Annotated in this window: 107 protein-coding genes, 1 tRNA gene and 1 other RNA gene (2 of these 109 cut by a window edge); 61 read left to right on the top strand and 48 right to left on the bottom strand. The window is 55.8% G+C overall.

Translation table 11 applies throughout. The features are described 5' to 3' along the window. The 7 genes in view from PYL13_RS13085 to murB are tightly spaced (at most 24 nt apart) and all read left to right on the top strand, a layout consistent with a single transcriptional unit that may run on beyond the window. Window positions 1–1,025, top strand: the 3' portion of a protein-coding gene (locus tag PYL13_RS13085; RefSeq protein ID WP_275641625.1) for a UDP-N-acetylmuramoylalanyl-D-glutamyl-2,6-diaminopimelate--D-alanyl-D-alanine ligase. 409 nt of this gene lie to the left of the window's left edge; only the last 1,025 of its 1,434 coding nucleotides appear in the window; the start codon falls outside the window, past its left edge; its stop codon occupies window positions 1,023–1,025. A gap of 24 nt (window positions 1,026–1,049) precedes the next feature. Continuing rightward, window positions 1,050–2,150: a phospho-N-acetylmuramoyl-pentapeptide-transferase gene (gene mraY, locus PYL13_RS13080; protein ID WP_250981878.1), complete on the top strand. Its 1,101-nt coding sequence runs from the start codon at window positions 1,050–1,052 to the stop codon at window positions 2,148–2,150. A 4-nt stretch (window positions 2,151–2,154) separates the two neighbouring features. After that, a complete protein-coding gene (gene murD, locus PYL13_RS13075) occupies window positions 2,155–3,564 on the top strand; it encodes a UDP-N-acetylmuramoyl-L-alanine--D-glutamate ligase (protein ID WP_275641624.1) in 1,410 nt (469 codons plus the stop codon). A gap of 4 nt (window positions 3,565–3,568) precedes the next feature. Continuing rightward, window positions 3,569–4,720, top strand: a complete 1,152-nt coding sequence (gene ftsW / locus PYL13_RS13070; RefSeq protein ID WP_192488512.1) for a putative lipid II flippase FtsW — start codon at window positions 3,569–3,571, stop codon at window positions 4,718–4,720. A 5-nt stretch (window positions 4,721–4,725) separates the two neighbouring features. Further along, complete coding sequence (gene murG / locus PYL13_RS13065) at window positions 4,726–5,862, top strand: undecaprenyldiphospho-muramoylpentapeptide beta-N-acetylglucosaminyltransferase (protein ID WP_275641623.1); 1,137 nt, start codon at window positions 4,726–4,728, stop codon at window positions 5,860–5,862. Then, the gene (gene murC / locus PYL13_RS13060; RefSeq protein WP_192488514.1) at window positions 5,859–7,274 is read left to right on the top strand and encodes a UDP-N-acetylmuramate--L-alanine ligase; all 1,416 of its coding nucleotides are present in this window, start codon (window positions 5,859–5,861) and stop codon (window positions 7,272–7,274) included. Before murG ends, murC begins: the two co-directional genes overlap by 4 nt. Continuing rightward, complete coding sequence (murB, locus tag PYL13_RS13055) at window positions 7,271–8,236, top strand: UDP-N-acetylmuramate dehydrogenase (RefSeq protein WP_250981874.1); 966 nt, start codon at window positions 7,271–7,273, stop codon at window positions 8,234–8,236. Before murC ends, murB begins: the two co-directional genes overlap by 4 nt. Window positions 8,237–8,440: 204 nt before the next feature. On the opposite strand, the gene PYL13_RS13050 is transcribed toward murB, so the two are convergent. After that, window positions 8,441–9,745: an MFS transporter gene (locus tag PYL13_RS13050; RefSeq protein WP_275641622.1), complete on the bottom strand. Its 1,305-nt coding sequence runs from the start codon at window positions 9,743–9,745 to the stop codon at window positions 8,441–8,443. Between the two features lie 626 nt (window positions 9,746–10,371). Here PYL13_RS13050 and PYL13_RS13045 point away from each other — a divergent pair. The 7 genes from PYL13_RS13045 to recN all read left to right on the top strand — a co-directional run bounded on the left by PYL13_RS13045 (window position 10,372) and on the right by recN (window position 19,483). Continuing rightward, the gene (locus tag PYL13_RS13045) at window positions 10,372–11,298 is read left to right on the top strand and encodes a D-alanine--D-alanine ligase (protein ID WP_275641621.1); all 927 of its coding nucleotides are present in this window, start codon (window positions 10,372–10,374) and stop codon (window positions 11,296–11,298) included. Next, window positions 11,295–12,212, top strand: a complete 918-nt coding sequence (locus tag PYL13_RS13040) for a cell division protein FtsQ/DivIB (RefSeq protein ID WP_275642032.1) — start codon at window positions 11,295–11,297, stop codon at window positions 12,210–12,212. Before PYL13_RS13045 ends, PYL13_RS13040 begins: the two co-directional genes overlap by 4 nt. Continuing rightward, window positions 12,209–13,540 (top strand): cell division protein FtsA, encoded by a 1,332-nt coding sequence (gene ftsA, locus PYL13_RS13035; RefSeq protein WP_275641620.1) that lies wholly within the window; start codon window positions 12,209–12,211, stop codon window positions 13,538–13,540. The genes PYL13_RS13040 and ftsA overlap by 4 nt, the downstream gene beginning before the upstream one ends. A gap of 93 nt (window positions 13,541–13,633) precedes the next feature. After that, window positions 13,634–15,385 carry a cell division protein FtsZ gene (gene ftsZ, locus PYL13_RS13030; RefSeq protein ID WP_250981872.1) on the top strand — a complete coding sequence of 584 codons (1,752 nt, stop codon included), beginning with the start codon at window positions 13,634–13,636 and terminating at the stop codon, window positions 15,383–15,385. Window positions 15,386–15,648: 263 nt separating this feature from the next. Continuing rightward, window positions 15,649–16,608 (top strand): UDP-3-O-acyl-N-acetylglucosamine deacetylase, encoded by a 960-nt coding sequence (gene lpxC / locus PYL13_RS13025; RefSeq protein ID WP_275641619.1) that lies wholly within the window; start codon window positions 15,649–15,651, stop codon window positions 16,606–16,608. 318 nt (window positions 16,609–16,926) lie between these two features. Beyond that, window positions 16,927–17,793 (top strand): outer membrane protein assembly factor BamD, encoded by an 867-nt coding sequence (locus PYL13_RS13020; protein ID WP_192488522.1) that lies wholly within the window; start codon window positions 16,927–16,929, stop codon window positions 17,791–17,793. Window positions 17,794–17,809: 16 nt separating this feature from the next. Next, window positions 17,810–19,483, top strand: a complete 1,674-nt coding sequence (gene recN, locus PYL13_RS13015; RefSeq protein ID WP_275641618.1) for a DNA repair protein RecN — start codon at window positions 17,810–17,812, stop codon at window positions 19,481–19,483. 26 nt (window positions 19,484–19,509) lie between these two features. On the opposite strand, the gene PYL13_RS13010 is transcribed toward recN, so the two are convergent. Together PYL13_RS13010 and PYL13_RS13005 are read right to left on the bottom strand one after the other, a co-directional pair. After that, on the bottom strand, window positions 19,510–20,406 hold the full coding sequence (locus PYL13_RS13010) for an MBL fold metallo-hydrolase (RefSeq protein WP_275641617.1): 897 nt from the start codon (window positions 20,404–20,406) through the stop codon (window positions 19,510–19,512). A gap of 16 nt (window positions 20,407–20,422) precedes the next feature. Next, window positions 20,423–21,037: a LysE family translocator gene (locus tag PYL13_RS13005; RefSeq protein ID WP_275641616.1), complete on the bottom strand. Its 615-nt coding sequence runs from the start codon at window positions 21,035–21,037 to the stop codon at window positions 20,423–20,425. Window positions 21,038–21,162: 125 nt separating this feature from the next. On the opposite strand from PYL13_RS13005, the gene ligA reads away from it, so the two are divergent. Next, window positions 21,163–23,337 carry an NAD-dependent DNA ligase LigA gene (gene ligA, locus PYL13_RS13000; protein ID WP_275641615.1) on the top strand — a complete coding sequence of 725 codons (2,175 nt, stop codon included), beginning with the start codon at window positions 21,163–21,165 and terminating at the stop codon, window positions 23,335–23,337. 48 nt (window positions 23,338–23,385) lie between these two features. Here the strand turns inward: ligA and PYL13_RS12995 are convergent, their stop codons facing one another. Both PYL13_RS12995 and PYL13_RS12990 read right to left on the bottom strand, forming a co-directional pair. Continuing rightward, a complete protein-coding gene (locus PYL13_RS12995) occupies window positions 23,386–23,922 on the bottom strand; it encodes a GNAT family N-acetyltransferase (protein WP_275641614.1) in 537 nt (178 codons plus the stop codon). A gap of 258 nt (window positions 23,923–24,180) precedes the next feature. Further along, window positions 24,181–24,930, bottom strand: coding sequence for an SDR family oxidoreductase (locus PYL13_RS12990; RefSeq protein WP_250981865.1), 750 nt, complete (start codon window positions 24,928–24,930; stop codon window positions 24,181–24,183). 111 nt (window positions 24,931–25,041) lie between these two features. Between PYL13_RS12990 and PYL13_RS12985 the strand changes: the two genes are divergently transcribed. Further along, window positions 25,042–25,941 carry a LysR family transcriptional regulator gene (locus tag PYL13_RS12985; protein ID WP_250981864.1) on the top strand — a complete coding sequence of 300 codons (900 nt, stop codon included), beginning with the start codon at window positions 25,042–25,044 and terminating at the stop codon, window positions 25,939–25,941. A gap of 20 nt (window positions 25,942–25,961) precedes the next feature. Here PYL13_RS12985 and PYL13_RS12980 read toward each other — a convergent pair whose 3' ends face one another. Then, the gene (locus PYL13_RS12980) at window positions 25,962–26,882 is read right to left on the bottom strand and encodes a DMT family transporter (RefSeq protein ID WP_275641613.1); all 921 of its coding nucleotides are present in this window, start codon (window positions 26,880–26,882) and stop codon (window positions 25,962–25,964) included. Between the two features lie 182 nt (window positions 26,883–27,064). Here PYL13_RS12980 and PYL13_RS12975 point away from each other — a divergent pair, with 182 nt between their 5' ends. Together PYL13_RS12975 and PYL13_RS12970 are read left to right on the top strand one after the other, a co-directional pair. Further along, complete coding sequence (locus PYL13_RS12975; protein ID WP_275641612.1) at window positions 27,065–27,655, top strand: 3'-5' exonuclease; 591 nt, start codon at window positions 27,065–27,067, stop codon at window positions 27,653–27,655. Between the two features lie 68 nt (window positions 27,656–27,723). Then, window positions 27,724–28,215, top strand: a complete 492-nt coding sequence (locus PYL13_RS12970; protein ID WP_259144299.1) for a CreA family protein — start codon at window positions 27,724–27,726, stop codon at window positions 28,213–28,215. A gap of 36 nt (window positions 28,216–28,251) precedes the next feature. Here the strand turns inward: PYL13_RS12970 and PYL13_RS12965 are convergent, their stop codons facing one another. After that, window positions 28,252–28,719 carry a chemotaxis protein CheW gene (locus PYL13_RS12965; protein ID WP_192488531.1) on the bottom strand — a complete coding sequence of 156 codons (468 nt, stop codon included), beginning with the start codon at window positions 28,717–28,719 and terminating at the stop codon, window positions 28,252–28,254. A gap of 246 nt (window positions 28,720–28,965) precedes the next feature. Here PYL13_RS12965 and PYL13_RS12960 point away from each other — a divergent pair, with 246 nt between their 5' ends. The 3 genes from PYL13_RS12960 (at window position 28,966) to PYL13_RS12950 (ending at window position 30,830) form a co-directional block, all read left to right on the top strand. Beyond that, complete coding sequence (locus PYL13_RS12960; protein ID WP_275641611.1) at window positions 28,966–29,112, top strand: hypothetical protein; 147 nt, start codon at window positions 28,966–28,968, stop codon at window positions 29,110–29,112. A 154-nt stretch (window positions 29,113–29,266) separates the two neighbouring features. Then, entirely contained in the window at window positions 29,267–29,866 is a 600-nt protein-coding gene (locus tag PYL13_RS12955; RefSeq protein ID WP_275641610.1) for an SCO family protein, read from the top strand. 88 nt (window positions 29,867–29,954) lie between these two features. After that, window positions 29,955–30,830: a 50S ribosomal protein L11 methyltransferase gene (locus tag PYL13_RS12950; protein WP_275641609.1), complete on the top strand. Its 876-nt coding sequence runs from the start codon at window positions 29,955–29,957 to the stop codon at window positions 30,828–30,830. Here the strand turns inward: PYL13_RS12950 and PYL13_RS12945 are convergent. Beyond that, window positions 30,811–31,017 (bottom strand): hypothetical protein, encoded by a 207-nt coding sequence (locus PYL13_RS12945; RefSeq protein WP_275641608.1) that lies wholly within the window; start codon window positions 31,015–31,017, stop codon window positions 30,811–30,813. The two genes, PYL13_RS12950 and PYL13_RS12945, sit on opposite strands and share 20 nt — an antisense overlap. Before the next feature lie 96 nt (window positions 31,018–31,113). After that, on the bottom strand, window positions 31,114–31,284 hold the full coding sequence (locus PYL13_RS12940; protein ID WP_192488534.1) for a hypothetical protein: 171 nt from the start codon (window positions 31,282–31,284) through the stop codon (window positions 31,114–31,116). 293 nt (window positions 31,285–31,577) lie between these two features. Here PYL13_RS12940 and PYL13_RS12935 point away from each other — a divergent pair, with 293 nt between their 5' ends. After that, complete coding sequence (locus tag PYL13_RS12935) at window positions 31,578–33,407, top strand: aminopeptidase P family protein (RefSeq protein ID WP_275641607.1); 1,830 nt, start codon at window positions 31,578–31,580, stop codon at window positions 33,405–33,407. Between the two features lie 11 nt (window positions 33,408–33,418). Here PYL13_RS12935 and PYL13_RS12930 read toward each other — a convergent pair whose 3' ends face one another. Continuing rightward, window positions 33,419–33,730, bottom strand: a complete 312-nt coding sequence (locus PYL13_RS12930) for an AzlD family protein (RefSeq protein WP_250981858.1) — start codon at window positions 33,728–33,730, stop codon at window positions 33,419–33,421. Continuing rightward, window positions 33,727–34,449, bottom strand: a complete 723-nt coding sequence (locus PYL13_RS12925) for an AzlC family ABC transporter permease (protein ID WP_250981857.1) — start codon at window positions 34,447–34,449, stop codon at window positions 33,727–33,729. The genes PYL13_RS12930 and PYL13_RS12925 overlap by 4 nt, the downstream gene beginning before the upstream one ends. 239 nt (window positions 34,450–34,688) lie before the next feature. Between PYL13_RS12925 and PYL13_RS12920 the strand changes: the two genes are divergently transcribed. Further along, window positions 34,689–34,937: a DUF2164 domain-containing protein gene (locus PYL13_RS12920; RefSeq protein ID WP_259144326.1), complete on the top strand. Its 249-nt coding sequence runs from the start codon at window positions 34,689–34,691 to the stop codon at window positions 34,935–34,937. A 17-nt stretch (window positions 34,938–34,954) separates the two neighbouring features. On the opposite strand, the gene pncA is transcribed toward PYL13_RS12920, so the two are convergent. Further along, entirely contained in the window at window positions 34,955–35,581 is a 627-nt protein-coding gene (pncA, locus tag PYL13_RS12915) for a bifunctional nicotinamidase/pyrazinamidase (RefSeq protein ID WP_259144340.1), read from the bottom strand. A 208-nt stretch (window positions 35,582–35,789) separates the two neighbouring features. Here pncA and PYL13_RS12910 point away from each other — a divergent pair, with 208 nt between their 5' ends. Continuing rightward, on the top strand, window positions 35,790–36,839 hold the full coding sequence (locus tag PYL13_RS12910) for a hypothetical protein (RefSeq protein ID WP_275641606.1): 1,050 nt from the start codon (window positions 35,790–35,792) through the stop codon (window positions 36,837–36,839). A 163-nt stretch (window positions 36,840–37,002) separates the two neighbouring features. Further along, entirely contained in the window at window positions 37,003–38,178 is a 1,176-nt protein-coding gene (locus tag PYL13_RS12905) for a DUF2778 domain-containing protein (protein ID WP_275641605.1), read from the top strand. A gap of 18 nt (window positions 38,179–38,196) precedes the next feature. On the opposite strand, the gene PYL13_RS12900 is transcribed toward PYL13_RS12905, so the two are convergent. The 5 genes from PYL13_RS12900 to PYL13_RS12880 all read right to left on the bottom strand — a co-directional run bounded on the left by PYL13_RS12900 (window position 38,197) and on the right by PYL13_RS12880 (window position 43,239). After that, entirely contained in the window at window positions 38,197–38,622 is a 426-nt protein-coding gene (locus tag PYL13_RS12900) for a DMT family transporter (protein WP_275641604.1), read from the bottom strand. After that, a complete protein-coding gene (locus PYL13_RS12895; protein ID WP_275641603.1) occupies window positions 38,619–39,104 on the bottom strand; it encodes a DMT family transporter in 486 nt (161 codons plus the stop codon). The genes PYL13_RS12900 and PYL13_RS12895 overlap by 4 nt, the downstream gene beginning before the upstream one ends. A 296-nt stretch (window positions 39,105–39,400) precedes the next feature. Then, complete coding sequence (locus PYL13_RS12890) at window positions 39,401–41,869, bottom strand: ATP-dependent helicase (RefSeq protein ID WP_275641602.1); 2,469 nt, start codon at window positions 41,867–41,869, stop codon at window positions 39,401–39,403. A 100-nt stretch (window positions 41,870–41,969) separates the two neighbouring features. After that, window positions 41,970–42,380 carry a carboxymuconolactone decarboxylase family protein gene (locus PYL13_RS12885; protein WP_275641601.1) on the bottom strand — a complete coding sequence of 137 codons (411 nt, stop codon included), beginning with the start codon at window positions 42,378–42,380 and terminating at the stop codon, window positions 41,970–41,972. A gap of 37 nt (window positions 42,381–42,417) precedes the next feature. Continuing rightward, a complete protein-coding gene (locus PYL13_RS12880; protein WP_250981848.1) occupies window positions 42,418–43,239 on the bottom strand; it encodes a cyclase family protein in 822 nt (273 codons plus the stop codon). A 267-nt stretch (window positions 43,240–43,506) separates the two neighbouring features. Here PYL13_RS12880 and PYL13_RS12875 point away from each other — a divergent pair, with 267 nt between their 5' ends. From PYL13_RS12875 to PYL13_RS12860, 4 genes are all read left to right on the top strand, one after another. Further along, the gene (locus PYL13_RS12875; RefSeq protein WP_275641600.1) at window positions 43,507–44,694 is read left to right on the top strand and encodes an efflux RND transporter periplasmic adaptor subunit; all 1,188 of its coding nucleotides are present in this window, start codon (window positions 43,507–43,509) and stop codon (window positions 44,692–44,694) included. Between the two features lie 8 nt (window positions 44,695–44,702). Beyond that, window positions 44,703–47,855: an efflux RND transporter permease subunit gene (locus tag PYL13_RS12870; protein ID WP_259144365.1), complete on the top strand. Its 3,153-nt coding sequence runs from the start codon at window positions 44,703–44,705 to the stop codon at window positions 47,853–47,855. Between the two features lie 233 nt (window positions 47,856–48,088). Continuing rightward, on the top strand, window positions 48,089–49,501 hold the full coding sequence (locus PYL13_RS12865) for an FAD-binding oxidoreductase (protein ID WP_275641599.1): 1,413 nt from the start codon (window positions 48,089–48,091) through the stop codon (window positions 49,499–49,501). Window positions 49,502–49,610: 109 nt separating this feature from the next. Then, on the top strand, window positions 49,611–53,267 hold the full coding sequence (locus tag PYL13_RS12860) for an AsmA family protein (RefSeq protein WP_275641598.1): 3,657 nt from the start codon (window positions 49,611–49,613) through the stop codon (window positions 53,265–53,267). Between the two features lie 36 nt (window positions 53,268–53,303). On the opposite strand, the gene betC is transcribed toward PYL13_RS12860, so the two are convergent. The 8 genes from betC to ssrA all read right to left on the bottom strand — a co-directional run bounded on the left by betC (window position 53,304) and on the right by ssrA (window position 59,578). Beyond that, window positions 53,304–54,818 carry a choline-sulfatase gene (gene betC / locus PYL13_RS12855; RefSeq protein ID WP_275641597.1) on the bottom strand — a complete coding sequence of 505 codons (1,515 nt, stop codon included), beginning with the start codon at window positions 54,816–54,818 and terminating at the stop codon, window positions 53,304–53,306. Between the two features lie 81 nt (window positions 54,819–54,899). Continuing rightward, a complete protein-coding gene (locus PYL13_RS12850) occupies window positions 54,900–55,685 on the bottom strand; it encodes an ABC transporter permease subunit (protein WP_275642031.1) in 786 nt (261 codons plus the stop codon). A gap of 74 nt (window positions 55,686–55,759) precedes the next feature. Further along, window positions 55,760–56,551 carry a taurine ABC transporter ATP-binding protein gene (locus tag PYL13_RS12845; protein WP_275641596.1) on the bottom strand — a complete coding sequence of 264 codons (792 nt, stop codon included), beginning with the start codon at window positions 56,549–56,551 and terminating at the stop codon, window positions 55,760–55,762. Between the two features lie 88 nt (window positions 56,552–56,639). After that, window positions 56,640–57,599 carry a taurine ABC transporter substrate-binding protein gene (tauA, locus tag PYL13_RS12840; protein ID WP_275642030.1) on the bottom strand — a complete coding sequence of 320 codons (960 nt, stop codon included), beginning with the start codon at window positions 57,597–57,599 and terminating at the stop codon, window positions 56,640–56,642. Window positions 57,600–57,924: 325 nt separating this feature from the next. Beyond that, on the bottom strand, window positions 57,925–58,164 hold the full coding sequence (locus PYL13_RS12835) for a ribbon-helix-helix domain-containing protein (RefSeq protein WP_275641595.1): 240 nt from the start codon (window positions 58,162–58,164) through the stop codon (window positions 57,925–57,927). Between the two features lie 88 nt (window positions 58,165–58,252). Further along, window positions 58,253–58,447 (bottom strand): DUF4169 family protein, encoded by a 195-nt coding sequence (locus PYL13_RS12830; RefSeq protein WP_259144375.1) that lies wholly within the window; start codon window positions 58,445–58,447, stop codon window positions 58,253–58,255. A 132-nt stretch (window positions 58,448–58,579) separates the two neighbouring features. Beyond that, window positions 58,580–59,089, bottom strand: a complete 510-nt coding sequence (locus PYL13_RS12825; protein WP_192488555.1) for an SspB family protein — start codon at window positions 59,087–59,089, stop codon at window positions 58,580–58,582. Between the two features lie 127 nt (window positions 59,090–59,216). Further along, window positions 59,217–59,578, bottom strand: a transfer-messenger RNA (tmRNA) gene (gene ssrA, locus PYL13_RS12820). Between the two features lie 224 nt (window positions 59,579–59,802). Here ssrA and PYL13_RS12815 point away from each other — a divergent pair. The 7 genes from PYL13_RS12815 to PYL13_RS12785 all read left to right on the top strand — a co-directional run bounded on the left by PYL13_RS12815 (window position 59,803) and on the right by PYL13_RS12785 (window position 65,890). Beyond that, entirely contained in the window at window positions 59,803–60,111 is a 309-nt protein-coding gene (locus PYL13_RS12815; RefSeq protein ID WP_275641594.1) for a DUF2853 family protein, read from the top strand. A 91-nt stretch (window positions 60,112–60,202) separates the two neighbouring features. Next, window positions 60,203–60,997 (top strand): thymidylate synthase, encoded by a 795-nt coding sequence (locus PYL13_RS12810; protein WP_250981839.1) that lies wholly within the window; start codon window positions 60,203–60,205, stop codon window positions 60,995–60,997. Beyond that, the gene (locus PYL13_RS12805) at window positions 60,994–61,521 is read left to right on the top strand and encodes a dihydrofolate reductase (RefSeq protein ID WP_275641593.1); all 528 of its coding nucleotides are present in this window, start codon (window positions 60,994–60,996) and stop codon (window positions 61,519–61,521) included. Before PYL13_RS12810 ends, PYL13_RS12805 begins: the two co-directional genes overlap by 4 nt. A gap of 143 nt (window positions 61,522–61,664) precedes the next feature. Next, window positions 61,665–62,780 (top strand): FtsH protease activity modulator HflK, encoded by a 1,116-nt coding sequence (hflK, locus tag PYL13_RS12800; protein ID WP_259144421.1) that lies wholly within the window; start codon window positions 61,665–61,667, stop codon window positions 62,778–62,780. Window position 62,781: 1 nt separating this feature from the next. Further along, a complete protein-coding gene (gene hflC / locus PYL13_RS12795) occupies window positions 62,782–63,705 on the top strand; it encodes a protease modulator HflC (protein WP_250981837.1) in 924 nt (307 codons plus the stop codon). Window positions 63,706–63,788: 83 nt separating this feature from the next. After that, a complete protein-coding gene (locus PYL13_RS12790) occupies window positions 63,789–64,181 on the top strand; it encodes a nuclear transport factor 2 family protein (RefSeq protein ID WP_275641592.1) in 393 nt (130 codons plus the stop codon). A gap of 167 nt (window positions 64,182–64,348) precedes the next feature. Beyond that, on the top strand, window positions 64,349–65,890 hold the full coding sequence (locus tag PYL13_RS12785; protein WP_275641591.1) for a Do family serine endopeptidase: 1,542 nt from the start codon (window positions 64,349–64,351) through the stop codon (window positions 65,888–65,890). Window positions 65,891–65,987: 97 nt separating this feature from the next. Here the strand turns inward: PYL13_RS12785 and PYL13_RS12780 are convergent, their stop codons facing one another. The 3 genes from PYL13_RS12780 to serB form a co-directional block, all read right to left on the bottom strand. Beyond that, on the bottom strand, window positions 65,988–67,040 hold the full coding sequence (locus tag PYL13_RS12780) for a bifunctional transcriptional activator/DNA repair enzyme AdaA (protein WP_275641590.1): 1,053 nt from the start codon (window positions 67,038–67,040) through the stop codon (window positions 65,988–65,990). Window positions 67,041–67,107: 67 nt separating this feature from the next. Next, on the bottom strand, window positions 67,108–67,671 hold the full coding sequence (locus PYL13_RS12775; protein WP_250981833.1) for a GNAT family N-acetyltransferase: 564 nt from the start codon (window positions 67,669–67,671) through the stop codon (window positions 67,108–67,110). Next, on the bottom strand, window positions 67,668–68,558 hold the full coding sequence (gene serB, locus PYL13_RS12770) for a phosphoserine phosphatase SerB (protein ID WP_275641589.1): 891 nt from the start codon (window positions 68,556–68,558) through the stop codon (window positions 67,668–67,670). The genes PYL13_RS12775 and serB overlap by 4 nt, the downstream gene beginning before the upstream one ends. Between serB and miaA the strand changes: the two genes are divergently transcribed. Beyond that, complete coding sequence (miaA, locus tag PYL13_RS12765) at window positions 68,557–69,453, top strand: tRNA (adenosine(37)-N6)-dimethylallyltransferase MiaA (protein WP_275641588.1); 897 nt, start codon at window positions 68,557–68,559, stop codon at window positions 69,451–69,453. The genes serB and miaA overlap by 2 nt on opposite strands. Here the strand turns inward: miaA and PYL13_RS12760 are convergent, their stop codons facing one another. Beyond that, complete coding sequence (locus PYL13_RS12760) at window positions 69,454–71,436, bottom strand: ATP-binding protein (RefSeq protein ID WP_275641587.1); 1,983 nt, start codon at window positions 71,434–71,436, stop codon at window positions 69,454–69,456. It lies immediately after the preceding gene. A gap of 365 nt (window positions 71,437–71,801) precedes the next feature. On the opposite strand from PYL13_RS12760, the gene PYL13_RS12755 reads away from it, so the two are divergent. From PYL13_RS12755 to PYL13_RS12740, 4 genes are all read left to right on the top strand, one after another. Beyond that, window positions 71,802–73,595, top strand: a complete 1,794-nt coding sequence (locus PYL13_RS12755) for an acetolactate synthase 3 large subunit (protein WP_275641586.1) — start codon at window positions 71,802–71,804, stop codon at window positions 73,593–73,595. Window positions 73,596–73,615: 20 nt separating this feature from the next. Beyond that, on the top strand, window positions 73,616–74,188 hold the full coding sequence (ilvN, locus tag PYL13_RS12750) for an acetolactate synthase small subunit (protein WP_192488569.1): 573 nt from the start codon (window positions 73,616–73,618) through the stop codon (window positions 74,186–74,188). Between the two features lie 128 nt (window positions 74,189–74,316). Next, window positions 74,317–75,327 (top strand): ligase-associated DNA damage response exonuclease, encoded by a 1,011-nt coding sequence (locus PYL13_RS12745; RefSeq protein ID WP_275642029.1) that lies wholly within the window; start codon window positions 74,317–74,319, stop codon window positions 75,325–75,327. 7 nt (window positions 75,328–75,334) lie between these two features. Next, window positions 75,335–76,969, top strand: a complete 1,635-nt coding sequence (locus tag PYL13_RS12740; RefSeq protein WP_275641585.1) for a cisplatin damage response ATP-dependent DNA ligase — start codon at window positions 75,335–75,337, stop codon at window positions 76,967–76,969. A gap of 104 nt (window positions 76,970–77,073) precedes the next feature. Here PYL13_RS12740 and PYL13_RS12735 read toward each other — a convergent pair whose 3' ends face one another. Then, window positions 77,074–78,954: a HAMP domain-containing methyl-accepting chemotaxis protein gene (locus PYL13_RS12735; protein WP_275641584.1), complete on the bottom strand. Its 1,881-nt coding sequence runs from the start codon at window positions 78,952–78,954 to the stop codon at window positions 77,074–77,076. 390 nt (window positions 78,955–79,344) lie between these two features. Then, window positions 79,345–80,190, bottom strand: a complete 846-nt coding sequence (locus tag PYL13_RS12730) for an aldo/keto reductase (RefSeq protein WP_275641583.1) — start codon at window positions 80,188–80,190, stop codon at window positions 79,345–79,347. Between the two features lie 170 nt (window positions 80,191–80,360). Between PYL13_RS12730 and PYL13_RS12725 the strand changes: the two genes are divergently transcribed. Further along, window positions 80,361–80,954, top strand: a complete 594-nt coding sequence (locus PYL13_RS12725; RefSeq protein WP_250981825.1) for a LysE family translocator — start codon at window positions 80,361–80,363, stop codon at window positions 80,952–80,954. Between the two features lie 6 nt (window positions 80,955–80,960). Here the strand turns inward: PYL13_RS12725 and PYL13_RS12720 are convergent, their stop codons facing one another. The 5 genes from PYL13_RS12720 to PYL13_RS12700 form a co-directional block, all read right to left on the bottom strand. After that, window positions 80,961–81,746, bottom strand: coding sequence for an anti-sigma factor family protein (locus tag PYL13_RS12720; protein WP_275641582.1), 786 nt, complete (start codon window positions 81,744–81,746; stop codon window positions 80,961–80,963). Continuing rightward, the gene (locus PYL13_RS12715) at window positions 81,743–82,303 is read right to left on the bottom strand and encodes an RNA polymerase sigma factor (protein WP_275641581.1); all 561 of its coding nucleotides are present in this window, start codon (window positions 82,301–82,303) and stop codon (window positions 81,743–81,745) included. The genes PYL13_RS12720 and PYL13_RS12715 overlap by 4 nt, the downstream gene beginning before the upstream one ends. Next, a complete protein-coding gene (locus PYL13_RS12710; protein ID WP_250981822.1) occupies window positions 82,287–82,661 on the bottom strand; it encodes a COG4315 family predicted lipoprotein in 375 nt (124 codons plus the stop codon). The genes PYL13_RS12715 and PYL13_RS12710 overlap by 17 nt, the downstream gene beginning before the upstream one ends. Before the next feature lie 112 nt (window positions 82,662–82,773). Then, window positions 82,774–83,253 (bottom strand): DUF2269 family protein, encoded by a 480-nt coding sequence (locus PYL13_RS12705; RefSeq protein WP_275641580.1) that lies wholly within the window; start codon window positions 83,251–83,253, stop codon window positions 82,774–82,776. A gap of 6 nt (window positions 83,254–83,259) precedes the next feature. Then, window positions 83,260–84,552: an SDR family oxidoreductase gene (locus tag PYL13_RS12700; RefSeq protein ID WP_275641579.1), complete on the bottom strand. Its 1,293-nt coding sequence runs from the start codon at window positions 84,550–84,552 to the stop codon at window positions 83,260–83,262. 104 nt (window positions 84,553–84,656) lie between these two features. Here PYL13_RS12700 and PYL13_RS12695 point away from each other — a divergent pair, with 104 nt between their 5' ends. Next, on the top strand, window positions 84,657–85,784 hold the full coding sequence (locus tag PYL13_RS12695) for an ATP-dependent DNA helicase (RefSeq protein ID WP_192488579.1): 1,128 nt from the start codon (window positions 84,657–84,659) through the stop codon (window positions 85,782–85,784). 19 nt (window positions 85,785–85,803) lie between these two features. On the opposite strand, the gene PYL13_RS12690 is transcribed toward PYL13_RS12695, so the two are convergent. Then, window positions 85,804–86,502, bottom strand: coding sequence for a MerR family transcriptional regulator (locus tag PYL13_RS12690; RefSeq protein WP_275641578.1), 699 nt, complete (start codon window positions 86,500–86,502; stop codon window positions 85,804–85,806). A 383-nt stretch (window positions 86,503–86,885) separates the two neighbouring features. On the opposite strand from PYL13_RS12690, the gene PYL13_RS12685 reads away from it, so the two are divergent. Both PYL13_RS12685 and PYL13_RS12680 read left to right on the top strand, forming a co-directional pair. Continuing rightward, complete coding sequence (locus PYL13_RS12685; protein WP_275641577.1) at window positions 86,886–87,641, top strand: pyridoxine 5'-phosphate synthase; 756 nt, start codon at window positions 86,886–86,888, stop codon at window positions 87,639–87,641. 83 nt (window positions 87,642–87,724) lie between these two features. Then, window positions 87,725–88,990 carry an NAD(P)/FAD-dependent oxidoreductase gene (locus PYL13_RS12680; protein WP_275641576.1) on the top strand — a complete coding sequence of 422 codons (1,266 nt, stop codon included), beginning with the start codon at window positions 87,725–87,727 and terminating at the stop codon, window positions 88,988–88,990. An 83-nt stretch (window positions 88,991–89,073) separates the two neighbouring features. Here the strand turns inward: PYL13_RS12680 and PYL13_RS12675 are convergent, their stop codons facing one another. Further along, entirely contained in the window at window positions 89,074–90,120 is a 1,047-nt protein-coding gene (locus tag PYL13_RS12675; RefSeq protein ID WP_275641575.1) for an NAD(P)-dependent alcohol dehydrogenase, read from the bottom strand. A 188-nt stretch (window positions 90,121–90,308) separates the two neighbouring features. Between PYL13_RS12675 and PYL13_RS12670 the strand changes: the two genes are divergently transcribed. Beyond that, a complete protein-coding gene (locus PYL13_RS12670; RefSeq protein ID WP_275641574.1) occupies window positions 90,309–91,217 on the top strand; it encodes an AraC family transcriptional regulator in 909 nt (302 codons plus the stop codon). Window positions 91,218–91,377: 160 nt separating this feature from the next. On the opposite strand, the gene PYL13_RS12665 is transcribed toward PYL13_RS12670, so the two are convergent. Next, entirely contained in the window at window positions 91,378–92,262 is an 885-nt protein-coding gene (locus tag PYL13_RS12665; RefSeq protein ID WP_275641573.1) for an SDR family oxidoreductase, read from the bottom strand. 161 nt (window positions 92,263–92,423) lie between these two features. Between PYL13_RS12665 and PYL13_RS12660 the strand changes: the two genes are divergently transcribed. From PYL13_RS12660 to PYL13_RS12645, 4 genes are all read left to right on the top strand, one after another. After that, complete coding sequence (locus PYL13_RS12660) at window positions 92,424–92,828, top strand: winged helix-turn-helix transcriptional regulator (RefSeq protein ID WP_250981813.1); 405 nt, start codon at window positions 92,424–92,426, stop codon at window positions 92,826–92,828. A 160-nt stretch (window positions 92,829–92,988) separates the two neighbouring features. Further along, entirely contained in the window at window positions 92,989–93,612 is a 624-nt protein-coding gene (locus tag PYL13_RS12655; RefSeq protein WP_192488587.1) for a TetR/AcrR family transcriptional regulator, read from the top strand. Window positions 93,613–93,682: 70 nt separating this feature from the next. Beyond that, complete coding sequence (ilvC, locus tag PYL13_RS12650) at window positions 93,683–94,702, top strand: ketol-acid reductoisomerase (protein WP_250981812.1); 1,020 nt, start codon at window positions 93,683–93,685, stop codon at window positions 94,700–94,702. A gap of 504 nt (window positions 94,703–95,206) precedes the next feature. Further along, window positions 95,207–95,596: a nuclear transport factor 2 family protein gene (locus PYL13_RS12645; protein ID WP_275641572.1), complete on the top strand. Its 390-nt coding sequence runs from the start codon at window positions 95,207–95,209 to the stop codon at window positions 95,594–95,596. A gap of 59 nt (window positions 95,597–95,655) precedes the next feature. Here PYL13_RS12645 and PYL13_RS12640 read toward each other — a convergent pair whose 3' ends face one another. Beyond that, the gene (locus PYL13_RS12640) at window positions 95,656–96,108 is read right to left on the bottom strand and encodes an RbsD/FucU family protein (protein ID WP_275641571.1); all 453 of its coding nucleotides are present in this window, start codon (window positions 96,106–96,108) and stop codon (window positions 95,656–95,658) included. Between the two features lie 298 nt (window positions 96,109–96,406). Between PYL13_RS12640 and PYL13_RS12635 the strand changes: the two genes are divergently transcribed. From PYL13_RS12635 to PYL13_RS12615, 5 genes are all read left to right on the top strand, one after another. After that, a complete protein-coding gene (locus PYL13_RS12635) occupies window positions 96,407–97,651 on the top strand; it encodes an aminotransferase-like domain-containing protein (protein ID WP_275641570.1) in 1,245 nt (414 codons plus the stop codon). 169 nt (window positions 97,652–97,820) lie between these two features. After that, on the top strand, window positions 97,821–98,699 hold the full coding sequence (locus tag PYL13_RS12630) for a PhzF family phenazine biosynthesis protein (RefSeq protein WP_441296639.1): 879 nt from the start codon (window positions 97,821–97,823) through the stop codon (window positions 98,697–98,699). An 89-nt stretch (window positions 98,700–98,788) separates the two neighbouring features. Further along, the gene (locus tag PYL13_RS12625) at window positions 98,789–99,772 is read left to right on the top strand and encodes an ABC transporter substrate-binding protein (RefSeq protein WP_250981808.1); all 984 of its coding nucleotides are present in this window, start codon (window positions 98,789–98,791) and stop codon (window positions 99,770–99,772) included. An 8-nt stretch (window positions 99,773–99,780) separates the two neighbouring features. Continuing rightward, the gene (locus PYL13_RS12620) at window positions 99,781–101,475 is read left to right on the top strand and encodes an ABC transporter permease (RefSeq protein ID WP_250981807.1); all 1,695 of its coding nucleotides are present in this window, start codon (window positions 99,781–99,783) and stop codon (window positions 101,473–101,475) included. Continuing rightward, the gene (locus PYL13_RS12615; protein ID WP_250981806.1) at window positions 101,463–102,491 is read left to right on the top strand and encodes an ABC transporter ATP-binding protein; all 1,029 of its coding nucleotides are present in this window, start codon (window positions 101,463–101,465) and stop codon (window positions 102,489–102,491) included. Before PYL13_RS12620 ends, PYL13_RS12615 begins: the two co-directional genes overlap by 13 nt. A gap of 35 nt (window positions 102,492–102,526) precedes the next feature. Here the strand turns inward: PYL13_RS12615 and PYL13_RS12610 are convergent, their stop codons facing one another. Next, on the bottom strand, window positions 102,527–103,273 hold the full coding sequence (locus tag PYL13_RS12610; protein ID WP_250981805.1) for a GGDEF domain-containing protein: 747 nt from the start codon (window positions 103,271–103,273) through the stop codon (window positions 102,527–102,529). A gap of 232 nt (window positions 103,274–103,505) precedes the next feature. On the opposite strand from PYL13_RS12610, the gene PYL13_RS12605 reads away from it, so the two are divergent. The 4 genes from PYL13_RS12605 (at window position 103,506) to PYL13_RS12590 (ending at window position 106,334) form a co-directional block, all read left to right on the top strand. Further along, entirely contained in the window at window positions 103,506–104,615 is a 1,110-nt protein-coding gene (locus PYL13_RS12605) for an endonuclease/exonuclease/phosphatase family protein (RefSeq protein WP_275641568.1), read from the top strand. A gap of 163 nt (window positions 104,616–104,778) precedes the next feature. Further along, the gene (locus PYL13_RS12600) at window positions 104,779–105,135 is read left to right on the top strand and encodes a nuclear transport factor 2 family protein (RefSeq protein ID WP_275641567.1); all 357 of its coding nucleotides are present in this window, start codon (window positions 104,779–104,781) and stop codon (window positions 105,133–105,135) included. A gap of 122 nt (window positions 105,136–105,257) precedes the next feature. Next, window positions 105,258–105,333 (top strand) — tRNA-Thr (locus PYL13_RS12595). Window positions 105,334–105,713: 380 nt separating this feature from the next. Further along, complete coding sequence (locus PYL13_RS12590; RefSeq protein ID WP_192488599.1) at window positions 105,714–106,334, top strand: J domain-containing protein; 621 nt, start codon at window positions 105,714–105,716, stop codon at window positions 106,332–106,334. 27 nt (window positions 106,335–106,361) lie between these two features. On the opposite strand, the gene PYL13_RS12585 is transcribed toward PYL13_RS12590, so the two are convergent. The 3 genes from PYL13_RS12585 to PYL13_RS12575 all read right to left on the bottom strand — a co-directional run bounded on the left by PYL13_RS12585 (window position 106,362) and on the right by PYL13_RS12575 (window position 108,112). Continuing rightward, window positions 106,362–106,958 carry a DUF922 domain-containing Zn-dependent protease gene (locus tag PYL13_RS12585; RefSeq protein WP_259144915.1) on the bottom strand — a complete coding sequence of 199 codons (597 nt, stop codon included), beginning with the start codon at window positions 106,956–106,958 and terminating at the stop codon, window positions 106,362–106,364. Between the two features lie 82 nt (window positions 106,959–107,040). After that, entirely contained in the window at window positions 107,041–107,535 is a 495-nt protein-coding gene (locus tag PYL13_RS12580; protein ID WP_275641566.1) for an ACT domain-containing protein, read from the bottom strand. Window positions 107,536–107,632: 97 nt separating this feature from the next. Further along, a complete protein-coding gene (locus PYL13_RS12575; protein WP_192488600.1) occupies window positions 107,633–108,112 on the bottom strand; it encodes a PRC-barrel domain-containing protein in 480 nt (159 codons plus the stop codon). Window positions 108,113–108,276: 164 nt separating this feature from the next. Here PYL13_RS12575 and PYL13_RS12570 point away from each other — a divergent pair, with 164 nt between their 5' ends. Next, entirely contained in the window at window positions 108,277–108,717 is a 441-nt protein-coding gene (locus tag PYL13_RS12570) for a DUF1801 domain-containing protein (RefSeq protein ID WP_275641565.1), read from the top strand. Between the two features lie 15 nt (window positions 108,718–108,732). On the opposite strand, the gene PYL13_RS12565 is transcribed toward PYL13_RS12570, so the two are convergent. The 3 genes from PYL13_RS12565 to uvrB form a co-directional block, all read right to left on the bottom strand. Further along, complete coding sequence (locus PYL13_RS12565) at window positions 108,733–108,939, bottom strand: hypothetical protein (RefSeq protein WP_250981799.1); 207 nt, start codon at window positions 108,937–108,939, stop codon at window positions 108,733–108,735. Between the two features lie 156 nt (window positions 108,940–109,095). After that, a complete protein-coding gene (locus PYL13_RS12560) occupies window positions 109,096–110,064 on the bottom strand; it encodes an alpha/beta hydrolase (RefSeq protein ID WP_275641564.1) in 969 nt (322 codons plus the stop codon). 88 nt (window positions 110,065–110,152) lie between these two features. Then, the gene (gene uvrB, locus PYL13_RS12555; RefSeq protein WP_250981797.1) at window positions 110,153–113,065 is read right to left on the bottom strand and encodes an excinuclease ABC subunit UvrB; all 2,913 of its coding nucleotides are present in this window, start codon (window positions 113,063–113,065) and stop codon (window positions 110,153–110,155) included. Window positions 113,066–113,358: 293 nt separating this feature from the next. On the opposite strand from uvrB, the gene PYL13_RS12550 reads away from it, so the two are divergent. Beyond that, window positions 113,359–113,712 (top strand): DMT family protein, encoded by a 354-nt coding sequence (locus PYL13_RS12550; RefSeq protein ID WP_250981796.1) that lies wholly within the window; start codon window positions 113,359–113,361, stop codon window positions 113,710–113,712. A gap of 28 nt (window positions 113,713–113,740) precedes the next feature. Here the strand turns inward: PYL13_RS12550 and PYL13_RS12545 are convergent, their stop codons facing one another. After that, a protein-coding gene (locus PYL13_RS12545) for a hypothetical protein (protein WP_275641563.1) crosses the window boundary here: on the bottom strand, window positions 113,741–113,750 show its end. Its footprint extends 440 nt past the window's final position; only the last 10 of its 450 coding nucleotides appear in the window; the start codon falls outside the window, past its right edge; its stop codon occupies window positions 113,741–113,743.

Here is a 113,750-nt window from a genome sequence, read left to right as displayed (position 1 = left end):
CCGCCGTTGCCTCGTTCAACAATCACTGGGGCGTGCCTTTGACCCTGGCGCGCATGCCTGCCGATTGTGATTTCGGCGTATTTGAAGTCGGCATGAATCATCCTGGCGAAATTCGTCCGCTGGTGAAGTTAGTGCGTCCGCATGTGGCAACCATCACCACCATTGCTGCGGCCCATTTGGGCAACTTCCGTGACCTAGAAGAAATTGCGGCCGCCAAGGCCGAAATTTTTGAGGGCGTTGAGCCCGGTGGTGCGGTTGTTCTCAACCGTGACAACTCGCAGTTCGATTTTCTTGAGGAAGCCGCCCAGAGGGCTGGTGTCGAACACATCTACACATTCGGTCAGCACGCCAAGGCGGATTTCCGTCTGGCCGATTATGAAAACACCCCTAGCGGTTCGACACTATGGGCGATCATCAATGGCGAAACCCGCGAATTGCGTATCGGTGCGCCGGGTCGCCATATTGCCGACAACGCCATGGCGGCACTGGGTGTGGCGCTGTTGTGTGGCGCTGATCTCGAAAATGCCGTTTCTGCGCTTCGTCGCCTAGAAGCCGTCAAGGGTCGTGGACAGCGCCACCGCCTGACGGTTGGTGATGGTTCCTTCGTGTTGATTGACGAGAGCTACAATGCTAACCCCGCTTCGATGAGGGCAGCCATTGCGGTTCTTGCAACCGTCGACGCCAAGGCGCAGGGCAGACGTGTTGCCGTGTTGGGCGACATGCTGGAAATGGGCGAGTTTTCTGCGCAGGTGCATGAAGATCTTGCTGGTCCCTTGCTTGCGGCAGGCATTGAAAATGTCTGGCTGGCTGGCGAAGCCATGGCGCATCTGCGCGACGCACTGCCTGACAGTGTCAACGTCTTCTGGTTTGAGACCACGCAGGAATTGAATGAATTCGTCGCCAGTGCGGTGCAGCCGGGCGACATTCTGATGCTAAAATCGTCTCTTGGTATTGGTTTCGGCAAGATCGTCGCAGCTTTGCTTGACAAGCATTCGCCATTCCCCGACACGGAACCCCAAAACTAAAACTGCCTTGCTGAAAGGGCAATTATGCTGATCTGGCTTGTCGAACTGGCTGACCATATTCAAATTTTCAACCTGTTCAGGTACATCACCTTCCGTGCCGGTGCGGCCATGTTTACCTCCGCACTGATCGTCTTCATTTTCGGACCTTCGATCATCGCCTCGTTGCGTGTCAGGCAGGGCAAGGGTCAGCCGATCCGCGCCGATGGTCCGCAGACCCATTTCAAGAAGGCGGGAACGCCGACCATGGGCGGCCTGATGATCCTGGCCGGTATTCTCGGCGGCTCTCTGCTGTGGGGTGACCTGTCCAACGTTTACGTGGTCAGTGTGTTGATGGTGACGCTTGGATTTGGCGCCATAGGTTTCTACGACGATTACCTGAAGGTGACCAAGCAAAGCGACAAGGGTTTTTCCGGCAAGGCGCGTCTGGGCATTGAATTTGTCATCGCAGCGATTGCCGTGTTCTTCATGATGAAAATGTCGCTGGCATCCAGCCCGCACAACCCGACACTCGGTACCTCGATCGCGTTTCCGTTCTTCAAGGAATTCGTGCTCAACATCGGCTACTTCTTTGTGCTGTTTGGTGCATTCGTGATTGTTGGCGCCGGTAACGCGGTCAACCTGACCGATGGTCTCGATGGTCTCGCCATCGTGCCGGTAATGATTGCTGCTGCAACCTTCGGCGTGATTGCCTATCTGGTTGGTAATGCCGTTTTTGCAAACTACCTGCAGATCAATTTCGTGCCGGGCACGGGTGAGCTTGGCGTTATCGTTGGTGCGGTTATTGGTGCCGGTCTCGGCTTCCTGTGGTTCAATGCACCACCTGCCGCTATCTTCATGGGTGACACCGGTTCGCTGGCACTGGGTGGCTTGATCGGTTCTGTGGCTGTTGCCACCAAACACGAGATTGTCATGGTCATCGTTGGTGGCCTGTTTGTTATGGAAACCCTGTCGGTCATCATCCAGGTATTCTGGTTCAAGCAGACCGGCCGTCGTGTGTTCCTGATGGCACCAATCCACCACCACTTCGAAAAAAAGGGCTGGACCGAAAGTCAGGTCGTTATTCGCTTCTGGATCATTGCCGTTGGCCTTGCCATGCTCGGCCTTGCCACACTGAAATTGAGGTGATGGCATGATCCCTGTTACGGTTTTTAAAGGTCGCAAGGTCGCCCTGTTCGGTCTGGGCGGTTCCGGCCTTGCCACCGCAAAGGCGCTGGTTGCTGGCGGGGCTGATGTCGTTGCCTATGACGACAATCCCGACAGCACAGCCAAGGCGGCGGCCGAAGGCATAACCGTTGCGGATCTCAGAACTGTTCATTGGCCGTCTTTGGCGGCCTTTGTTCTTGCTCCCGGCGTGCCGTTGACACACCCCAAACCGCACTGGACGGTTGAGCTGGCGCGCGCTGCCGGTGTCGAAATCATTGGCGATGTGGAACTGTTCGTGCGTGAGCGCCGGGCGCATTCGCCCGATTGCCCATTCATTGCCATCACCGGTACCAATGGCAAATCGACCACCACGGCATTGATCGCCCATATTCTGCGTGCGAGCGGCCGTGACACGCAGCTTGGCGGCAATATCGGGACCGCCGTGCTGACGCTCGATCCGCCAAAGGCTGAACGTTACTACGTCGTGGAGTGCTCTTCCTACCAGATCGATCTTACTCCGACGCTAAACCCGACGGCCGGTCTTCTCCTCAACCTGACACCCGATCACCTCGACCGTCATGGCACCATGCAGCATTATGGTGAAGTAAAAGAGCGGCTGGTTGCTGGCAGCAATACCGCCGTTATCGGGGTTGATGACAGTTACTGCGCATTGATAGCCGACCGGGTTGAACGGGCTGGTGTCAAGGTGCAGCGCATTTCCAAACGCAATGTGGTGGCCGAAGGGCTTTATGCGCAGGACAGCCAGATCATGCTGGCGCAGGGTGGAACGTCGTCGCTGTTTGTCGATCTTGATGGCATTCAGACATTGCGCGGCAGTCACAATGCGCAGAATGCGGCAGCTGCAATTGCGGCCTGCCTTGCCGTCGGCGTAAGTGCCGATGACATTCGTGCAGGCTTGAAGACATTCCCCGGCCTCAAGCATCGCATGCAGCCCGTGGCGCGCCGCGGGTCCGTTTCCTTTATCAATGACAGCAAGGCAACCAATGCCGATGCGGCAGCACCGGCACTGTCGAGCTATGATCGCATCTATTGGATTGCCGGTGGCCTGCCGAAATCCGGTGGCATCTCCAGCCTGTCCAGCCTGTTTCCGCGCATCGCAAAAGCCTACCTGATTGGTGAGGCGGCGGCCGAATTTGCCGCGACGCTGGGCGATACGGTTCCTTATGAAATTTCAGGCACTCTGGATAAAGCTGTCGAACACGCTGCTTCAGATGCGCAAAAAGACGAAAATACCGGCAATGTCGTGATGTTATCACCGGCTTGCGCAAGCTTCGACCAGTATAAGAACTTTGAAGTACGTGGTGATGCGTTCGTTGCACATGTCGCTGCTCTTGACGGCGTGACAATGCTGATTGGTTCTGGAAAGGGAAACTGACGCTATGGTAAGCCGTATTGACCGAGGTCCGGTTGCCGAATGGTTCTGGACCATTGACCGATTTTTCCTGGCCGCGTTCATTGCGCTGATGGGTATCGGCCTGATGCTTTCCTTCGCCGCATCTCCGGCGGTGGCTGAGCGTATTGGTCTCACCAGCTTCTTTTTCGTTGAACGACACGCGGTATTCATCCTGCCGTCGATTGCAATCATGGTCGGCCTGTCCTTCCTGTCGCCGCGTCAAATCCGCCGCGTCGCGATCATCATGTTGATTGCGTCGCTGCTGATGATGATTTTTGCGCTGTTCTTTGGCATGGAAGTGAAGGGTGCGCGCCGCTGGATTTCCGTAGGCACATTTTCGATCCAGCCGTCCGAATTCATGAAGCCGGCCTTTGTGGTGGTCTGCGCATGGCTGTTTGCTGAACGGGCACGCCATCCGGAAATTCCAGGTAACCTGTTTGCCATCATCACCTTCGGTGTTGTTGCAGCTCTTCTGATTGCCCAGCCTGACTTTGGTCAGACGATCCTGACCAGCGCGGTGTGGGGCGGCATGTTCTTCATGGCCGGCGTTCCATGGCTGTGGATCATCCTGCTTGGCGGTCTGGGTGTTGCTGGTTTCATATCGGCCTATTTCGTTTTCCCGCACGTGGCCGGTCGTATCGACCGCTTTTTGACCGGTGAGGGTGACACGTTCCAGGTGGATACCGCCCGTGAGGCGATCATTCGCGGGAACTGGTTCGGTCAGGGCCCGGGTGAAGGCGTGGTTAAGCGCATCATCCCGGACAGCCATACCGACTTTATCTTTTCCGTTGCAGCGGAAGAATTCGGTATTCTGTTCTGCATGGTTCTGGTGGTAATTTTTGCCTTCATCGTGCTGCGCGGTCTGTCGCATGCCTTTAAGGAAAAAGACGATTTCGCCCGCTTTGCGGTGGCTGGTCTTGTCTTGCAGATCGGCATTCAGTCGATGATCAACATCGGCGTTAATCTTGAACTCATGCCTGCAAAGGGTATGACATTGCCGCTGATCTCCTATGGTGGTTCATCGATGATGGCAATCAGCGTCACCGCCGGTTTCCTTCTGGCATTGACGCGCCACAGGCCGGAAAAGCGTGCGCAGGAGCGCAGCTTTTTCCGCGTAGGGGCAGTGCCCGCGGAGTAATATGAATGAACAAAGGTATTGTGCTGCTTGCCGCCGGGGGAACCGGCGGTCATGTGTTTCCGGCAGAGGCTCTGGCTTATGAGCTGAAAGCGCGTGGCTATCAGGTGCATCTGGTCACCGACAGCCGCGCTGAACGCTATGCCGGCAAGTTTCCAGCCGATGAAATCCATGTCGTGCCATCTGCGACGATCGGTTCGAAAAATCCGATTGCGGTGGCACGTTCACTGTTGAAGCTGTGGACCGGTCTTCGCGCGGCACGCCGCCTCATCACGAAACTGAAGCCTGTGGCCGTGGTTGGCTTTGGTGGTTACCCCACCGTTCCGCCACTGCTCGCCTCTACCGGCCTTGGCGTTCCATCGATGCTGCATGAGCAGAATGCCGTGATGGGCCGCGCCAACAAGGCGCTGGCAAAACGCGTTAAGGCAATTGCCGGTGGTTTCCTGCCGTCGGATCGTGGGGAATATGCCAACAAGACCGTAGCAACCGGTAATCCGGTTCGTCCGGCGGTGCTTGAGGCTGCCAATGTTGCCTATGACCCTTCAGAAAACACCGAGCAGTTCAAGCTTGTTGTGTTTGGCGGAAGCCAGGGTGCGCAGTTTTTCTCTGCCGCCATTCCGGCTGCCATTTGCCTATTGGGGGATGAGAAGCGTTCACGCCTTTCAGTGACCCAGCAGGCACGCCCGGAAGACAAGGACAACGTCATTGCCGCCTATGCCAAGCTTGGCGTGCAGGCGGATGTCTCGCCATTTTTCGGCGACATGGCCGAAAGGATCGGCGCTGCCCATCTGGTGATCAGCCGGTCAGGTGCTTCAACCGTATCGGAACTGTCGGTGATTGGCCGGCCTTCGGTGCTGGTGCCTTATCCGCATGCGCTTGATCATGATCAGGCCGCCAATGCTGCCGCACTTGCTGGTGCCGGTGGTGCAAGTGTCATCAAGCAATCCGAACTTTCTCCGCAGAAGCTGTCGACCATTTTGGCAGACGCGCTGATACAACCGGAGCGGCTGGCTACGACGGCCGCTGCTGCCAAGGCAACCGGCAAACCGCATGCGGCCTCGGTTCTCGCCGATATGGTGGAAACGCTTGCGCAGGGTGGTTCCATTGCCGAATTTAAAAAGAAAATTGAAGGAGAGCATCCATGAAGATGCCAAAAGCCATAGGTCTTGTTCATTTCATCGGTATCGGTGGCATTGGCATGAGCGGCATTGCCGAGGTGCTGCATAATCTCGGCCACAAGGTTCAGGGTTCTGACCAGTCAGACAGCGCCAATGTGCAGCGTCTGCGCGAAAAGGGCATCGATGTTTTTGTCGGTCACACCGCTGAAAACCTTGGCGAAGCCGAAGTGGTCGTGGTTTCCACTGCGATCAAGAAGAACAATCCGGAATTGATTGCTGCCCGCGAAAAACATCTGCCGATCGTGCGTCGTGCAGAAATGCTGGCCGAGCTGATGCGCTTCCGTAATGCAATCGCCATTGGCGGTACGCATGGCAAGACCACGACCACATCGATGGTTGCGACGCTGCTGGAAGCCGGTGAGCTGGACCCGACCGTGATCAATGGCGGCATCATCAATGCTTACGGCACCAATGCCCGTATGGGGGAAGGTGAGTGGATGGTTGTCGAGGCTGACGAGTCTGACGGCACATTCCTGAAACTGCCGGCCGATGTGGCCGTGGTGACCAATATCGATCCGGAGCATCTCGATCACTATGGTGATTTTGATGCGGTACGTGCGGCTTTCCGCCAGTTCGTGGAAAATGTGCCGTTTTACGGTTTTGGCGTCATGTGCCTAGACCATCCTGAAGTGCAGGCGCTGGTGGGCAGGATCGAAGACCGCAAGGTTGTCACCTATGGTGAAAACCCGCAGGCCGACGTGCGTTTCTCCAATGTTCGCATTGATGGCACGCGTTCGATTTTCGACGTTGAAATCCGCCGTCGCCGCACCGGCAAGATCTTTACCTTCAAGGATCTCGTTCTGCCAATGCCAGGCCGTCACAATGTGTCGAATGCCTGCGCGGCTATTGCCGTTGCCAATCGTCTTGGTATTTCGGAAGAAAACATCAAGAAGGGTCTTGCGTCGTTTGGCGGTGTCAAGCGTCGCTTCACGCTGACAGGCACCTGGAACGACGTTCAGGTGTTCGATGACTACGGTCATCACCCGGTGGAAATCAAGGCAGTGCTCAGAGCTGCGCGTGAAGCCTGCAAGGGCCGTATCATTGCCGTGCACCAACCGCACCGCTACAGCCGTCTTTCCAGCCTGTTTGATGACTTTGCGCATTGCTTCAATGATGCAGACACGATTATCCTTGCACCGGTTTATGCGGCGGGCGAAGATCCAATCGAAGGCGCAAACTCCGAAGCTCTGATTTCGGCCATCAAGGCGGCAGGACATCGTGATGCGCGGTTTTTGCCTTCCAAGGACGAACTTGCCAAATTGATCGCAGGCATTGCGAATCCCGGTGATTTCGTGGTTCTGTTGGGTGCTGGTAATATTACGCAATGGGCGGCGTCGCTGCCTTCTGAACTGGAAAGCATATCAGGAAAGTCTGCATGAAACAGGTGGATGGGGTTAAGCTGCTGGGAAGGCTCGGCGAGGGAGTGAATGAACTGCGTGGACGCCTGACGCCGGATGCGCCGATGGACCGCGTTACGTGGTTCCGGGCAGGTGGTCTTGCGGAGCTTATGTTCCAGCCTCACGATGTGGATGATCTCGTTACCTTCCTGAAACTGCTGCCGGAAGATGTGCCGCTGACGGTTGTTGGCGTTGGCTCCAACCTGTTGGTGCGTGACGGTGGCATTCCTGGTGTTGTCGTGCGTCTTTCCGCCAAGGGTTTTGGTGATCTTGAACTGGCCGGCGAAAACCGCATTCGCGCTGGTGCTATTTGCCCGGACAAGCATATTGCCGCGATGGCCATGGACAATGGTATCGGTGGTTTCCACTTCTATTACGGCATTCCCGGTTCAATCGGTGGTGCGCTGCGCATGAATGCCGGTGCCAATGGCGGCGAAACCCGCGAGCGCGTTGTGGAAGTGCGTGCCGTCGACCGTCAGGGCAATATCCACACGCTGTCGAATGAGGAGATGGGTTACACCTATCGCCACTCCAGCGCCTCGGAAGGCCTGATCTTTGTGGATGCGCTTTTCGAAGGCTATCCTGAAGACAGAGCAAAAATTCGTGCAGACATGGATGCCGTGCGTCTTCATCGTGAGACTGTTCAGCCGATCCGCGAAAAGACTGGTGGTTCGACCTTCAAAAACCCAGAAGGCCATTCGGCATGGGAGTTGATTGACGAGGCTGGTGGCCGTGGCCTGGTAATCGGTGGCGCGCAGATGTCGTCGCTGCACTGCAACTTCATGATCAATACCGGCAACGCGACCGGCTATGATCTGGAATATCTCGGCGAGACCATTCGCCGCCGCGTGCGGGAGCACTCCGGCATTCAGCTGGAATGGGAAATCAAGCGCCTTGGCCTGTTCATGCCGGGCCGTGAAGTTGAGCCCTTCCTCGGTGGCTGATGCGGCCTGACGCAAAAGCTTTCAATATTTTAAGAACGGCCGGGTTTATCACCCGGCCGTTTTGTTTGTGGGGAGAGGGGGTGTCTTGCCGGTGCCGTGTATTGATGTTGTCGTGACATCGCTCTGGCTCATGCGATGAATAAGCAAAGAAAAAGCCCGCGGAGTCAGCGACTTCGCGGGCTTTGTTGTCAGTTTGATTCAGGATCAGACTTCGTTCTTGCGTGACAGCAAAATGCAGGCCAGCGTGATGACCGCTGCGGCGCAGAGGTAATAACCGACATAGGCCATGCCGTAGTTCACCTGCAGCCATGTGGCGATGTATGGTGCAAGCGAGGCACCGAAGATACCGGCCATGTTGAAGGTGATCGACGAGCCTGTATAGCGCACGGTTGTCGGGAACGGTGCTGCAAGTGCAGTGCCGATCAGACCGTAGGTCATGCCCATCAGTGCCATGGCGAGAGCTGCAAAGAGGAAGATCGAGCCTTCGCCACCGCTCATCAGGCCGGGCAGCAGGAACGAGAATGCGCCAATCAGCACGGTCGTCAGGATCAGGATTTCACGACGGCCGAAACGCTCTGCGAGCTTTCCAGCGAACGGAATGAAGATACCAAACACGATAGAGCCGAGGATCTGCACTTCCAGAGCGTCAAGGAACGGGATTTTCAGTACCTTGACGTTGTAGGACAGCAAGTAGGCGGTACCGATGTAGAACAGCACGAATGTTGCCAGAGCAACGAATGTGCCGAGCGCCAGGCTGCGCTTGTGGTGGCGGAACAGTTCAGCAACCGGAACGGCAACGCGCTCTTCCTGATCGATCGCCTTCTGGAAGGCCGGTGTTTCGGTGATCGACAGGCGAACCCACAGACCAACGGCAATCAGAATGATCGATGCAACGAACGGAATGCGCCAACCCCAGCTCAGCAGGGCTTCCTGCGACATGAAGTGCAGCAGAATCCAGAACACGCCAGAAGAGAGCAGCAGGCCGATTGGCGCGCCAAGCTGCGGGAACATGCCGTACCAGCTACGCTTGCCTGGAGGTGCATTTTCCGTTGCCAGAAGCACGGCACCACCCCATTCACCGCCAAGACCAAAGCCCTGACCGAAACGGCACAGCGCCAGAAGCAACGGCGCAATGATGCCAGCAGTCTCATAGGACGGCAGCAAGCCGATAATGACGGTGGAGATACCCATGGTCAGAAGTGCGGCAACAAGCGTTGTCTTGCGGCCGACACGGTCGCCGTAGTGACCGAATACAACGGCGCCCAGTGGACGTGCGAAAAACGCGATGGAGAACGTGGCAAAAGAAGCCAGCAGTGCCGTCATCGGGTCATTGTTCGGGAAGAATAGCGTTGGAAACACGAGAACTGCGGCTGTCGCATAGACGTAAAAGTCGAAGAACTCGATGGTCGTGCCGACCACGCTGGCAGTAAGAACTCGTGCAGGCGAATTTGTCTTTACATCGTTCGGAGTGTCAGCGGTCGGCGATACACGGGATATCGCGTCGGTCATTGTGTTGGTTCCATTGTATCAAAGCGCCGTGCGGCCTTGCGGGCACAGACACATACGCTTCAAGTGTTGAGATCGCCTTGAACGGCGAGATTGCGTTAACGCAATTTTTGCAAATATGGAATGCTGCAAGCGCAATAAAATTTAAAATAGCATTGTTTTTTGATCATATAAGCGTTTTTGCAAGGCTTTTATGGTGTTCCTGGAGGTGTTTTGTGGTCGGAAAAGCTCGTTTGAAAGGCGAAAATAACGCCTCAATGTTGCGCTGCAAAATTTGCGGATGCTGTCGGGTTCATCCATGAGTTGTGGATAAGCCTGAATCTTAACGGTTTGAGGCTTGCCTGTTAACGATTGTCCTGAAGCGAAACACGGTCTCATTTTTGCTTTTTTTGACCCAGACATATTGCATTTAGTGCAACTCTCTGATTCTAAGGCATTAATCCGAACATTGAATGATTCATGTTTAAAAAACCGCATGGAAGGTGCGCTGGTTAACGAAAGTAAACGCTTCATTAACCTTAATGGCTCTTAAGTGGTTCAGTGGATGGTACTGAGAGAATCAGTGCCGGAATTTGGGCGTAAGGCGGTCGTTAGTGGCGTCAGAGAAACGTTTGATGTCGGGGATTTAAATGAGCGGCAAACATATCGCTGTCCTTATGGGTGGTTTTTCATCGGAGCGGCCGGTCAGCCTTTCTTCAGGTGAGGCCTGTGCGCTTGCTCTTGAAGCCGAAGGCTATGAGGTCACTCGCGTCGACGTCGATCGCGACGTTTCGGCCGTGCTGTCACGCCTTAATCCTGATGTTGTCTTTAATGCTCTTCACGGCCCGTTCGGCGAAGACGGCACCATTCAGGGCATTCTTGAGTATCTGCAAATTCCTTACACCGGTTCCGGTGTGCTTGCGTCTGCGCTTGCCATGGATAAGGGGCAGGCCAAGAAAGTTGCTGCCGCTGCTGGCGTGCCGGTTGCCCAAGCTCGCCTGATGAACCGTTTTGATTTCACAAATGAACACCCGCTGGCGCCGCCTTATGTCGTCAAGCCTGTTCGTGAAGGCTCCAGTTTCGGAGTTGTGATCGTCAAAGAGGATCAATCCCATCCTCCGCAGGTCCTGACGTCATCTGAATGGCGTTACAGTGATGCGGTGATGGTTGAACGTTATATTCCCGGTCGTGAGCTGACCTGTGGTGTCATGGGCGATCGTGCGCTTGGTGTCACTGAGGTGGTGCCGGTTGGACACAGCTTCTACGATTATGATGCGAAGTATGCTGCAGGTGGCTCGAAACATGTCATCCCTGCAGAAATTTCACCGAAAATTTACCAAAAAATACAATCATTGGCTCTTATGGCGCACCGGGCAATCGGGTGCCGTGGAGTGAGCCGGTCAGACTTTCGTTACGATGACCGTCTGTCTGAGGATGGTGAGATTATCTGGCTTGAGGTCAATACTCAGCCTGGCATGACGCCAACCTCTCTCGTGCCGGAAATGGCAGCTCATGATGGTTTAACGTTTGGTCAATTCGTCCGCTGGATGGTGGAGGACGCTTCGTGTTCGCGATGATCGGTGGCAAAAAAGCAAACAGACGCCGGGTGGAGCAGTTCGCTCCTGCCGCTGACGAGCGCATCGTGCTGCCTCGTCCGCTGCGTCGCGTCGTGCGCTTTTGTGTCAGCCTCGCAACGGGCCGCGTCAATATTCCCGCGCACACAGGCACGATTTCCGCAGTCGCATTTTTTGCTGCCACCGGTCTCTACGGCATGTCGCTTGGTGGCCACACCCAGACCGTTGCGCAGGCAACCACATCTGCTGCCGGTTTTGCCATCGAAGACGTCAAGGTTTCCGGCAACGCGCAGACCTCCGAAATCGATATCCTGCAGCTGCTCGGCCTCGACGGTACGACCTCGCTTGTTGCTATGGATGTCAACACAGCGCGCCGCCGCCTGGCTGATCTGCCGTGGGTGGAAGATGTTGATGTGCGCAAGATCTATCCGCGCACCATCGAGATCCGTCTCAAGGAGCGCGATGCATTCGGTATCTGGCAGCACGGTTCCGAGTTGTCGCTTATCGAAAAGAACGGCAGCGTGATTGCGCCGCTGCGTGATAACAAATTTGCAGCCCTGCCGCTGTTCGTTGGTCGTGACGCTGAAACCGGCGCTGCGAGCTTCATGGAGCAGCTGGACGCTTGGCCGGAAATTCGCAGCAAGGTCAAGGCCTACGTTCGCATCTCCGGTCGTCGCTGGGACCTGCACCTGAACAACGGCATCATCATCAAGCTGCCGGAAGTCAATGTCGCCAAGGCCTTGCATTTGCTGTCGCGTCTCGATGCTGAACAGCAGGTTATGTCACGCGACATCGCAGCAATCGATTTGCGGCTTTCCGACCGCACCACCATTCAGTTGACACAAGCCGCAACCGAGCGCCGTGAGGCCGCCGTTACGGCACGTGAAAAGGCGCTCAAGAAAGCGGGGAACATATGAGCTTTTTCGGTTCTTCCCATTTTGGACTGCCGCGCCTTAAACCGCTTTCTTCCAAGCGGTCACATGTCGTTTCCGTGCTGGATATCGGCTCGACCAAGATCGTCTGCATGATCGGTCGTCTGACGCCACGTCAGGAAACCGAAGTGTTGCCTGGTCGTACCCACAAGGTTGAGATCATCGGCATTGGCCACCAGCGTTCGCGCGGTGTGAAGTCCGGTGTCATCGCCGATCTGGATGCCGTTGAAGGCGTCGTTCGTCTGGCTGTCGATGCAGCCGAGCGTATGGCAGGCCTGACAGTCGACAGCCTGATCGTCAACGTATCGGCCGGCCGTCTGGCCAGCGACATCTATACCGCAAGCATTGATCTGGGTGGCCAGGAAGTTGAAGCAGGCGATCTGCGCAAGGTTCTCATTGCCGCCAGCCAGCAGTCGCTGCGTCAGGATCGTGCAATCCTGCACTCCCTGCCAACGGGTTACTCGCTGGATGGCGAGCGTGGCATCCGTGACCCGCTGTCGATGTATGGTGATCTTCTCGGCGTCGACATGCATGTTGTCACCGCAGAACGTTCGGCGCTGAAAAATCTCGAATTGTGCGTCAACCGCGCTCACCTGTCGGTCGAGGGCATGGTTGCGACCCCTTACGCAAGTGGTCTTGCTGCACTGGTTGACGATGAAGTCGAACTGGGTTGCGCAGCCATCGATATGGGCGGCGGCACCACGACGATTTCGGTATTCGCTGAAGGCCGCCTCATTCACACCGACGCAATCGGTCTTGGTGGCCACCACGTCACCACCGATCTGGCACGCGGCCTGTCGACCCGCATCGAGGACGCCGAGCGTCTGAAGGTGGTTCACGGTTCTGCCCTGGCCAATGGTGCAGACGAACGTGACATGATTTCGATCCCGCCAATCGGCGAGGATGACCGCGATCAACCGTCACAGGTTTCCCGCGCTCTGGTCACGCGCATCGTGCGTGCCCGTATCGAAGAAACCCTGGAACTGATTCGTGACCGGATCCAGAAGTCCGGTTTCAGCCCGATTGTCGGCAAGCGCGTTGTTCTGACCGGTGGCGCAAGCCAGCTAACCGGTCTGCCGGAAACGGCGCGCCGCATTCTGGCCCGTAACGTGCGTATTGGTCGTCCGCTTGGTGTTTCCGGTCTGCCGGTTGCAGCCAAGGGTCCGGCATTTTCGACGGCGGTTGGCCTGATGATTTATCCGCAGATCGCGGACGCGGAAGTACATGCCGCACAAGGCGGGCTGTTTTCTCCGTTCGGCACAAGTGGCGGACGGATTGCCCGGGTAGGGCAGTGGTTGAAAGAAAGTTTTTGACCTGAACCGGCGTGGTGCCGGAGCAGGTGTGTAACGAGTTGTAATGAATCGGCCAGCGTGGCGATGCGGCCTAGACAAAGAAGGAATGTGACAATGACGATACAGCTGCATAAGCCTGATATCACCGAGTTGAAGCCTCGCATCACCGTATTCGGTGTTGGTGGCGGTGGTGGCAACGCCGTAAACAACATGATCTCGGCTGGTCTTCAGGGCGTTGATTTTGTTGTGGCTAACACGGACGCACAGGCCCTGACGATGACCAAGGCCGAACGCATCATTCAGATGGGCGTTCAGGTTACTGAAGGTCTCGGCGCTGGTTCGCAGCCGGAAGTCGGTCGCGCTGCTGCTGAAGAGTGCATCGATGAAATCGTCGATCACCTCAACGGAACACACATGTGCTTTGTTACTGCCGGTATGGGCGGTGGCACCGGTACGGGTGCAGCTCCTGTCGTCGCACAGGCTGCTCGCAACAAGGGCATTCTGACGGTTGGCGTTGTGACCAAGCCGTTCCACTTTGAAGGCCAGCGCCGTATGCGCCTTGCCGAACAGGGCATTCAGGAGCTTCAGAAGTCGGTCGACACGCTGATCGTCATTCCAAACCAGAACCTGTTCCGCATCGCCAACGACAAGACCACCTTTGCGGATGCCTTCGCAATGGCCGACCAGGTTCTCTATTCGGGCGTTGCCTGCATCACCGACCTGATGGTGAAGGAAGGTCTTATCAACCTCGACTTCGCTGACGTTCGTTCTGTCATGCGCGAAATGGGCCGTGCGATGATGGGTACGGGTGAAGCTTCCGGCGAAGGCCGCGCAATGCAGGCTGCTGAAGCTGCTATTGCCAACCCGCTGCTGGACGAAACCTCCATGAAGGGTGCACAGGGCCTGCTGATCTCCATCACCGGTGGTCGCGACATGACCCTGTTCGAAGTGGACGAAGCTGCGACCCGTATTCGCGAAGAAGTCGACCCGGATGCAAACATCATCCTCGGCGCGACCTTCGACGAAGCGCTCGAAGGCCTCATCCGCGTGTCTGTTGTTGCGACCGGTATCGACCGCGTTGCAGGCCAGAACGACCAGTACCTGGCGCAGGCCGCTGCTGCAAAGCCCCTTATCCGTCCTTCGGCGGCCGTTGCTTCGGCTCCGGCCGCAGTTCAGCCTGCCCCCGTCATGCAGGCCCCTAAGGCGATTGACCCAATCGCACAGACCATCCGTACGGCTGAAGTCGAAATGGAACGCGAATTGGCTCTGGCAGCTGCTGAACAACAGCTGCGCCAGGCACAGGCAGAAGCTGAATTCCGCCCGCAGAGCAAGCTGTTTGCTTCTGCTCCGGTTGAAGCTCCAGCACCTGCACCTGTTCGTCAGGCTCCAGTTCAGGCCGCACCTGCACCACAGGCCCACTACGCACCTGAGCCAGTTGCCGCACCACGCATGCAGCAGCCACAGGCACCTGTGCACCATGAACCAGTTGCAGCGGCACCTCGCCATGTAGAGCCGGTTCGCATGCCAAAGATCGAGGACTTTCCTCCGGTCGTGAAGGCTGAAATGGACCACCGCACTGCGCATCCGGCATCGACGGTTCCGGAAGAGCGTGGCCCGATGGGTCTGTTGAAGCGCATCACCAACTCGCTGGGACGTCGTGAAGAAGACGACAACGTTCCTTCCGAGTTGATGGACGCACCATCGCTTGCTCCACAGCAGCGCCGTCAGCTTTCCGCTGAGGCAAGCCTGTACGCACCGCGTCGTGGCCAGCTCGATAATCAGGGTCGTGTCACACCGCAGGCTGCAAGCTCGCACGAAGACGACCAGTTGGAAATTCCGGCGTTCCTGCGCCGTCAGTCGAACTGATCAGATGCGATTCTTCTAAACATCAAACCCGGACCGAAAGGCCCGGGTTTTTTGTTACAAACTGTTTCCAAATGTGAAGAAAGATGTTGATTTATCAATTTCTTAAACTTGTAACAATGCGAAAGAAACAGTGATTTGTTATGTGGCCTGACCATACGTATGTATGACTGCAAGTTGTGAGGAAAACCGTATGTTTCCTCAATTTGGAATTGGGGAGCGGAACCCCTGACGTTTTCGGTTCCCGTTAGACAAGGCACATGTGAATGAGTATCGAATTGCTTGGTTTTCAAACGACTATCGCCGCTGCTGCGCAGATTTCCGGTATTGGCGTTCATTCGGGCAATCCGGTTTCCATGACCTTCCATCCGGCTGAAGCCGGTACCGGCATTGTTTTCCAGCGTCATCACGACAACGGCAATATCACCGAGATCAAGGCTGTTTCCGCCAATGTCGGCAACACCGATCTCTGCACGGTGCTTGGCCGCTCGCAGACACAGTCCATTGCCACCATCGAACACGTCATGGCCGCGATCTATGCGCTTGGCCTCGACAATCTGATCGTTGAAGTTGATGGTCCCGAAGCGCCGATCATGGATGGCAGCTCGTTCCCGTTCATCGAAGCTATCGAGCAGGTTGGCATCGTCAATCTCGGCGTAAAGCGCCGTTATATCCGCGTTTTGAAGCCGGTTCGTATCGACGCCGGTTCATCCTGGGCTGAGTTCCGTCCATACAACGGCACGCGGTTCGAAGTTGAGATCGACTTTGATACGCCGCTGATCGGCCGTCAGACTTGGGCTGGCGATCTGACTGCAGAAACCTTTACCAAGGAACTGTCTCGCGCCCGTACTTTCGGTTTCATGCGTGATGTGGAGCGTCTGTGGGCGGCCGGTTATGCACTCGGTTCGTCGCTTGAGAACTCCGTAGTGATTTCCGATGACCACACTGTCATCAATATGGAAGGCCTGCGTTACGAGAAGGACGAGTTCGTTCGTCACAAGACGCTGGACGCTGTTGGGGATCTGGCACTGGCCGGTGCGCAGTTCATTGGCTGCTACCGTTCCTACCGTGGTGGCCACAAGGTCAACGCCAATGCGCTCAAGGCGCTGCTCAGCGATCCGACCGCCTATGAAATTGTCGAGGCTCCGGTTTCCCGCAGCCAGCGCGTGCGCGCCGCCGAGTTTGTCCGCGTCAATGTTGCTGACGTGTCGCCTTGGTCTGCCTGATTTCGTGATTGAAAATTTTGAAAGCCGCGTCCTCTGGATGCGGCTTTTTTCTATGAAAATGCATAGCACTGTTCACATTTTATCCGCTTGGTGGAACCAGTCGCGACTCAGAAGCGACGACAAGAAAATGTGCAGGTGAGAGAATAAAACGCGGCGTCTTTTGACCTGAAAAACAGGAAATATTCGTCCTCGTCAAAGTGGTACGCCATAAAAATGCGTTAATGCGTCATCATTGCGTTGCTCTACCGACGCTTTTATGGCTAGAAACGCCAGTGCAAAGCTGATGTTGATGTATTTGCGCGAAATGGGATCTGTATAATGAAGCATGTAGGGTCTGGTGCAATGAATAGAACGGTTCGGGTCGCGCTTGTATCGATGTTGCTGGCCGGGGCTGCAACGCTTGTGACCGCATGCCAGTCGGACCCAGATATCGACATCACCAAACTTGGTTTCGAAAGCGAATCGGCTGAGACGCTCTACAAGCAGGGTCTCGCCAACATGAACTCCGGCAACATGACCGAAGCATCGCGCAAGTTCGAAGCGATTGACAAACAACATCCGTTTACGGAATGGGGCCGCAAGGCACTGGTGATGCAGACATTCGTCAGCACCCGTATGAACCGTAACGAGCAAGCCATTGCAGCAGGCAACCGTTACCTCAAGCAATATCCGCGTTCTGAAGATTCTGCTTACGTTCAGTATCTGGTCGGCCTGGCTTATTCCAAGCAGATCGTTGACGTGACGCAGGACCAGCGCGCTGCTGCACGCACCATCGAAGCGATGTCCAAGGTGGTCAACGATTATCCGAATTCGGAATATGTCAGCGATGCGCAGGCGAAGATCCGCTTTGCACGCGACCAGCTGGCTGGCAAGGAAATGCAGGTCGGCCGTTATTACCTTGAGCGCAAGGAATATCTGGCCGCCATCAAGCGCTTCCGCGTTGTGGTCGAGACATATCCAAACACCAACCAGATCGAAGAAGCCTTGGCGCGTCTGACCGAATCCTATTATGCAATGGGTCTGACGGACGAAGCACAGACCGCCGCTGCGGTTCTGGGCAACAACTATCCAGACAGCCAATGGTATGCCGATTCGTTCAAGCTGTTGCAGTCCGGGGGACTTCAGCCACGCGAGAACAAGGGATCGTGGATTTCCAAGGCTGGCCTCAAGCTTCTTGGCGTTTGATCTGAGGGTGTAACCCATGCTCACGCAGTTATCGATCCGGGATATCGTCCTGATTGAACGGCTCGATCTTGCGTTCGAGGCGGGCCTGTCGGTGCTGACTGGTGAAACGGGCGCCGGTAAATCTATTCTTCTTGACAGTCTGTCTCTTGCCCTTGGTGGCCGAGGGGACGGTGGCCTCGTGCGTCATGGTGAGGATAAGGGGCAGGTGACTGCCACCTTCGAACTGGCAAACGACCATCCGGCACGCCTTCTGTTGCGTGAAAACGGCCTTGACGATGACGGCGATCTGATTTTCCGCCGCGTACAATCCGCTGATGGCCGCACCAAAGCCTATGTCAATGATCAGGCAGTCAGCGTGCAGATGATGCGCCAGCTGGGCGTGCTGCTGGTCGAGATACACGGCCAACATGATGACCGCGCGCTAGTCGACACAGATGCGCACCGCGCGCTTCTCGATGCCTTTGCAGGCTTGAGTGACGAGGCCTTGTCGCTACAGGGACTTTACCGCAAATGGAAAGATGCCGAACGCGGTTTGAAAGTGCACCGCGCCAAGGTGGAAGCGGCGGCCCGTGAGGCTGAATTTTTGCGATCGTCTGTCGAAGAGCTTGAAAAGCTCTCGCCGCAGGACGGCGAGGAAGACGATCTGGCTGAACGCCGCGCCGTCATGCAGAAGTCTGAGCGCATTGCCGGTGACATTGCCGAAGCCAGCGAATTTTTGAATGGCAACGCGTCGCCTGTGCCGATGATCGCATCGATGATGCGTCGTCTGGAGCGCAAGAGCCACGAAGCACCGGGTCTTTTGGAAGATACGGTGCAGTTGCTGGATGCAGCGCTGGACAACCTTTCCAATGCGCAGACTGAAGTGGAGGCCGCGCTGCGCCGCACGGAGTTTGATCCGCGTGAGCTGGAGCGTGTTGAAGAGCGGTTGTTTTCGCTGCGTGCAGCGGGTCGCAAATATTCCGTGCCGGTGATCGAGCTGCCTGCCTTGGCCGAAAAGATGGTGGCTGACCTTGCAGAGCTTGATGCCGGTGAGGAAACGCTGGCAAGGCTCGAAGCAAATCTGCATCTGGTAAAGGCCGATTTCGATCAGGCTGCCGTTGCGCTGTCGCACAAGCGGCACACTGCAGCCAGCGCGCTGTCGGACGCTGTCATGGCAGAACTGCCGGCCCTCAAGCTGGAACGCGCCCGTTTTAGCGTTGAAGTCACGACCGATGCCGAGGCGGCGACGGCCGAGGGTATCGACGTGGTTGAATTCCACGTGCAGACCAACCCCGGCACACGGCCAGGGCCGATCATGAAGGTCGCGTCGGGCGGTGAGCTTTCGCGCTTCCTGCTGGCTCTCAAGGTTGCTCTCGCAGATCGTGGTTCTGCTCCAACACTGGTATTCGATGAAATCGATACCGGCGTGGGCGGTGCAGTTGCTGATGCGATTGGCCAGCGTCTTCGCAGATTGTCAAAGACCGTTCAGGTTCTGTCGGTTACCCATGCCCCGCAGGTGGCGGCACGTGCGGCGACGCATCTGCTGATCTCCAAGGGGCCGACCGGTGATGGCACCGAGCGGATTGCCACCAAGGTGGCAACGATGGAACCGCAGCACCGCACCGAGGAAATCGCCCGTATGCTGGCGGGTGCCTCTGTTACGGATGAGGCGAGGGCAGCTGCAGCCCGTCTTCTGGCTGCCAAGGACTAAGAGCGACCAGCGTCATCAAACAGGCCCTACAGGGCCCGTATCTTCCTGAGCGCATCGATATTGTGACGGTGAACATCTTCGTAATCGGCGTGATAGACAATTGCACCCTCAGCAAGTTCTAGGCCCACAAATTCTTTCAGCGTTTGTTTGTCGGCCAGTGCCAGGCCATGCGGGCCAGTCAGGCGTTCCAGATAGGCTCGGTTGGCGTCAATCAGCTCCGGTGCATAACCGCCTTTGGCGATACGCTGCTCAAGGCCATGATTGGGAAGAATTCTGGCGATTGGCCATTGGCGCAGACGCTTCAGTTCTTCGATATGGGTGGCGATATGTTCCGGCTCCGAGACATAGGTCACGGTGTCTTCCAGCGTGTCGCCCGCAAACAGGATTTTTTCGTCGGACAGCCACAGCACATTGCCATCGGCGCTGTGAATATCGAAGTGGTGCATCTCCACGAGCCGTTTGCCGATCTGAAGGCTGAGCGTGGTCTCAAAGGTGCGTGTCGGCATGATCACAGGAGAAATCGACGGATTGCGCTTGGCAAGCGCCTCACGGTTTTTCGCCATGGTGTCTGCGGTAAAGGCCAGCGCAATGATCTCGCAATCGGCAAACACCTCGTTTCCGGCAATATGGTCGGTGTGCCAGTGGCTGAGCACGACCGTGATTTTGCTGACATCAAGGCTTTGCAGATGGTTGCGGATGAAACGGGCGTGATCAAGCGACATATGCGTATCATAAACCAGCGCATGGCCTTCTGAGACGATGGCATAGGAGGCGGTGCCCAGCGTGTAGGCGCCGTCATCCAGCCAGTTCGGCTCCGGCGAATAAAGGCGCTTGTTCATTCGGCCATCGTAATAGGCATAGATGTCTGGATAGGGTTGCAGGATGCGCATCGTGTCCGTGCTGATGGTCATCGTCTTGCTCATGCTGAAATTACCCTTGTTAACGTGCTGTCGCGACGACGATGCCTGAGCCGATCATGACGCCGCCAGCGGTGCGATTGACCCGCCGTACGATGTGAGGTTGGCGTAACAGGCTGCGAGCCCGCACGGCAAGTGCCACATGGCCACTGATCACGACAATCTCTACCGCAATGACGATGGCTGCAAGTGCCGCAAGGTGATCCAGCGTCAGGGATGCGCCAACCACGTTGGGAAGCAGAGCCACATAAAACAGCGGCATTTTCGGGTTGCCGAGGTTTAGGGCAATACCGGCCATGAAAACCGGCAGCAGGCCACGCTGGCTGGCTGTTGGCTGCAACTGTGGAACGACAGGCTCTGCTGTCCACAGTCTGATGCCCATCCACACCAGATAGGCGGCACCAGCATAACGCAGAACGGTCATCACCATGCTCATTTCACTGGCAATGATGGAAAGGCCAAAGGCGGCCAAAGTCAAAAACATCAGAATGCCGACAACGGTGCCTGCACCATAGGCGAAACCGGATGCCGCGCCATGGGTGATGGTGCGAGCGATGATGGTCATATTGTCGGGGCCGGGACTGGCTGCAAACCCAAAAAATGCGGCGGCGAAGGCGAGAAGCGTGGTAAATTCCATTGGTGTCTCCGGTTCTGTATCGATCCGGATTTTCAGGATAATCTATTCCTGTGTTTTGCAAAGCGATGGTTTTGCATGCCGAAATAATTCGCTAAAAGCGTTGCAGATTCATGCGCGAGGCATCCATGGCAAACGAACTGACCCCGGTTGATAAATTGACCGAACTTGAGGCTTCTTCCGAGCTTGCCTATCTCGCTGCAGAGGTCGCGCGGCATGATGCGCTTTATCATGGCAAGGATGCGCCGGAGATTTCCGATGCGGACTATGATGCGCTCAAGCGCCGTAACGATGCGATAGAGGTAGCGTTTCCGACACTGGTGCGGGCTGACAGCCCATCGAGAAAGGTCGGTTTTGCGCCACTGCCGACATTTGCGCCGATTGTGCATGCGCGGCCGATGCTGTCGCTCGACAACGTGTTTTCCGACGAAGATGTGCAGGACTTTATTGCTTCGGTTTATCGTTTTCTCGGCAGGCTGCCGGATAACTCGATTGCTTTTACCGCTGAGCCAAAGATCGACGGGCTGTCCATGTCGATCCGCTATGAAAACGGCAGGCTGAAATCGGCGGCCACCCGTGGTGACGGCACAACCGGTGAAAATGTCACAGCCAACATTCTGACCATTTCTGAAATTCCCAACACGCTTCCTGCTGGTGCACCTGATGTGATTGAGGTGCGTGGCGAAGTCTATATGGCCAAGAGCGACTTTCTGGCGCTCAACGCCCAGATGGAGGCCGAAGGCAAACAAACCTATGTGAACCCGCGCAACACGGCGTCCGGATCACTGCGCCAGCTTGATGCGAAGGTAACGGCGGCACGCAAGTTGCGGTTCTTTGCCTACGCGCTGGGTGAGGTTTCCAATGGCGGGCAGGCGACGCGTTTATCCGACACACAATATGGCATCGTCGAGAAATTCAGGGAGTGGAAATTCCCCGTCAATCCGCTGATGCGTCGAATCAATTCCATTGAGCAACTGCTTGAGCATTATCGTGAAATCGGCGTCGAACGTCCCAATCTCGATTATGATATCGATGGCGTGGTCTACAAGGTAGACAGTCTGGATCTGCAGGAGCGTCTGGGCTTTCGCTCACGTAGTCCACGCTGGGCAACCGCCCATAAATTCCCGGCAGAACAGGCTTTCACCATTGTCGAGGGCATCGATATTCAGGTTGGTCGCACGGGCGCGTTGACGCCGGTGGCGCGCCTGACCCCGGTGACGGTGGGTGGTGTGGTTGTGACCAACGCCACGCTGCACAACGCGGATTACATCGAAGGTATCGGCAATAGCGGCGAACGTATCCGCCCGGTCGGGCATGATATCCGTGTCGGCGACACCGTTATCGTGCAGCGCGCCGGCGATGTCATTCCGCAGGTGCTGGACATCATCCCTGAGAAACGGGCTGCGGATGCGGCGCCTTACGAGTTTCCGCAGACCTGCCCGGTGTGCAAAAGCCACGCGGTGCGGGAACGCAATGAAAAGACTGGCAAGCTCGATTCGGTGACCCGTTGTACCGGCGGTTTCGTTTGCCGCGCGCAGGCGGTGGAGCATCTGAAACATTTCGTGTCACGCAACGCCTTCGACATTGAAGGGCTTGGCACCAAGCAGATCGATTTCTTCTTTGAAAGCGAAGACCCGACGCTGTGGATCAAAACGGCGCCTGACATTTTCACACTGAAAAAACGTCAGGAAGGGTCTCACCTGACCAAGCTAGAGAATATCGACGGTTTCGGCAAGGTCAGCGTCAAGAAGCTGTTCGATGCCATTGATGCGCGTCGTGAAATCGACCTGCACCGCCTGATCTTTGCGCTTGGCATTCGCCATGTCGGTGAAACCACGGCAAAGCTGCTAGCGCGGTCTTATGGCACTTACCAACATTTCGAGGAGGCGATGAAGGCCGCGGCTCCCTTGACGGGTGAGGCATGGGCCGAGCTCAACAGCATTGATGGTATTGGCGAGGTTGTCGCCCGTTCGATTGTCGAGTTCTATAAGGAACCGCGCAATCTGAAGGTGATCGACGAGCTGATTGCCGAGCTGCAGCCCAAGGAGGCCGAAAAGCCATCGACCGAGGGCAGTCCCGTGGCCGGCAAGACGGTGGTGTTTACCGGCTCGCTGGAAAAGTTTACCCGCGATGAGGCCAAAGCCCGCGCAGAAGGCCTTGGTGCGAAGGTGGCAGGTTCGGTATCGAAAAAGACCGATATTCTGGTGGCTGGCCCCGGTGCCGGTTCCAAGCTCGCAAAGGCTGTCGAGCTTGGTATCCAGACCATGGATGAGGATGAGTGGCTGGCGCTGATTGGTGGCTGAGCGGCGAGCGCCGCTGCGACCATGTCAGTCAGGGCAGCGGCATTGTCTTCAACTGCGCAGGCGCGCCATCATATAGGCATCGACATATTCGCCGTTGCGAAAGGCGTATTGCCTAAGGATGCCCTCGTGCTGAAAGCCGAATTTTTCGTAGAGATGAATTCCGGCCGTATTGTCAGTGAAGACGCTGAGTTCAATACGGCGGATATCATGCCAGTTGTCGGCAGCGTCAATCAGGGCTGATAACAGGACCGAGCCGACGCCCTTGCCAGCGAAATCATCGTGAATGCCAATGCCAAGCGAAGCTGCGTGCAGCTGCCGGCCCACCTTGCGGTGAAGGCCGGCATTGCCAATGATCCTGCCGCGCCATTCTGCCAGAACCGTGATGTCGTTAGGGGAGGCGCTTTCAATGAATTTGCGGGTTTTCTCAACGCTTTGAAATGGTTGCCGCAAGGTGCCATGGCGAACGCCGGGCAGGTTCATGATTTCGGTGATCGCAGCCGCATCATCCAGACGGGTTGCCCGTACCGTGATGTCGGAACGGTCGAAATCAGCATAGTCAAGGTTTTGGTTTTGGGCTGGCGGCATGCCTGTTCTCCTATTTTGGGACCGGAGAGCAGGTGTTTCATCAACCCTGCTCTTTTTGGCAGGGCTGGATGGATGATCGGTTTAACGCGTCAACAATCCTTTGCCCGCCGGGGTACCGGTGGTCACGATGTTGAGCATCGCGATGGTTGCGTTTTTGATCATGGCGTGAAAATGCGTGGCATATGCCTTGATGTCAATGCTGTTTCCCGGAGTGGTTTCATCCGCTCCGGGAAAATCAGGGCTGAGAGGGGCCTAGCGTTACAGGGTAATCATGCCACCATCGATAATCAGTTCAGCGCCAACCGTAAAACTTGCCTCATCGGATGCCAGGAAAACAACGGCCTTGGCAATTTCTGCAACATGGCCAAATCGTCCCAGAGGGATTTGCGCGACAATCGCGTCGGCCATGGCTTTTTTACCGGCATCATCCAGTCCGAATTTTTCATGCAACGGGGTTTCAACCGGACCGGGGCTAACGGCATTGACGCGGATGCCACGGCCAAGCAGTTCACCCGACAATGTCTTGGACAGCGACAGCAGGGCTGCTTTGGTCAGCGCATAGAGGCTGGAATTTGGCATGCCGATATGGGCGTTGACCGAGGTGTTGAGCACGATGGAGGCCTTGTTGCTGAAAACAGGCAGCAGCGCCTGCACCAGGAAGAACGGGCCTTTGACATTGACCGAAACCGAGCGGTCAAAGGCAGCTTCATCCCATTGATCCATGGTGCGGAATTCAGCGACACCTGCGTTGACGAAGAGGATGTCGAGTTTGCCGAACTTTGCGGCGATCTGGTCAGCAATTTCTTTCTGTGATGCAACGTTTCCGGCATCGGCACGGATGTAAAGCACATCATCACCCAACACAGCTTTCGCCTTTTCGATGGTGGCAGGGTTGGTGCCGGTGACGGCGACGCGTGCGCCTTCGCTAATAAATTGGCGGGCCGTTTCAAGGCCGATGCCGCTGGTGCCGCCAGTGATGAGTGCTGTCTTGTTCTGCAAGCGTGTCATGATCATTTTCCTTTGTTTGGAGTGGCGTGTTTGCCTGCAGCGAATATGGCTTTTCTCAATCGTTCTGATTAGTCTGCAAGTATTGGCTCAGCTTTCCGGAAAAACCGAACAATGATGAAACTTGAAGGAATAACCGCATTTGTGGCCGTTGCAGAATCCGGGTCGATCAGCGAGGCATCGCGCCGCCTCAATCTTTCGAAATCTGTGGTGAGCGACCGGTTGTCGGAACTCGAGCGTGTTTTGGGCACGACCCTGCTGCACAGAACCACCCGCAGCCTCAGCCTGACGGAAGACGGCAGTGCCTTTTTGGAAAGGGCAGTGCGCATCGTCAATGAAGTGCGGGATGCCACGGATGACATGGCCGAGCGGCGTGGTGATCTGAAAGGCGCGCTCAGCCTGTCTGCGCCTGTGACCTTTGGTCGGCTGCATCTTGGCCCTGCGCTTTATCCATTTCTGTTGCAGAACCCGGCGCTCGAGGTCAGTCTGGATATGGATGACCGGCGTGTCGATGTGTCGTCGGCCGGATTTGATGCGGTGGTGCGGCATGGGCCGATTGTTGATTCACGATTGATGGCATGGAAGCTGGCGCCCAGCCGACGTCTGCTGGTGGCATCAACTGACTATCTGAAACAGCATGGAACACCCCATAATGCCGCTGAACTGGAGGGACATCGCGGAATTTTTTACACCAATCGTGGTGTCGCGGACTGGCGGTTTGTCGGCCCAAACGGTGCCGTCATCGTCAGGGCAAAAGTCGCACTGCGGGTCAATCATGGCGATATGATCCGCGACGCAGCGGTGGCAGGTCTTGGCATCGCGCTGTTGCCAACCTTTATTGCCGGCCCTGCCATCAGGGATGGCAGCTTGACCGTGATCGATGTCGGCATACAGGCGGAAGATGAATTTATCTACATTGCCCATCCGGAGGGACGGCGTCCGTCTGCCAAGCTGAGAGCGCTTGCTGATCATTTGCGTAAGGCGTTTGGTTCACCGCCCTATTGGGAGCCGTGATAGAGTGCGTCGGGTCTGGATCAGCCCGCCGCTTTCACGCGGCGCAACAAGCGGCCATCAATGGCGACAAGACCGGCGGCAATCATCGCCATGCCAACAAAATGTTTCATTTCCAGCTGTTCACCGAGAACCAGCGAGCCGAGCAAAATGGCGCTGACTGGAATGAGGAAGGTGACAAGCGCAAGATTGGTGGCACCGGCGCTGGAGAGAATGCGGAAGAACAGCAGATAAGCAAGCGCGGTGGAGAGCAGGGCGATGCCAAGCAAGGCGCCCCAGGTGGCAGTGCTTGGCATGGCCAGTGTCCACGGCTGATCAATCAGTAGAGCAACCGGAATCAACATCAGGGTCGACGATGAAATCTGGCCGGTTGCTGTCATCAGCGGTGCAACACCCATGGTCTTGAAACGGCGTCCGAAGATACCGGCAAAGGCGTAGGACGTGGCTGCACCCAAAATGGCAAGCTGGCCCCAAAGATTTGATCCGCTGCCGCCAAGGGCAGATGGGCCGATCATGGTGGCGACGCCAACAAAACCAATCAGCACGCCAGCCAGTTTGTTGGGCGACAGCTTTTCATCAACCGTCAGAAAATGCGCAACAATGACCGTAAACAACGGCGTTGTGGCGTTGAGAATGGAAGCAACGCCACTGGCAATATGGGTCTGGCCCCAGACGATCAGGCAAAAGGGGATGATGTTGTTGAGAATGCCCATGGCAAAAAAGGCGCGCCAGATGCGGCCTTCTCTTGGCAGCTTCAACCCCATGACACGGCAGACGATAAGCAGCGCAATGGCCGCCAATCCGACACGGAGTGTGACGATGGTCAACGGTGGCAGTTCCTTCACCGCAACGCCGATGAAGAAAAAGGAACCGCCCCACAGGACCGACAGGGCAATGAGCATGGCCCATTCGCTGGCGTTCATTTGCCGTTGTATCGCTGCCATTGCCGTGCCCCGACGAAATATGTGTGATGGATACTGGTGTATCGAGATTTGTGAGTCGTGCCACCCGAAACTTGCTTTTAAACAAGGCGTTTGTTGTTCTGGCCGACGGGCGGGCGTCAAGCGGTTCTATTTCAGGTGAAATTGTATTATGCCGTGCCCAAGAACCAATCGGGAATCGCCCTTTGAAGACCATCGCCATCGACTTTGAAACTGCCAATGAAGAGCGCGGCAGCGCCTGTTCTGTCGGTCTGGCATGGGTGGAAAATGGTCAGGTGGTGCGGGTCGAGGAAAGATTGATCCGTCCGCGTGAGATGCGCTTTTCATCGTTTAATATTTCCATTCACGGTATTCGGCCGGAAACGGTTGAAGATGCGCCGGAGTTTCCGGAAGTGATGGACGAGTTTCTGGATGATTTTCAGGGCGCAACGATGATTGCCCATAATGCGGCCTTCGACTTCAGCGTGCTGCGCGCCTGCTTCGACAAGTATCGGCAGAGCTATCCGACGTTTTCCTATCTGTGCAGCGTGAAAATGTCCCAGAAGGTCTGGCCGCAATTGCCCTCGCACAAGCTCAACATCATTGCCGGGCATCTGGGTTTGCGCTTCGTGCACCACAATGCCGCTGAAGACGCTCTGGTGTGTGCCTCTGCGGCCATCCAAATGGCCAAATCGATCGAAGTGCCAGAGATCAGGGATATTCCTGGCAAGATCGGCATGGTGGCCGGTAAGGTCCATTCCAGCGGTTATGAGCCCTGCACCATGCGGCGGCGTTAAAACACGCAGCTTTCAACTTGCCTTCCGCCGCTCCAATCCTATCTTGGGGATATCAAATGGAGGCTGGAATGGCATTATCCCTGTTACGAAAACTGATGGTCGGCCTGCTCGTTGCGGTTCCGGTCACCGCTGCGCATGCGCAGGTGGTTGGCGAAGTCGGCGTCGACTGGATTGGTAACGACATTATCGTTGAGGCGGTAGCCGATCCGGAAGTGAAGGGCGTGACCTGCCACGTCACCTATTTTGAGCGTGGTGTCATTGACCGGTTGAAGAATGGCAACTGGTTTGAAGACCCGTCCAACAATGCCATTTCCTGCAACCAGACCGGACCGGTCGAGATCGGTGATATCGATCTTTCCAAGGATGGGGAGGAAGTGTTCCGGCAGGGTATGTCGCTGGTGTGGAAGAAGCTTTTGGTGACCCGCATTTACGACAAGCAGAATGATACGTTGATCTATCTGGTGCACACTCGCGAATTGACCGATGGCTCGGCCAAGATGGCAATTTCAACCGTGCCGCTCTACGGGCAGAACCCGACATGGAAAAACGGCAAGCCGTAAGGCCTGCCGTTTCAAAAATCTCAGTAATGTAAAGTCTTAAGCGGCTTCGCGGGACAGTTCTTCCGCGATGACCGTATCGAGGTTGAGGAAGCAGACCATGCTCTTCTCAAGCGCGACGATGCCGTGCGAGAAGCTGCGCTGGGTCTCAGGAATGATTTCCGGTGTCGGCTGCAGGTCTTCCGAACGGATGGTCATCATGTCGGAAACCTGTTCCACCAGCAGACCAACCAGCTTGCCGCCGATATCGGTGACGATGATGGCAGAGCGTTCCGAAGGTTCGGTCATTTTCATACCGAGGCGGCAGGCCATGTCGATGACAGGAATAACGGCGCCACGCAGGTTGATAAGACCGAGAACGTAAGGAGGCGTGTGCGGCATAGGCGTAACCGGTGCCCAGCCACGAATTTCACGGATTGCCATAATGTCGATGCAGAATTCCTGATCGCCAAGATGGAAGGAAACGATTTCGAGATGAGAACCCGATTGCTTGATTGCATTCGTCATGGTCTGAATTCTTCCTGGCGGTTCTGGACGCGCTAAAGTCCGGATGTTCATAATGGCAGGTAATGCGGAAGACCGGCTTGTTGGAAAACCCGGCAGACGTCATGTCGCTATCTTGGAAGACCGCATGACGATCATGCACTGTAACCGTTTAACCTTTTACTAACGGCGTCTTTTCTCAGGCTTTCAGTTTTTGGTCCTGTTGTTGGTGAGGGGCATCGATGTTATCATCAGGGCATGTCGACGTTCGTGCGAAACACAAATCACATGCTGTTGATGGCTGTGGCCGTCTTGAGCTTTCTGGGTGTCAGCCTGCTGGCCTTCCAGGGCTGGATGACGCATGGCGTCGATATTTTCCTCACCCTGTCGCAGACAGGTCTTTCCTGGTGCCTTTGACCTGATGGCGTAGGCGAGGGCGGCAAATCCGCGCAGTGCCTTTAATCAACTGGTTGTTGATTTGCGGTCAGGGGCAAGTTTGATTATCTGCTTTCGAGACTGAGATGTCTGCCGCATCGGTGGCCATCAGATTTGGTGTGAAGGCTGATTTGACATGAAAAAAGTTCGTATCGTTCTCTGGTGTCTTGTTGCCGTTTTGGGCGGTATTGTTACCTGGCTGGCATTTGCGTTGTCTGAGTCAAAGCAGCATATGACGGAAGGCCCTTATGGCGCGCCGTTTCAGCTTGTTGCCCAAAACGGCCTGCCGATTACCGAAAAGGCCTTCCAGGGCAAACCGACGGCGCTGTTTTTCGGATTTACCCATTGCCCTGAAGTCTGCCCGACAACCCTTTTCGAGCTGAATGGCTGGATGGAGAAGGTCGATCCGGCAGGTGACAAGATGCAGGGGTATTTCGTCACGGTTGATCCCGAGCGTGATACACCGGAAATCCTTGGTCAGTATATCTCCAACGTAACCAGCCGTATCACCGGTATTGCCGGCGAGCCGGACAAGATTGCCGAAATGATCAAGAGCTTCCGCGTTTACGCCAAGCGGGTGCCGGTGGATGAAAAAGATCCGAACGGTGAATACACCATGGATCATACTGCGTCGGTTTTCCTGCTGGATGCGCAGGGACGTTTCGTCAGCACCATTGCCTACGGTGAAAACCCTGATGTTGCGGTACAGAAACTGCAAAATCTCCTGAAGGGTTAATGCCGGTTTCTTCTCTGGTGGTATTGGACTGCGCCTGCTTTTGTGGCAAAGGCAGGCAAGTTCGATATTTTCCGAAAGAGATGCTGCCGTGAGCGAGATCCGCCTCTATGTGACGACCACTGAAATCGAGGCCGGTCAGGTACTGGATGTCATGACCGAGGTGTTCGAGGAAGATGGCATTGCCATCGCCACTACCGAGGTCGATGAAAAGAAGGACATCTGGGAAGCCTCCGTCTATCTGCTTCTTGAAGAAGAAGACGAAGTCCGCGAGCGTCTCGACACACTTCTGAAAAGCGCTTTCCCGCATCTTGCCGTCCAGCGTGAGGTCATTCCTGACATCGACTGGATTGCCAAGTCGCTGGAAGGTTTGAAGCCGGTCAGGGCAGGGCGTTTTCTGGTTCACGGCTCCCATGACCGCGACAAGGTTCGCGTCAACGATATCTCGATTGAAATCGAAGCCGGGCAGGCCTTCGGAACCGGTCATCACGGCACGACAGCCGGCTGCCTTGAAATGATTGAAGCGGTTGTGCGGGCCCGTACCGTGCGCAATGCGCTTGATCTGGGCACCGGCAGTGGCGTTCTGGCAATTGCCGTTGCCAAGATGCGCCGCATTCCGGTTCTTGCCACCGATATCGATCCGATTGCTGTGCGCGTCGCCAAGGAAAATGTGCGCCTCAACGGTATTGTCCAGGGTGTGTCTCTGGAAACAGCCCCCGGTTTCCATTCGGATGCCTTTGCCAAACATGGCCCGTTTGATCTGATCATCGCCAATATTCTGGCGCGGCCACTGATCAAGATGGCGCCGCAGCTAGTTGCACATCTCGCTCCGGGTGGTTCGGTAATCCTCTCAGGTATTCTGTCATCGCAGCGCTGGAAGGTTCTGGCTGCCTATAATGGCGAACATCTGAGCCATGTTCGCACCATCTGGCGCAATGGCTGGGTGACTATTCACCTGCGTAAGTAATGGTCACCTGTGCAAGTAAGCGCGCTTTTGCTTGATATCTGAGGTCTTTGAGCGAGTGGGTGTATCCGCCGTCGATATGCCATTGGATTTTTTTAAGCAATGCAGCAAATGCAGATATTTTTTCCGCCATTTTGGCATCAGGCCAATAAAAAAGGCGACGCTTTCGCGTCGCCTTTCGATCAGTCATGCTGATCGCCCGCGAGCTGGGAGGGTGCTCGAGCGGGAAACGTATTCCGATGCCAGGCCACTTCGGGAGGAGGAGAAAGCAAGCCGGGCGTAACAGTCAGAATACGTAGCTGGTGCCCTTGCGGCGAAGTTCTTCGCGGCTGGTGCCAAGAGCCTTGAGAGACTGGTCGTCAAGGTTCAGGAGCGCGCCGTTTACGTAACGGCCGACCTGACGCTCGCGAGCTTCAATAACGCGATCGAAAGCTGTGCGGAAGAAAGATTTTGCCATTGCCGTGTTCCTTACATACGGAAGGAAACCTCGTGTTCCCTTCGATGATTAGAACATAAGTTATACTTTTCAGTTCAGGTAGGTGTCTGACTACAATGGTGTTATGCGTTTGATGCATGGCTAGGGGTGGTTCGTATGCAGATTGCGGCTTTTTTGCGCAAAACATATGCAAATGCCGCGGTTTCCTGATGGTTTTTTAGGTGCTGCCAGTTTCACGCCGTTCTTTCGGCTGGACCCATCAGCAGCGCGGCTATAAATTCGCGGCCGCAATGGAATCTTTTGGAAAGCAGTTCATGTTTCAGTCGTTCGAAACCACTTCCGCCCCGCAATTTGGCCGTGAGCGGGTTGAGGCCTTGAGGGCTTCGTTTGATGCTCTTGGTATCGACGGTTTTCTGGTGCCGCGCGCGGATGACTATCAAGGCGAATATGTACCGGCCTCGGCCGAGCGCATGTCGTGGCTCAGCGGTTTCACCGGTTCGGCAGGCGTCATTCTGGTAACCCGCACCCAAGCCATCGTGTTTGTGGACGGACGCTACACCACGCAGCTGGTTGAGCAAGTGGATGGTGATGTCTTCACCGGTGGAGATCTGGTTAATGCACCCCCGCCAATCTGGCTGAAGAAAAATGCCCCGAAGGGTTTCCGGTTGGGGCTTGACCCATGGCTGCACACCGGTGCTGAACTGCGCCGACTTGAGGCTTCGCTGAAAGATGCTAGCGGTGAGATCGTTCTCCTGCAGCACAATCCGCTCGATGTCGTGTGGAAAGACCGCCCGTCCGAACCTCTCGGTGCTGTTACCATCCAGACGGAAATGCATGCCGGCGTTCTGGCGCGTGAAAAGATTGCCACCATTGCTCAGGATCTGACCGCTGCAAACCTGCAGGCTGTGCTGATCGGTGAGCCGTCTTCCGTGGCGTGGATTTTCAACATCCGCGGCAATGACGTGCCGCACACGCCGCATCCTTTGGCACGCGCATTGGTTTTTGCCGATGGCACGGCCGAAATCTTCCTCGACAAGCGCAAGACCGGCATCGAAGTAGAGGCCTATCTGGCGCAGCTGGCCGTGCAGCTGCCGCCATCCGAAATTGAGACACGTCTGCGCCGGCACGCCAAGGACGGTGCACGGATTGCCGTTGACGCCGATCTTGCGCCGGTTGCCCTGCGCAATGCCATTACGCTTGCCGGTGGTGAGTTGGTTGAGGTTGTTGATCCTGCCAAGCTGCCACGTGCCTGCAAAAATACAGCAGAGCTGAATGGCAGTGTTGCCGCCCATCTACAGGATGGCGCAGCCATGGTGGAGTTTCTCTATTGGCTGGACAATGCCAAGCCGGGCAGTGTCAGCGAAATCGAAGCGGTCAAAATGCTGGAGCGTACTCGGTCTCATGTCGGGTCGCGCATGCAGAACCCGCTCAAGGATATTTCCTTCGACACTATTTCCGGTGCCGGTGAGCATGCGGCGATCATTCACTACCGCGTTACGACGCCAACTGACCGCATGTTGAATGCTGGCGAAATGTTCCTTGTCGATTCCGGCGCTCAATATGTGAATGGTACAACAGACATTACGCGCACGGTTGCAATTGGTGATGTGCCCTTTGAGCAGAAGAAGTTCTTCACGCTTGTTCTGAAAGGCATGATTGGCATCAGCGCGGCGCGCTTCCCCAAGGGAACCCGTGGCTGCGATCTCGATCCGTTGGCGCGTATTGCCCTTTGGAAAGCCGGTGTCGATTACGGACATGGTACAGGCCACGGCGTGGGCTCTTATCTCTCTGTGCATGAGGGGCCGCAGCGCATTGCCCGTCTTGCCACACAAGAGTTTCTGCCAGGCATGATCCTGTCCAATGAACCCGGCTATTATCGTCCTGGTCAGTTTGGCATTCGTATCGAGAACCTGATCTATGTGACGGAGCCGGAACAGATTGAGGGCGGTGATCTGCCGATGTTTGCTTTTGAGACGCTGACATGGTGCCCGATTGATCGCCGTCTGGTGGTGGCAGAGCTGCTGACGGCGGAGGAGCGTGACTGGCTGAATGCCTACCACGCCAATGTCCGGGAAAAAATCTCGCCGCTATTGAGCGACGAGGCAGTTCTGGCATGGCTTGATAAGGCCACTGCCGCAGTTTGAGGCATTAGGCCTTAACCGACAAAATGCCGGGTGGTAACGACAAGTAACCATCCGGCAAACAGCATGGTAAGACCGGGAAAGCGCAAACCAACGATCATGGCGACGATCATGCCGGCCTTGACCTCGTAACCACCGTCAAAAAAGGTGGGCGTGACCAGAGTGGTCAAAACCGCGACCGGTACCGCATTCAATCCGGCCTCGACACGTGGCGGAATGGATTTCATGCGGGTCATCAGAAGATAACCGCCAATGCGCGTCATATAGGTGGCGATTGCACCAGCGATGATAAGCCAGAGCGTATAGGTGTTGAAAAGATCGCTCACAGGCTCTGCTCCCCGGCTTCTTCAATATTGTTTATGTGGCTCGGTGCCGGAGGCAGCAGCACAGCCACCAGAATGCCGGCAAAGGCACCGAGGCTGACGTGCCAGGGTGAGCCGACCACATGGAAAGCGACGATGGCGCCGATGCCACTTGCGAGCATGACGGGATAGAAATTCTGTCTTTTGCGGAAGCCGAGCACCATGCCCATAAAATAGATCGGTAACAGCACATCAAATCCGAGTGCGCGTGGATCACCGATCAGCTTTCCGAACATCACGCCGAGAACGGTGGTGATCAGCCATGGGAAATAGATGGCAAGGGCAAAACCCATATACCAGGAGAATGAAATCTTTTCACCGTTTTCATTGCGACGCACAGATTCGGCAAATTGTGGATCGACCAGGAAAAAGAAGGCGATCAGCTTGCGACCGAGCGACCAGTGGGCGAGGGGACGCACCATGGCAGCGGAATAAAGAATGTGCCGAAAGTTGACGGCAAAGATCGACAGGATGACCAGCCAGGCCTCGATCTTTTGTCCAAACAGTTCAATCCCCACCAGCTGGCTGGCGCCGGCATAGAGAGTTGCGCTCATCAGCACCGCTTCGAACATGGTCAGGCCGTTGTCCACCGCCACGGCGCCAAACAGCAAGCCGAAGGGTGCCGCCGACAATGCGATGAGAAAACCGCCCTTGAGGCCAGTTTTGAAGTCTGCGTGTGCCATTGATGGGTATTCTCCTTGCGCGCTGCGGGCGCGTTTCCTGACTAAACGGATATGTGTCGGATGGTTCGGTGCAAATGACCGGAGCAGATCAATTTAGTCTGGCAACGCTCTAGAGCGGTGATCCTGCGGATGCAATGCAATTGCTTTGATCGATAAATTGAATTTTGTGAAGCATTGCCTGCGGTGCGCCATTTTTGGTATCGAAACCGCTGAAGTCGAGAGTCGGGAAGGACGCTACATTGAGTATTATCGAGTTTAGCAGACAGGAGAAAACCGATCTCGTCAGCCGTATCCGCAAACATCTGAATGAAGAGCTGGATTGTGAGATCAGCGGGCTTCAGGGGGAAATGTTGCTGGACTTTCTGTCTGCGGAGCTGGGCCCACGTTTTTACAATCGCGGGCTGAATGATGCGCTGACCGCCGTGACGCGGCGTATGGAAGACGCTGCGTCCGATATCGATATTCTGGAAAAGACCGTTCCTAAGTAATAGGATAAAGCGTCGCCTCAGGCGGCCAGAATATCCTTGCTGGTGATGATGTCAGCACCCTTGGCGCGCATGGCGGTAATGGCTGCCTTGACGCCTTCTGGATCAATGCCGCGGCTGGCGTCCTCAATGAAACGCACCTTGACGCCAGGCAGCATATCCACCGCATCCTGTACGGAAAAGTTGACGCAATAATCGGTGGCCAACCCGCAAATGTCGAGGCATGTCACACCTTGTCGGGTCAGATAATCGGCAAGGCCGGTGACGGCTGCCTGATCGTTGTCCCGAAAGGCAGAATAGCTGTCGACAGCCGGGTTCTCACCCTTTTGTTGCACATAGTCGAAACTGTCGGTGTTCAAATCTGGATGGAATTGTGCGTCGAACGTACCCTGTACACAATGGTCCGGCCACATGACCTGTGGTTTGCCGGACAGCTCACCCATGTCGAAGGGTTCTTTTCCGGCGTGCTGGGAAGCAAAGCTGCCGTGATTTTCCGGGTGCCAGTCCTGTGACGCGACGATCAGGTCATAACCGCCATTTTCAATGAGTGCATTGGCGATGGGGACAATCCTGTCACCTTCTGCAACCGGCAGATTACCGCCTGGGCAAAACCCGTTCTGGATGTCGATCAGCAACAACGCTTTCATGGTAGGCTCCTCCTGCGGGACGATAGCGTTTGGGTACGCTGCTTCCGGTGCGCAATCAAGATGCAACCGACTTGCCCGTCGGTATTTGGCCTCTGCGCATTTGGGATCTGCGAAAAATCACATATTAGAAAGAATAAATTAAAGCATCCACTGTATTAACTATGGCTAATTTAAATATCGCGTACATACAGCATGTTAGGAAGGCCGCATGAAATCTGTCAGAATTGTTTTGGTGTTATCGCTGGCGTCCAGCGTATCGACACTTGCCTGTGCGAGGATTGCGTCGGCGCAGGCTGTACCATTGGTCAATGTCTGCTCGGGGCTGAGCGTCGATCTGCCAGCGCTTGAGCCAATCGCCACCAATGTGGTCGATCCGCTGCTGTCGTTGCTGGCCGACATCATAGACACGGATATTGTCGGTGTGCTGAATGGCCAGACCATTGGTGTGTCCATTCTAGATAAGGATGGGAACGTCGTCAGCACGACCGATTGCGGCCTCAGCGCCAGTAATGTCACTATCGATACCAATGCCGGCGTGTCGATCGGCGGCGGCCAGATTACCGGTCTTGGCAGCACGGCCAATGCTGCAGCGTCAGCTGCCGAAGCCAATTCGCTTGCCATCGGCAATGGCGCCACCACAACTGCGGCGGCCGCCAATGCGCTGGCATTTGGTCTGCGCAGCACGGTGACAGCAACGGATGGCATTGCGATTGGTCGTGATGCGGTTGTTGGCGGTCAGGCGGGTATCGCGCTTGGCGCCGGTTCGAGTGCTGGTTTCAGCAACAGTGTGGCTATCGGGGCAGGTGCCAAGGCGCTGCGGCAAGGGCAGGTGGTGCTGGGCACCGCATCCAACACCTATACCATGACGGGCATAGGGTCGGCCGCCAGCCGTGCGGCGCAGGTCGGTCCGGTCAAACTGGTGACGGCGGATGCCAACGGCAATCTCGCCACCACGGATTTTGATATTACTGGCCTTAATAGTGACATATCCAGGCTTAAGACGACGGTCGATCGCAACCGTAAGGATGCGAATAAGGGGATTGCTGCGGCCATGGCGATGACGGGCGCACCAACACCATCAGCACCTGGAAAAACTTCATGGGCAACCAATGTTGCGACCTATAGCGGTGAGTTTGCCACCAGCTTTGCCGTGGCGCATATGCTGGATGTTGATTATCCGCTGGTGGTGAATGGATCGCTCGGTTATGCGCCCGGTGGCTCTGTCGGCGTGCAGGTTGGAATGAATGGCGAGTTCTAATCCAAAAATAATCGAAGAATGAATCTTCGACGTAAAGGGTTTGGTTACCATAATTTGCCATTGTTTTATGTGATCGGCGCTTCCTGTTTGGCAGGCCGGTGCAGAGTGCCCGGTTTTTATCTGCGTGTCCGGGAGCAGAGTAACGTGTTAGGTAATGAGTACCATGGCGACTAAGGTGCACACCTTTGGCGAACCCGTATCGTCGGGCCGTAAAGTTCGTTCTTCCAGAAAAAACAAGATGATAAGTCCGGTTACCATTGTGTCCGGTGTTGTCATTACTGTTGCCGTCTGGATGGGATTTACTGTCTCCACGATGCAGAGTGTGCACGCTTCTCTGACGCCTTCACACGCTAACAAACCGCAGATTGCCATTGCCGCACATGTGCCCGTTTCGCTGCCTTCGGGAAGTCATGATGTGCGCATCAACAAATTTTCCCGCCTTGGAAAACCGTCGGAAGACCAGATCCGCATGGCGAGTTTGACCTCTGAAGGCATCAAGGCTGCACATAAACGCACCGAGCTTCGGCTGGCGAAGGTGAAAATGGACAAGGCGTTGCGTGAGGCAACGCTTCTGGCCAGTGCCGCACCGATGAAACCAAGCTCAAGCTCCCTCTCGGCGCTTGTCGAGGTGAAGCCGGATGCCAATGCGTCTGCCAGCCGCCGTTTCGATCTTATTTTGAATGGATCAGCGCCGGAAGCGGCACCTGAGACGGCGCAGGATATGCCTGACAGCATTCCGCTGCCGTCGTTCCGTCCACAGATTGCGAAAATCTCACCTGCTGCCCAGCCGAAAACCGGCACGGAAGCAGTGGAAAAAGAAGTTGCAATGCTGCGCCCGGAAAAACCAACCCTTCCAAGCGTAGCGTCCCGCCCGTCTGCCATGGGTGCCAGAACTGCTGTCTATGAAATCGAGACCGCGACGGTGCACATGCCCAATGGCGACAAGCTGGAGGCTCATTCGGGCCTTGGTTCGATGCGCGACAATCCGAAATATGTGCATGTGAAGATGAAGGGATCTACCCCGCCATCGTCCTACAAGCTGACCATGCGCGAAGCGCTGTTCCACGGTGTGGAAGCGCTTCGTCTGACACCGGAAAGCGGCGTCAACCCGCACGGCCGCAACGGCCTGTTGGCGCATACCTACATGCTGGCCAGACGCGGCGAATCCAACGGTTGCGTGGTGTTCAAGGAATATCCGAAGTTCCTGGCGGCCTTCAAACGTGGTGACGTGAACCGCATTGTTGTGGTTTCTCGCCTGGAATCGAAACCGGTGTTTGCCGACAAGGACAACAAGGGAACCACAAAGACACTGGCCAGCCTGTTTTCCAGAAAAGGCTGACCGGCCGTTTTAAGAAGCTTATTTGGAACGGCGCTGGGTGAGCGCCATTCCTGCGAGAATAAGCAGTACGCCAAGGGCACTGGCCCAGATCTTTGGCGGCTGATTGCTGAAAAGGTCCAGCACCACACCCGATACCATCTGACCGCTGATGACCAGAAGTGCGGTGTTGACCGCACCAATGCGCGGAATGAGCCAGCTTCCCGAGGCAATGAACACCACACCGATCGGTCCGCCGATAAAGGCGTACCAAGGCGCGTCAGCCGCACCTTCAGGCAGCAGGCCGCCAATTGCGAGGCCAAGCAGCGTCAGCACGACAAAACCGACAATATGGTTCCAGAAGGACGCAATTAGCGGCGAGTTTGACAGGCTGAGACGGCCATTGATCTGGCGGCTGAGAGCGACGAAGACGCCGCCTGCGAAGGCCATGGAAATCCACAGGATCATGCCGCTCTCCCAACCAGAATGATAAGGGCGCTGCCGCCGAGGATCAGGGCAACGGCGCAGAGGTCGCGCGCATCCGGCCGGCGACGTGGCAGGCCAAAGAAACCCCAGAGGTCGGCTGCGAGGCTGAAGATGACCTGTCCACCCAGTCCAAGTGCGATGGTGCCCGACAGTGCGAGCGGTGAGTTGACGGCGCTTGAGGTTAGCATGACGATGGCGGCACCCACGACGCCACCGAGATAGGCCCAGAGCGGCGCCTTGGGTTTGGCAATCTCACTTGGCTTGGGTTTCTTATAGAGAATGGCAAGATAGATCAGGGCGGCGACTGTGCCGGTGCCATGGGCGGTCCATGAGGAGAACATGGCGTTGCCGTAATGGGCCAACATGCCGTTGAAATGCACCATCAGGGTCAAGAGGCAGCCGCTGCCGAAGGCGGCCGCCAGATGCAACGGGTTGAGGCGAGGAGAGCTTGTCGTTTGTGTCATGGGAGGCCAAATGCTGAAAATCTGATTCAGCTTTAGCCCATATCTCTTTGATACGGAATCAAATTACGTGAATGGGTGGTGGGCGACGACTGCACCCGATTTTGTTGGGAACGGAATTTGCGGCTGGGCCGTTTCCTGTCCATGAAACAGACAACACGCAAACCACTCCACCGAATGATTACCTTTGTGGCTTTCATTTTTGCAATCGCAGTCGTTATCGCTGCCATCTACATCTTTGGTTTTACACCGGGTGAGGTGAGCTAGGGCTGGCGCCAGAGACGTCAATTTGCGACACCTCAGACCTTCTCAACAAATCCATCCAGCACCCGTTTCTGGCCGGCGCGATCAAAGTCGATGGTCAACTTGTTGCCTTCAATGGTGGTAATGTTGCCGTTTCCGAACTTCATGTGGAACACGCGATCGCCCACATTAAAACGCGACGGTGTGTCGGATACGGATTTGGCAACCAGCTCGCCATCGATGGTGCGGGCTTTCGGGCCGCTTTCGCCATAACCAATACGCTCCACGGCGTGGCCTGAGCGGCTGCCCCAGTTGTCGCGCGTCGCGTCAGACCGATTGGCCTGCGCACGTTTCCAGCCGGGGGTCGAATAATCATTGGCGAATGGATCGGCCTTGTCGAAACGGGACTGGCCGTAACCGCCGCGTCCACCATATCCGCCGTAATTATTGTCGGAGGCGGCCACATCGACATGGTTTGCCGGTAGTTCCTCAAGGAAGCGTGACGGCATGGTCGATTGCCAGAGGCCATGAATACGGCGGTTGGACACAAACCAGATATGGCAGCGGCGCTTGGCGCGGGTGAGACCGACATAGGCAAGGCGACGCTCTTCCTCGAGACCGGAACGTCCGCCTTCATCCAGCGCGCGCTGATGCGGAAACAGCCCTTCTTCCCAGCCGGGCAGGAACACGGTGTCGAATTCCAGACCCTTGGCGGAGTGCAGTGTCATGATCGAGACGGCATCGAGGTTTTCGTTCTGCTCGGCGTCCATGACAAGTGCCACGTGCTCAAGGAAACCGCGCATGCTCTCGAAGGCTTCCATCGAGCGCATCAGTTCCTTCAGGTTGTCGAGGCGGCCCGGTGCTTCGGCCGACTTGTCGGCCTTCCACATGTCGGTATAGCCGGACTCTTCGAGAATCTGCTCAGCCAGTTCGATATGTGACGTGGTTTCAAGCCGTTGCTGCCAGTTTCTGAAAGATTGAATCACATCGAACAGCGCCTTGCGGGCCTTCGGTTTCAATTCATCCGTTTCGATAATATCGGCGGCAGCCGCCAACATCGGAATATCGCGGGCACGTGCATAGTCGTGCAGGTTGCGAATGGTGGTGTCACCAAGTCCACGCTTCGGTGTGTTGACGATGCGCTCAAAGGCCAGATCGTCAGCCGGTTGGCAGACGAGGCGGAAATAGGCCATGGCATCGCGAATTTCGAGACGTTCATAGAAGCGTGGGCCGCCGATAACGCGGTAGTTCAGCCCCAGCGTCACGAAGCGATCTTCAAACTCACGCATTTGAAACGAGGCGCGCACGAGGATCGCCATATCGTTGAGATTATGGCTCTGGCGCTGCAACTGTTCGATTTCTTCGCCTACTGCGCGGGCTTCTTCTTCGGAATCCCAGGCGGCGTGCACAATGACCTTTTCGTCATCGGGATCAACGCGGTCGGTAAACAGCGTTTTGCCAAGCCGGCCTTCATTGTGTGAAATCAGATGACCGGCAGCGCCGAGAATGTGTTCGGTGGAACGGTAGTTGCGCTCCAGCTTGATGACCTTTGCACCGGGAAAATCCTTGTCGAAACGCAGGATGTTATCGACCTCGGCACCGCGCCAGCCATAAATGGACTGGTCGTCATCACCCACGCAGCAGACGTTTTGCACTTCACCCTTGGGGCGCTGCGCCAAAAGCCGCAGCCACATATATTGTGCGGTGTTGGTGTCCTGATACTCATCGACCAAGATGTAACGGAACTTCTGGTGATATTCCTTGAGGATATCCGGGTTGCGACGGAACATGCTGATCGGATGCAGCAGCAGGTCACCGAAATCGCAGGCATTGAGCGTCTTCAACCGGGCCTGATAGGCGGTGTAGAGCTCACGACCCTTGCCATTTGCAAAGGCGCGCGCGTCACCCTCCGGAATGTCTTTCGGAGTTAGCCCCTTGTTTTTCCAGTTGTCGATCATGCCGGCAAACTGCTTGGCGGGCCAGCGCTTGTCATCCAGACCTTCGGCCTGAATGAGCTGCTTGATCAGCCGCACAACGTCGTCCGTATCGAGAATGGTGAAATCCGACCGCAGGTCGACCAGTTCAGCGTGACGGCGTAAGAGCTTCACACCGATGGAGTGGAACGTGCCGAGCCACGGCATGCCTTCAACGGCGCCGCCAACCAGAACGCCAATACGTTCCTTCATTTCGCGGGCGGCCTTGTTGGTAAAGGTCACCGCCAGGATCTGGCTTGGAAAGGCGCGCTTGGTTTCCAGAATATGAGCAATACGTGTGGTCAGCACGCGAGTTTTGCCGGTGCCTGCACCGGCGAGCACCAGAACCGGGCCTTCCAGTGTTTCTACTGCTTCGCGCTGTTCTGCGTTCAGGCCAGAGAGATAATCGGGGGCGGGACGCGCCTGATCACGCGCTGCCATGGCGCGGGCTGCAATGCCAAGACCGCTGCCCTGTTGTGGCGCTGGTGCTGGCTTGCGTGGCTCTGCCGGTTCTTCATCGAAGAACGGGATATCATCAAAATTGTTGCTCATGCGGCCCAATGTAGTGATTCGGGGCTGAAAGGCCAGAAGCATGTTCTGCTTTTATTCCCGTTTCAGCCGTCAAAGCACCTGTATCGGTGCATTTTGAGGGTCAGCTTTTCTGATCGGCGTCAAAAACCGTGTCGACTGGAACTTGCAGCGCGGTTGCCAGCTGGTTGGTTTTGGCCGCAAGCGAGATCACCCTGACAAGATCGGCATGTTGTTCATCCGTCATACCCTTCGACTTGGCGGCAGCGGTGTGGGAATGGGCACAATAGGAGCAGCCATTGGTGACGGACACGGCAATATAAAGCAGCTCCTTGGTCAAGGGATCAAGCGCTGAAGGCGTTGCCATGACAGCCTTTACCTCGCCCCATGTCTTTTCCAACAGGTCGGCATCAAAGGCGAGGTAAAGCCACATATTGTTGATGAAGTCGGACTTTCGCGTCGCACGGATATCGTCGAACACCGCCTTCACACGCGGATTGGTTTCCGGATCTTGTGTTTTGGAGACGGTGCTCATCGATGTTTCCTCCGTGTTCGGTCAGCAGGTTGCCGAATTATGCGAGTGTGAAAACGCGGGCGGGCCCACCGGTACCACCCCGGTGTTTCGGTGCGCCGACGACAAGTGTTGCGCCCTTGACTGGAACCTTGTCCAGATTTGCAATGCCTTCCAGACCCCAGCGGTTTTCCGGAAGCCAGGCGTAATGGGTGGCAAAATCCGGCGATTTGCCGAAGTCGAGCGACAGCGTGTCGACGGCGATGCCTGCGGCCTTGCTTTCTTCCAGCAGGTATTTGGCCGCCTCTACGTGGAAGCCGGGGAAGTGCATCTTGCCTTCGCCATCGGCATTGCGAAACTTGTCCGTGCCCAGATGCTGCTGCCAGCCGGACAACATGGCGACGCAGGCATTTTCCGGCAGGTCGCCATTTTTGGAAATCCACGCCTTGATGTCATCGGGCGTGACTTCCGCATCTGGATTGGATGCTGCCTTTTCACGGATGTCGATAACAGCGAGCGGCACCACCAGATTGCCAACCGGAATTTCGGCAACCGATGTGCCGTTTTCGGAGAAGTGAAGGGGTGCGTCGACATGGGTGCCGGTGTGTTCGTTGACCCGCAGCTCAAACAGATTGAACTTGTGTTCGGCGTAATTGAATTTCTGGTCCTTGAAAAACTGCTGCTCGCCGAAGAAAGTCGGGAAATCCTCATGCAGTTCATGGGTCATGTCGGTCACGCTGCTGGCGGCTTGCGCCATGGCGACCGGTGCGCTGCCGAATGTGGCGGCTGCGGCGGTTACCGTTCCCGCTGCTGCGGCCTTGAACAGGCTGCGCCTAGACAGCATACGGTCTTTAATATCGTTTATTACGCAGGCATTGCACATGTTGTACGTCTCCCGTGCAGGTTTTGAAATGAATGCGGAAATCAAAAAAGGCATGTTTTACAACAGTCACAATAGTGAACATGACACTATTGTAAATTGAACTTATTTGATGGGTTCAATTCAAAAAATGACGCAAATTACAATTACGTAACAAACGGTTTTGTGCATTGCGTTGTTCAAATCCAGCAAAGATACTGGAGCAAATCACAGAGGGGTGTGTGCAGCGTTATCATGCTGGCCCCCGAAGCATATCATTCGGAGAATTGCATGAAGGCTTGGAAGCAGGTTGGTGTCAGTCTGGCTGTCGTGGGCGCAGGTGTCTGTCTGTGGGCACTCAATACGTCTGACGGGCGCAATATCCTGGCCAAGGCCGGGATTTTGTCGGCCGAAAAGCCAGCTGCGGAAACGGCAGCCAGTGCGACGGGCAATGGTGGTTCACAAGGCCAAGGCGGTGCGCAAGGTCAGGGCGGTGGAAACGGCCAGGGTCGTCAGGGCGGCAATGCAACGCTGGTATCCATCGCACCGGTCAAGACCGGCACCATCAATGACCGCATGAATGCCATTGGTAATGGTGAGGCCATCCAGTCGGTTGTGGTCACACCACAGGCATCCGGGCTTATTTCCGAAATTCTCGTGGCATCCGGCCAGAAGGTCAAAAAGGGCGACGTGCTGGCACGGCTTGATGATGATGAGCAAATCATCGAGCGCGAAAAGGCGCAGGTTTCTCTCAAAAGTGCGGTTGAAAAATCCACCTCCTACAGCAATCTGAAATCCGTTTCCCGTCTGGATGTGCTGGATGCGCAGATTGCCGAGGAAGCCGCCAAGCTGGCGCTCAGCACTGCCGAACTCAATTTCAAACGCCGTAATATCGTAGCGCCGATTGAAGGTATCGCCGGTATCGTCGCTATCAATATTGGTGACAACGCCACGACGCAAACCAGCATTGTCGGCCTTGATGACCGTTCGAAAATTCTGGTGAATTTCTGGGCGCCAGAACGGTTCGCCACCGCGATAAAATTGGGCATGCCTGTGGAGGCAACTTCGATCTCCCGTCCGGGTGAGGTTTTCAAAGGTGAAGTTGAAGCCATTGATAACCGCGTGGATGAAGCTAGCAGAACCATTCGGGTTCGCGCCGTCTTCAACAATGCCAATGACGATCTGAGAGCAGGCATGTCCTTCTCGGTGACCATGCGCTTCTCTGGTGAAAACTATCCATCCGTCGATCCGTTGGCTGTGCAGTGGGATGCGGAAGGCTCTTATGTCTGGCGTGTGGTGGATAACAAATCCAGCAAGGTTCGCGTCCAGATCGTCCAACGCAACCCGGATTCCGTTCTGGTGAAGGCGGAACTTAGCGAAGGCGATCCGCTTGTTACAGAAGGATTGCAGCGCGTTCGCGAGGGCGGAGCAGTGCGTACAAATAATCAGCCGAGAGCACCGGAGGTAGCAAGTCAGTGAGCGGATCAATGACCACCCAGACGCCTCCAGGCGGCCAGGATTCCAAACTCGCCTTCACCGCGCTTTTCGTTCGGCGCCCCATTCTTGCAGCCGTTATCAATACACTTCTGGTCGTTGCCGGTCTGGCGGCACTGGTGGGGGTTGATGTGCGCGAATTGCCTGACGTGGACCGCCCGGTTATCACTGTGCGCACCACTTACGACGGTGCGTCGCCGCAGACCATCGATCAGGAAGTGACACAGACCATTGAAGGTGCCGTGGCTCGTGTCAGCGGTGTGAAGACTATTTCTTCCCAGTCGCAGTTCGGCAGCAGCCGTGTGACGCTTGAATTCGGCGACAAGGTTGATCTCGCCGTTGCTTCCAATGATGTGCGCGATGCCATCGGCCGCGTCACCAACCAGATGCCTGACGATGCGGACGAACCGCAGATCATCAAGGCGGATTCCGACAGCCAGCCAATCATGCGACTGGCGGTCACTTCGTCGACGCTTGGCATGGAAGATCTGACCAAGCTGGTGAATGACGAGATCATTGACCGTCTGGCCGCCGTTGAAGGTGTGGCCGACGTGGAACTGTCGGGTGATCAGGATAAGGTTTTCCGTATTGATCTCGATCAGGCGGCCCTTGCCAGCCGTGGTCTGACGGTGACCGATGTCTCGACAGCCCTTGGAACGGCTGCACTTGATGTGCCTGCCGGGTCGCTTAAAAGCGCCACGCAGGATATTGTCGTGCGTGCTACTGCAAACCTCACGACACCAGCCGAATTTGAAAACCTGATGGTCAAGGACAAGGTGCGGCTGCGCGATGTTGCCAGCGTCATGCTGGGTGCGGACGATGAAAGCACATCGCTGCGTTCCAACGGTGTTCAAGGCGTTGGTCTTGGTATCGTGCGTCAGGCACAGTCCAACACGCTGAATATTTCCACCGGTGTCAAAGCCGCCGTAGATGCAATGTCGGCCAACTTGCCCGAGGGCACACGTATCGTCATCACCAGTGATGACGCGGTATTCATTGAAGGCGCGCTGCACGAAGTGCAACTGGCGCTTGGCCTCTCCGCTCTTATCGTTGTGGTGGTGCTTTACCTGTTCCTTCGGGACTGGCGGGCAACGCTTATTCCGGCCATCACCATGCCGGTTGCCTTGATCGGAACGATTGTCGCGATCTACATGATCGGTTTTTCGATCAACATTCTCACACTGCTTGCCATCGTTCTGGCGACCGGTCTTGTGGTGGATGATGCGATCGTGGTGCTTGAAAACATCGTGCGTCGTCGCGCCGAAGGCATGGGGCCACGTGCCGCTGCCGTTCTTGGCACGCAGGAAGTTTTCTTTGCGGTTATCGCCACAACAGCAACGCTTGCCGCGGTGTTCATTCCACTGTCCTTCCTGCCCGGCCAGCTTGGTGGCCTGTTCCGCGAGTTTGGTTTCGTGCTGGCCTTTGCTGTTGGCCTATCCTCCATAGTGGCCTTGACACTGTGCCCGATGCTTGCTTCGCGCATGTTGAAACAGGGCGAGCAGGTTCAAACGGGGCCGCTGGCGTGGTTTGGGAAGGTTTTTGCTTCCACCTATAAAAGGACGCTGTCTTCCTGCCTCAACAATCCACTGATTGTCGTTATCGTGGCTGTCGCTTTTGCGGGTGCCTCGTGGGTTGCGTTCGGCTTGGTTCAGAGCGAGTTGACGCCGCGCGAAGACCGCTCGTCGCTTTTCATGCGCGTAACCGCACCACAGGGTGCCGGCCTTGAATATACCCGTGACCAATTGCAGCGTGTGGAGGAGGGGCTGAAGCCGCTGCGCGACAGCGGCGAGATCCGCAACATCTATTCGATCACCGGCATGAATGGTTCGTCCAACACCGGCTTTATCGTGATGACCCTTGCACCTTGGTCAGAACGTGAACGCACGCAAAACCAGATTGCGCAGGATGTGAATGCTGTTGCACAGAAGGTACCGGGTTTGCGCGCCACCGCCCAACAGCCCAACAGTCTGCGTATTCGCGGTGCAGGCAATGGTCTCAGCATGGCGATGGTTGGCAGCAACTATCAGTCCCTGACACAGGCGACACAAAAGCTGCTGTTGGCCATGGATGAAACCGGCATGTTCGACACGCCGCGTTTCGACAATGAACCAAACCAGGCGCAGCTTTCCGTGTCGATCGACCGTGAACGCGCATCCGATCTTGGCATCGACATCACCGGTCTGGCGCGTGCCATGCAGTCGCTGCTGGAAGGTCGCTCAATCGTGGATGTGTTCGTGGATGGCGACGCCATTCCCGTGCGTCTGTTGTCTTCGACCCGACCGATCAATGACCCGACGGACCTTGAAAACATCTTCCTCAAGGCCAAGGACGGCCGGATGGTGCCGATGTCGGTTATTGCGACTTTGAAGGAGACAGCCGTCGCACCGCAGCTTAACCGTGAACAGCAGTTGCCTTCGGTCGGTTTTACGGCCAGCTTGAAGGAGGGTGTGGCGCTGGGTGATGCCGTCGCCAAGGTCAATGAATTGGCGCAATCGATCATGCCGCAGGGTGCACGCCTGTTGCCAATGGGTGAGGCCGCAACGCTCCAGGAAAACTCCAGTGGCATGTTGCTGACCTTCGGTTTTGCCATTGCCATTATTTTCCTGGTGTTGGCCGCACAGTTTGAAAGTGTGCTGAGTTCCGTCATCATCATGTCGACAGTGCCACTTGGTCTTGCCTGCGCCGTGATTGCGCTGCTGGTGACCGGCTCCAGCCTCAATGTTTACAGTCAGATCGGACTTGTGTTGCTGGTTGGTGTCATGGCGAAAAACGGCATTCTGATTGTGGAGTTTGCCAACCACCTGCGTGACCAGGGCGCAACGGTGCGGGAGGCGATTGAAAAGGCCTGCACCATTCGTCTGCGTCCGGTCATGATGACCATGATTGCCACCATTCTCGGCGGTGTTCCGCTGGTTATGGCGCAGGGCGCTGGCGCGGAAGCCCGTATTGCACTCGGCTGGGTTATCGTGGGTGGCCTTGGTTTTGCAACGCTAGTGACACTCTACATAACGCCGGTGTCCTATGTGTTGCTGGCCCGCTTTGCCAAGCCGCAGGCCGATGAGGAAATCCGTCTGCACCGTGAATTGGAAACAGCCATTCGTCGCCGGGCGTTGGAAGAGGACAAGCAACTTCTTGCGGCGGAGTAACCTGCGGTAAACAAAGTGCTGGCGGGAATGCCAGTGCTGGACAAACATTGTATCGTGTCTCATACCAAGCCGGGCTCGCGTGATAACGTTGAGTCCGGCTTGTGCATTTTGGAGCACTTCGCGTCGTTGCTGATGCTTTAAGGAGATTGTTCCAGCCTATTGAAATAAGCATCGGACCTTTTGAAAATCGGTTGCGATTTTTCTGAAAACCGATGCCGCCGTGGAGATCGCCGATGGCTTTGAAGGATGTAATTTCGGGAACCAGAAACGAGGCGGGCATTGCCAATGTCTTGAAAGTTCTTGCGCAGCAGCTTGGTGACAAGCTCCAGACCGGCCAGTCCTTCCGCGAACAGCACGCCCACACCACGACATACCTGACCACGCAGCTGCCTGACGGCGTGGTGTTTGTTGAAAATGCCGATGATGTAAAGACTGTTGTCAAAGCATGCGCGGAGCATAAGGTGCCGGTCATTCCTTTCGGAACCGGTTCGTCGCTGGAAGGGCAGGTCAATGCGCCATCCGGTGGCATCTCGATTGATTTTACCCGCATGAACCGCATCATCAAGGTCAATGCTGAAGATCTCGACGTGACCGTTGAACCGGGTGTGACGCGCGAGCAGCTCAATACATATCTGCGTGACACTGGCCTGTTTTTCCCGATTGATCCCGGTGCCAGTGCCTCGATTGGCGGCATGGCCTCAACCCGTGCCTCTGGTACCAATGCCGTTCGCTACGGTACCATGAAGGACAATGTGTTGTCGGTAACGGCCGTGACAGCGAATGGTGAGGAAATCCGCACCGCAAGACGGGCGCGCAAATCCTCTGCCGGTTACGATTTGACCCGGCTGTTTGTGGGGGCAGAAGGCACGCTTGGCGTTTTGACCTCCGTGACCCTGAGATTGCAGGGTATTCCCGAAAAGATTTCCGGTGGCGTCTGCTCCTTCGATAGCATCAAGGCTGCCTGTGACGCCGTGATCATGACCATCCAGATGGGCATTCCGGTGGCGCGTATCGAGCTTCTGGACGAGGTGCAGATCCGCGCCTGCAATGCCTATTCCGGCCTCTCCTACGAAGAAAAGCCGACACTGTTTCTGGAGTTTCACGGCACGGAAGAAACAACCGCATTGCAGTCTCAGCAATTTGCCGAGATTGCCGCAGAGTTCGGCAGTGCCGATTTCAAGTGGACCGGCGACGCGCAGGAACGTGCCAAGCTGTGGAAGGCTCGCCATGACGCCTATTGGGCTTGCCGGGCGCTGGCACCGCAGCTCGATGCCTTGTCCACCGATGTCTGCGTGCCGATTTCGCGTCTTGCCGATTGCGTGGTGGAAACACAAAAGGACATTGCTGAAAACGGCTTCCTTGCACCGATCGTCGGTCATGCCGGAGACGGCAATTTCCACGTGCTGGTGTTGTTTGACGGCAAGGATGCTGACAGCATAACCAAGACAGAGGCGTTTGTTGCACGACTGAATCGCCGGGCGCTGTCGATGGATGGCACCTGCACGGGTGAACACGGCATAGGGCAGGGCAAACTCAGCTTCCTGCAGGAAGAATTGGGAGATGCAGTGGATTTGATGCGCGCCATCAAGTCGTCACTTGATCCCGATAACATATTTAACCCGGGTAAGTTGTTCCGGATGAGTTAAGTTCAACAAACCAATCAAAACGGGCAATCAAAGGGACAATCAAAAACGTGTCTTGCCCTTGGTTCAAAAAGAACTAACTTCCTTTCTGTTTTTATGGAGATATCGGGCAGTGCTCGGACGCATTCTTGTTTTTCTGGGCGGACTGCTCGTAGTGGCGCTGTTTGCGGCGCTGCTTGTTCCGTATTTTATCGACTGGACCAGTTTCCGCAGGGACTTCGAGGATCAGGCAAGCCGTATTCTGGGCAAGAAGGTTGTGGTGTACGGTGCTGTGGAAGCGCGTCTTCTGCCGTTCCCTTCCGTTACGCTGCATGATGTGCGCGCTGGTATGGACGCGGATGGATCTCCGCTCATTCAGGTCGCGCGTTTTTCCATGGATGCTGAACTCGCGCCGTTCATGTCTGGCGAAGCGCGTATCTTTGATATGCGCATTGAAGAGCCGAAGGCAAAAATCCGTCTGTTAAAGGATGGTACGCTCGACTGGATGCGCGGCAGCCGCGCCGATATTCCGGCCAAAACCGTTGTGCTGGAAAAGGTCAGCATCGAAGGTGGCCAGATTGAATTTATCGATGAACAGTCCGGACGCAATCGCACGGTTACCGGCCTGACGGCGGATATGTCCGCCCGCTCGCTGGCTGGTCCCTGGCGCGTGGAGGGACGAGGTGCCATTGATGGACATGCTGGCACATTTTCCCTGTCGAGCGGTGAGCCCGACGCCAAACTCGCGCGTATCGGTTTGCGCCTACGCCTGCTGCCGGATGAGCATCCCGTTGCGGTTGATCTCGATGGTGGTCTTGCGGTTACCGATGGTAAGCCTGTTTATAGCGGTAATTTTACCTTCCAGATCCGTCAGGACGAGAAGGATAAAAAACAGCCGCAGCAGGCGTCAATTTTTTCTGCGCCCCGCACGCAGGGCAAGTTTGAGCTGACCAACGAAAGTGTGCGTGTTCCCGAATACCGCATGGAATTGGGGGATGCCGGAAATCCTTACATTATCACCGGCGAAGCCACGCTTGATACCGGAACTCAGCCAGAATTTCTGCTGACGGCCGATGGCCAGCAAATAGATGTCAACAGCTTCGCCGTGCCGGTACAGACGGGCAAGACGGCGCGTGTCCCGGTCGTCTCGGTTCGCCAGCGCATTGAAGCTTTTGCGGCCCTGATTGCCCGCATTCCAGTGCCGCAGGTACCGGGCAAGGCCACCATTCGCCTGCCGGCACTTGTTGCCGATGACACGACCATTCGCGATATCAAGCTGGATGTGCGCCCGGCCGGTGCCGGGTGGCAAATTGTCAATGCGGTTGCCCTCATGCCCGGGCGCACGCAGCTTGAGGCAAGCGGTGCGCTTACGCTAACCGGTGGCCCGGCCTTTAATGGTGATCTGCTGGTTGCCTCCAACCAGCCGTCGGGCCTGGCCAATTGGCTATCTGGTACGGTTGATCCGGCGATCAGACAGCTGAACTCTGCGGGCTTTTCCGCATCCGTATCGCTGACCACGCAGTTGCAGCGACTGGAAAATCTTGAGCTGGTGATTGGCAATGCCTCGTTGAAGGGCCGTCTGGAACGGGAATCGGCCGAAGGTCAGGCGCCAAGTCTGTCGATTGATCTGGCAGGTAACGAGATTGATCTTGATGCGCTGAAAGCCATTGGCGGCCTTGTCATGGGCGAGCAGGGCGACAGCTCCATTTCCCAGCACCGGATGGCTGCCAGGTTCAAGGCTGACCGCTTCAACGTATCCGGCGTGACCGCCAATGAGGTGGAAACCGCCTTTAGCGTCGATAATGGCGTGCTGAATGTTGAAAAACTGACCGCTGGTGATGTGGCCGGCGCACAACTTGACGCCAATGCACGGCTGGAAGGCTCACTGCTGAATTACGCAGGGAAAGGAACCGTCAGCCTGCGGGCTGCGGATCCGCAGCCATTCCTTGCGATGCTGCAAAAGCATCTGCCCGGCCATCCTATCTTGCAAAGGATGCTCGATAGCGCCAGCTGGTACGTCAATTCCGATCTCAAAGCCGATCTTTCCATCGGTTCCGAAAATGAGGGCATGAGCGTCGCATTATCCGGCACGGTCAATGGCAGCCGGATTTCGGCAGTGGGCAAGGTACCTGATGTTCTGGCGATTACCGATGATACGGCATTTTCGCTGGAATCGGTGTTAAAGAACCAGTCGACCGCCATTCTGTTCGGGCAGGTCGGTTTCGATCCGCTGCCGTTTGATGCGGATGGCGAAGGCCTGGTGTCGCTCAAGATCAATGGCACGCTTGGCAATGCCGCCAATACGGACATTCGTTTCTCGACAGAAAAAACCCATGCAACCATGGTTGGTGCTTTCAACCTTGGTACTGAAAAATTCGGGCAGGGCGCCGGTGACTTTTCACTGGAGAGCGCGGATATCGAACCTTATCTCATCATGAATGGTGTTTCATTGCCGCAGATTGGCAGCGGCATGGCCACGAAAATGAAGTCCAGAGTTGAGGTTCTGCCAGATGCCATCAAGGTGTCCGGCATCAACGGGCAGACGGCCGGCAATCCGGTTTCCGGTAATTTGACGATGCAACTGGCATCGCCGCACAAGATCGAAGGCGATCTGTCGCTTGGTACGGTTGATCTGGCCTGGCTTGGTGACACCACCTATGGCCCTGTGTTTGACAGCACCCATGGTGGCTTGAATGCCGAGGCTGTTTCCCTGCCAGCTTTCCCGGGCCTCGAGGCATCGGTAATGCTGAAGGCGGGCAATCTGCAGACCGGTATTCTGGAATCCGTGTCGGGATTTTCGACCCGCCTGAACCAGAGCAATGGTCGCCTGTCGCTAGAAGAAATAAACGGCGACTGGATGGGCGGCAAGGTCGCCGGTTCGCTGGTTATGGCAACGGGTGAAAAAGCCGGCATATTCCGTTCGAATATCAAAGTGACCGGCGTCGATCCGCAGGCGCATATGTGGCAGTTTGCCGGTGCACCGGTCGCGACCGGGCGTTTCGATGCCAGCTTCAATGCGGAGGCAACCGGTGCCAGTGTGCATGACATGCTGGTTTCTGCCGGTGGTTCGGGCGACATCCGCGCCAATGGCCTGACGATACGTGGTATCAATGTCGCGGCGTTTGCCCCGCTGCTGGCTGAGGCCGACAAGATTGAAGGCGAGATCGATGCCTCCAAAACCAAGCCGCTGGTCGATGCGCTGATCTATAATGGTGAAGTCAAGGCGGACAGCCTTGTAATGCCGTTCACGATCAACAATGGCATCCTGCGTCTGCAGAATGTCGGCCTGCCGGCTGGCGAAGCCAATCTGACCGGTACGCTGAACCTCGATCTGCGTGAGCAGACAGTGGATGGCAATGTCACGGTTGCTTTCAATCCGGGACAGGAAGTACAGGCGGGCGGCGAGCCATCTGTCGGTCTTGTCTATTCCGGCCCGGTTGCTACGCCTTCGGTCAGCACGGATGTGGCGGCAATGAGCGGTTACCTTTCGCTGCGGGCCTTTGAAAAAGAACGCCGCCGGGTGGAAACCTTGCAGGCCAATATTCTGGAAAAACAGCGCCTGCGCCGCGAGGCAGCCCTTTACGTGACACGCGCCGCCGAGCGACAAGCTGCGCGTGAAAAGGCGGAAGCTGAAGAAAAAGCACGTCTTGCAGAACAAGCGAGAAAAAAAGCTGAGCAGGAAAAGGCGCAGCAGTTGCAGTTCGATATGCAAAACACCATGCCGGTTTCACCGGAAGAGGGTGTAATCCGTCAGGAGCTCGCACCGCCACCTGCAACCGCAACACCTTGAGCCACACAGACAAGAGAAACGGCGCGATGGGCGCCGTTATTCTCCTCGCGGATAACGTTTTGAACTTTCGAGAATATTCAGGTCCATGTGGTTGCGCATGTAGCGTTCCGACGCCTTCTTCAACGGCTGGAAATCCCATGGATAATAGGCGCCGCTTCTGAGCGCATCATAGACCACATGCCGACGTGCCTGGCTGGTTCGGATATCGGCATCAAAACGCGCGATGTCCCAACGCTGTAATGCCAGCGCTTCCAGCTTCGCAAAAACCTCAGCATAGGCAGGATCAGTCGCAAAGTTGGTGGTTTCCTGTGGGTCTGCCTCAAGATCAAAAAGTTGCGGTGGGTCGACCGGGCAAAGCACCAGCTTGTATTGACCATCACGCACACCAACCAGCGGGGCGATGGAGGCCTCGGCAGCATATTCCATGAAGACAGGATCGCGGTCTGCATTGCCATTGGCGACATCGACGAGGCTCTGGCCATCGATCCAGGATGCAAACGGGCTGATGTCGATACAAGCAAGCGCGGCAAGGGTTGGCAGAATATCCAGCGTCGAGACCGGTTGTACAACAAGGCCTGATGTCAGGCCGGGAGCGGCTATCATCAAGGGTACACGCGCCGAGCCTTCATAAAAACTCATCTTGAACCACATGCCCCGCTCGCCAAGCATATCGCCATGGTCGGACAGGAAAACGATTATCGTATCCTTGTCCATGCGACCGGCCTCGAGCGCATCGAGAATTTCGCCGATCTTCTCATCGATATAGCTGATATTGGCAAAGTAGGCGCGGCGGGAGCGCCGCACATCCTCGGCAGAAATATCGAGCGCCAAGTGGTCGCAGGCATCGAGAATGCGCCGGGAATGCGGGCATTGCTGCTCATAAGGAATTGGCCCGGTCACCGGATCAAGAAAGGCGCAGTCTTCATAGAGATCCCAATATTTCTGCCGTGTCACATAGGGATCGTGCGGATGGGTGAAGCTGACCGTCAGACTCCACGGCCGGTCATCCAGACGTCGCGATAGATCCCTGATCTTAGCGACGGCGTGGTAGGCGACCTCATCGTCATATTCGAGCTGGTTGGTGATTTCAGCAATGCCCGCATCCTTGACCGAGCCCATATTGTGGTACCACCAGTCGATGCGTTCTCCCGGCTTGTTATAATCCGGTGTCCAGCCAAAATCGGCAGGGTAGATATCGGTGGTCAGTCGTTCCTCAAACCCGTGGAGCTGGTCTGGACCGACAAAATGCATCTTGCCGGAAAGGCTGGTGTGATAACCGCCACGACGAAGGTGATGGGCAAAGGTTGGAATGTCGGAGGCAAACTCGGCGGCATTATCATAAACACGAGTACGGCTCGGCAATTGTCCCGACATGAACGAGGCGCGGCCCGGTGCGCAAAGCGGACTGCCGGTATAGGCTGTCGCAAAGCGTGTTGATCTCGATGCCAACCGTCGCAGATTAGGGGCGTGCAGAAAGTCGGCGGGGCCATCCGGAAAGAACAGGCCGTTAAGTTGGTCGGCCATCAGGATCAGGATGTTGGGCTTGCTCATGGTCATTCCAGTCATGCATGTCATGCTTGCTATATCGCAGTTTCAGGCGAGCGGAGCAGGGTGCGCCGCCCCCTTGTTTGGTCAGGCCTTGCCCTTCCACGGCACCAGCACACGTTCCAGCAAGCGGACCAATGCGGTGAAACCGAAGGCGCAGACGGAGATAATGGCGATGCCGACAAACACCACGTCGGTTGCCAGAAATTGTGCTGCCGACATGATGAGAAAACCGATGCCCTGTGTTGAGGCGATCAGTTCTGCCGCCACCAACGTTCCCCAGCCAATGCCGAACGCAATGCGCACGCCAGTCAGGATTTCCGGCAAAGCACTTGGCAGTACAATATGGGAGAACAACTGCCAGCGCGTGGCACCTAGTGCACGGGCCGCCTGCGCCCTCTCAATCGAAACCGAGCGAACGCCCGCTTGGGCCGAGAGACAAATCGGTGCAAACATTGCCAGAAACAGCAGGGCAATTTTCGAGGTTTCACCAATACCCAGCCAGATGATCATCAATGGCAGATAGGAGAGAGGCGGGAGCGGCCAGTAAAATTCGATTGGCGTATCAAGGATGCCTTTTGCCCAGCGGTTCAGTCCCATCAACAGACCGATCGGAATTGCCGTTGCCAGCGCCAGTATTGCGGCAAGGCCAATGCGAAACAGGCTTGCGCCGACATGTTCGCCAAGCGATGCACCGGCATAACCATCATTCCAGATGACGAAAAACTGGCGCAGCACCTCACCGGGTTTGGGCAGAAACAGGCTTGGTGTCAGTTTCAATGCGGTTGCAGCCCACCACAGCAAAATGATGATTGCGCCGGTAACCAGGCTGATGGCCAGCGACGGTTTTCCATCGATGCCGAAACCTGCCATGCGAACGGTTTTTTTGCGGGCTGGCGCGGTGGTCTCGGAGGTGTGTGGCCGGGTGTTATCTAGCTCTATCGTTGTCATGCGCTTAACCGCCCCTTATTGTCGTCGCCATGGAGAATTTCGCGAATTTCTTCGCGCAACAGACCAAATTCCGGTGACAGGTGTATGGATCTGACATCGCCGGTTTCGACAAAACGTTTGACGAAATCCAGTTCGTAACGGGCAACAATCCGTCCGGGACGCGGCGACATGACGATGACATGGGTGCCGAGGAACAGGGCTTCCTCGATCGAATGGGTGATGAAAAAGATGCGTTTTCCCGTGCGGTGCCAGACGGAAATCAGCAGTTCCTGCATCTGTTCTCTGGTCAGGCTGTCCAATGCGCCGAAGGGTTCGTCCATCAACAGAATGTCGGGCTCTGTCGCAAGTGCGCGCGCAATGCCAACGCGCTGCCGCATGCCGCCCGAAAGCTCATAGGGAAAGCTTTTGGCGAAGTCCTTCAAGCCAACGAGCGCTAGCAATTCCTGCGCTTTTTCGTGGCGTTGCCGTTTGGAGGTGCCTGCAAATTTCAAGCCTAGCGCCACATTGTCGAGAACATTGGACCAGGGAAGAAGCGTATCTTTCTGGAAAACCACACCGCGATCAGCGCCGGGGCCGGTAATGGCCCGTCCATTCAGCGTGATTTCGCCTTCCGACAGCGGCAGAAAACCGGCGATAGCATTGAGCAAAGTCGACTTGCCGCAGCCTGATGCGCCAAGCGCCACCACAAAGGCGCCGTCTGGAATATCGATGTTGACCCGGTCAAGTGCGTGGATGTCACGGCCATCGCGCCCGTCGAAATAGACACTGGCATTTTGAATGCTCAACATTTTTGTTCCCCGATATTGTTGCTCTGTCAACAGAGTGTCCCGCCGGTCGTTGCGACCGGCGGGACAGGGTTTGCTTCGTATTATCGCGTTACTTCAAAGCATCCGGCGTCACGAAGGCGGCGTAGCTTGGCAGCACTTCGGAAATCTTGCCCTGGCTTTTCAAGAACTCCGAAGTTTCCTTGAGAATATTGGCAGCACCCGACTTTTCACCGCCGCCAAGCCAGTCGGCAGAAGCCTGCTTTTCCGGTGTCAGAAGATTGAGATTGGTCAGTGCAGAAGCCTGCTGCTCGGCAGTGCCGCCGAGGAATTTCGCCAATGTCTTGGCATTGTCGCTGTCTGGTCCCCATGCGGCCTTGTCGGTGAGGAAGGAGCCGTAATATTTGTTGATCACGCCGGAAAACGTCTTCAGGAAGTTCGGATTGTCTTTGGCGAATTCACCTGTCGCGACCCAGGCGGAGAAGGTGGGAGCACCCTTTTCGGCGACGTCCTTGGAGGTGATCAGCACCTTGCCGTTTTTCTTCAGTTCAGTCAGCGCCGGGTCCCAGACGAAGCCGCCGTCAATGTCACCACGGGTATAGGCGGCAACAATTTCAGGCTGGGGGATGGCGAGAACCTGAACATCCTTTTCGCTGAGGCCCAGCGACTTGATCAGTGCCAGAAGCTGATAGTGGTCGGTCGACACGGGAGCGGCGGCCAGCTTCTTGCCCTTGAGGTCATCGAGAGATGAGATCTTGGAGGCATTGCTGACAACCAGCGCTTCGTCAGTGCCGGAAATCGATGACAGGTAGAATGCCTTCACATCCAGACCGCGGGATGTTGCCGATGCGAACGGGCTGGAGCCGACGTAACCGATCTGCACGTCTCCCGACGCAATGGCGGCGAAGATTTCAGCGCCGGAATTGAACTTGCGGAAATCGATCTCGTAACCCGGCTGTTTAAACTCGCCATTGGCAATGGCCACGGAGGAGGGCAGCGCGTCGGTCTGGTAGGCAACAACAACCTTCTTGTCAGCGGCTTCCGCCGTCATGCCTGCAAAGACCACACCCATCGTGGCTGCTGTAATCGTGAGAAACTTTTTGATCGTCATGTAAGCACCTTGTTCGCAGGGGTTCCGGTTTCGGATTTGTTGTCCTGGATTAAGAGCATAGTGACGGGTTTTAGGGATAAACAGCAAAATACATCTTTTTAGTGGAGTATTGGCGGTATGTGTTTTGCGTAATTTTTGAATAAACCGCACCGATAGTTCCGGTGCAGCGAGGATATGCAGTAGAACTGTGTGTTTTACACCTCGCAGTCAGGTACATATCGCGGAAGGTCGTGATATGACCTTTGAGGCAAGCGCCTTGATGTCTCAGGCCATGTTTCTGGCTGTGTCAGGAGACGGTGTCGTTGCTCTCGGATTTGACAGATGCTTTGATCCACTCCAGCACGTAGACCCGAAGCGAGGAGGAAAGGTTGCTTTCTGGCGGGCGATTGTCATCGATCTCGGCCAGCAATGCGGCAAAACTCATGCTGCGATGGCGGGCAATATCCTGCAATTCGCTCCAGAAGGCGTCTTCCAGGGAAATGCTGGTACGGTGACCGTGAAGAGTGGCTGAGTGTTTGCGGATCACTGTTTCGGCTTTCGAAACTGATTCAAGCAGTTGTCAGATTGAGTCCGAAACCTGCTGCAAGTGTTTGAAAAGTAGCGTTTGTTTCCGCTCACTTGTCATCCTGCGGTTTTTCGATGCGCCCCTGATCCAGCGTTTTTTCCGCTTTGTCATTCAGGGCGCTGGTCAGGTTCTTTTCCGCCTTGGTGCGCCCGAAGGTAATGCGGTTCTGGTCCGCCTGCTTCTCTTTTTCAGAGCGCGCCTTCTGTTTGCGGAACTGGCGAAGATTGACAACGTCAGCGGACATCTCGGTTTCCTGACCAATAAGTGTCAACATAAAACGAAAGTGGCGGGAACACCCGCCACGACCTGGAACCAAAACCAATGGCTTCGTTCATTCTGTAAGCGCACCAGTCATAAAGCGAATGGTGCCGCCGGATTAATGTTTCTTGCGGAATGCGTCGAGCGAAACGACCGAGCCGGCCTTTTTCTCTTCGCCTGCTTCACCTTCGACCGCAGGTGCCTTTTCAGCCGTCACTTCCGGATAAGCGGTGATTTCTGCGCCTTCGGTTTCTTCCTCCTCGTCAGACAGCGGAACGTCGAATTCCAGCTCAAAGTTGACGGAAGGATCGTAGAAGCCACGGATGGCGTTAAACGGAATAACCAACTTCTCTGGTGTGTCGGAGAAGGAAAGGCCGATTTCGAACTGTGTTTCGGTGATCTTCAGATCCCAGAACTGGTGCTGGATGACGATGGTCATCTGCTCGGCATATTTAGCCTTGAGGTGCTGGGAGATACGCACTCCCGGCGCGCCGGTCAGGAAGGTGATGAAGAAGTGGTGATCACCGGGAAGGCGGCCAGTTGCGGCAACTTCGCTCAGCACCTTGCGGATAACGCCGCGAAGAGCATCCTGTGCGAGAATATCGTAACGGATATGGTCCTGCCCCATGCGATCCTATCTTTCTTTATACATGCAATTGTCTTTGCAGACACTATATTCAATGACGCATGGGACGGCAACGCCAAACCCTGCGTACGAGTCACGTCATTATATAGGAATTTGTTGAAAGAAAGAAGGTGGAGGTTTCTGTTGCCAGGTACCTCCGAACCCCGCCTTACGGGGCTAACCGTAAGGACTTAGAGCGGAATTCCCGCACCGCCATTAGGCAGCGAGAGCGTATTCCTTAGCGTTGTTGTCATTTGCAACTACACTTGTGACCCGATAACGGCGGTATCATGCCGAGCAAAAGTACGATCTTTACGCCCTTGTCGATCCTATTTCGCCCCCATCAAAAGCCGGCCAGAAGGCCACCGGTTTTTGGTGGAGGCGCCGGGTACCGCCCCCGGGTCCAATAGGTTTATTACACCGACCATTTATCGCCATATCTTCTTGCGAAGCACCCTCTAGATAAGCCGGAGACGTGAACAAAACAAGTGTCTGATTGGTTTTATCCGTTAAATTCAATTGGAAGCCTGAATGGACGATTGCGCCATTGTGTTTTTGCAAACGGGCCGGAAAACCCCTTTAAAGTCAGGCTATGTGACAAGTTGGCAAAACATCATGGCCGTTCTTGACGCAATCATTGCTCTGATAGATTGTACTTAACAAGCGCCTCCTGAAGTTTGTGGAGATGACGCTTGAGGACACATGAAGGAGAGGACATGACGGACTATCTTGCAGATGTGAAAAAATACGACGCGGGTGCAGACGAGGCAGTCGTCAGCAAAATCGTCAAGCACCTGGGTATTGCGCTTCGCAATCGCGATTCCTCGCTGGTGTCGGCGTCCGATCCTGAAGAGCTGGCGCGCGTGAAAGAAAAGTGGTGCGGCAAAAAACTTGGCGTCACGGGCGCTGCGGCCGATAATGCCGTTGATGCCGTGTGCAAAACCCTGGCGGCTGACCGCTCCAAATCGCGCGTGACGTTCTATTATCTGGTCGCCAAAGAGCTAGGCAAATTGGATAGTTTGTAAAAATAATCCGGGACTCCGTCCCCGAGACGTTGGTTCCGCCGCAGTTCAATATTATACTCAGAACAAATTTGGAATTTGCGGCGGACCCTAAATGAAGCAATATCTCGATCTTCTCCGACATGTGATGGACACTGGAAGTGACCGTGGCGATCGCACCGGCACTGGGACACGCTCCGTGTTCGGTTATCAGATGCGATTTGATCTGTCGGAAGGGTTTCCGGTTCTCACCACCAAGAAGCTTCATCTGCGCTCGATCATTCATGAACTGCTGTGGTTCCTGAAGGGTGATACCAATATCGCCTATCTCAAGGAAAACGGCGTTTCGATCTGGGACGAGTGGGCGGATGAAAATGGTGATCTCGGTCCGGTCTACGGTGCGCAGTGGCGTTCCTGGCCAGCCCCTGACGGTCGCCATATCGATCAGATTGCCCTGTTGATTGAAAGCCTGAAGACCAATCCCAATTCGCGCCGTCATATCGTGTCGGCATGGAACCCGGCGCTGGTGGATGACATGGCGCTGCCGCCGTGCCACTGCCTGTTCCAGTTCTATGTCTCCGATGGCAAATTGTCCTGCCAGCTATACCAGCGTTCGGCTGACATCTTCCTCGGTGTGCCATTCAACATCGCATCCTATGCTCTGTTGACACTGATGGTCGCGCAGGTGGTTGGTCTGAAGCCGGGTGACTTCGTGCACACGCTGGGTGACGCGCATATCTATTCCAACCATTTCGAGCAGGCGCAGTTGCAGATGACGCGTACGCCGAAAGCCTTGCCGACACTGCGCATCAATCCTGACGTGAAAAGCCTTTTTGACTTTAAGTTCGAAGACTTTACGCTGGAGAACTACGAAGCTGATTCAAGCATCAAGGCACCGATTGCGGTATGAGCACGCCCAACATTTCCCTGATTGCCGCAGTGACAGAAAACGGTGTTATCGGCCGCGAGCTTGACATGCCTTGGAAGCTGTCCACCGATCTCAAGCGTTTCAAGGCGCTGACCATGGGTAAACCGATGATCATGGGTCGTAAGACATTCATCTCGGTCGGCGAGCGTCCCTTGCCGGGGCGTCCGCATATTATCATCAGCCGCAATGTCGATTATCGCCCAGATGGTGTTGATGTCGTGTCGTCGCTGGAGGCCGCACTTGATCTGGCAAAGACCAAGGCGAAAGAGCTTGGTGTAGACGAGGTTTTTGTGGCCGGTGGCGGTGAAATCTACGCCCAGTCGATGCCATTTGCCGACCGCCTTTATATGACGCATATTGATGCACGGATTGATGGGGATACGTATTTCCCGGACATTGATCCTGAGCGGTTTGAAAAGGTGGACGAAACGGCCGCACCAGCCGGTGAGAAAGACAACTATGCTGTGACCTTTGCTACCTACAGGCGAAGAGGCGCGGCAAAGTGAACAATTTACCCTGATTGTCGAATAAGTTACCGCCTCTGCGTTGAAACCGCAGGTTTGCGTCCCTATAACGGGGTCGATATACCCGTTCAGCGCGAGCAATCGGCAGGGTGGGGGCGGGAGAATTCATAACACAAGAGGTATTGATGCCCTGGAGCAATCAAAATGGCGGCGGCGGCCCTTGGGGCGGCGGCGGTGGTAATAACCAAGGAGGCCCGTGGGGGCAGGGACCGAACCGTCCGCGTGGCGGCGGTGGTGGTGGTGGAAATGGTGGCCCACCGGATCTGGAAGACATTATCCGACGCGGACAGGATCGTTTTCGCAACATATTGCCGGGCGGTTTTAATGGCGGTGTTGTTGCCATACTTGCGCTGGTGCTGATTGCTTTCGTTGCCATGCAGTCCATTTACACGGTGCAGCCAGATGAGCGCGGCGTTGAACTGCGTTTCGGCAAGCCGAAGGATGAAGTGTCCATGCCGGGCCTTCACTTCCATTTCTGGCCGATTGAAACGGTCGAGATCGTCAAGGTTACAGAGCAGCAGCAGAATATTGGTTCGCGTGCGACATCGTCGACCGGTACAGGTGTCATGCTTTCCGGCGACCAGAACATCGTGAACGTACAGTTCTCCGTGCTGTTTACCGTAACGGATCCAAAGTCTTATCTCTTCAACGTCGACACGCCTGCTGAAACCTTGCAACAGGTTTCCGAAAGCGCGATGCGTGAAGTTGTTGGTCGCCGTCCGGCGCAGGACATTTTCCGTGATAACCGCCAACAGATCGCTGCTGATGTTCGTAACATCATTCAGGCTACGATGGACGGTTACGGAGCTGGCCTTTCGATTAATGCTGTTGCTATCGAAGATGCAGCACCGCCGCGCGAAGTGGCAGATGCGTTTGACGAAGTGCAGCGCGCCGAGCAGGACGAAGACCGTTTTGTTGAAGAAGCCAACCAGTATGCCAACCAGAAGCTTGGTGCGGCACGCGGTCAGGCAGCTCAGATCCGCGAAGAAGCAAACGCTTACAAGAGCCGTGTTGTAAACGAAGCTCAGGGTGAAGCGCAGCGTTTCGTGTCCATCTATGATGAATACACCAAGGCACCCGATGTTACCCGTCAGCGTCTGTTCATCGAAACGATGGAACAGGTCATGAAGAGTACCAGCAAGATCATTATTGACGAGAAGCAGGGAGTTGTTCCTTACCTGCCGCTCAACGAGATTACACGCGGTGCCGCAGCGGCTGCCGCGACGCAGGGAGGCAACTAATATGAGCAATCGTCTCTCTGCACTCCTCGTTTTTATCGGCCTGGTGCTGTTCTTCGGTTATTCGTCGATTTTCGTGGTTACTGAACGTCAGCAGGCCATCGTGGTACGCTTCGGTCAGATCAAGGATGTGAAGACCGAACCAGGTCTGTACTTCAAGCTGCCATTCGCGTTCATGGACGCGGATCGAGTGCAGTACATTGAAAATCGTGCTCTGCGTTTCGATCATGACGACATCCGCGTGCAGGTTTCCGGCGGCAAGTTCTATGAGGTAGACGCATTCGTTGTTTACCGCATTACCGATGCCCGTCGTTTCCGTGAAACGGTTTCGGGTGACCAGATGTCTGCTGAAGCACGTCTTCGCACACGCCTCGATGCCTCGCTTCGCCGGGTTTACGGTCTACGCGGTTTCGAATCGGCCTTGTCTGATGCCCGTGCATCGATGATGCAGGAAGTACGTGACGATCTGCGTCCTGACGCGGAATCGCTCGGTATCAGCATCGTGGATGTTCGCATTCGCCGTACTGACCTGACGCAGGAAGTCTCGCAGCAGACCTTCGAGCGTATGAAGGCTGAACGTCTGGCGGAAGCCGAACTGATCCGCGCTCGCGGTAATGAACAAGGTCAGCGCCGTCGCGCTATCGCCGACCGTCAGGTCGTCGAGCTGGAATCGGAAGCCCAGCGCGATTCTGAAGTCATGCGCGGTGAGGGCGACGCTGAAAGAAACCGTATTTTCGCGGATGCTTTCACGCGTGATCCGTCCTTCTTCGAGTTCTACCGTTCAATGGCTGCTTATGCTGCCTCGATGAACGGCAAGGACACGACGCTGGTTCTTTCACCAGATTCGCAGTTCTTCCGTTATTTCAACAACCTTTCAGGCACACTGCCGCAGCCACAGACACCGGCTGCACCGGCTCCTGCCAACTGATCGATGTTGAAAGTCTGATAGGAAAAAGGCCGGTTTGATACCGGCCTTTTTTTATTGCGAGTGATTTTTCAGGATTTGGATTGATGACAAAACAGACTGACGATGCGGTTCTGCTGCCAGTGCAAAAGCAACTGGAGGCCTACAATGCCCGCGATATTGAGTCATTCATGCCTTGGTGGGCAGAGGATTGCCAATATTACGCATTTCCCTCAACGCTTCTGGCGAACAGCGCCGCAGAAATTCGCGCTCGCCACGTTGAACGTTTCAAAGAACCTGATCTTCAGGGAAAGTTGTTGAGCCGCATATCCGTCGGCAATGTGGTGATCGACCATGAGACGGTGATCCGCAACTTCCCCGAGGGTAAAGGTGAAGTCGATGTGATTTGCATCTACGAAGTTGAAGATGGCAAGATCGCCAAAGCATGGTTCAAGCTTGGCGAACCTGTGATCTATGACGGCAATACTCGGCAAATATAGAGGAAAATGCTGTTGATCACGAAAAGGTATTTTTACACTTCATCATTCCGCCTTATGGTTGATGAATAGGATTGAGAGAAAGCTTGCATTCCCCGAATAAATCATGCGTTAAGCGGGAAGAATAAGTTTTTTAGAATTCGATTTGCGGTTCACGACACGAGGATACCATGGCCCTGATACTGCGCTCGCCTTTCCGCTCCACCGTTTCCGTGGCAGCAGGAATTGCAATGTTGATGAACGGTCTGGTTTTGACGGTGCCAGCATATGCGCAAAGCCAGGGACCAGCCTCGGTTGCTGATCTTGCCGAGCCGTTGCTGGACGCGGTGGTGAACATTTCCACCTCGCAGAAGGTCAAAGAAACTGGCAAGGGTCCTGTGCCGCAGGTGCCTGAGGGTTCGCCGTTCCAGGAATTTTTCAAGGATTTCTTTGATGGCGAGCGTGAGCAGCAAGGTGGCCAGAAGGTCAACTCGCTCGGTTCCGGTTTCGTTATCGATCCCAAGGGGTTTGTTGTTACCAACAACCACGTCATCGAAGGTGCTGACGATATCGAGGTGGTGTTTCCAAACGGCTCGAAGCTGAAGGCAACGCTTGTCGGTACCGATACCAAAACCGACCTTTCCGTTTTGAAGGTAGAGCCGAAGGCGCCGCTCAAGGCTGTGAAATTCGGTGATTCCCGCGCCATGCGCATTGGTGACTGGGTGATGGCAATCGGGAACCCGTTTGGCCTCGGTGGTTCGCTGTCCGTCGGCATCATTTCGGCGCGTGGCCGTAACATCAATGCTGGTCCTTACGACAACTTCATCCAGACGGATGCGGCGATCAACAAGGGTAACTCCGGTGGTCCGCTGTTTAACCTCAAGGGTGAGGTTATCGGCATCAACACGGCGATCATTTCGCCAAGTGGCGGTTCCATCGGTATCGGTTTTGCAGTGCCGACCGAACTTGCCCAGAACATCGTCAATCAGTTGATCGAATTTGGTGAGACGCGCCGTGGCTGGCTTGGTGTACGCGTGCAGCCTGTGACTGATGATGTGTCGGCAAGTCTTGGTCTTGATAGCACCAAGGGCGCGCTGATTTCCGGTGTCGTGAAGGGTGGTCCGGTTGAAAACGGTCCTATCCAGGCTGGCGACATCATTCTGAATTTTGACGGCAAACCGGTCAATGAAATGCGTGATCTGCCGCGTGTTGTCGCTGAAAGCCCGGTTGGCAAGGAAGTAGACGTTATCATCGTGCGGGACGGCAAGCAGCAGACTGTAAAAGTCACGCTGGGCCGTCTGGACGATGCTGCTTCGGCCACGGAAGACACAACATCGGAAGATCCAACCGATGGTGACACCGGCAACGACATGACCCAGCAGGATGATGGTTCGCCGATGGTCGACGATCAGATGACTGATGGCAATGACGCGCCACAAAACGTGCTCGGAATGCAACTGGTGAAGTTGACCGACGAGTTGCGTACCGCACGTGGCATCGCGTCAAGCGTTGAAGGTGTGTTGGTCGAAAGCGTGACCGACGGTTCGGTTGCTGGCGAAAAGGGTGTGAAGTCGGGTGACATCATCGTCGAAGTTGGGCAGGACTTTATGGAAGTTCCCGGTGATGTAATGGTTCGTGTCAACGGTCTGAAATCCGAAGGTCGCAAGAACGCCCATATGATGATTGCCGATGCGCAGGGCAATCTTCGGTTCGTGGCTCTGCCGCTCGAATAGGCTGTCCCAAACTGAAACCGAGAATCAAAAACCCCATGCAGATGATGATCTGCACGGGGTTTTGTTTTGAAGTCCGCTGTGTGGCGTGACGGGGGTGTCAGGTCAGAAACTGTCGTTCGATCTCGATCAGTTTTTGTTTGCGCCACAGGCCTCCGCCATAACCGGTCAAGGATCCGTCTGCACCAATGACGCGGTGGCACGGAATGATCAGGGCGATCTGGTTGGCGCCATTGGCGCGGGCAACGGCGCGCGTGGCGGTTGGTCTGCCAATCTGTTCGGCAATCTGGCTGTAACTGCGCACCGCGCCTGCCGGTATCTCACGCAAGGCATCCCAGACGGTGCGGGTGAATTCGCTGCCGTGGCAGGCGAGCGGTATCTTGAAGTCTGCGGACTTGCCGGTGAAGTAAGCATCCAGCTCCTTCTCAAGCACGTCATGCGGTGGAAGACGACCAACACCGACACTGCCCTTTGACAGGTCCACTAGTTTTTTCAGTTCAGCCGGAAGGGCTTTACGGTCGGCGAACTCCAACACGTGCAAGGATTTGTTGTCGGTGACGGCGATCATCGTGCCTAGCGGCGTGGTCAGCCAGTCTGCCTGCAGCAGTGCATTGTCTGCCAACCGTCCGGGGACTTGCCCGAGCAGGCGCGAGAAGGCGACGCGAAACGCGGTGGGGGATTCAAAACCGGCATCCTGCTGGGCATCGATAACGCGGCCACCATCACCCAGCGTTTCGAAACCCTGCCGGAGACGTTCCAGTCGTGCCATTTCCAGAAAGGTCATGCCGAAATGGCGTTTGAAGCTGCGGCGAACTGTGGAGGGGTCGAGTTTCAATCTCTCGACATCCTGTTCGCTCCAGCGATAACCGGGCTTGTCCTTCAAGGCATTCAGCAAGGTGGCGATGGCGGGATCGGCCTCGGCGGCTGGACCGAGCGGGTGACATTTGAGACAGGCTCGAAAGCCAGCCGACATACATTCAGGCACGCTTGCAAAGAAGCGGCAATTCTCCGGCTTCGGCTTGCGGGCCGGGCAGGTGAGACGGCAGAATATTCCGGTCGAGGTTACCCCGACATAGGCGCGGCCGTCATAGGACTGGTCGCGCTCCAGAAGAGCCTTGTAGAGTGTTTGGGTGTCAGGAAGAGCAAATAACATGGCTCTTATTAATAAATCACATTTGACACGGCTGTAGCCTGAAATCGGGCGTGCATTTTTAAAAAGCTCAAACTGACCGATCAAACCATTGTTGGCGCGTCATCGCATAGGTCACATGCCGTTTCAGGTGCGGATGGGTGTCGGGCACGCGCGGATGGTCAAAGTCGCGCTCGGGGCTGCGAAACAGGCCAAGCCGTTTCATGACGGCGGTCGAGCGGTTGTTGGCTTCAACCGCAAAGGACACCACTTCCGGCATGGCTTTGTCTTCAAACGCATTGGCCAGCAGGGCATTGGCAGCTTCTGTTGCGTAACCATTGCCCCAGAAACGGGTGGCGAAACGCCAGCCGATTTCCATGGTGCCAAAGGGGAATATGCCCTTCATGTCGACGGGGGCAATGCCACAGAACCCCATCGGCTCCTGGCTTTCGCGCAGCTCCACCGCGTAAAAACCAAAACCGGTTGCGCGGATCATGTCGTTGACACGCTCAAGGGCAGCATCGGCTGCCTCATAGCTGTGGCGAAACGGAAAAAACTCCATGACCTTTTCATCCGCGTTGATCTCACGGAAAAGATTGCGATCGCTCTCTTTCCATTCGCGCAGGATCAGACGTGGCGTTTCAAGCATCATCAAGCGGTAACGAAATCCGATTTGCGATAGCCCTGAATATAAAGAAGGGCGGTCAGGTCGCCGTGGTCGATACGAATTTTTGCTTCAGCGGCAACGGCAGGCTTGGCGTGAATGGCAACGCCAGAACCGGCAAGGCCGAGCATACCGAGATCGTTTGCGCCGTCACCGACGGCAATGGCATCATCGGTTGAGATGCCAAGTTGGCCAGCGATGTCGATCAGCGAATCGACCTTTGCCTGTTTTCCAAGAATTGGTTCTGCGACCGTGCCATCCAGAGCGCCGTTTTCTTCGCCCAGCAGATTGGCGCGATTTTCGTCAAAGCCCAACATGTCGGCCACGCGGCTGGTAAAGACGGTGAAGCCGCCGGACACCAGTGCGGTGTAATGGCCCTTTGCCTTCATGGTGGCGATCAGCTCCTTGCCGCCCGGTGTCAGGGTGATGCGCTTTTCAATGACGTCATCAACAACGGAAACTGGCAGACCTTTGAGCAGGGCAACACGTTCGCGCAGCGCCGGTTCAAAGGCGATCTCGCCATTCATGGCACGGGCGGTAATGGCGGAAACCTTGTCTTTCAGGCCAACTTCGGCTGCCAGCTCGTCAATGCATTCCTGGCCGATCATGGTCGAATCCATATCGGCGATCAGCAGTTTCTTGCGGCGGGTGTCCTGGTCCTGAATGACGACGTCGACGGGCGCGCCATCAAGGGCTGCTTCAACCGTCTGGCGGGCTGTCGTTGCATCGGTGCCGTCAGCAAGTACGATATCGCACGCTATGCCATCTGCCAGCCAATAAAGACCGGAAGCATTGAGTGCCTTTGCCACCTTTTCTCCAAGGGCCGAAGTAACGACAGGATTTGACGGATTGGCAATAAGCGTGGCAACGAGAGCCATGATGAAAAACCTTGATGACGATATCGATGCGATCCTGATAACCGGACCGACGGCCAGCGGCAAGTCCGCGCTTGCACTTCATCTGGCGCGGGAACGCAATGGTGTGGTGATAAATGCCGACAGCATGCAGGTTTACGATACGCTGCAGGTGTTGTCGGCCCGCCCGTCCGAGGCGGAGATGGAAGGCGTTCCGCACTTTCTCTATGGCCATGTGCCGGCAAACCAGCTTTATTCCACCGGCGAGTGGTTGCGGGATGTGACCGCACGTCTCGAACAGTTGAAAAGCCAAGGACGTTTTCCGGTTTTTGTCGGTGGTACCGGGCTTTATTTCAAGGCGCTGACCGGCGGGCTTTCCAACATGCCGGCCGTTCCCGATGATATTCGCGATCTGTATCGCACGCGCCTTATCAATGAAGGTTCGGCCGCATTGCATGCCGAGCTGGCGCAGCAGGACCCTGAAGTTGCCGCAGTGCTGAATGTGCAGGACGGTCAACGTATCGTGCGGGCGCTGGAGATATTCAAGGCGACCGGCCAATCGATCTCGCATTTTCAGGGAACCAGCGGCCCCGTCATCGTCGATCCGGCGCGGGCGCAGAAATATGTCGTGCTACCCGATCGGGCGGTGCTGCATGACCGCATCAACCGGCGGTTTGAACTGATGATGGAGAAGGGGGCTGTGGAAGAGGTCCAGGCTATTCTGGCACTTCATCTGGCACCGGATGCAACGGCGATGAAGGCCATTGGTGTATCGCAGATTGCCGAGATGCTGGCCGGACGTTTGACACGCGAAGAGGCGATTGAGCGGGCGTCTGCTGCAACCCGCCAATATGCCAAACGGCAGATGACATGGTTCCGCAACCAGATGGGCGATGATTGGGAGCGGATCGCGCCCTGATCAATCCTTGCGATACAGGCTTCCGAGTGGCTTTTTCAACAAGCTTTCTCTCAGCGAACCGGCTTTTGGGAGGCCGGACGAGGTGCCCGGCTGCTGATTGGTGGTAGCGCTTTTGAAGGCGCTGGTACCTGGTAGCATTTCCGGCCGGTAGGGCTCATAGGACTGGTCGGATTCCGTTGAGCGGATTTCCTTGTTCCAGCTTTCCAGTTCCGCTTCGCTGGCCATCTCGTCGTAACTGTCCTGCGCCAGTTCCGCGAAATGGTCCTGTTCTGACACACCATAGGTCGCTTCAAAACTTTGCTGGAAGTTGGAAATATCCGGGCCCGACTTGGAGCGCATACGGCTGACGATGGTGCTGAGGTCCATGGTGCCGGGCGTGGGATCTTCAATCCTGCTGGAGGCGATTGCGGCCTTCGGCAGGTTACCCGCTGCAAGGCGGGTAAACTTCATGCGCATCGGAACGGCAATCGCTTCACCAAAGGCAATCGCTTCGCCGTTGCCGATGGAAGACAAGAAACTCATGGTCGAAAGCGACGAATTGGGCATGGCCGAGCGGATGATATCCTGGTCTCGCTCATTGGAAAGGCGCATGGCAAACAGTGTCGAGCACTGTGACAGAATGGTCTGGTCGAGCTCACCCGGACGCTGGGTAATCACACCAAGCGACACACCATATTTACGGCCTTCCTTGGCAATACGGGCAATAGCCTGGCGGGTTGGCACGAAGCCAAGCTCCTGATCTGCGGGTACGTAACGGTGTGCTTCTTCACAGACCACCAGCATGTGAATGGCGCCGTTGCTCCACAGGGCAAGTTCGAATGCCATGCGGCACAGCACCGACACCACAGAGTTGACGACCTCTGATGGAATGCCGGCAAGTTGGAAGGTGGAGATTGGTTTGCCATTGCCGGGAATACGGAATATGTGGGCAATGGTCTCCATGATCGTGTCGCTGATCGTGCTGTTGGAGAACATGAAGTGGTAGCGTGGATCATTGATTGCGGAAATGATCCGCATTTTCAATGAACGCAGGAACGGTTTGTCGCTGCGCCCTTCTAGGCGACCGATACGTTCGTCGATCAAGGCCAAGAGGTCGGCAATACGGTAAGGGACTGGCGTATCAGCGGTGATGGAGCTTTTGTCGGACGGGCGGCGCATAGGCGCGCTTTCGGAACCGCGAAACGCCCGTTTGGCGTCAGGAATAATGTCACGCAGTACATCGAGTTCTTCCGGTATAGGCTTACGGCCGCGGAACAGCACCTCGGCAAATTCCTCAAGCCGCATTAGCCAGAAGGGCAGGTCGAGCGTGTCGGTGTCGATCACAACAGAATGTTTGGGGAAGGCGGCAGCAAATTCATTATGCGGATCGAGAATCAGCACACGTAGTTTCGGGTCGGCCTCGATTGCCTTTTGCAGCAGCAGGGAGACCGCACTTGATTTGCCGACACCGGTCGAGCCGACAACCGCAAAGTGCTTCGACAACATCGAGGGAATATGAATGGCGGCATCAATGGCCTCGTCCTGCGAGAGGCGACCGACGATGCAGGTGCTGTCCTGTCCACTGTCATAGATGCGGATCAGGTCTGCGGAACGGATACGGTGAACGATGGCGCCCAGATGCGGATATTGCGAAATGCCTGTGGTGAAGGTTTCGCTGCCGTCGGGCTGTCGCTGGATTTCACCGAGAATTTCAGCTTCGACATTGAAGTTGTTGTTTTCGTCTTCCCGCCACTGATGGTGTTGGGTGTTCATGGCGTAGGTCAGGGCAATCACGCGGTTCTGGCCGACCGCAATGGTAATCAGTCGCCCAACGGACCACAGTTCCGTCAGGTCGGTTTTCCCGTCGGCAGCGACGCTCGACAGGGTGGCGCGGGAACCGGTGCAGGACACGACACGGCCCAGCATACGGTTGGCTGCGCTATGTTCATCGCGTCTGTCTTGCTCTCCGGCCGTTGCCGATTTGCGAAGGTCGTCGTTGAACATGTTTTTCCCTGAACTTGTCTTGCTATTTTTTGTTGGGAAAAAGCTACCGGTTCGACTTTAATAACTCGTAAGGATTTTGCGAAACTTTCTTACGGAAAATGCCGTTTTCTGGAACGAAATGAAATAGAAGCTGATTTTTTTAGCAACATACGTTGACGGATAATGCTTTTCTGGCTAACACTCCGACCCATGAAAAATCTTAACGTACTTATCGTGGTGGGACGGCGCATGGGCAGGATGGTGTAACCATCCGGCGAAAGCTCCCATGCGCTAAAACAGGCTCCTCAAGGGGCCTTTTTTTATGTCTCGAAACGGGCCAACTGGTCCAACGATATTCCAAAGCCAGAAGCGGGATGGAAAAGGCAATGACGGATAAGGAAACCACAGACAACAGCAACCGTATGACAGGAGCGGAAATCGTTCTCCAGGCGTTGAAGGACAACGGCGTGGAACACATTTTCGGTTATCCTGGCGGTGCTGTGCTTCCAATCTATGACGAGATTTTCCAGCAGGACGACATTCAGCACATTCTCGTCCGTCATGAGCAGGGTGCAGGCCACGCGGCAGAGGGTTACGCCCGCTCCACTGGCAAGGTTGGCGTCATGCTTGTCACCTCCGGTCCAGGTGCCACCAACGCAGTCACACCGTTGCAGGACGCGTTGATGGACAGCATTCCGCTGGTTTGCATTTCCGGCCAGGTCCCTACATCTCTCATCGGTTCTGACGCGTTTCAGGAGTGTGACACCGTCGGTATTACGCGCCCTTGCACCAAGCACAACTGGCTGGTCAAGGATGTAAACGAGCTGGCTGGCATCATCCACGAAGCGTTCCGCATCGCACAGTCTGGCCGTCCGGGCCCTGTTGTTGTCGATGTTCCAAAGGATATCCAGTTTGCCACCGGTACCTACACGCCACCGTCGGCTGCCGTTTCCAAGAACAATTACAAGCCGAAGCTTCAGGGCGACGTTCATGCGGCCCAGGCTGCGGTTGAACTGATGGCGCAGGCCAAGCGTCCGGTTTTCTACACCGGCGGCGGCGTTATCAACTCCGGTCCGGAAGCAACCCGTTTGCTGCGTGAACTGGTTGAACTGACTGGTTTCCCAATCACTTCGACGCTGATGGGTCTGGGTGCCTATCCGGCGTCTGGCGACAAGTGGTTGGGCATGCTGGGCATGCACGGTTCATACGAGGCCAACATGGCCATGCATGATTGCGACGTCATGATCTGCGTTGGCGCTCGCTTCGATGACCGTATTACCGGCCGTCTCAACGCGTTTTCGCCAAATTCCAAGAAGATCCACATCGATATCGATCCGTCGTCGATCAACAAGAACGTCCGCGTTGATTTGCCGATCATTGGCGATGTTGCCCATGTTCTGGAAGACATGGTTCGCCTGTGGCGCGCCATGGCGAAAAGGCCGGAAAAGGCACAGACAAGTGAGTGGAACGAGCAGATTGATCGCTGGCGTGCCCGCAATTCCTTTGCCTACAAGAACTCCAAAGACGTCATCATGCCGCAATATGCGCTTCAGCGCCTGTATGAGGCATCCAAGGGTCGTGACACCTTCATCACCACGGAAGTCGGCCAGCACCAGATGTGGGCGGCTCAGTTCTTCGGTTTTGAAAAGCCAAACCACTGGATGACGTCGGGCGGTCTCGGCACCATGGGTTACGGCCTGCCTGCCGCTATCGGTGTTCAGGTTGCGCATCCGGAAGCTCTGGTTATCGATATTGCCGGTGATGCCTCCATTCAGATGTGCATTCAGGAAATGTCCTGCGCCATCCAGTATAACCTGCCGGTCAAGATCTTCATTCTGAACAACCAGTATATGGGCATGGTCCGCCAGTGGCAGCAGCTGTTGCACGGCAACCGCCTGTCCAACTCCTACACCGAAGCAATGCCTGACTTTGTCAAGCTGGCGGAAGCCTACGGTGCCGTTGGCATGTATTGCGACGATCCGAAGGAACTGGACGACAAGATCGCCGAGATGATTGCGGTCAACAAGCCGGTTATCTTCGATTGCCGCGTTGCCAACCTTGCCAACTGCTTCCCGATGATCCCATCGGGCAAGGCCCACAATGAAATGCTTCTGCCGGACGAAGCGACCGATGAAGCCGTTGCCAACGCTATCGATGCCAAGGGCCGTCAGCTCGTTTAAGGATCGGGAGGAACATAGATATGAACGCACACCTACAACCCACCGGCTCCGCGTACTTCATTTCGAAGGAAACCGCTGCCATTGAAAACCACACGCTTTCGGTTCTCGTCAGCAACGAGCCGGGTGTTCTGGCTCGCGTGATCGGCCTGTTCTCCGGCCGTGGCTACAACATCGAAAGCCTGACGGTTTCCGAAACCGAACATGAGGCGCATCTGTCGCGCATCACCATCGTCACGCGTGGTACGCCGCTGGTTCTCGAGCAGATCAAGGCGCAGCTTGAACGTATCGTTCCGGTCTACCGCGTTGTTGACCTGACGGTGCGTGCCCGTGAACTGGGGCAGGAGCGTCCGATTGAACGTGAAGTGGCGCTTCTCAAGGTTGTCGGCGGCGGTGAAGACCGTGCCGAAGCCCTGCGTCTGGCCGATGCTTTCCACGCCAAGGTGGTTGATGCAACGGTTGAGCACTTCATTTTCGAGATCACCGGCAAGTCCTCGAAGATCGACCAGTTCGTCGCCATCATCAAGCCGCTTGGCCTGATCGAAGTGTGCCGTACCGGTATCGCTGCCATGAACCGTGGTTCGCAGGGCATGTAATCCTGCCGGAACAAAATGACCTCAAGGCCGTTCGCAACACATCGTTGCGGGCGGCTTTTTTGTTTGAAAGAATGCCTTGGATAAGTGGTGCGTGATACTCAGATCAAGGGGCGTAGTTTTCATTGATGATAAAACCGGAAGCCCTGCTTTATCCGACGCCGGATGGTCTTTATTGCCCCGAGGGTGATTTCCACATCGACCCAGTGCGTCCGGTGCGTCGGGCGCTGATTACCCACGGCCATTCGGACCATGCCCGCGCAGGTCATCAGCATGTTCTCGCGACCCGCCAGACGCTCGATATCATGCGCATTCGCTACGGTGAGGATTTCTGCGGAAGCGAGCAGGCGATTGCGCACGGTGAAACGGTCGATATCAACGGTGTTGCCATCCGTTATTATCCGGCAGGCCATGTGCTGGGGTCGGCGCAGATCACTGTCGAAAAATCTGGAACACGCATCGTGGCATCCGGTGACTACAAGCGCAGCCCCGACCCAACCTGCGAAGACTTCGTGCCTGTTACCTGTGATGTGTTCATTACCGAGGCAACCTTTGGTCTGCCGGTTTTTCACCATCCGAACCCGAGAGATGAAATGGCGAAACTGCTGCAGTCGCTGAAGCAGTTTCCAGAGCGCACCCACATTATAGGCGCCTATGCGCTGGGCAAGGCGCAGCGGGTCATCATGCTGCTGCGCAATGCCGGATATGATGCGCCGATCTATATCCACGGTGCGCTTGCCAGGCTGTGCGACTATTACCTGTCGCAGGGCATCCCGCTTGGGGATTTGAGACCAGCAACCGTGGAAAAGCAGGACGCAGGCATATTCAAGGGCGCTGTTGTAATCGGACCGCCCTCGGCCTTTGCCGATCGCTGGGCGCGACGTTTTTCTGATCCGGTGCCGGCTTTTGCATCCGGCTGGATGATGGTACGCCAGCGTGCGCGGCAACGCGGTGTCGAGCTGCCGCTGGTGATTTCCGACCATTGCGATTGGCCTGAACTGACGCAAACGATCCGTGATACCGGCGCCGGTAATATTTGGGTGACGCATGGTCGTGAGGAGGCACTGGTGCGCTGGTGTGAGCTGCACGGCATTGCCGCGAAACCACTGCATCTTGTTGGTTATGAAGACGAGGGGGATTGAGAGACATATGTATGCTTTCGCCCAGCTCCTCGACCGTCTGGTTCTCACACCATCCCGCAATGCCAAGCTCACATTGCTGACCGACTATTTCCGCGCCACACCTGATCCTGACCGTGGTATTGCACTGGCTGCCTTGGCAGGCACGCTTGACCTCAAGGGTGTCAAACCGGCCATGATCCGCGAACTTGTACTTGAGCGCATGGACGAGGTGCTGTTTCGCTACTCCTATGACTATGTTGGTGACCTTGCCGAGACCGTTGCGCTGGTCTGGGATCAGGGTGAGATAAAACCGGAAAAGTCGGGTCAAGACCTGTCGTTGGGCGAAGTCGTGCAGCAGATGCAGACGCTTGGCAAAATGGAAATCCGCACTGCGGTGCGTGGTTTGCTGGACAGGCTGGATACATCAGGACGGTTTGCCTTTCTCAAGCTTGTCACCGGTGGTTTGCGTATCGGGGTGTCTGCCCGTTTGGCAAAACAGGCGCTGGCGGAACTCGGCTCGAAAGACATCACCGAGATCGAGACGCTGTGGCACGGTTTGAAGCCGCCCTATGAACCGCTGTTTGCGTGGCTTGAGGGTAAAAGTGACCGGCCAGTTCTGGCAACGCCTGCGATTTTCCATTCCGTCATGTTGTCCACGCCGGTCGGCGACAATGATCTCGATGCGCTTGATCCGGTGGATTACGCAGCCGAATGGAAGTGGGATGGCATTCGTGTGCAGTTGTCGCGCTCGTCCGGCACATGCCGCCTTTATTCGCGTTCCGGAGATGATATCTCAAATGCATTCCCTGACATTGTCGACGCGGCGGATTTTACCGGTGTGATCGATGGGGAGTTGCTGGTGGGAGGTACATTCACCTCGAACCGGCCAACTGCCAGCTTTTCCGATTTGCAACAGCGGCTAAATCGCAAAACGGTTTCCGGTCGCATGTTGCAGGATTATCCGGCCTTCATTCGCGCTTACGATCTTTTGTTTGAGGATGATGTCGATATTCGCGGCCAGAGCTTTGTCGAGCGACGTCAGAAGCTGGAAAGGTTGATTGCTGGGGCAAAACCGGACCGTTTCGACCTGTCGCCACTTGTCCCATTTTCCTCATGGGCTGAACTGGAGCGGCTGCGTGCCGATCCACCGGATGCGGTGATCGAAGGCATCATGCTCAAGCGACTGGATAGCACCTATCAGGCCGGGCGGGCAAAGGGACCGTGGTTCAAGTGGAAACGTGACCCTTATAATGTCGATGCGGTGTTGATGTATGCGCAGCGCGGCCATGGCAAACGCTCCAGCTACTATTCCGATTTTACCTTTGGTGTGTGGATGGCAGGCGAGGGTGGCGATCAGCTGGTGCCGGTCGGTAAGGCCTATTTCGGTTTTACCGATGCCGAGCTGGATGTGTTGGACAAGTTTGTACGCGACAATACGGTGGAGCGGTTTGGACCGGTGCGTTCCATTCGCGCCGAACCGGATTTCGGATTTGTCGTCGAAGTGGCTTTTGAGGGCATCAACCGGTCCGGACGTCACAAGTCAGGGGTCGCGATGCGCTTTCCTCGTATCTCGCGTTTGCGAACCGACAAACTGCCACGGGAGGCTGACAGGCTGGAAACGCTGGTCGCCATGATTGGCGGCGGAGCCAACTTGCCAATCTGATTCATGTTTGTGGCATTTTGATTCAGGAAACAGGCTCAACATACTGAAAAGCCTCCCGCAATGTCTGTTGCGGGAGGCTTTGTTATTTGTGTCAGATGACTGAATCAGCCGAATTTACGACCAAAGGACGAGGCCAGTTTCTGTCCCAATACGCGGGCCGGAGACTGTACTGGTGTGGAATATTCATTGGCTGTGGCAATGCCATACGAGTTGCCATTATCCAGTTTGAACTGCGACAGCAGCGATGTCAGCGCAGCAGCCTGTGTGGCAAGGCTGTTGCTGGCTGCCGTCGATTGCTCTACCATTGCAGCGTTCTGCTGGGTGCCCTGATCCATCTGGTTGACGGAGGTATTGATCTCCGAAAGGCCGGTCGACTGTTCCTTGGCAGAGGTGACAATCGAAAGGACGTGTCGGTTGATTTCCTGAACTTCTGCGACGATGGATTCCAGCGTGCGACCGGTTTCACCGACCAGTTCGACACCCTGGCGAACCTGCTCGCTGGACGTGGTGATCAGCGCCTTGATCTCTTTTGCGGCTTTGGCAGAGCGCTGTGCCAGTTCGCGTACTTCCTGGGCAACGACGGCAAAGCCCTTGCCTGCTTCACCGGCACGTGCTGCTTCCACGCCGGCATTCAGCGCCAGGAGGTTGGTCTGGAACGCAATGTCATCAATTACACCGATGATGTTGCTGATCTCGTTGGAGGAGCTTTCAATGCCCTGCATGGCGACGACCGCTTTGCGGACAACCTGACCTGACTGTTCAGCGCCGACACGGGTCTGCGATACCAGTTCACCGGCTTCGCTGGCGCGAACGGCGGAATCCCTGACGGCGGTGGTTACCTGCTCAAGGGCTGCTGCAGTTTCTTCAACTGAGGCGGCCTGCTGTTCGGTACGCTTGGACAGGTCTTCGGCAGCAGAGCGGATTTCATTGGCGCCCGCATCGATCATGCGGGCGTTGTCGCCAATCGAGCTGAGAACGCCATGCAACTTGGCAATGGAGGTATTGAAGCTGGTACGCAGCTGATCCAGCTGACCGGCAAACTTTTCCTCGATGCGGTAGACCATGTCACCCGCTGCCAGACGGTCGAGCGCCGTGCCGAGATTATCGACGGCAAACAGAACTTCGGCAGCTTCACGGGCCTTCTGCTCTTCGCGGGAAAGGCGCTCTTTTTCGCTGAGGCTGCGGTTGGCTTCGGTTTCGTGCTCCAGACGTTCACGCTCAATGGCGTTCTGGCGGAACACCGTAACAGCGGCAGACATATCGCCAATTTCATCCTTGCGGCCACTATGCGGAATGGCGCTGGCGTTATCGCCTGCAGCCAGTTTGTTCATGGCATCGGTGATCTCGGTGATCGGACGGGAAATTCGAATATGGCTCAGCACTGCTGCGGCGATCGCGATCAGCGTTGAAACGATGATCGACAAAATGGTGACAGTGTTGGCAAAGCTCGCCGTCTTTTGTGCGCCAGCTGCTGCTTCCCGACCGAGGCTGCTATTCAGGTCGAGGATATCATTCATCTTGGCAACGGCTTCCTGTCCCTTTGGGGTCAGGGTTTGCTGAATGTAGCCCTTGGCTTCGTAGAGCTGGCCATTGTTGATATATTCGATGAATGCCGCGCCAGCGGCTTCATATTCTGTCACGGACTTTTCAGCGATAGCGAATTTTTCCACCAAGGCTGGCGAGGTGATCGTCGCGCCAAATTCATCTGCAGCCTTTTTGCGGTCTGCCTGTGCCTTGTGAATGGCCGCAATAGCTGCATCGACTTCTTCAATCGTGCCGGCACTCATGCCCTGCACATAGGCGCGTCTTACGTCGCCGAACAGCATGTTGATTTGCGACAACACTTCGGAACGGGCCAGACGGTAATTGACGCCTTCCGTCGCATCTTTCAGGTTTGAAATTGAATTGAGGGCAATTGCTCCTTGCGCGACGCCAAGCACAACGAGAAGGCCAAATAGGCTGGGGAGGAGTGTCTTGATTTTCATGTTTGTCAGCTTTGTTTCACCATGGCGCACGTTGTCGGTGAATTACCTACAATCCTGTGCTTGTTTTTGTTTTAGCGCGATGGTTGTGTAAAGAATGGTTAAAGCCGGCGGCACAATTTTGAATGGGTACTTTAGTGTCGTTTATTGTAATAATTTCTAATGTTTTTTCATTTGGTTAAACGCGCTATTCCTGTGGTTGAAGGCCGCAAAAAATACCCTGTATTTTGATAAGTCTGATTGAAAATACACAACCAAAAATAGATTTTTATGTTTCTGAATTTTGGCGAAAAGCCACGAGAAACGTGCGCGACCTTTGCGCGCATTTTTCGCAAACGGTGAAATGCGAACGGAATTTAAGCGGGCAAATAGCGGCGTGAGGTTTGTGCGCGGCTAAAGCATTTCCAGCGGCATTTTTTTCGCCGGTGGCGGGAAGGCGGCATCCAGTGCATCCCAATCCTCATCGCTGATATCAAGACCAGCGGCGCCCCGGTTTTCCTCGACGCGCTGCGGATGGGTGCTTTTGGGAATAGCAATCACGCCGTCGCGCTCCAGCAGAAAGGCGAGGGCAATCTGTGCAGGAGTTGCCTGATAGGCCTTTGCGATACGGATCAGTTCGGCATTGCGCAAAATACGGCCTTGTTCAATCGGCGAATAGGCCATCAGCGGTACGCGGTTTCGCTGACACCACGGCAATAGATCGTATTCCGGCCCGCGGCGGGACAGATTGTAGAGCACCTGATTGACGGCGCAGTTACCACCACCTTGAACGGCAAACAGCTCTTCCATATCAGAGGCGTCAAAGTTGGAGACGCCCCATTCGCCAATCTTGCCCTGTTGTTTCAGGGTCTCGAAAGCGGCGACGGTTTCGCGCAGTGCATGTGGCCCACGCCAGTGAAGGAGATAGAGGTCGATGTAATCGGTTCCCAGCCGTTCAAGACTTCGGTCGCAGGCGTCGATTGTGCCCTTACTGTCGGCATTCCATGGGTACACCTTGCTGACCAGAAACACCTGATCGCGTCGCCCTGCAATCGCCTTGCCGACCACCTCTTCGGATTTGCCATCGGCATACATTTCTGCCGTGTCGATCAATGTCATGCCGACATCTATTGCCTTTTGAATGCTGGCGATCTCATCCGGTTCGCTGCGCGGTTCTTCGCCCATCATCCATGTGCCAAGACCCAAGGCAGGAACATTCACGCCGGAGGGCAGGCTGACTGTTGGAATGTCTTCTTGCATGGGAACTCCTTCATCACTGGCGGGCAGGCCCGCAGACAATACAAAAAAAACCGGTCCTGTGTGGCAACGTCTTTGGCGCAATCTATCAAAAAAAGTGACTGTTGTTATGACGGTTTACGACTGGTTCTAATGGCACGCGGTGGGTAATCTGGCGCACCTCTGGAGGCCGCATGACTATCGAAACATTTCTGGCACTTGTCCTTTTTGCCTTTACCACGTCCATCACACCCGGACCCAACAACATGATGTTGTTCTCTTCTGGGGTGAACTTCGGCTTCCGTCGAACGGTTCCACATATGCTGGGCATCGGTGCCGGATTTCTGTCGCTGCTGATTGGCGTTGGTTTTGGGCTGGGTGCCTTGTTGCATTCTGTGCCGATGCTCTACACGGCGTTGAAATTCGCAGGTGGTCTTTATCTTGTGTGGATTGCCTGGAAGATAGGGATGTCGCGCAGCCTCTCCGAGGGCAAGACCGGGGCCGCACCGATGACCTTTTTGGGGGCTGCCGCGTTTCAATGGGTCAACCCGAAAGCCTGGGTAATGGCGGTGACAGCCATGGCGACCTATACGGATGAGAGCCAGTATTTCACCACCGTCCTGCTGGTCGGGGTGGCCTTTGCTGCCGTTAACCTGCCAAGTGTTTCCACCTGGGCAGGTTTTGGCTCCGCGTTGCGGGAATGGCTTTCGGTGCCGGTGCGGTTAAAGTGGTTCAACATCACCATGGCGGTGCTTCTGGTTCTGAGCCTCTGGCCAATGCTGAAATAGCGTTGGTCAGGTCGGAAACTGGCGGTAACATTCCTCGGCAATACGGCGCAGATCGGTGTGCGAGATTTCGCCCGATACGGCATAGCCGAGTTCATTGTCGATCCAGTAGAAGGTCGAGACACCATCGGCATCCGCGAGGCGGAAGCTGGTGGTGCGGTTTTGCGGATTACGGCCGACCAGCACGGTGACACGTTCACCGCTGCCGTTCTGGTACATCAGCATGGCACCGGGTTTGCCACTGACCGGCACCAGTCTGCCGCCAACCAGCTCATAACCCACTGAGGTCAGATCCGGCACGGTGAAAGGATACCCCAAACGTTTGCCAAGCCAGGTTGCCAGATGCGCCTGCTGGTCTGCACCGACTTCGACGGGGTGGCGGACTTCGCTGGCATAGATGAGATAGGCAGATTCTGCCTGTGTCGATATATCGGCCACGACCTGTGTTGGCCGCTGTGGGTCTGCTTTTTGCGGTAGCAAGGGTAAAAATTGCCCGGCAACGGCGCCAGCGCCAAAAATCAGGCAGGCGGCAGCAGCACGCATCAGGACGGGCATAAGGCGACGGCCACTGTCTTGCAGGGTGTGCAGCAGTTTGTGGTCGTCATATTTTGCCGTGTGGTAGGGGGCGAATGCCTGTCGCAGGGCCTTTGCGTGGTCGTGCCAGTCCTTAACCTTGGCGCGGTCCTGCGGGTTCGACTCGAGCCACTGCTCCACGCGGGCGTGGTCTTCGGCACCCAGCAGTCCGTCTGCATAGGCGTGAAGATCGCTTTCCGTTATGGCATTGTCTCTCGTCATTTCGGTCTCCGCAGTGGTATGATATTGTCCTCGCTCAGATGAATTCGCACAGTTTCTCGCGCTCTCGAAAGGCGCGACATCACCGTGCCGAGCGGTATATTCATGAGGTTTGCGACCTCCTGATAGCTGTAACCTTCTACCGTCACCAACATCAAAACAGCACGCAGGTCAGGGTTTAACTGGGCAAGGGCATCATGCAGGCGCTTGTTTTCCAGCGTATCGCTTGCCGGTTCGCTCACTATCTCGTTTTCGCAGGCGTCGATATTCTCAGACGGATGGCGTTTCTCCGCCCGGTAACGGTTGCGGGAAATATTGGTCATGATGGCATAGGCCCAGGCTTTCATCTGCGATCCGCGCCACTGCTGCTTTTTGGACAAAGCGTGTTCCACGCAATCCTGCAGCAGGTCTTCGCCGTCACTGTCAGAGCGGGAAAGACTGCGGGAATACCGACGTAACAAGGGCATCAGGGCCAGCATCTGGCCCTCGAACGAACTGTCGGCGGGAGCTTTGGGCTCCCGCCTTTCGTTATTGTTCATGCCATCATGGCTTTGCGACATGCCAAACTCCACCGACGCCATCTCCCGTGGCGTCACCTTCCTTCATGTCCTTGACCCAATAATACAACGGTTTGCCATCCTTGGCCCACTGTTTTGTTCCGTCCTTGCGATCAATCACGGTGTAACCGTTGCCAGCCTTGTCGTCCGCCTTTGCCATCAGTGGCGGCCAGTTGGTCGCGCATTTGTCGTAGCAATTAGACACGTCTTTTTTGTCGTTCTGGAACGTGTAAAGCGTCATGCCCTTGTCGCCGGCAAGAACTTCGCCCTTGTCGGTTTTAACGGTCTTCAGCATGGGGGCAGCATAGGCCGTGCCGGCAACTGCCAGCATGACAACAGGAATGAGTGCGAGCGTTTTCATGGAGATCCTCCTCGTTTGGTGCGGCGAAACAGCCGGTCACATGGAGTAAGACACCAGAGGAGGCGGATTTATTCCGTGGTTTGGAAAAAATCTTTCGATGCAGTTTCTACGCTTAGTTCCAAAACGGAATGTCGGGTTTCATCAACATCAGCCAGAATATGCCGATGACGGCAAAGAAGGCTGGAAAACCGCAGGCAAACCAGATGCGGTAAAGTCGGAACCACTGTGGCGGCAATGGCGTGTCATCCCTTGCGGCAAGGCGGGCAATGTCACGCAGCCTGATCTGTATCCACACCACCGGCAACCAGAACAGGCCGGTAAAGACATACAGCATGAGCGACAGGAAGACCCAGCCTTCTGTCAGCGGCCAGCCGATGCTTTTAGCCAACAGGTATCCGGTGATCGGTTGGAAAATGGCGGCCGTTGCCGTGAACAGCGTATCGGCAATCACTACCGTGCTGCTGACATGGGCAATCAATACAGGGTTTTCGGTCTGGCGTGCCACGACCATAAAAAATGCAATGCCGGCACCGGTGCCCAGAAGTACGGTTGCGCCAATGACATGGGCAAGGCGGATAAATTCTTCCAGCATGGTGGCCTATCGTTCGTCTAATGTCGCGAGCGCGACCAGCGTGAGCAGGATGGAGGGCAGGACTTTGACAAGCGGCCCCAGCGGGTCAAGCCACAGTCCCGGTTCCAGCACCGTGCCGCCAGCCAGGTAGGTGGCGGTGACCATCAACATACCGAGCATGGCCCTGCGTGCAAAAGGCCGCACCAGAACGGCGAGGCCCAGCGCCATGTCCAGCACACAGGTGGCGACGGTAATAGCAACTGCTGCCGTGGATGGCATGAAGGGCAGGAAGTGACCGGATGCCCGCGGCAGGTCGAAAAGCGGGATCAGGCCAGACAGCAGCCAGAACAGCGACAGGCACAGAATGATTGCCGGTTTCAGCAGATACAATCGTGCAAACCACAGGTCCTGCACACCTGAAGGGCTTGCCTGCAATGTCTGCTGTGCGGTTTTCAGCAGCACACCGTAATGCCTGGCATCTGTTCTGGCGGAGGTAATGACGCCCTCCGACATGACTTGCATCGCGGTGGAACGCAGGGGCGAGCGCCAACCGAGACGTCCGGCCAAATCTGCCAACCAGCTGACCGGTCGGGCGATGGCGGGTGGCAGCGAAATGATCCGCGCAGTCGGTAGGCCCAGCCATTGGCGGTGCAGAAGAACAAGCGAGCCGAGCGTATGCTTTTCATCGGCAGCGAGGTCGACGTCGCTTTTGGGAGGGATCGATCCGGTGAGTGCCAAAAGAACCATTTGCGCAACAGCGCCGATGGCAACGGTTTGAACAGGGCTGTCTGCGTGGGTGAGCGGCAATATGCGCGGCATGCTGGCAAGTGCGCGCAGCAGTGATGTTCCGCCATGAGAATTGCGACCAATGACCAACGCCGGGCGCAGAATGACGTAAGGCAGGCCACTTTCGACAAGGGCTTCATCAGCGCGCCGTTTGGTGGCGAGGAAGGGCAGGGATGACGCTGCACCTGCGGTTCTGGCAGAGATCTGGATGATCAGCCGGCCACCTGCAGCCTGTGCCGCCTGATAGAGCGCCAGCATGGATTTTTCCTGCGTGGCGGCGAGATTGTCGGCCAGACCGTCCTGCAGGGCGCCAGCACAATTGACGATGGCGTCGTGACTTTCCACAAGTGCCTGCCATGCCGATGGTTCGCCTATGCGTGCCAGATCGGTGCTGACCCATTGCATGTCTGGTAGCTTGTATTTTGTCCGCTGAGGGTCGCGTCCAAGACCGGTAACCTGATGGCCTTGCAGGGCAAGTTTCCTTGCAATCTCTGAGCCGATGAAACCTGTTGCGCCGAGAATCAGTATCTTCATGGGAGCATTTTAGGCGCTATTGCCCTCGCTGGCACGCATGGAAGGAAAACTTCCACGGAGAGTTTGCGGTTGCGCAGCTGCCCCGAATCCTGCGAAGAGAGCGCATGCAATTTTCACCGCAACAAGACGAGGCTCTTAAAGCCGTTTCGCGTTGGCTCAAGGAAGGCCGTTCGCAGGTTTTCAGGCTTTTCGGTTATGCCGGAACGGGCAAGACGACGCTTGCCAAACATTTCGCTGAGAATGTGGATGGCGACGTGTTGTTTGCGGCCTTTACCGGCAAGGCGGCACAGGTGCTGCGTTCCCGCGGCGCGTCCAATGCCCGCACCATACATTCACTGATTTATCGACCACGTGGTGAAGAAGCCATCGAAAACGAGGAAACCGGCAAGACGTCCATCGCGCCGATGTTTTCCATCAACCGGCAAAGCCCGCTTGCCAAAGCTGCGCTGATCATCATCGACGAATGCTCAATGGTGGACGAGCAACTGGGCAAGGACCTGATGAGCTTCGGCACGCCGATCCTCGTTCTGGGAGATCCCGGCCAGTTGCCGCCGGTAACCGGTGGCGGTTATTTCACCGAGCAGGAACCGGATTATCTACTGAGCGAAATTCATCGTCAGGCCAAGGATAACCCGATCATCCAGCTGGCCATGGATGTGCGCGAAGGTCGCGAGATCATGCGCGGCGATTATGGTTCGGCGCAAGTGATATCCAAATCGGAAGTGACGCAGTCATTGGTGCTGGACGCCGATCAGGTTCTGGTTGGTACCAACCGCACCCGTCGTCGTTACAACCAGCGTCTTCGCGAGTTGAAGGGCTTTTCGGCCGATTACCCGCAATCGGGTGACAAGCTGGTATGCCTGCGCAATGACCCTGCAAAGGGCCTGCTCAACGGCTCGCTTTGGCAGGTGATGAGTTCATCGCGCGAGACGGTAAAACCCGGCATCAACCTGATGATCCGTCCTGAAGACGACGATATGGATCGCGGTGCGGCAAAGATCAAACTGCTGAAAGCGGCGTTTGAGGAAAGCGAAACCGAAATTCCCTGGACGACGCGCAAGCGTTACGACGAGTTTGATTTCGGTTATGCGCTGACTGTGCACAAGGCGCAGGGTTCGCAGTGGAACAATGTTGTGTTGTTCGACGAGAGTTTCGCATTTCGCGACAGCCGCGAGCGCTGGCTTTATACAGCCATTACCCGCGCTGCAGAAACACTGACGATCGTTCGATAGGGCGACTATTCCCGTTCTTTCAAGCGGGGATGATGCCAAGCAATACGGCCTTGGCAACCGCTTGAAAGCGGTTGTTGGCGCTAAATTTCTGGATAATGCCCAATTCGATTTTCTGCAGTTCTTCCGTGCGCAGGCCAACGGCACGCGCCAGACGAACGGAGGCATAACCTTCTGCCATCAGTTCCAGGCATTTGCGTTCGATATCGGTCAGTATGATCGTATCTTCGGGTAATGGGCCGGTTTGAACCGTGTCATCATCATCATCCGGGGCCAGCAGATTGCTGATCTGTTGCATTTGCCGGCGCATGGTTGAAAGATCGGCTGTCAGTTCGCGTTTGCGGTTATTGAGCAAATCTTCGAACAGCGCTGTCGCTTCCCCTTGAGAATCCGCATCAGCCAGCTTTTCCATGAATTCCTGAATGACCGCAACGGGAATGCCCACTTCGCGGCAGGTGTTGACCAGCGCCATGACATTTACGTCGCGATGCGAATAGATGCGCATCAGGCCAGAACGGCGGGAGGATAGCAGTCCTTTTTCCTCGTAGAAATGCAACGTTCTATGGGTGACGCCAAAAAGATTAGCCATCTCTGCTATTCCAACCGGCTCTGGCGGCAAGCGTAGGGATAGTTTGAGGTCTGGCAAGAAAATATGTTCGTCATAGAGCGACGACTTAGATTTCGCACGTATTTGACTGTCGGGCGTATTTTCATTCTGCATAAGGTCTCCCCCCTCCATGCGTGAATATCTTTACAGCATTCCTTCTTGATCAGTCGCTACATTCCATGAATGAACAGCGCGAGATTGGCCCTCTCGCGTGTCTGGTCTTTCATTTTTGATGTCTGGAGTGAAATGTTTGCCTGGCGCAATCACGAGGTGTGCCACTCACAAGGCGAGCGTCGTTTGTGTGATTGGTCCTATGGTCGGCAACATCTCTCACAGGCGGCATTCCTTTCAGCGGATTGCGCGAATTTAGCATAATGAACCCATTTCTGATTCTGTTCCATGCCGAATACTTTTTTTCTGGTTGTTGCGTTTGTGTTACTGCATCCTTGATAAAAGAGAGTACTCACTCCTGATTTGCATTTCCAAGGGCTTTCGCCATGCCAACCACTTTATCCGTTAATCTCAATGCCATAGCTATGCTGCGCAACAGGCGCGATCTGCCCTGGCCGGATGTCGAACATTTTGGTCGACTGGCGCTTCAGGCCGGTGCCAGCGGTCTGACAGTACATCCGCGGCCAGACCAACGCCACATTCGGTTTTCTGATTTGCCTGTGTTACGCGCCCTGATTGATGACGAGTTCCCGCAGGCGGAGTTCAACATTGAAGGATATCCAACGGAAGAATTTCTGTTGCTGTGCGAACAGGCGCAGCCTGAACAGGTGACATTGGTGCCCGATGATCCGTCGCAGGCGACATCCGACCATGGCTGGGATTTCCGCAAGGACGCAACTTTCCTCAAGGAAACCGTTGCCCGTCTGAAAGCCGGAGGCATGCGCGTGTCGCTGTTTGCCGATGGTGACGGAGACCGTTCGGCCGTGGAACTGGCTGCTGAGACCGGTGCCGCACGTATCGAACTTTACACTGGCCCGTTTGGCGGGTGTTACGACGATCCGGCAAAAGAGGCAGTACTGCTTGAGGCTTTGGGCCAGACGGCCGATCACGCCAAGGCGCTAGGGCTTGCGGTCAATGCCGGTCATGACCTGACGGTTGCCAACCTCCCGGCACTGGTCAAGCGCATTCCTTATTTGGCCGAGGTCTCCATCGGTCACGGACTGACTGCGGATGCTCTGGAATATGGCATGGTCGAGACGGTGCGGCGTTTTTGCCGCGCCTGCGGTCAGGATATTTCATAACTATCGTCAAGTTTTGGCTTTATAAATTGTGCCTGCGCATTCCCATGCGCGGGCTTTATTTATTATGACCAAGGGGCAGTTTTATGCAGGAACATCATGTCGTTGTTGTCGGAGGCGGGTTTGGCGGGCTTCAGCTTGTACATGGTCTGAAAGGCGCACCTGTTCGCATAACGCTGATTGACCGACGCAATCACCACCTGTTCCAGCCACTGCTCTACCAAGTCGCATCCACCGTTCTCGCCACATCCGAAATCGCCTGGCCTATTCGCCTGCTGTACAAGGACCGCAAAGAGGTCACCACCCTGTTGACTGAGGTGACCGGCGTCGACCGTGCCGCAAAAACCGTGCAGTTGAAGACCGGTGAAAACATTGGTTACGACACGCTGGTTCTGGCAACCGGTGCACGCCATGCCTATTTTGGCAATGACCAGTGGGAAAGCGTGGCACCGGGTCTGAAGACCCTGGAGGATGCCACGACGTTACGCCGTCGTTTGCTGCTGGCCTTTGAAAAGGCCGAGCTCAGCAATGACCCGGCGGAGCGCGAAGCGCTTTTGACCTTCGTCACCATCGGCGCTGGCCCGACCGGTGTGGAAATGGCCGGCATGATTGCCGAGTTGGCGCATAAAATTCTTCCACCGGAATTCCGCCGTGTTGATACCACCAAAGCCAAGGTCATTCTGGTGGAGGCTGGTCCACGTGTATTGCCGGTGTTTACCGAAAAACTTTCCGCTTACGCCAAAGATGCTTTGGAAAAGCTTGGCGTACAGGTTTCGCTTGGCACACCGGTTACAGCCTGCACGGATGAAGGTGTGACAATTGGAGATCGTTTCGTGGCTTGCCGCACCGTGGTGTGGGCGGCAGGTGTGCAGGCATCTCCCGCCGCGCAATGGCTTGGCATCGCGGCCGACCGGGCAGGGCGCGCCATCGTCGGGCCAGACCTGACCATTGAGGGTGATCCTGACGTGTTCGTGATTGGTGATACGGCTGCCGTAACACAGCAAAGCGGCAAGCCGGTGCCGGGTATAGCGCCAGCGGCAAAACAGCAGGGTAGTTATGTTGCGAGACTCATTGTTGCCCGTCTGGCTGGCATGCCATTCACAGCACCGTTTCGTTACAGGCATCAGGGCAATCTGGCGACGATCGGTAAACGTGCCGCCGTTATCGACTTCGGCAAGTTCAGCCTCAAGGGCGGGCTTGCCTGGTGGATCTGGGGCCTTGCCCACATCTACTTCCTGATCGGCACGCGTTCGCGCCTTGCGGTGGCATGGAGCTGGTTGTGGATCTATCTCAGTGGTCAGCACAGTGCCCGCCTGATTACCCAGAAAGAAACTCTCAAAGACGAGGCGTGACACAACGCTTCTTGCGCAAACAGAAAAGGGGCAGGATGCATATCGCATCCTGCCCCTCGTTTATTCAGGCCATTGGTCAGCAATCAGGCTGGCAGTGTCGCCATGTCGATGACGAAGCGGTAACGGACGTCGCTCTTCAGCACGCGTTCATAGGCTTCGTTGACGTCCTTGATGTCGATTTTTTCAATTTCCGAGACAATGTTGTGCTTGCCGCAGAAATCGAGCATTTCCTGGGTTTCCTTGATCGAACCGATCATCGAACCGGACAGGCTTCTTGCGCCGACGATAAGCGAGAAGGCGTGAACCGGAATGGCATGCTCAGGCGCGCCAACCACAACCATGCTGCCCTTTGGCTTCAACAGGCCGAGATAAGCGTTCCAGTCGATCGCCACACCTGCTGTGCAGATGATGAGGTCAAATGTGCCAGCCAGCTTTTCGAAGGTCGATGCGTCGCTGGTGGCATAATATTCCTTTGCACCCAGCTTCAGGCCATCTTCACGCTTGGAAAGCGTTTGCGACAGCACGGTCACGTCTGCGCCTAGTGCAGCACCGAGCTTTACGCCCATGTGGCCAAGACCGCCCATGCCGACAATGGCAACCTTCTTGCCCGGAGCGGCTTCCCAACGACGAAGCGGCGAGTAAAGCGTGATACCGGCGCACAGCAGTGGTGCGGACGCGTCGAGCGGCAGGTTGTCCGGGATGGACAGGACATAACCTTCCTTGACAACGATATGGTCGGAGTAACCGCCCTGCGTTCTGGTTTTTCCATCGGCATCGTTGTCGTTATAGGTCTGGACGAGACCTGGCATGTAGTGTTCGTTGTCGAGATCGCGGGTGGCGCAGCCGACGCAGCTGTCCACGAAGCAGCCAACGCCGACGTGATCACCGACCTTGAAGCGTGTGACCTTGGAACCGACAGCCTTGACGACGCCGGCAATCTCGTGGCCAGGAACGATTGGGAAAACGGCGTTTTTCCATTCGTTGCGGACAGTGTGAATGTCGGAGTGGCAGATGCCCGCATATTTGATGTCGATGACAACGTCATCGTCATTCGGCTCGCGACGTTCAAAGGTAAAAGGAGTGAGTGGCTTCGACGCATCCGTCGCAGCATAACCTCTTGCAATAGCCATCTGAAGTTTCCTTTCAGGTTTGGGAAAGCGATGGCGGATACTGCAATGAAAATGCGCTGTGCCGTTAGAGCGATCCTCCAGCCTTTTTGCACGATCCTGCAAATTGAATCGGTGTGGCCTTTGCGAAAGGGCCGCCATATTCTAGATGTAACCTACCGGATCCGTTCTTTCTCGAAGAGACTTGACCAATGACGCTGCCTTTTAGCCCCTATCATGAAATCGCTTCGATCGCTGCGCGTTACGCGCCTGTTGACGGGGAGGTGCAGACGGCCGTTGACGGTCTGGGTATCAGCAAACGTTCGTCACCCAGTGCGCCGTGCCATGGTAGCTACCGTCCTTGCCTTGCGATGGTGATTCAAGGCGCTAAAAGCCTGCAACTGGGCACAGACACAATCAATTACGCCGCGGGTGACTATCTGCTGAGTTCGCTGGACCTGCCTGTCGCATGGCGTGTGGTTGAGGCCAGCGAACAGGTTCCGCATTTCTGCATCACGCTTGCTATCAGCGGCGAAAAAGTGCTGGATCTTATGGCTCGCGCCCATATCCGGCGGCGTGCGGAGACTGCAACCGGCCAGCGTGGCATTGTCGTCAATGCGGCAACACCGGAACTTCTCGATGCAACCACAAGGTTGCTCCGTTTGCTTGATCGTCCATCCGACATTCCAGCCATGGCGCCGCTGATAGAGGAGGAAATCCTCTACCGCGTGTTGACTGGGCCAGCTGGTGAGCAGTTGATGGGCATCGTTGCCGCCGACACACATGGCAACCGCATTGCCCGTGCCATTGCCTGGCTGCGCGAGAACTTTGCCCGCCAGTTACGGATTGAAGACCTTGCCGATTATGTCGGCATGAGCGTGTCGTCCTTTCATCACCACTTCAAGGCAATCACCGCAATGACACCGGTCCAGTACCAGAAACAGCTTCGCCTGCAGGAAGCACGGCGGTTGATGTTGCTGGAGCGGCTGGACGCCGGTACTGCCGGCCACCGTGTTGGCTACCAAAGCCCCTCGCAGTTCAGCCGGGAGTACAGCCGTGTTTACGGCCTGTCGCCAGCCCGCGATGTCGAGGCGTCACGCGAAAGTATGGTTGCGGAATAACGAGACTGGATGCCGCAAGGTTAATACGTGGCGATTCCGGCATGTTTAGAATCTGTTGGCGCGGTTTCTTCGAGTAAATCACGACAGCAAAACCGAAATGCAAAAAGGAAGCAGGTATTGGCCTGCCTCCTTTTTTGTGCGTACAGAAACCTTGATGCAATCAGCCGATCAGGGCTGCTTTGTTGGCTTTGAAATAATCGGCCGGCGACTGCGGCTTTTCACCGGTCAGCGTTTCGTAGTCATTGGTGACGCCATCGAAGTTGCCAGCGCGAATGTTGGCATCAGCCGATACCAGCATGTCAGCGACGAAGCCGGGAAGACCTGCGCCTTCGATGCCCTGCTTCAACTGCTCGTCATTGATCTGCACGACGGCCAGCGGTTTGCCGGTAGCGGCGGTGATCAGGGCGGCAACCTCATCGGCATTCAGCGACTGCGGACCAGTGATGGTGTAGGTCTTGTTTTCTGCCTTGCCCTTGGCGAGGGCAGCGGCTGCTGCACGGGCGCAATCGTCACGCGAGATGTTGGGAACCTTGCCTGTGCCGCTGGAGGTGAACCACTGTCCGGTCTGTAGGTTGTGCGGCATGGCATGCAGGTAGTTGTCGTTATACCAGGCATTGCGGATGATGGTGTAGGGCAGGCCGCTCGCCTTCACGGCCTGTTCTGTGCCGAGATGGTCAGGTGCAAAGGTAACCAGCGATTTGTCCGGGTTTGGCATGGACGTGTAAAGCACATGTTTTACGCCTGCCTTGGCGGCCGCATTGACGGCTGATGTATGCTGCTTGAGGCGCTGGCCGGGCACGGCAAGAGCGTCGGTGGAGATGATCAGCAGCTTGTCGATGCCAGAAAAGGCTGTTGTCAGAGACGCTTCATCATCAAAATCGGCCTTGCGGGTTTCAACGCCCTTGGCCGCGAGCTCGGCGAGCTTGGACGTGTCGCGGCTGGCGGCCACGATATCGGATGCAGGCACCTTGTAAGTCTCCAGAAGATGCTGAATGACAGCCTTACCAAGCTGGCCTGCTGCTCCGGTGACGAGAATTTTGCTCATGGCGTGTTTCCTTGTTTGGTTTCGTGTGGCGCTGGTTTTGCGTGTCATGAGTAGCGGCTTGTTTTGCTGCTCTCAAAAAGAGACCAAGGCTAAAATAGGAATTGACCGTGTGCTGTAAAGAAGGCACTTTCGCGGTAGATCGTTACCAAAAGGGAACCACCATGGATGCGCCAACCTCTGGCTTCAAACCCAAAAACAGTGGCACTATAGATTATTCGGCGCTGGATTTCGACAATTGCCCGGTGCGTGATCTTCTCAGCCAGATTGGTGGCAAGTGGGCAACGCTGCTTTTGGAGGCCTTGGCCGAAAAACCCTATCGTTTCGGCCAGTTGCGACGCATGGTGCCTGATATTTCGCAGCGGATGCTGACGCAGACTTTGCGTGATCTGCAGCGCGACGGTTATGTCGAACGCGAGGTTTTTCCGACTAAACCGCCAAGCGTTGAATATCGCATGACGCCGCTCGGGCATTCGCTTTATGAACCTGTGTCGAAAGTCATCCTTTGGGCGCTGGAAAACCAGCAAGCCGTGCGGACTGCGCGTGCTGAATTCGACAAGGCTGCCTGACTTCCGCGAAAGCGAGATTGTTTGCGTCGCAGCTTTTATGCTGCGCTGCGCCAAATCGTAACGTTCCCTTAAAAAATATCTTGACCCGGAGAAGGCATTCTCTTATCCATCGCCAGAACCGTACTGTACGGTACTAATCCGTACTTCTGGAGTGAATGCCGTGACCACCGATCCAATCACAACACAGGAATTTTCGCCGCGTCAGAACGCTGTTCTGGAGCAGGCTTTGAAATTGCTTGTCGAGGGTGGGGATAAAGCGCTGACCACATCCGGTCTGGCACGCGCGGCCAACTGTTCCAAGGAAAGCCTCTATAAGTGGTTTGGCGACCGTGATGGTCTGCTGGCTGCAATGATCACCTTTCAGCAGAGCAAGGTCCGCACCATCGAGCGTACCGGCGAACGCCTCAGCGTCGAGCAGTTGAAAGAACATCTTGACGTTTTTGCCCATGATTTGCTGGACGTTCTGGCAGGCGATGTTTCGCTGGCGCTGAACCGTCTGGCGGTCGGGCAGAGCAGCCGTGACGGCTCCAAGCTTGGCACGTTGCTTCTGGAGCGCGGCCGTCGCCAGATCGACCGTCGCGCCAAGGCTCTGCTGGAGACGGGGCGTCGCTCCGGCCTGCTTCGCATCGATGACGTCGAAGAGGCTTATCGCATGTTTTACGGTCTTATCGTCTCGGATCTGCATGTTCGCATGCTGCTGGGCGAGGCACCGGAAAAGGATTTCGCACCACGGGCAAGAAAGGCCGTTACGGCATTTCTGACGCTCTATGGTGTGCAGAAATAATCACGCGGCTGCGGGGCAGGGCTGCCTTCCCGCACCGTCTCAACCTGATTAGCATAGAGAAGGAACTGATATGCGCGTTTATTACGATCGTGATGCCGATCTCAACCTCATCAAGGCGAAGAATGTCGCCATCGTCGGTTACGGCTCGCAGGGCCGCGCCCATGCGCTCAACCTCAAGGATAGCGGCCAGAAGAATATCGTTATCGCGCTGAAGGCCGGTTCGCCGACCATCAAGAAGGCAGAAGCTGACGGCTTCAAGGTCATGACCGTTGCAGAGGCTGCAAAGTGGGCAGACCTGTTGATGATGGCAACGCCGGACGAACTGCAGGCCGACATCTACAAGGCAGAAATTGCTGGCAACATCCGTGACGGCGCAGCGATTGCTTTTGCACACGGCCTCAACGTTCACTTCGGCCTCATCGAGCCAAAGGACACGCTTGACGTTGTCATGATCGCACCAAAGGGCCCAGGCCACACGGTTCGCGGCGAATACCAGAAGGGCGGCGGCGTGCCTTGCCTCGTTGCTGTTCACCAGAATGCTTCCGGCAACGCTCTTGAAGTTGCTCTGTCCTACGCTTGTGGCGTTGGCGGCGGCCGTTCGGGCATCATAGAAACCAACTTCCGTGAAGAGTGCGAAACCGACCTGTTCGGCGAGCAGGTTGTTCTGTGCGGCGGTCTGGTTGAACTGATCCGCGCTGGTTTCGAAACGCTGACCGAAGCCGGTTACGCACCTGAAATGGCTTACTTCGAGTGCTTGCACGAAGTGAAGCTCATCGTAGACCTGATCTACGAAGGTGGCATTGCCAACATGAACTACTCCATCTCCAACACTGCGGAGTGGGGCGAATACGTGACCGGTCCTCGCATCATCACTGCTGAAACAAAGGCTGAAATGAAGCGCGTCCTCAAGGACATCCAGACCGGCAAGTTCACGTCTGACTGGATGCAGGAATACAAGGCTGGTGGCGCACGCTTTAAGGGCATCCGCCGCATGAACGATGTTCACCAGATCGAAGAAGTTGGCGCAAAGCTGCGCGGCATGATGCCATGGATCGGCAAGAACAAGCTGGTCGACAAGGCAGTTAACTAAGCCTTTTGCCGATCCCTGTTTGTTGTTTGCGTGCCTGCGGCATCGCGGGTATCGGCAAGAACAGGTGGTTGACAAGGCTGTCAACTAAGCCATTTGCTTAGGTTGAACTAATAGGGTCAGCGCGAAAGCGCTGGCCCTTTTTGTTGTTTGCGTGTCTGCGGCAGCAGAGGGGTCGGTGACAACAGGGCGTTGACGAGGCTGTTCACTAAGCAATTTGCTTAGATTAAATTGATAAAGGCCGGGGCGAAAGCTCCGGCCTTTTTCGTTGTGTGGCTTACGTCTTGCGTCAACGTTCACCACTCTTCAATCCTGTACTTGTTACAGGAAACCGGCGTCGCGCGTCTGCGCGACGGAAGAGTCTTTTCATCCCAAAGACTTGGGATGACTGGACCCCTGTGACGAGCACAGGGGTGAGGGAGGTAGTGGCTAGTCGCTGCTTCCTTTATTGTGAACCCCGGTAAAAACTGGTCTGATAAACCCCGATAAAGCAGACAGGGCAGTTTTATGCACGACGCAGATGTGTCTCTAACGAAAGAAGATTTGGATGCCATCCGCAGGCTGGAAGAGTGTCTGTGGATCGGTGGGAGCCGTTTTGACAACGCGTTGATGGACAAGGTGTTTGCTGCCGATTTTTTTGAATTCGGCCGCTCAGGCAAGACCTATGCGCGTGCGGAGATGTTTTTTGATACGCATTCTGCGGAAGTGATTGATGCGACCATTCCGCTACCAGAATTCCATGCGCGTCATCTGTCTGCGGATGTCGTGCAGGTGACTTACGTCAGCGAAGTCAGATATGGTGAGAACATCGAGCGCGCCAACCGATCCTCAATCTGGAGCCGGGAGGGCGCAGGTTGGCAGTTGCGATTTCATCAGGGCACGCCAATCCCGGTTTGAAGAAATGAGCGGGCAGGCGGCCGCTCATTCAGTTTTTCATCTGGTGCAGAGGACCGCACTCAGGCTGTTGGTGGGATCACACCCTTTGTCAGGATGAAGCAGCCGTAAAAACGGGTTTCACCCGTGGTGATCACGCAATATGCATCCCTGGCTTCTTCGTAGAATTTGAAGCGCTCAATGCCATACATCGGGGCGGATTTGCCTTCGGCGGCATCAACTTCTTTCTGCACTTCGGCCTGCACAGGCTCCAACTGGTCCGGTGCGCCCATCACTTCCATGCGGCCGACGGATGGCTGCAAGGGGGTGTCCAGCGGCAGAACCGAAAGGATTGCCTTCATGGCGCGGGCAGCGGAAATGTTTTCCATGCGCAAGACCTGACCGACTACGGTGTGTTGTGCCACGCTGTCGGACGGGAAGTTGGTGTCGGAAATGACCAGTGTGTCACCGTGCCCCATGGCGCGCAGCGCGTGCAGCACATCGGCATTGAGTGCCGGGTCGATATTCTTGAGCATTCTATCCTCCTCGAAAAATGCAAATCAGTTGCCGTGCAATCGACCCGTAAATTACCGTTTCGTCAATGCGTGATTGGCCATTGTTTGGCTGATGGAGACAGGCGAGTGCACCGTTCAACTGCTGACAGTTGGGAATTGTTAAGTCTTGAAGGGAGTTGTAATGGAGTGTGCGGCTGCATTTGGGAGTGCGTCGTAGAGTCGAAAAATAGTACCAAAATTCGATAAGTCAGCATTGCTGACCTTTCGAGTTTTCTATAAAGATAAAAGCACAAAAAACGAAACAAGAGGAAACGTACCCATGCTTGATTGGGAACATATTTTCGCCACGCGCTCTTCGCGCATGAAGGCGTCGGAAATCCGTGAGCTGCTGAAACTGCTGGAGCAGCCGGATATCATCTCGTTTGCAGGCGGCATTCCCGATCCTGCATTGTTCCCAGATCAGGAATTCAAGCAGGCCTATTCCGATATTTTTTCCGGTGCACAGGTAAATTCTGCCCTGCAATATTCCGTCAGCGAAGGCTACAAGCCGCTGCGCGAATGGATCGTTGCCGACATGGCGAAGATCGGCATTGAATGCTCCGTGGACAATGTTTTCATCACCTCCGGTTCGCAGCAGGCGCTCGATTATCTCGGCAAGCTGTTCCTGTCGCCGAAGGATACCGCGCTGGTGACATGGCCAACCTATCTTGGCGCGCTCTCGGCCTTCAATGCCTATGAGCCGACCTATGATCAGTTGAACCCCGGCGGCAACCGCACGCCGGAAACCTACCGTGAAAACGCCACCAAGGCTGGTGGTTCGGTGAAGTTTGCCTATCTGTCTGCCGACTTCTCCAACCCGACCGGTGAAACCGTCAGCCTTGCAGACCGCAAGAAGCTGCTGGAACTGGCCGATGAGCTGGATATTGCCGTTCTCGAAGATGCTGCCTATCAGAACCTGCGATTTGATGGCGAAGGAATTGCACCGATCCTGGCACTCGACATTGAGCGCAGCGGCGGCATTGAAAACACCCGTACCATCTACAGCGGCAGCTTCTCCAAGACGCTGGCACCTGGTCTGCGCGTTGGTTTCGTTGTTGCCTCCATGCCGGTCATCCGCAAGCTGGTTTTGATGAAACAGGCCGCTGACCTGCATTCCTCGACCATCAACCAGATGGCCATCGAACATGTTGCTTCGCGCGGTTTCGACAAGCAGGTCGCCAAGATCAAGGCAACCTATAGCGCCCGTCGTGACGCCATGTTGGCAGCCCTTGAAAAATACATGCCGAAGACCGCTCGCTGGACAAAACCCGAAGGTGGCATGTTCATCTGGGTGACGCTGCCAGAAGGCATCGATGGTGCTGAATTGCTGGCCAAGTCGCTGTCGAGCGAGCGCGTTGCCTTCGTTCCGGGTAAGGCATTTTTTGCCGATGGTTCGGGCAGCAACACGCTGCGCATCAGCTTCTCCTGCGCCAACGAGCAGATGATCGACGAGGGCATCAAGCGCCTTGGTCGTCTGGTTTCCGGTGCAGAAGCGACAACCAGCGCGACGATGCCAATCATCTGATTGGTTGTTGATGCGTGAGGGTAGCGGGAGCAGTATCCCGCTGCCTTTCATCTGCGGTTTCAAGCCGCATTTTGCCGGATGTCCGCGTTTGCCGGCAATTGTTTTTCTTCGTTATTGTCAGTTTTACGGCAGCACCTGCCTGTGCCTGCATGAATGAATGAATGAATGAATGAATGACAGACCGTCTGACGCCCGTTTCCCAAGGGAATTCTCCGTGACCCAAACACATGCCTTTCATCAGGTCGATGTCTTTTCCTCACAGCTATTCAAGGGAAATCCGCTGGCGGTGGTCTGCGATGCCGATGATCTCTCGGACGCGCAAATGGCGGCCTTTGCCAACTGGACCAACCTCAGCGAAACGACGTTCCTGCTGAAGCCGACAGTTGATGGGGCTGATTACCGCGTGCGGATTTTTACTCCGGTTGGTGAGTTGCCCTTTGCCGGTCATCCAACACTTGGCTCCTGCCATGTCTGGCTTGCCCATCATGGCAAAACCGGAATGGAGGACGTTGTGCAGGAGTGTGGGGCAGGGCTGGTGCGTATCCGCATCAGTGACGGCAGGCCGGCATTTGCCGCACCGCCTTTGCGCAAATCCGGGACTGTCGATGCCGCAACACTTGCGACGGTAGCAGCGGCCCTTGGCGTGGCATCCAGCGCCATTGTCGACGCAAACTGGACGGACAATGGTCCGGGCTGGCTGTCATTGCTGTTGAAAACCAGAGCGGATGTTTTGAATATTCGGCCGGATTACGCGGCACTTGGACATTTTCAAGTCGGTGTGGTCGCGCCATGCACCCATGAGGACGGTGTCGAAACCGATTTTGAGCTGCGGGCATTTTGCGACAACTGCGAAGACCCTGTCACCGGCAGTCTCAATGCCGGTGTTGCCCAGTGGCTGATGGACAAAGGTGTTGCGCCACAACGCTATGTCGCAAGTCAGGGCACGGTGCTTGGTCGTGCCGGGCGCGTCTATGTCGAGAAGCTGGATGACGACATCTGGATCGCTGGTGAGGTGACCGGCGTTATCGAAGGTAGTGTTGTCATATGAGGTATATTGACAGGCCTGAAAAATGGACTGTCACATACATGTTATAGATATGTGTTTTAGCGGGGCCACCTCATAACAGGAATGGACCCATGAAAACCCTTCTTTCCGCTTTCACTGCTCTCGTTTCGTTTGGCATGATTGTTGGCAGCGCCAACGCTGCTGATCTGGTGCTCTACACCAGCCAGCCAAATGAGGATGCGCAGGCTACCGTCGATGGCTTCAAGGCTGCCAATCCCGGCCTCGACGTCGAGTGGGTTCGCGACGGAACGCCAAAGATCATGGCAAAGCTGATGGCGGAAATCGAAGCCGGCAATCCGGTTGCCGACGTTCTGCTGATTGCCGACACGGTAACCCTGGAGCGCATGAAGCAGGCTGGCCAGTTGATGGCCTACAAGTCGCCGGAAGCCGCCAATCTCGACGCTTCGCTGTATGACGCCGATGGTTATTACTACTCCACCAAGCTGATCACCACCGGCATCATGTACAACACTGCCGCTGCGATGAAGCCAACCAGCTGGAAGGATCTCGAAAAGCCGGAAGCCAAGGGCATGGTGACTATGCCAAGCCCGCTGACCTCGGGTGCTGCTCTCATTCACGCGCAGACGCTGGCTGGCGTCGACAGCCTTGGCTGGGACTACTACAAGGCGCTCAAGGAAAATGGTGCGGTTGCCGCTGGTGGTAACGGTGGTGTGCTGAAGTCTGTGGCCTCTGGTGAAAAGGCTTATGGCGTTGTGGTTGACTACATGCCAATCCGTGAAAAGGCCAAGGGCGCACCGATTGAATTCATCTTCCCTGAAGAAGGTGTTTCGGCCGTGACCGAGCCGGTTGGCATTCTGTCCACAACAAAGCATGCTGACGCTGCCAAGAAGTTCGTTGATTACGTTCTGTCCAAGGACGGACAGGAAGGCTTCCTGAAGCTTGGTTACATTCCAGCACGCAACGACGTTGCTCTGCCAGAAGGTTTCCCGGCCCGCGACAAGATCAAGGTTCTGCCAATCAATGCTCCGGAAGCTCTCAAGAACTCCGAGAAAGACCTGAAGACCTTCTCCGACATCTTCGGTTCGAACGGCTAAATCACATTATGTCCGTTTTGAATGCATCAGAAAACAGCCAGCCGCGCTGGCTGTTTCCCTTTGTGATGTGGGTGGTTTTCGTCCTCAGCGCCCTGCCGCTGGGGCGTCTTGCCTATACCGGAATTCTATCGTCACTGAATGGTGACTTATGGCCATTGCTGACTGATCCTGCCCTGTGGCGCGCGGTGTTGAACAGTCTGGTCACCTCATTTCTTGGCATGATCATTTCCGTTGTCATTGGCGGCGGTTTCGCCTTGGCACTGACGCTATGCGACGTGCGCGGCAAGGCTGCCATGAGCTTCCTGTTCATGTTGCCAATGATGATCCCACCACAGGTAACGGCCCTGTCGTGGATTGGCATGACGGGCCCATCGAGCACGTTGTTGAAGGCCATTGGCCTCGCGCCAGCTCTGGGTTCACCACAACCGCTTTATTCGATTGGCGGCATTGCATTGCTGCTTGGCGTACAACACGCCCCACTGGTCTATCTGTCCCTCAGGGCCGGCCTGCTGGCACTGCCACAGGATGGTATCGAGGCTGCCCGCCTGTCGGGCGCCACCTCATGGCGCGTGCTGAAAGACGTTATTCTTCCTTTGTCGACACCGGGGCTGATTGCCGGTGCGGCCATCGCTTTTGTCTCTGGCGTTGGCAATTTCGGCATTCCGGCCATTCTCGGCATCCCGGCCTCGATTTTCACGCTGCCGACGCTGATCTACAGCCGCTTTGCCAGCTTCGGCACCAGCACATTTGGCGACATCGCCATGTTGTCGGGCATGATTGCCATTATTTCGGTGGCCGGTCTTGCGGTGCAGGAAAGAGCCATGAAGGGCCGCGATTACCGTATCATCGGTCTGTCGGGCAAGGTCGCGACCTTCCGGCTACACTCCTGGCGTTTGCCGCTCGAAGTGTTGTTGTGGCTTGCCATCTTCTTCATTCTGGTTGCGCCGCTGGCAGCCCTTGTCGCAAGCTCGCTTGCACCGGCCTATGGTGTGCCACTCAGCTTCAAGACAGCAACCTTGCATGCCTATGAGGAAATCCTGTTCCGGCAGGCCTCGACGCGTACTGCCTTCCTGAATTCGATGTTCCTCGCCAGTGTTACGGCAGCAGGTCTCCTATTGGTGACATTGCTGACCGCATACTTTCTGGTACGGGCAAAAAGCCGCTTCATGTTCATCCTGTCGGCGCTGGTGGATATTCCCTATGCCTTGCCGGGCATCGTTATTGCCGTGGCCTTCATCCTGCTTCTGGCCGCACCGTTGCCCTTTGTTGGCGTGACGCTTTACGGAACGATCTGGATTATTCTGCTGGCCTATTTCTCGTCGTTCTTTGCCGTCAGCCTTAAACCCATGGTCGGTGCCTTCTCGCAATTCGATCCTGCGTTGGAAGAGGCAGCCCGGTTGGCTGGGGCGGGGTTCTGGCGCCGGTTGAAGGATATCATCCTGCCGCTGGTGGCCCCGGCGGCTGGGGCGTCGATTATTCTGGTTTTTCTCATCGCCTGCAATGAGTTGACGGTGTCTGCGCTGCTGTGGTCCGCCGGCACCCAGACGCTTGGGGTGGTTATCTACAATCTTGATGATAGCGGCAGTTTCGATCTTGCCTCTGCACTGTCCGTTCTTGTTGTGGCCATGGTGATCATTCTCATGCTGCTTCTGGAACTGCTTGGGCGCAAATTGCCGAAGGGAGTTGTACCGTGGCAAAACTGATCCTCAACCGTTTGTCCAAGGACTTCGGCACTGGCAAACCTGCGGTGGACGATGTCTCGCTGACCATTCGTGATGGCGGTTTTCTGGCGCTGCTGGGGCCTTCCGGTTGCGGCAAGACAACGGTGCTGCGCATGATTGCCGGTTTCGAGCAGCCAAGCGATGGTTCCATTCTGCTGGGCGAGCGTGTGTTGGCCGACGCCGGTAGCATGGTGCCACCAGAACGCCGCAACATGGCGATGGTGTTTCAGTCCTACGCGCTGTGGCCGCATATGACGGTGGCTGACAATGCTGGTTATCCGCTAAAGGTGCGCGGCATCTCCGGTGAGCGGTATCGCAGCAAGGTGGCTGCCGCACTGGCGGCGGTGCGACTGGAAAATTACGCCAATCGTCGCCCGTCAGAACTCTCCGGTGGCCAGCGCCAGCGTGTGGCACTGGCACGGTGCCTGGTGACCGAGCCGGATGTGGTGTTGCTGGATGAGCCCTTGGCCAATCTCGACCGGCATCTGCGTCAGGAGATGGAAGAGACCTTCCGTGAGTTCCATATCAGTTCCGGTGCCACGATGATCTACGTCACCCATGACCAGTCCGAGGCCATGGCGCTGGCAACCGATGTGGCGGTGATGTCTCAAGGCAAGCTGTTGCAGGTGGCACCACCAGCGGAGCTTTATGCCCGTCCGGAAGGGCGGTTGGTCGGTTCACTGGTCGGGCAGGGAGCGATCGTCTCACTGGCTTTGCCGGAGCAGGACAGTCGCGAACTGGACTGGGGCGTTCTGGCACCGGCTTTCGCCAGGGAAAAAGGCTCGTCTCCAACCGGTGACATCTTAGTTCGCCCGCAGGATGTGGTGCAGGACGCAGACGGTATCCGTTGCCGTGTTACGTCATCTCTTTATGAAGGGGAGCGTTATGCGCTGCGCCTGAAACTGCCAGATGGCCAGAGCCTGCGTGCTTATAGTCGCGATGCTGCAAATGTTGGTGATTTTATTCCGGTTGCCATCAGAGCCGCCTGGCGGCTGTAGCAGAAAAAAGCCTGACGGCAACAGTCTGTCAGGCTTTAGCTGACCGCCAGATTACGACCCTGACGTTTGGCGCTGTACATGTTGGCATCGGCCACCTGCAACATGCGAGATGGGTCAAAACCGGTTTCGCAATAGGCGACACCGAAGCTGGCGCTCAGCCCGATATCGTGGCCATCTGTGGTCGTGACCTTCAGGTTGGCGATGGCGACGCGGATTTTTTCCGCCGCCTCGGTAATGTCTTGCCGTTTGAGGAAGGGCAGGAACATTGCAAATTCCTCGCCACCGATACGGCCAGCAATGTCGTCATCTGCACTCATGCGCGACACCAACTGGCCTACACGGCGTAGCGCTGCATCGCCAGTGGCATGACCATAGGTATCGTTGAGTGTCTTGAAGTAATCGAGATCGAAAAACAGCAGGCCGCCGCTTTTTTGTCCCAGGCTTGCCTTTTCCAGTTCGCCCATGAAGGTGGCGCGGTTGAGAAGGCCGGTCAGCGGATCAAGACGCGATGACATCCGCAATTGCTCATAGGCAACGGCCAACTCGTCGCGCGCTTCTGCCGCTTCCTTGCGGGCCAGACGCAGTCTTGCAGTATTCCAGTAGTGAAGGGCCGACATGGGGATTGCGCTTGCAAGCGGGCAGATGATCGTCATGATCAGTCCAGCGCCCGCAAGCTTGCCTCCCATCATGGGAACGAATGTCACAGATATCAGCAGGGTCACGCCTAATGCGAATATTCCCGTGGCCAGAGCCTTGAGTGTGATAATCCGAAAATCAATCATTGATCTTTTGGTTCCATTCGATCCGGGACTAACCATGCCGCAGTTTTAAATTGTCTGAACGGAACCGTTAAATTGCGACGTTTTCGTATTTAATTGGTGCATTATCCACTAGCATGGTTTTTGACCCCTCTTGTGACGGCTCAAATCCTCATCGCCAATGGAATGCATGTTCTCTTGCCCGCCGAACAGCTAAGGTTCTAAGTTGCTGTTGTTGCATAAACGGGAATGATTCATGTCGCTCAGGCTTGCCACTTTCAACATCGAAAACCTGCTCACCCGCTTTGATTTTACAGGCTTTCGCAACCAGACCCGCCGCGACAGGGCGATGCAGCTTTTCGAAATCCGTGACGAGGCGACCTATCAGGCCTTGGAAAGCGCGCGTCTGGTATCTTCCACCGACGATACCCGCCAGCTTTCGGCGCTGGCGATAGCTGATGCGGATGCTGACATCCTCTGCCTGCAGGAAGTGGACAACATGGCGGCCTTGCAGGCCTTCGAATATGGCTATCTGTTTCGTATGGTCGGTAACGGCTATCGCCAGAAATATCTGGTGGAGGGCAATGACAGCCGCGGCATCGATGTCGCCGTCATCATGCGCGAAGAAACCCGCGACGGGCAACGCATCGAACTGGTGGATATCAAAAGCCATGCGGCACTGACGTACCGCGACCTGCATCTCTTTAACGCCGATATCGCTGTCACCAACCAGCCAGATGACAAGATCTTCAAACGCGACTGCCTGGAGCTCGACCTGCGTATCGGCGGCAAACCCTTCACGCTTTACGTAGTGCATCTGAAATCGATGACAAATTCGCGCGAATCGACGGATGCGCGACTTGGCACCATGGCCATCCGGCATGCCGAACTGAAAGCCGTGCGCCATATTATTGAAAGCCGCTTCGGCGCAGGCAAGGCGCGCGACATGAATTTCGCCATTTGTGGCGACATGAACGACTATCAGGAAAAGGTGCTAATCGACGGTGACCGGCGCAAGGGCTACACCTTTACGCCCGTCAACGAGGATGAAAGCGCATTGAATGTGCTGAGTGCCGATGGTTTTGCCATCAACCCTATGCTGCGCCGAGATGTGATGGACCGGTGGACGCTGTATCATTCGCGTGGACCACAGGAACAGCATCTGTGCCAGCTTGATTACATCTGGCTATCACCGCGCCTTGCCAGCCTCAACCCAAACCAGGTGCCGGACATTATTCGCAATGGCCAGCCGTATCGCACCATTTTTCCGCCAGGGCAGGCGGTGGACCGTTATCCGCGCACTGGCTGGGACAGGCCCAAGGCTTCTGACCACTGCCCTGTCGTGATGACCCTGGATCTGGAGTGATGAACCAGCGCGGCGCTGTCCTGCATAGATTAGGGCTGTGGGGTGGACCGGCGACAATTGGGGGTTCTGGCGAGTAAGTTGTTTCAGGTGTATGTTGTCTTTCAGTTCAAGTTGACTGACTAAAACATGCGAATGGAAGAAACATAAACGCGAGGCCAAAACGATGCCCGGTTCCATTTCTGAGACTGTCGTTGATTATGTACACGCCATGACCTTTGCCGATGAGGACAGGTTACGGGAACTTTTCGATCCGCGAGCCGCCATCGTCGGTAACTATCAAGGCGGTATCGAGTGGCTGTCTCTCAGTGATTTCATCGATCAGATCAAGTCTGTCGATTCTCCGTCACTGGACCATGAGCTCGATTATGAGATTCTTGGCATTGATACCGCTGGCGAGACCGCGTCCGTCAAACTGCGCGATAGTTTTGCAGGGGCGAACTTCACCAATTACCTCTCACTGCTACAAATCGATGGTAAGTGGTTGATCGTTCACAAGCTTTATTATCTGCACGATGAGTAAGGTTTAGCCTCGACAAATCCCCATTTCCGGTTTGCGAACAAAAAAATGCATGTTCAGCATGCTTATTTTCAATTTTCGCTTTACACAGAAAAAGAATCTGGTAATTCCACACGCACTGGATTGCCCTTGTAGCTCAGTTGGTAGAGCACCTGATTTGTAATCAGGGGGTCACGAGTTCGAACCTTGTCGGGGGCACCAGTTTTTCCCTTTAAATCAATGCATTGCAGTTGACGATAGATTGTCGTCAATGTCTCGCACTCATTTTGCCGAGACACGATTGCCTGAAGTTGCAGACGTGTCTGATGGCCGCCCGAGTTTGGGCGAGGCGAGAAATTGAACCTTCTGATTCCCGACTTCCCGCTTTCCACAGTTTTGTCGGCATTGTTGGCAAGATGGACATGCGCCTGACAAAATTGCGGTTAAAGCGTGTTTTCCGCTTTGAAATGTCATGGCTGATGGTGGGCTTATCACCACGGGCATGGCAGGTTTGTCGTGAAAACTGACATCAAGGACTGCCGTCGGGCGTGAAAATTGCGTATGGTCTGCTTCATGCGGGTGGATCGTCGCCCTTGGTGTGAATGCGTAAAACAGGTGCTGTGTTGATCGATCCCTATGTTTTGCTTGGTGTGGCGCGTGATGCGGATGAGGCAGCGATCAAGGCTGCCTATCGCAAGCTGGCAAAAAACGCGCATCCGGATAGTGGCGGCGATACAGAGCAATTCTCCAGCCTGCAAAAAGCCTATGATCTTTTGAAGGACCCGGTGCGCCGCAAGGTGTTCGATGACACCGGTTATGATCCGCAGTTGGCAGACCCCAAGGATCTCAAGGGTTTGCTGATGCTGGAAACACTGGTCAACGAGTTCATTCTGGATGAGCGCGAGCCGGGCAGTTTCGATCCTGTTGCGGCCATGCGCCGCAAGTTGACGGATGATATTCTCAAAAGCCGTTTCCACATTCTCGAGCTTGAGCGTCATCGCACCCGCGTGCGCAAACATATGGACCGGCTGGGCAAAAAGCCGGAAACCGATGTGCTCGGCTCTATGCTGCGTTCTCGCAGCCAATCCATCGCAGAGGCCATTCGTAATGCTGAAGCGCAGATCGAGGCCATCGAGCAGGCCTATACCATGCTGGAAGGCTATTCCTACGAGATCGAGATGATGGAACGCGTCGTGACGCTGAAGGCTGAGGCGGCGGAATAAACCGCCAGCCGCTTGTCTGTCATTGGATTACGGTCCATTGACCAGCGCCAGAATGAGTTGGTGCACCCGGCCACCGGGTGACATTTCCTCCCGGTCGAAATCACTGCTGCGACGGCGCTGTTCGTTGGACAGTTCACCGAGCCGCTTTTGCAGTACTTCGCGAACCTTCTGGCATTTCGGGTCGTTTTCGGCTCTCAGGCCTACACTGTAAGCCTCGATTTTCTGGACCATGTCGAGAATGTGCTCGCCATGAACGCGTTCATGCGTCTCGACGCCCCGGATAAAGGTCTGCCAGCTGTCTGCCATTGCCCCAGACAGTTTTGTAGCGGGTTTGGGCCAGCTGTAGATGATGGTCAGATTGGGCCGGGCGGAGGCCAGCACACAAGCGCCATCCGGCAGTGGCCGGTAATCCCGGCGCCAGGTCAGTTTGAAGGTGGTGTAGGCGATGGCCTGGCCGGAGCCGGCCTCGGGTCCGCGAGCGCCGATCGACTGGTACAGCTCCATGCCGGTTGAACCGCGCACCGTATAGGGTTTGATCTGTTCTGCCGGGCGCCAGTTGTTGGCATGAGCGGCAGCGGGCAAAGCCAGCAATGTCAGAAGGGCAGGGATGGCGGCTTTTTTCATGTCGCGGGTCTCGATCACTCGGGGTTCCATATCAGCAACCCACGCACCGACCGCAGGTTTCGTCGAAAGATGTATCGCCAGCCTATCGTAAGGCCGATGTTTGCAAGGCGCGCAGAATATCCATGGCCTCGTTTGCCCTGTCGTGCGGCACGAACACATGGTCATGATGTAAGGCGGCCACCATATTGCAGGCAATGCCTTTGTCAGCCAGTGCAGTGGATACCGCGGCGGTCAGACCGACACCTTCGAGAGACGAATATACCTCAAGAGTAATTCGAGACATTGGCGGCTGGGTCATTGTCAGGTCCAGCGATATAGCTTTGTCGAGCGGCAAGATGAGGCTGATGCTCTCGGCTTCGCGGAACGTGGCCAAGGCGTTGAGGATAATATGTTGATCTGCGCCGGACGGCGGCAGTGCGCAGAAAATATAGGTCTCTATATCAAGCGTCGGCGTCATGCCCGCAATCATCCCGGCACGATCCTGAACGACTGCTCCTGTCGATATATCCGGCGGCAAATTTGTGATCTCCAGCAAATCAAGAAGAACGACGATGGCCTGTCTGGTGTCGATTATCAAGCAACATCAAATCTGCGTCGAATAGCGGGGTGGCATTCAAAACGAAAAAAGCCCCTGCTTTTCAGCAGAGGCTTTTCGCTGGAGCTGACAAGGGGGATCAGTCGTCCAGCTTGTCGTAATCCAGTTTAGGAGCGGCTTCGAGCGCTTCCTTTGTTGTGTCGACATAGGCCTTCCATGTGCCATTGTCGTTTTGGACAGCAACCGAGGCCGGATCGAGCACCACATAGCTCTTGTCGATGCCAAGGAAGCCACCAACGCTGGCAACAAGGCCAATCACCGACTTGCCGTCACCAATCACTACATCTTCAATTTCACCAATGTCGTCACCGGCTGCGTTGTAGATATCCAGGCCTTCCAACTGGGAGGCGGTCAGATCGGTCTTCTGCACGTTAACGAATTTCAGCGGACCATTTGGCGTCATGCCCATTGTAATGCCCGGGCCGGCCAGAGTGGCGTCAGCGCCAGCAGCTGCAGGGGCGGCAGCGGACGGTGCAGCCGGGGTTGTCGCTGTCTGTGCAAAGGCAACAGAGGAGGTGAGGACTGCAGCAGCAGCCAGTGCGAAAACCTTGTTTTTCATGATGTTTCTTCCCTTTCAGTATCGAACGCTATGTTCGGGGAAGTAACGGATAGGCATAGTTTTGGTTCCAGCAAAAAATGTAGATTAGAACGTCAGCATGATCTGAAATACGCTATAAGAGGATTGAGATCATGACGCGGTTCCCGAGGGTACAGGTGACAACCATGCCGGATAAAAAACAGGACCATGTGCAGGACAAGGGTGATCCATCTGCTTTGATCGACGAGAGGATCGAACAGTTGGGTGACTGGCGTGGTGCTACGCTTGCGAAAATTCGCGCATTGATAAAACAGGCGATGCCAGAGGTGATCGAGGAATGGAAATGGCGCGGCGTGCCTGTTTGGGAACATGCCGGCATTATCTGCACCGGCGAGACCTACAAAAATGTGGTCAAGATGACCTTTGCCCATGGTGCGTCAGTCGCGGACCCCGCCAGGCTGTTTAATTCCAGCCTTGAGGGCAATACGCGCCGCGCAATCGATTTTCATGAGGATGATGCGATCGATGAAGAGGCTTTGAGGGCGCTCATTCGTGCGGCCGCAGAGAGAAATGTCTCTCATAAATCAAAATCATCCCGCTCTACAAAAAAAGCGGGATCATCATAAGGCGTCCAGAAAAACTTATGTGCGCGACGGGAACGTGCCGGAGAGTTTCTGCTGCACCAGATCAACACTGCCACGGACATGCAGCATCAGAGGTTTGCCGCCGGAGATTGCCAGCGCCATGGCGATAATAGACACGTCCTCTTCGAATGCACCGACGTAAAGCACCTGTGCCGGATTGACGTAGACGGTTTGATTGTGGGTGTTTTTAAAACCGATCATCATATGAGGCATGTCTCCTTTTTGCTTTGGGTGGAGATATGCCAGCAAGGGGTTGATGCAGGTTTAACGCATAATAGCAAAATACGACTTATGCGACTGCTGGGCACGTAGGCGCCAAATGCTCGGCAAAATTGGCAAATAGAAGGTGAATATCTGCGGCTAATTCTCGGCAACAGCCTTGTCGCTATCCCATTTGCTGTCGATGAATTTCAGCACAGCGATGATTGAGGTCTTCCAGACGGTCCAGACGTGATCGCCGTCAGTGATGCGCAATTCCGATGTGCGATTGTCAGCCTGTAATGTTTCATGCAGGGCAACGGCGCCGCGCCAGAGATAAAAGCCGTCATCGTCGCCAACCGTGAGATAGGTGGCCGGCAAGTCCTCTCCTTCCACGACATGTTGCGCGACCAGCGTGAATAGGTTCTTTTCATTGAACAACCGCGCGTCGAATGGCGTACCAAAAGCGCCGGAGAAATGATCGCCGGTTGATGGCAGGACGATACCGCTGGTGATCGTCGGGCGGTCGACCCGATGGAAAAAGGCGCTGTCCTGAATGAGCTTCAGTTCGGCGGGCGTTTTATCGAAATCTTCGGCTGGCACGTTTTGCCAGATGGCGCCGGACATGCTGGCGACAGCTGTGAAAAGATCCTCGTGGTCATAGGCAAGACGCAGTGCGCCAAACCCACCCATTGAGAGGCCAGCTATGGCGCGACCCTGCTTGTCCTTACGAACAGGAAGCGTTTTTTCCACATGCGAGCGAAGGTCGCCCGTTATGGCTGTCTCGTAATCACCCGGTCCGCCAACTGATGATGAATCGACATACCAGCTGTTCTTTGCGCCTGGCATGACCACGACCAGCGGACGGATGGTGCCTGAGGCAATCATGCCATCCAGTGTTTTCTGGATGTTGCCGAGATCGCGCCAGCTGTTCTGGTCTCCATCATGGCCGTGCAACAGATAAAGCACCGGCCAGCCGTTTTCCGGTGGTTCGCCATCCGGTTGGTAGATGTTGACTGAAAGATCGGCGTCGAGTGCCTTGCTGCTGAAGGTGGCGTCTTCGATCTGCCCGGCAAAGGCAGATCCGCAGGACAGCAAAAGGCAAAGGGTTGCCAGATTTTTCCGCGTCATGCCGTCTCTCCCTTGCGGGTTCGCGGGTTCCCAATAAAGTTCAGCAACGTTTACGGGTAGGTTGGGTTCCTACGCTGCATGTTTGTGGTTAACGCCCCGGTTTGCCGGTCTTGCCTTTTGTGCGGCCCTTGCGCTGTTTTTCGTCCACGGCATCTTCATAGGAACCGACGCCGGGTTTGGCACGAGTGATTGGGCGAGGGTCGTCAGTGCGTTTTTCCGGCTGGCCTTCGAGAAGGGGTGAGAAACGCTTGCCGCCCTCACTTGCCGGTTTTTCGGGAACGTCACCACGCACTGGCTTTTCAGTTCGGCCAACAGTCATTTCGTCGAGCGTGTTCTTGCGGAACAACGGCTTGGCGGTGTCCGTGCCCGGTCCCATGTCATCCAGCGATGGTTTCTGGAACAGGGATTCACGGGTGGCCTGCGCGGCGCGTCTGATGCCTTCCTGCGCCTTGGATTCTTCCTTGGCGATAGGGTCGTCCATTGCCGCCAGTTCGACAGCCTTGAGGCGCTTGATTTCGTCGCGCAGACGGGCGGCCTTTTCGAAGTCGAGATCGGCTGCTGCGTCGCGCATCTGTTTTTCCAGCGCGTTGAGGTGTGCCTGCAAGTTGGCGCCAACCAGATGGCCGCCATCGGCAAAGCCTTTGCCAGAAACGCCAGAAATATCAGCCCTTACGTGATCTTTCTCATAAACTGAATCAAGGATATCCGAGATGCGCGCCTTGACCGATTCCGGCGTAATGCCGTGTTCGGTATTGTAGGCCATCTGCTTTTCACGGCGGCGGCTGGTTTCTTCCATGGCGCGTTTCATCGAACCGGTGATGTTATCCGCGTAGAGGATAACTTTGCCGTCGACGTTACGTGCAGCACGGCCGATCGTCTGAATGAGCGATGTTTCCGAACGCAGGAAACCTTCCTTGTCGGCGTCGAGAATGGCGACAAAACCGCATTCTGGAATGTCGAGACCTTCGCGCAGCAGGTTGATACCAACCAGCACGTCAAAGGCGCCAAGACGCAGGTCACGGATGATTTCGATACGCTCCAGCGTATCGATGTCCGAGTGCATGTAGCGTACGCGTACGCCTTGCTCGTGCAGATATTCGGTCAGGTCCTCAGCCATGCGTTTGGTCAGAACGGTCACCAGCGTGCGGTATCCGGCCTGCGCGGTTTCGCGGATTTCACCCAAGACATCGTCAACCTGCGTGCGGGCAGAACGAACCTCGACTGGCGGATCGATAAGGCCGGTGGGGCGAATGACCTGTTCGGCAAAGACGCCGCCGGACTCTTCCATTTCCCAGGAGCCAGGTGTTGCCGACACGGCGATGGTTGGTGGGCGCATGGCGTCCCATTCCTCGAACCGCAGCGGACGGTTGTCCATGCAGGAGGGCAGGCGGAAGCCATATTCCGCCAGCGTTGCCTTGCGACGGAAGTCGCCTCGGTACATGCCGCCAATCTGGCTGACGGAGACGTGGCTTTCGTCGATGAATAGCAGCGCGTTGTCAGGGATATATTCAAACAGCGTCGGTGGTGGCTCACCGGGATTACGGCCGGTGAGGTAACGGGAATAGTTTTCGATACCGGCGCAGGAGCCGGTGGCCTCCAGCATTTCGATATCGTAACGGGTGCGCTGTTCCAGACGCTGCGCTTCGAGCAGACGGCCAGCCTTTTCCAGTTCGGCAAGGCGGCCCTTCAGCTCTTCCTTGATCGACTTGATGGCGCCATTCAGCGTCGGGCGCGGTGTGACATAGTGCGAATTGGCGTAAATCTTCACCGATTGCAGATCGCCGGTTTTCTGACCGGTCAATGGGTCGAATTCGGTAATGGTTTCGATTTCATCGCCCCACATGGAAATGCGCCAGGCAGCATCTTCCAAGTGGGCCGGGAAGATTTCAATCGTGTCACCGCGTACTCTGAATGAACCGCGCACGAAGTTGATGTCCTGCCGTTTATATTGCTGTGCCACGAGGTCGGCCAGAAGCTGACGCTGGTCCAGCTTGTCGCCCACCTGCATCTGGAAGGTCATGGCAGTGTAGGTTTCCACCGAGCCAATACCGTAAATGCAGGACACCGAAGCGACGATGATACAGTCATCGCGCTCCAGAATGGCTCGGGTGGCGGAGTGGCGCATACGGTCGATCTGTTCGTTGATCGACGATTCCTTTTCGATGAAAGTATCCGAGCGCGGCACATAGGCTTCCGGCTGGTAATAATCGTAATAGGAAACGAAATATTCCACCGCATTGTCGGGGAAGAAGTTCTTGAATTCGGAATAAAGCTGTGCGGCCAGCGTCTTGTTCGGGGCAAGAATAACCGCAGGGCGCTGGGTTGCCTCAATCACCTTGGCCATGGTGAAGGTCTTGCCCGAACCGGTCACGCCGAGAAGAACCTGCGAGCGTTCTCCCGAATTGATGCCTTCGACCAGATCGGCAATGGCGGTTGGCTGATCACCGGCAGGTTCGAAATCCGATTGCATGCGGATCGTAATGCCGCCTTCGGATTTGGCCGGGCGAGCGGGACGATGCGGCGTCCACAATTTGCCATCCTTGAACAGCGGATTACCGCTTTCAATCAGCTTCGACAGCGCATCCACCGTGGCCGTGACCGCACCGGTGGCGAGGTTTTCTGCTTCTTCAAGGCTGACATCTAGACCGGCAACCGGGTTCAGACCGGCAGCTGCACGGGTCTTTGGGTCGTTGGATGCGCCAATCGACACACCACGCGATGTCTTTTGCGATGTGGCCTTGTTGCCTTTTGCAGTCTTAGCCGCTTCATCGATTGCAGCCTTGCGCGCTTCGATCTCGATCTTCTTACGGTGCTTGCCCGCCTTGGAGGCAATCTCACGTTGGGTTTCAACCGAGGATGCTTCGGCTTCGGCTTCAAGCTGCTTTACCCAATCGGCCACGCTGCCGGAAAGCGGTGCACCTTCAAAAGGTGCCTGCGGCATTTCAGCAAAGCCATCGGAGCGCGAGGTCTGGTCGGTGGGTTTTTTCGGAGATTTGGCCATGCCCGGAATATGGAGAGAGTCCGCCCAAAAAGGAAGGGGCGGCAATGAAAAAATGAGTACAAAAAGGAAACGTCGCCCCGCATGGAACCGAACGAATGCTGGCGTGTTTTATCCTCCGTTTTCATTGCCGGGCGGCGGGTGAAAGAATGGAGCCGATACCTTCTACATCAGGGCATCTGCTTCGCAAAAAAGCCCAGTACACTTTTTGGCCAGATGCTGTAAGCAAGTGGCCAAATTCCGAAGATGTTCTGTTTTTCGGTTCCGGTTTCCCTCACAATCTCCAAAGGTCGATCATGCCTTTCTCTATCAGCCCTGCCCACATCTGGCCCGTCCTGATGCTCATTGCCTCAAACGTCTTCATGACCTTTGCCTGGTACGGGCATCTCAAGCACAAGGGCAGCGCCCTGTTTCTGGCGATTATGGCCAGCTGGGGCATCGCGTTTTTTGAATATTGTCTGGCGGTCCCTGCCAATCGTATTGGCTCTGAGGTCTATTCGACAGCGCAGCTTAAGACGATGCAGGAAGTCATCACGCTGATCGTATTTGCCGGCTTCTCGATCTTCTGGCTGAAGGAAAGCCTGACCATCAACCACGTTATCGGTTTTGCACTGATTGCGCTGGGTGCGTCATTTATCTTCAGAACCTGACATCGTGCATTTACGGATCTGGGCTGGCTTAATATCTG

This window comes from Agrobacterium sp. Azo12, from assembly GCF_029193765.2.
Lineage (GTDB): Bacteria > Pseudomonadota > Alphaproteobacteria > Rhizobiales > Rhizobiaceae > Agrobacterium.
The sequence above is the reverse complement of the archived record's forward strand: the minus strand, read 5'-3'. Positions and strand labels throughout refer to the sequence as shown.

Bases quoted from the DNA above. Each gene is read 5' to 3' on its own strand.
- mraY (WP_250981878.1), top strand. From the start codon at position 1,050: ATGCTGATCTGGCTTGTCGAACTGGCTGACCATATTCAAATTTTCAAC.
- murD (WP_275641624.1), top strand. From the start codon at position 2,155: ATGATCCCTGTTACGGTTTTTAAAGGTCGCAAGGTCGCCCTGTTCGGT.
- ftsW (WP_192488512.1), top strand. From the start codon at position 3,569: ATGGTAAGCCGTATTGACCGAGGTCCGGTTGCCGAATGGTTCTGGACC.
- murG (WP_275641623.1), top strand. From the start codon at position 4,726: ATGAACAAAGGTATTGTGCTGCTTGCCGCCGGGGGAACCGGCGGTCAT.
- murC (WP_192488514.1), top strand. From the start codon at position 5,859: ATGAAGATGCCAAAAGCCATAGGTCTTGTTCATTTCATCGGTATCGGT.
- murB (WP_250981874.1), top strand. From the start codon at position 7,271: ATGAAACAGGTGGATGGGGTTAAGCTGCTGGGAAGGCTCGGCGAGGGA.
- PYL13_RS13050 (WP_275641622.1), bottom strand. From the start codon at position 9,745: ATGACCGACGCGATATCCCGTGTATCGCCGACCGCTGACACTCCGAAC.
- PYL13_RS13045 (WP_275641621.1), top strand. From the start codon at position 10,372: ATGAGCGGCAAACATATCGCTGTCCTTATGGGTGGTTTTTCATCGGAG.
- PYL13_RS13040 (WP_275642032.1), top strand. From the start codon at position 11,295: ATGATCGGTGGCAAAAAAGCAAACAGACGCCGGGTGGAGCAGTTCGCT.
- ftsA (WP_275641620.1), top strand. From the start codon at position 12,209: ATGAGCTTTTTCGGTTCTTCCCATTTTGGACTGCCGCGCCTTAAACCG.
- ftsZ (WP_250981872.1), top strand. From the start codon at position 13,634: ATGACGATACAGCTGCATAAGCCTGATATCACCGAGTTGAAGCCTCGC.
- lpxC (WP_275641619.1), top strand. From the start codon at position 15,649: ATGAGTATCGAATTGCTTGGTTTTCAAACGACTATCGCCGCTGCTGCG.
- PYL13_RS13020 (WP_192488522.1), top strand. From the start codon at position 16,927: ATGAAGCATGTAGGGTCTGGTGCAATGAATAGAACGGTTCGGGTCGCG.
- recN (WP_275641618.1), top strand. From the start codon at position 17,810: ATGCTCACGCAGTTATCGATCCGGGATATCGTCCTGATTGAACGGCTC.
- PYL13_RS13010 (WP_275641617.1), bottom strand. From the start codon at position 20,406: ATGAGCAAGACGATGACCATCAGCACGGACACGATGCGCATCCTGCAA.
- PYL13_RS13005 (WP_275641616.1), bottom strand. From the start codon at position 21,037: ATGGAATTTACCACGCTTCTCGCCTTCGCCGCCGCATTTTTTGGGTTT.
- ligA (WP_275641615.1), top strand. From the start codon at position 21,163: ATGGCAAACGAACTGACCCCGGTTGATAAATTGACCGAACTTGAGGCT.
- PYL13_RS12995 (WP_275641614.1), bottom strand. From the start codon at position 23,922: ATGCCGCCAGCCCAAAACCAAAACCTTGACTATGCTGATTTCGACCGT.
- PYL13_RS12990 (WP_250981865.1), bottom strand. From the start codon at position 24,930: ATGACACGCTTGCAGAACAAGACAGCACTCATCACTGGCGGCACCAGC.
- PYL13_RS12985 (WP_250981864.1), top strand. From the start codon at position 25,042: ATGATGAAACTTGAAGGAATAACCGCATTTGTGGCCGTTGCAGAATCC.
- PYL13_RS12980 (WP_275641613.1), bottom strand. From the start codon at position 26,882: ATGGCAGCGATACAACGGCAAATGAACGCCAGCGAATGGGCCATGCTC.
- PYL13_RS12970 (WP_259144299.1), top strand. From the start codon at position 27,724: ATGGCATTATCCCTGTTACGAAAACTGATGGTCGGCCTGCTCGTTGCG.
- PYL13_RS12965 (WP_192488531.1), bottom strand. From the start codon at position 28,719: ATGACGAATGCAATCAAGCAATCGGGTTCTCATCTCGAAATCGTTTCC.
- PYL13_RS12955 (WP_275641610.1), top strand. From the start codon at position 29,267: ATGAAAAAAGTTCGTATCGTTCTCTGGTGTCTTGTTGCCGTTTTGGGC.
- PYL13_RS12945 (WP_275641608.1), bottom strand. From the start codon at position 31,017: ATGACTGATCGAAAGGCGACGCGAAAGCGTCGCCTTTTTTATTGGCCT.
- PYL13_RS12940 (WP_192488534.1), bottom strand. From the start codon at position 31,284: ATGGCAAAATCTTTCTTCCGCACAGCTTTCGATCGCGTTATTGAAGCT.
- PYL13_RS12935 (WP_275641607.1), top strand. From the start codon at position 31,578: ATGTTTCAGTCGTTCGAAACCACTTCCGCCCCGCAATTTGGCCGTGAG.
- PYL13_RS12925 (WP_250981857.1), bottom strand. From the start codon at position 34,449: ATGGCACACGCAGACTTCAAAACTGGCCTCAAGGGCGGTTTTCTCATC.
- pncA (WP_259144340.1), bottom strand. From the start codon at position 35,581: ATGAAAGCGTTGTTGCTGATCGACATCCAGAACGGGTTTTGCCCAGGC.
- PYL13_RS12910 (WP_275641606.1), top strand. From the start codon at position 35,790: ATGAAATCTGTCAGAATTGTTTTGGTGTTATCGCTGGCGTCCAGCGTA.
- PYL13_RS12905 (WP_275641605.1), top strand. From the start codon at position 37,003: ATGGCGACTAAGGTGCACACCTTTGGCGAACCCGTATCGTCGGGCCGT.
- PYL13_RS12900 (WP_275641604.1), bottom strand. From the start codon at position 38,622: ATGATCCTGTGGATTTCCATGGCCTTCGCAGGCGGCGTCTTCGTCGCT.
- PYL13_RS12895 (WP_275641603.1), bottom strand. From the start codon at position 39,104: ATGACACAAACGACAAGCTCTCCTCGCCTCAACCCGTTGCATCTGGCG.
- PYL13_RS12890 (WP_275641602.1), bottom strand. From the start codon at position 41,869: ATGAGCAACAATTTTGATGATATCCCGTTCTTCGATGAAGAACCGGCA.
- PYL13_RS12885 (WP_275641601.1), bottom strand. From the start codon at position 42,380: ATGAGCACCGTCTCCAAAACACAAGATCCGGAAACCAATCCGCGTGTG.
- PYL13_RS12880 (WP_250981848.1), bottom strand. From the start codon at position 43,239: ATGTGCAATGCCTGCGTAATAAACGATATTAAAGACCGTATGCTGTCT.
- PYL13_RS12875 (WP_275641600.1), top strand. From the start codon at position 43,507: ATGAAGGCTTGGAAGCAGGTTGGTGTCAGTCTGGCTGTCGTGGGCGCA.
- PYL13_RS12870 (WP_259144365.1), top strand. From the start codon at position 44,703: ATGACCACCCAGACGCCTCCAGGCGGCCAGGATTCCAAACTCGCCTTC.
- PYL13_RS12865 (WP_275641599.1), top strand. From the start codon at position 48,089: ATGGCTTTGAAGGATGTAATTTCGGGAACCAGAAACGAGGCGGGCATT.
- betC (WP_275641597.1), bottom strand. From the start codon at position 54,818: ATGAGCAAGCCCAACATCCTGATCCTGATGGCCGACCAACTTAACGGC.
- PYL13_RS12850 (WP_275642031.1), bottom strand. From the start codon at position 55,685: ATGGCAGGTTTCGGCATCGATGGAAAACCGTCGCTGGCCATCAGCCTG.
- PYL13_RS12845 (WP_275641596.1), bottom strand. From the start codon at position 56,551: ATGTTGAGCATTCAAAATGCCAGTGTCTATTTCGACGGGCGCGATGGC.
- tauA (WP_275642030.1), bottom strand. From the start codon at position 57,599: ATGGGTGTGGTCTTTGCAGGCATGACGGCGGAAGCCGCTGACAAGAAG.
- PYL13_RS12830 (WP_259144375.1), bottom strand. From the start codon at position 58,447: ATGTCCGCTGACGTTGTCAATCTTCGCCAGTTCCGCAAACAGAAGGCG.
- PYL13_RS12825 (WP_192488555.1), bottom strand. From the start codon at position 59,089: ATGGGGCAGGACCATATCCGTTACGATATTCTCGCACAGGATGCTCTT.
- PYL13_RS12815 (WP_275641594.1), top strand. From the start codon at position 59,803: ATGACGGACTATCTTGCAGATGTGAAAAAATACGACGCGGGTGCAGAC.
- PYL13_RS12810 (WP_250981839.1), top strand. From the start codon at position 60,203: ATGAAGCAATATCTCGATCTTCTCCGACATGTGATGGACACTGGAAGT.
- PYL13_RS12805 (WP_275641593.1), top strand. From the start codon at position 60,994: ATGAGCACGCCCAACATTTCCCTGATTGCCGCAGTGACAGAAAACGGT.
- hflK (WP_259144421.1), top strand. From the start codon at position 61,665: ATGCCCTGGAGCAATCAAAATGGCGGCGGCGGCCCTTGGGGCGGCGGC.
- hflC (WP_250981837.1), top strand. From the start codon at position 62,782: ATGAGCAATCGTCTCTCTGCACTCCTCGTTTTTATCGGCCTGGTGCTG.
- PYL13_RS12790 (WP_275641592.1), top strand. From the start codon at position 63,789: ATGACAAAACAGACTGACGATGCGGTTCTGCTGCCAGTGCAAAAGCAA.
- PYL13_RS12785 (WP_275641591.1), top strand. From the start codon at position 64,349: ATGGCCCTGATACTGCGCTCGCCTTTCCGCTCCACCGTTTCCGTGGCA.
- PYL13_RS12780 (WP_275641590.1), bottom strand. From the start codon at position 67,040: ATGTTATTTGCTCTTCCTGACACCCAAACACTCTACAAGGCTCTTCTG.
- miaA (WP_275641588.1), top strand. From the start codon at position 68,557: ATGATGAAAAACCTTGATGACGATATCGATGCGATCCTGATAACCGGA.
- serB (WP_275641589.1), bottom strand. From the start codon at position 68,558: ATGGCTCTCGTTGCCACGCTTATTGCCAATCCGTCAAATCCTGTCGTT.
- PYL13_RS12760 (WP_275641587.1), bottom strand. From the start codon at position 71,436: ATGTTCAACGACGACCTTCGCAAATCGGCAACGGCCGGAGAGCAAGAC.
- PYL13_RS12755 (WP_275641586.1), top strand. From the start codon at position 71,802: ATGACGGATAAGGAAACCACAGACAACAGCAACCGTATGACAGGAGCG.
- ilvN (WP_192488569.1), top strand. From the start codon at position 73,616: ATGAACGCACACCTACAACCCACCGGCTCCGCGTACTTCATTTCGAAG.
- PYL13_RS12740 (WP_275641585.1), top strand. From the start codon at position 75,335: ATGTATGCTTTCGCCCAGCTCCTCGACCGTCTGGTTCTCACACCATCC.
- PYL13_RS12735 (WP_275641584.1), bottom strand. From the start codon at position 78,954: ATGAAAATCAAGACACTCCTCCCCAGCCTATTTGGCCTTCTCGTTGTG.
- PYL13_RS12730 (WP_275641583.1), bottom strand. From the start codon at position 80,190: ATGCAAGAAGACATTCCAACAGTCAGCCTGCCCTCCGGCGTGAATGTT.
- PYL13_RS12725 (WP_250981825.1), top strand. From the start codon at position 80,361: ATGACTATCGAAACATTTCTGGCACTTGTCCTTTTTGCCTTTACCACG.
- PYL13_RS12720 (WP_275641582.1), bottom strand. From the start codon at position 81,746: ATGACGAGAGACAATGCCATAACGGAAAGCGATCTTCACGCCTATGCA.
- PYL13_RS12715 (WP_275641581.1), bottom strand. From the start codon at position 82,303: ATGTCGCAAAGCCATGATGGCATGAACAATAACGAAAGGCGGGAGCCC.
- PYL13_RS12710 (WP_250981822.1), bottom strand. From the start codon at position 82,661: ATGAAAACGCTCGCACTCATTCCTGTTGTCATGCTGGCAGTTGCCGGC.
- PYL13_RS12705 (WP_275641580.1), bottom strand. From the start codon at position 83,253: ATGCTGGAAGAATTTATCCGCCTTGCCCATGTCATTGGCGCAACCGTA.
- PYL13_RS12700 (WP_275641579.1), bottom strand. From the start codon at position 84,552: ATGAAGATACTGATTCTCGGCGCAACAGGTTTCATCGGCTCAGAGATT.
- PYL13_RS12695 (WP_192488579.1), top strand. From the start codon at position 84,657: ATGCAATTTTCACCGCAACAAGACGAGGCTCTTAAAGCCGTTTCGCGT.
- PYL13_RS12690 (WP_275641578.1), bottom strand. From the start codon at position 86,502: ATGCAGAATGAAAATACGCCCGACAGTCAAATACGTGCGAAATCTAAG.
- PYL13_RS12685 (WP_275641577.1), top strand. From the start codon at position 86,886: ATGCCAACCACTTTATCCGTTAATCTCAATGCCATAGCTATGCTGCGC.
- PYL13_RS12680 (WP_275641576.1), top strand. From the start codon at position 87,725: ATGCAGGAACATCATGTCGTTGTTGTCGGAGGCGGGTTTGGCGGGCTT.
- PYL13_RS12675 (WP_275641575.1), bottom strand. From the start codon at position 90,120: ATGGCTATTGCAAGAGGTTATGCTGCGACGGATGCGTCGAAGCCACTC.
- PYL13_RS12670 (WP_275641574.1), top strand. From the start codon at position 90,309: ATGACGCTGCCTTTTAGCCCCTATCATGAAATCGCTTCGATCGCTGCG.
- PYL13_RS12665 (WP_275641573.1), bottom strand. From the start codon at position 92,262: ATGAGCAAAATTCTCGTCACCGGAGCAGCAGGCCAGCTTGGTAAGGCT.
- PYL13_RS12660 (WP_250981813.1), top strand. From the start codon at position 92,424: ATGGATGCGCCAACCTCTGGCTTCAAACCCAAAAACAGTGGCACTATA.
- ilvC (WP_250981812.1), top strand. From the start codon at position 93,683: ATGCGCGTTTATTACGATCGTGATGCCGATCTCAACCTCATCAAGGCG.
- PYL13_RS12645 (WP_275641572.1), top strand. From the start codon at position 95,207: ATGCACGACGCAGATGTGTCTCTAACGAAAGAAGATTTGGATGCCATC.
- PYL13_RS12640 (WP_275641571.1), bottom strand. From the start codon at position 96,108: ATGCTCAAGAATATCGACCCGGCACTCAATGCCGATGTGCTGCACGCG.
- PYL13_RS12635 (WP_275641570.1), top strand. From the start codon at position 96,407: ATGCTTGATTGGGAACATATTTTCGCCACGCGCTCTTCGCGCATGAAG.
- PYL13_RS12630 (WP_441296639.1), top strand. From the start codon at position 97,821: ATGAATGACAGACCGTCTGACGCCCGTTTCCCAAGGGAATTCTCCGTG.
- PYL13_RS12625 (WP_250981808.1), top strand. From the start codon at position 98,789: ATGAAAACCCTTCTTTCCGCTTTCACTGCTCTCGTTTCGTTTGGCATG.
- PYL13_RS12620 (WP_250981807.1), top strand. From the start codon at position 99,781: ATGTCCGTTTTGAATGCATCAGAAAACAGCCAGCCGCGCTGGCTGTTT.
- PYL13_RS12610 (WP_250981805.1), bottom strand. From the start codon at position 103,273: ATGATTGATTTTCGGATTATCACACTCAAGGCTCTGGCCACGGGAATA.
- PYL13_RS12605 (WP_275641568.1), top strand. From the start codon at position 103,506: ATGTCGCTCAGGCTTGCCACTTTCAACATCGAAAACCTGCTCACCCGC.
- PYL13_RS12600 (WP_275641567.1), top strand. From the start codon at position 104,779: ATGCCCGGTTCCATTTCTGAGACTGTCGTTGATTATGTACACGCCATG.
- PYL13_RS12590 (WP_192488599.1), top strand. From the start codon at position 105,714: ATGCGTAAAACAGGTGCTGTGTTGATCGATCCCTATGTTTTGCTTGGT.
- PYL13_RS12585 (WP_259144915.1), bottom strand. From the start codon at position 106,958: ATGAAAAAAGCCGCCATCCCTGCCCTTCTGACATTGCTGGCTTTGCCC.
- PYL13_RS12575 (WP_192488600.1), bottom strand. From the start codon at position 108,112: ATGAAAAACAAGGTTTTCGCACTGGCTGCTGCTGCAGTCCTCACCTCC.
- PYL13_RS12570 (WP_275641565.1), top strand. From the start codon at position 108,277: ATGCCGGATAAAAAACAGGACCATGTGCAGGACAAGGGTGATCCATCT.
- PYL13_RS12565 (WP_250981799.1), bottom strand. From the start codon at position 108,939: ATGATGATCGGTTTTAAAAACACCCACAATCAAACCGTCTACGTCAAT.
- PYL13_RS12560 (WP_275641564.1), bottom strand. From the start codon at position 110,064: ATGACGCGGAAAAATCTGGCAACCCTTTGCCTTTTGCTGTCCTGCGGA.
- uvrB (WP_250981797.1), bottom strand. From the start codon at position 113,065: ATGGCCAAATCTCCGAAAAAACCCACCGACCAGACCTCGCGCTCCGAT.
- PYL13_RS12550 (WP_250981796.1), top strand. From the start codon at position 113,359: ATGCCTTTCTCTATCAGCCCTGCCCACATCTGGCCCGTCCTGATGCTC.